Origin of the sequence: Sphingomonas sp. 22176 (assembly GCF_052045505.1) — a bacterium.
Lineage (GTDB): Bacteria > Pseudomonadota > Alphaproteobacteria > Sphingomonadales > Sphingomonadaceae > Sphingomonas.
Map to the genome: position 1 here is coordinate 449282 of NZ_JBQEPL010000002.1, position 112428 is coordinate 561709.

Sequence of the window (112428 nt, forward strand, 5' to 3'; positions counted from 1 at the left end):
CCGCCTATCAGCTGCTGGAGGCGGATCCCGTCGCGGCGCCAGCGCTGGCGGAATCGCTGGCGCGTTTCCTGCGGCGGCTGCACGCGATCCCGGCCGAGCGCTGCCCGTTCAACGCGGACCATGCCTTGCGGCTGGCGGCGGCGAAGGATCGGATGGACGCCGGGCTGGTCGAGGAGGACGAATTCGATGATGCACGCCTGGGCCAGTCGGCGCAGGTCGTGTGGGACGAGATGCTCGCCGCCATGCCTGCCGCGTTAGACCGGGTGGTGACGCATGGCGACTTCTCGCTCGACAATCTGCTGGTGGTGGATGGCGAAGTGATCGGCTGCATCGATCTGGGACGGGTGGGTATCGCCGATCCCTGGCAGGACCTCGCCATCCTCTGGCACAGCCTTGCCGAATTCGGCGACGATGCCGCTGCGGCGATGCTGCAAGCCTATGGAATCGCGCTTGATTCGGCCAAGCTCGACTTCCATCTCCGTCTCGACGAATTCTTCTGAACGTGTCTGCCTTTGGCTCTCCCGCTGGGCCGATGCCGGTGCTAGGGCTTTGCTGATGTTGACGTTGCCGAACATTCTCACCCTGTCGCGCATCTTCATGGTGCCGTTACTGGTGGGATTCCTATGGTGGCCGCATTGGACGCCGGGATATGCGATCGCCTTCGCGCTCTACTGCCTGATGGGCATCACCGACTATTTCGATGGCTATCTGGCGCGCGCGCAGGGCACGGTGTCGAAGCTCGGCGTGTTCCTCGATCCGATCGCCGACAAGATCATGGTCGCTGCGGTGATCCTGATCCTGGTGGGCAAGGGGGTGATCGCCGACTGGCACGTCATTGCCGCGCTGGTGATCCTGCTGCGCGAGATCGCGGTTTCGGGCCTGCGCGAGTTTCTGGGCGGCATCCAGGTATCGGTACCGGTCTCCCGTCTCGCCAAGTGGAAGACCACGCTGCAGCTAGTGTCGCTGGGCGCGCTGATCCTTTCGGGCGCGGTGCCCGAATGGCCATGGGTGCTGGTGGTGGGGCTCACCACCCTGTGGGGCGCGGCGGTGCTGACCGCGATCACCGGCTGGGATTATCTCCGCGTCGGCCTGAGCCACATGGACAGCTGATGATCATTTCGATGCTCTATTTCGCCTGGGTGCGCGAGGCGGTAGGGACCGGCGAGGAGCAGGTCGATCCGCCCGCGGCGGTGCGCAACGTCGCCGACCTGATCGACTGGCTCGCGCGGCAGAGCGCCGGCCATGCCGCCGCTTTTGCCGAGCCCGCAAAGCTGCGCGCCGCGATCGATCAGCGCTTCGTGCCGCTGGATGCCTTGCTGGGCAACGCGCGCGAAGTGGCGATCTTCCCGCCGGTGACGGGCGGATGATCCGCGTCTCGGTCGATCCCGCGCCGATCGAGCTGGGCGTCGAAGTTGCGGCGCTGGAAGAGCGCGGGGCCGGTGGCGTCGCGACGTTCACCGGCGTCGTGCGGACCGATGACGGCGTCGAGGCGCTGGAGCTCGAACACTATCCCGGCATGACCGAGGCGGCGCTGTGCGCGCTGGCTGAGGCGGCGATCGACCGCTGGAGCCTGCTTGGTGTCACCATCGTCCACCGCGTGGGCAAGATGACCGCGGGCGAGCGGATCGTGTTCGTCGGCACAGCGGCGGCGCACCGGCGCGAGGCGCTGGAGGCCTGCGCCTATCTCATCGACCGGCTCAAGACCGACGCGCCCTTCTGGAAGCGCGAATGGCTGGCGGGGGGCACGCGCTGGGTGGAACCGCGCGCCACCGATACGGAGGCGGCTGCCGGCTGGGCGTAGCTGTACAGGATATTCCATGATATCTGTACGCCTATGACCAAGGCGATGAACCTCAACGTTCGAGTCTCCGGCCCCTTGAGCGACTTCGTCGCCCGCAATGTCGGCGAGGACGGGCTCTACGAAAACGTCAGCGAGTATGTCCGCGACCTGATCCGCCGCGACAAGGAGCGGGTGGAGCGCGAGATGTTCGAGACGCTGAAGGCCGAGCTGCAGCGCGCCTTCGCCACCCCCGACGAGGACTATGTCGAGGTCGACCGCGACACCTTTCTCGAAGAGCTGCGGCAGCGGCACGGATGAGCCGCTACCAGCTTTCGCCGCTCGCCAAGGAGCAGATCGCCGAGATCTATGCCTACACCCATGCAGCATGGGGGCGCGAGCAAGCGGATCGGTACTATTTACAACTCTTTGAGTGTTTTGACGCGATTGTCGGTCGTCGGGTGGTGTGGCGCAGGGTCGCTGCCGAATTTGGTGCGGACGGCTATTTCTGCCGCTGCGGGCACCACTTCGTCTATTGGCGGATGCGCAGCGACGACCGGCTCCGCATCGTCACCATCCTCCACGAGCGGATGCACCAGCTCGAACAGTTCCGCGCCGTCTGGGAGCCCTAGGTCCGCGCCGCGATCAGCACGTCGGCGAGCAGCCGGAAATCGCGCTCGCGGGGCGAGGCCTTGCGCCAGACCAGCGCGATGTTGCGCGAGGCGTTGGCGGAATCCAGCGGCCGCGCCTTGACCGAGGTATGCTCCAGGATGCCCGCGTCCACCGCCATCTCCGGCAGCATCGTAACCCCCAGGCCGTTGTCGACCATCTGCACCATGGTGTGGAGCGACGTGCCGAGCATCGTCGCCTCGGCGCGCATCTCCGGGCGGTTGCAGGCGGCCAGTGCATGGTCCTTCAGGCAGTGGCCGTCTTCCAGCATCAGCAGCCGCGTCTCGTCGATCGCGTTGGGATGGATCGTGCCGGTGGGGTCCATCTCGCCCTCACGGAAGGCGACGAACAGCCGGTCGTCGAACAGCCGCGCGCTCTCCACGTCGCCGCAGGAGAAGGGCAAAGCAAGCAGCACGCAATCGGTGCGGCCATGGTTCAGCGCCTCGCAGGCCTGGCCGCTGGTCTCTTCGCGCAGATAGAGTTTGAGGTCGGGATATTGCTGGCGGAGCCGCGGCAGGATGCGCGGCAGCAGGAACGGCGCGATGGTGGGGATCACGCTCATCCGCATCTCGCCGGAGAGCGGACGGCCGGCGGCGCGGGCGAGGTCGCCCAGCTCGTCCGCCTCGCGCAGCACGCGGCGGGCCTTGTCGACGATCCGCTCGCCCAGCGGCGTGAAGCGGACCACGCGGCGGGTGCGCTCGACCAGCACCACGCCGATCAGCGTCTCCAGTTCGCGAATGCCGGCAGACAGGGTCGATTGGGTGACGAAGCACGCCTCCGCCGCCCGGCCGAAATGGCCGGCGTCATGCAGCGCCACCAGATATTGCAGCTGCTTGAGGGTAGGGAGGTAGGTTTGCGCCACTGATCGCCTCTCTCGATGGTCGATCGGGCATATAGTGGCTAGATCGAACATGGGAAGCGCAGAGATAAAGTGCTCCCCCTCCCGCAGGGCGGGAGGGGGAGAGGGCTCAGGCGGCAACAGCCTGAAGCTCTTCTTCCGGCAGGCGGATCATGTAGTCGAAGGCTGAGAGCGCCGCGGTCGAACCCGCGCCCATCGCGATCACGATCTGCTTGTACGGCACGGTGGTGCAGTCGCCCGCCGCGAAGATGCCGGGCTGGCTGGTCTCGCCACGCGCGTCGATCTCGATCTCGCCGCGGGTGGTGAGCCCCACCGCGTCCTTCAGCCACTCGGTGTTCGGCACCAGGCCGATCTGGACGAAGATGCCTTCCAGCGCGATGTCGTGCTCGGCGCCGCTGTTGCGGTCCTTGTAGCTGAGGCCCGACACCTTCTCGCCGTCGCCGTTGACCTTGGTGGTCATCGCCGAGGTGAGGATCTTCACGTTCGGCAGGCTGGCTAGCTTGCGCTGCAGCACCGCGTCGGCACGCAGCTGGCTGTCATATTCGATCAGCGTGACGTGCGCGACGATGCCAGCCAGATCGATCGCGGCCTCGACACCCGAGTTGCCGCCGCCGATCACCGCGACGCGCTTGCCCTTGAACAGCGGGCCGTCGCAGTGCGGGCAATAGGCCACGCCCTTGTTCTTGTACTCGTTCTCGCCCGGCACGTTCATCTGCCGCCAGCGCGCGCCGGTGGAGAGAATGATCGCCCTGGCCTTCAGGCTCGCGCCATTGGCCAGTACCACTTCGTGCAGGCCGCCTTCGCGCTTGGCAGGGATCAGCTTTTCGGCGCGCTGCAGGTTCATGACGTCCACGTCATAGTCCTTCACATGCTGCTCGAGCTGCGCGACCAGCTTCGGCCCTTCGGTGTGCGAGACCGAGATGAAGTTCTCGATGCCCATGGTGTCGAGCACCTGGCCGCCGAAGCGCTCGGCGGCGATGCCGACACGGATGCCCTTGCGCGCGGTGTAGATCGCCGCAGCTGCGCCCGCCGGGCCGCCGCCGATGATCAGCACCTCGAAGGGATCCTTGCTCTTGATCTTCTCGGCTGCGCGGGCTTCGGCGCCGGTGTCGATCTTGGCGACGATCTGCTCCAGGTCCATCCGGCCCGAGGCGAAGGGCTCGCCGTTCAGGTAGACGGTCGGCACGGCCATGACCTTGCGGCCCTCGACCTCTTCCTTGAACAGCGCGCCGTCGATCGCCGTGTGGCGGATGCGCGGGTTGAGAACGGCCATCAGGTTCAGCGCCTGCACCACGTCCGGGCAGTTCTGACACGACAGCGAGAAATAGGTCTCGAAAGTGAAGTCGCCGTCGATGTTGCGGACCTGCTCGATCAGCTCCTGCGCCGCCTTGCTGGGGTGGCCGCCGACCTGGAGCAGGGCGAGCACGAGGCTGGTGAACTCGTGGCCCATCGGGATGCCGGCGAAGCGCACGCCGATATCGGTGCCCTTGCGGCGGATCATGAAGCTGGGCTTGCGACGGTCGTCGGCGTGGACGAGGTCGATCTTGTCGGAAAGCGCGGCGATGGCCGCCAGCAGCTCGCCCAGCTCGCGCGACTTGGCGTCGTCGCCCAGGCTGGCAACGAGCTCGATCGGCTCGCGGATGTTCACGAGATAGCCCTTGAGCTGCTGCGTCAGGTTGGCGTCGAGCATGGGAAAACTCCTGTATCTTCTACTAAAACGCCCCGGAGCGGAGGGGGGATCCGCTCCGGGGCGCAACCGGCGCCCGCAAGGGGGCAGGGGCGGGCGCCGTAGTTCTCGATCCTCCGGAGAGGACCGGTTGTTAGATCTTGCCGACCAGGTCGAGCGACGGCGCGAGGGTCTCGGCGCCTTCTTCCCACTTGGCGGGGCAGACTTCGCCCGGGTGCGCGGCGATGTACTGTGCGGCCTTGATCTTGCGGAGCAGCTCGGTGGCGTTACGGCCGACGCCTTCCGACGTGACTTCCATGATCTGGATCACGCCGTCCGGGTCCACCACGAAGGTGCCGCGGTCGGCAAGGCCCTGGCCCGCACGCAGAACGTCGAAGTTGTTCGAGATCGTGTGGTTCTGGTCGCCGAGCATGTAGTAGTTGATCTTGCCGATCGCGGGCGAGGTGTCGTGCCACGCCTTGTGGCTGAAGTGGGTGTCGGTCGAGACCGAATAGACTTCAACGCCCATGCCCTGCAGGGTCGGGTAGATATCGGCGAGGTCTTCCAGTTCGGTCGGGCACACGAAGGTGAAGTCGGCCGGGTAGAAGAAGAAGACTGCCCACTTGCCCTTCACGTCGGCGTCGGTGACTTCGACGAACTTGCCTTCCTTGTAGGCCTGTGCGGTGAACGGCTTGATGGTGCTGCCGATGAGAGCCATGATTTTTGTTCCTCCAGAACGGGGGTTGCTGTTGCGAAGCCGGATATAGGGGGCGGAGTCGCCGATGGGAAATTGGAAGACCCGCTTGGGTTGATCGAGTGCGTCACTCAATAGCGGAAATTTGATCGACGTCGGCGAGCGTGCGATCCTGCGCCGGACGCTTGGGGTCAGGCTACCAAGGTTGCCGCGATCGGATCGCGATCGGGGCGCGGCGTCGCGTCGGTCGTCGCTTGCGGCTGCATGTCCGATCCCCGGCGCGAAAGCCATTTGCGCGAGGCATCGCGCGCCGGCGCCTCGATCCAGCGATAGGTGATCGCGGAGAACAGCACGACGATGCTGAGGACGACGAAGGTCATCAGATCGGGCGCGAAGGTCAGCGTCTTCAAGGTGCCGCTGGTGCCGAAGCGCGTCTCCACCAGGGGGTGATGCAGCAGGGTGCCCCCGACCGCCAGCACGTCCAGGCTGCGCGCGAGCACGAAGCTGTGCACCATGTAGATCGAATAGGAGAGCGTGCCGAGCATCACGAAGGGACGCAGCTTCAGCAGGCGGCTGACCATGCCCTGTTCGGCTGCGAACAGAACCACCGTCGCCGCGAACAGCAGCGGCGCCAGGATCGGCACGGCGCCGGCGGCGACCATCACGCAGCAGCCCAGCGTCGCCACGACTTCCAGCGCCGTCGCCAGGCCGAGCCCGAGAGCGGGCCAGCGCACCGCCGCGACCAGCATCCAGGCGAGAACGCCCAGCGAAAAGCCCAGGATACAGCGAGCAAAAGCATAGGCGGTCGCCGGATCCCAGGCGAGCGGACCGGCAAGCGCCAGCACCAGCCCCGCCGTGAGCGCCAGGCCTGTCGCCATCGGTGCCGTCCAGCGCGGAAAGGCGCGGAACAGCAGCGCGATCAGCAGATAGGTCCACAGCTCCGCGGCGATGCTCCAGCTCGGTCCGTTCCAGACGATCGAGGGGAAGCCGCAGAAAATCTGGACGAGCGCGAGCGAGCTGGCGAGTTCGCCCAGCGTTCGCGGATCCGAAAAAGGTGTGCGGGCGCTGAGTCCCGCCGTTCCCAGGGCTGCCCCTGCAATCTCCACCGTGAAAAACAGGCCAAGAATGGCGATGTGCAGCGGATAGACCCTGCCGAGGCGCAATAGCATGAACCGGCGGATCGAATATCCCGAACGCAACCGGTCAAGATAGCCGCAAGAGATGACGAAGCCGCTGAGAACGAAGAAGAAGTCCACGAACATCCAGCTGTTGTGCACCAGGCTGGAGTTGGTGATGACGCCGGTGGAGTGAAGGTGGAACAGGACGATCATGCAAGCGCAGATGCCGCGAAGGCTGTCGAGCGCTAAAAAGCGGGGGCGTTCTGCACGCGCGGGTCCACCGCTGGAGATCGACTCCACCATTCGCCTTGCCCCCTGACCCCCGGTTCGTCAGACGGCATAGCATTTTCATCTTTAGATTGGAATAGATACTGGCGGTGTAACGAAAGATCGATTTGGCGCCGCGACGTTTTAAGGCGCTGGTGCTGTCGTCGGCGCCGGCGAGCGGGTCGGACGAAGCCGTTCGCCCAGGCGCTTGCCGAAGCGCCAGGCGGGGCGCTCGATCAGCAGATAGGTCGCCGCCGTGATCAGTACGATCATCACCGCGAGCACGGGGATCAACAGCGGCAGCGCCGCCAGGGGGAGGGTCCGCAGGATGTGGGCGCCGTCGACGAACAGCAGGTTGAGCAGGATGCCGTGCAGCAGATAGATGCCGAACGAGATCTCGCCCACCACGGCCGCGCCGGGCAGCGCGAATAGGCCGCCGAACCGATTGCCGGCAGCGACGCAGCAGAAGAAGAAGGCGAAGGGGAAGAAGGCGGGGCTGAGCGCGTGGTGCGCCAGCGTCACCGCCGGGATCATCGCCAGGGTGGCGAGGACGGCCGCAGTACGGGAGGCAAGCCAGCGCCGGATGGAATCGCGGGCGCACAGCTCATAGGTGAGCATGCCGGCGGCGAAGAGCGGCCAGAACGCCAGCAGGCCGGTGCCGATCTGGAGGAGATGGGAGAGGGTGCCCACCAGCAGTACCGCCACCGGTACGGACCAGCTCGGCAGCTTGACCATGCTGGCGATCTGCAGGCCCAGCGCCACGACAGGCAGCAGGATCAGGTAGAAGAGCCATTCCTGCCACAGCGACCACAGGACCAGCGCGTTGACCAGCCCGCTATCGGCATAGCCCATGATCGGCACCTCGCGGTGCGCGCTGATCCATTCCACCGCCGCGCGGGGATAAGCGGCGTCGGGCCGGCTGCCGGTCCGCACCATGATCACCAACGAGATCAGCAAAAACGACACCGCCACCAGCGGCACGATGCGGAAGAAACGGCCGATATAGACCTTGGGCCAGAAGACGTTGCCGATCCCCTTGAGCGCGGTGGGATAGAAGACCAGGCCGGTGATCATGAAGAACAGGGCCACCGCACCGGCGCCCAGCTGGTTTACGATCGCCAGATCCGCCGCCGTCCAGGGCTGGCCGAACAGCACCACGTGCGTCCAGATCCAGAAATGGTGGCTCAGCACCGACAGCGCGAGAAAGCCGCGCAGGCCGTCGATATTGCCGAAGCGCGGCCCCTTGGGCACCGGAAAGCCGAACCGCCGCAGCGCGCCCCCCGCGAGCATCGCGGTGAGGAGCGAAAGCGGGTAGAAGAGGAAAAAGCCCAGCGTGAAGGCGTCGACCGGAAAACTCACGTAGGTTGCACCTCTTGTCGCGGCAGATTGTCCGCGTGGCTATCATGCGGTGGCCGACTTTGCACGCCGTGCGTCCCAGGCGTGGCTCAGATGAGCGCGCGATAGAGGCTGAACGCGCTGGTCGCGGTCAGCACGACGCCGACCAGGCTGAGCAGCAGCCGCACCGGCATGCGCTTGGCGAACATCGCCCCGAACGGTGCCGCGACCACCCCGCCGACGAGCAGCCCGAGCACGGGATGCCAGAAATCGGGGGTGAAGCCCTGCGCGCCGACGTGGAACAGGAAAGTGGCCGAGATCGTCAGCGTGAGGAAGAATTCGGTGGTGTTGACCGTGCCGATCGTCGTGCGGGGCTGCGCGCCCTGGACGAGCAGGTTACTGGTCACCACCGGCCCCCAGCCGCCGCCGCCGGCCGCGTCGAGAAAACCGCCCGCCAGGCCTAGCGGCTCGACGATCTTGGGCTCGCGATGATGCGGGGTGAAGCGGATCGCGCGGAACAGCAGATACAGGCCGATCGCCGAGAGATAGGCCATCACGAACGGCCGGGTGACCGATGCATCGAGCGTCGTCAGCACATAGGCGCCGAGCACGCCGCCGATGATGCCGGGGATCAGCAGCCGCGCGAACAGCCGCCAGTTGACGTTGCGGTGCAGGACGTGGCTGAGCCCCGATACCCCGGTCGTCATCGTTTCCACCAGATGCACGCCGGCCGATGCGGTGGCGGGCGCGATGCCCAGCACGCTCACCAGCAGCGTGCTGGAAATCACGCCGAAGGCCATGCCCAGCGCACCGTCCACCAATTGGGCGGCGAAACCGACGGCGACATAGGGAAGCATTTCGGCGAGCGTGATTCCGGCGAACATCCATGCCCCTGTTGTGGCGATTGGCCATTCGAGATGGCGGGTTCCGCGAAATCCTACAAGCCCGATAGTCTATGATCGGCGGCGGCCCGCGGCGGGGCGATGCTGGAAATCCCGGCAATGCCGCCCTATTTTGCGGGCTGCAAAAGGGGTCCGGCCATGTACCAGCGTCTCACACGCTATCTCGATTCGATCCGTGCGCGCGATCCCGCACCGCGCAGCCGGTTCGAAATCCTGCTGTATCCGGGGGTCTGGGCGCTCGGCTATCACCGGATCGCGCATGCGCTGTTCCGCCGCCGCTTCTTCTTCCTCGCGCGCCTGGTCAATCACTGGTCGCGCTGGATGACCGCGATCGACATCCATCCGGGCGCGACGATCGGCCATAATTTCTTCATCGACCATGGTTTCGTAGTGATCGGCGAGACTGCGACGATCGGCGACAATGTCACCATCTACCAGTGCGTGACGCTGGGCGGCACCAGCCCGGACAACGGCGTGGGCGGCAAGCGCCACCCGACGCTGCTCGACGGCGTGATCATCGGATCGGGCGCGCAGGTGCTCGGGCCGATCACGGTAGGCGAGCGGGCGCGGATCGGCGCCAACGCCGTCGTCACCAAGGATGTCGCGCCCGGCGCGGTGATGGTGGGCATCCCGGCCAAGCCGACCCTGGTGGAAGCCGTCACCTGGCAGAAGGACTTCGTGCCCTATGGCACCCCGTGCAGCGACGCGTTCGATCCCGCCAGCCAGAAGCTCGAGCTGATGCGCTGCGAGCTCGACACGCTGCGCAAGCGGCTCGACGCGATGATCGCCGAGCGTGCGGTCGACACCGAGCAGCGCGACCGGGCCTGATGGGAACCGTCACCCCGCTTCCCCTCGCACGTCCCGAACAGGTCGGCTTCGACCGGCTGGAGCTGAACCGGATCCTGGATCTGTACGGCCGGATGGTCGCCGCCGGGCATTGGCGCGATTATGCGATGCAGTTCGAGAAGGACTATGCCGCCTTCGCCGCCTTCCGCCGCGCCGCCGAGCGGCCTGAATTCCGGATCGAGAAGCGGCCGTCGCTGCGCAATCGCCAGGGCATGTGGGCGCTGATCAACGAAAGCGGCGCGGTGCTCAAGCGCGGGCACGAGCTGGGCCCGGTGCTGGCGCCGGTCGAGCGGCGGCTGATGAAGCTGGTGGAAGAATAAGGTACCGGCCCTCCCGACGGGAGGGCCGGCATATGGCTCAGGCCATCGCGCCCTGCTGGGTCGGTGGCAGGCGCCGGGCGAAATCGCCGAGCACCCCAACCGCAGCCCGGCGCATCGGGTGCCAGAAGGCGGAGAGCGACAGCAGCGCCGATCCGATCACCAGCCCGGTGAACGCTGCGCTCAGCTCCACCGCACCGCTCTGGTGGAACAGCGAGTACATCGCCCACAGTACATAGGCGAGGCTGGAGACGAGCAGCGCGCGCCGGTCCACCGCCAGCGCCACGAAGGCGAAGAACAGGTAGAGCGCGAAGACCAAGGCGGCCATCGGTGCGCCGATCTCGCCGTTGAACACGCCGAGCATGTGGAACACCGGGTGCGCGATCAGCGGTGCGGCGGCGAGGTGCAGCCAGAAGGCGACATCGGCGCGGCGGGTACGGCGCTCGAGATCGGTCATGTCCCAGCGCATCGCTGCGATGAACGTCGCGATGCCGCCGACCAGCAGGATCGCGTTGACCCAGTCCTTGGCGGCGGGGATCATCGAGAGGATCAGGCCGACGGATACGCCGACCACGGCCAGCGCGCCGGCTGCCACCGTAATTGGCACCATGAAGCGCCGCCAATGGACCCAGGCCGCGGCTGCGGTGAGGCTGCCCGCCACGGCGGCGATCACCCCGCCGAAGCGCTGCTGTGCGACCTGGCTGGTCAGGTTCAGCGTGTCGGTGAGCCACTGGCCGTTGATCACGAACAGGCCCGCGATGGTCGCACCCGCGCCGCCGACGAAACCGAGCAGCAGCAGGATCGAGGGGAGCGCCAACCGGCGCCGCGCGGTGAAATATTCGGCGAGCATCCAACTGGTCGCCGCCACCGCGGCACCCCCGCCGATCAGGTTCGCGCCGAGCACCCGCGGCTCCGGGCCGCCGCCGGTCAGCATCTCGACCAGGCTGCCGCCCAGCTTGCCGATCGCCAGCAGGATCAGCGCCGCCGCGATGGTGACGAAGATGTCGTTGAAGCCGCTCAGCAGCCGGAAATGCTCCTCGTCCACCGCGGGCGTTGCCCGGCTGGCGGCGACATAGTTGCGGAACGCCGTCGCGGCATCGGGGGTAAGTGCCCCCGCCTCCACGGCGCCTGCCAGTTCGCTTTCGCTATACATCGGCAATCCTCCTTCGTGCCTGGAAGAATGCCACGAGTGTATTGCTGATGCAATACGGTGATGCGCGGAGGCCTAATGCTGCAATTTGCTGAGGATGGCCATGGTCTGCTCGGCGCCCGATCCGGGCACGATCTCGCCGGTGCGGTCGATGATCTGCGCCCATTGCGCGGCGACGGACTCCGGCGTGGGCTCGGCCAGCACCGCGCCTGGCGTGAGGGTGATATAGGCTGCCTGCACCACACCCGCGCCGGCGCCGACGATCATGTTGCTCGGCGCTTCCTCCGAAACCAGGAACAGCGCGGCGGGCGCGACATGCTCCGGCGCAAAAGCAGCGAACGCGGCTTCGGGGAAGAGATCCTCGGTCATCCGCGTGCCCGCGACCGGCGCGATGGTGTTGACGCGGATGCCATGCTTGGTGCCTTCGAGGTGCAGCGTCTTGGCGAGCCCGGCGAGGCCCAGCTTCGCCGCGCCGTAATTCGCCTGGCCGAAATTGCCGAACAGCCCGGTCGAGGACGCGGTCATCAGGATGCGGCCATAACCCCGTTCGCGCATCGTCTCCCACACCGCCTTGGTGGCGTTGGCCGAGCCGATCAGATGGACGTCGACGACGAAGTCGAAATCCTCGGGCGTCATCTTGGCGAAGCTCTTGTCGCGGAGCACGCCGGCATTGTTGATCAGGATGTCGATCCGGCCCCAGCGCGCTTTGGCCGCTTCGGCCATCGCGACCATCGCCGCGGCATCGGTGACGCTGCCGCCATCGGCGATCGCTTCGCCGCCGAACGCTTCGATTTCGGGAACCACCGCACGGGCGGCATCGGAGTGGCCGGAGCCATCGCGGCTCGCGCCCAGGTCGTTCACCACCACGCGGGCGCCGCGCTTGGCGAGCTCCAGCGCGTAGGCACGACCGATTCCCCCGCCGGCACCGGTGACGATGGCGACGCGGTCGTCGAAACGGATGGTCATGGGCAAGCTCTCCAACACAGGTTTTGCGGAGAGCCTAGGGGAGGTTGGCCGGGACGCCAACCTTGCTCCCCTCCCGCGGACGGGAGGGGAGGAGGTAGGGGCCTTACTTGCCGCCGGGCTGGCGGCAATGGTCCTTCACGGTGCGCGAGCAGCGCGGATAGCTGGCCGGATCCGACGGCGGGGGCGGCGGTGCGGCGGCTGCAGCCGGGGCGGGCGCGGCTGCTGCATCGGCCGGTGCCGGCGGTGCCGGAGGCGCGGGCGGTGCAGGCGGCGCACCCGGTGCGGTCGTGCCCGGGGGCGGGGGCGGCGAGGGAGCCACGCCCGAACCCGGCGGCGGGGGTGGCGGCGGCGGCGGCGTGGCTTCGCCGGCACCCGTCGTGCCGTTCATCGGCGCGGGCGGGGCGGCGGGATCGGTCTGCGGGGTCGGCTGGCCCTGCATCGGGGCTGCCGGCGGGGCGGGCTGTGCCTGGGTCTGGTCCGGCGTCGTCTGCTGCGCCGGCATATCCTGCGCAATGGCGGTGCCGCTAAGGACCATCGCCGAGGCGAGAAGCATCCACTTCATTGTGTGTCTCCTTCTTCATGAAAGACGAGGTGCGAACGTCCGCAGGACGCAATTTGTTGCAACCACGTTTCCAGGAAGCGGAGATCGGGCGCGACGACGGCTGGCCGCCGCGCCCTTGGTTCGGCTCAGTTCCCCGCGTCGAGCGCGTATCCGGCCGAGCGCACCGTGCGGATGATGTCCGGCCGGTTGCCCTTGTTGATCGCCTTGCGCAGGCGGCGGATATGGACGTCGACGGTGCGCGACTCGATGTCGCTGTCATGCCCCCAGACCGCATCGAGCAGCCGCTCGCGGGAGAAGACCCAGCCGGGATGCTCGAGGAAATGCTTGAGCAGGCGGAACTCGGTCGGCCCGAGCTGGATCACTTCGCCGCCGCGACGGACCTTGTGGCCCACCGTGTCCATCTCGATGTCCGAATAGGTCAGCGCCTCGCCGGCCAGTGCCGGGCGCACCCGGCGCAGCACCGCGCCGACGCGGGCGACGAGTTCGCGCGGCGAGAAGGGCTTGGTGACGTAATCGTCGGCGCCGGTTTCGAGCCCGCGGACGCGGTCTTCCTCTTCGCCGCGCGCCGTCAGCATGATGATCGGCACGTTCGCCGTCTCCGGCATGCGGCGCAGGCGCCGGCACACCTCGATGCCGGACAGCCCCTCGACCATCCAGTCGAGCAGCACGATGTCCGGCGTCGCCTCCTTGGCGAGGAGCAGGGCTTCCTCGCCATCGGGGGTGTGCTTCACTTCATAGTCTTCGCGCTTGAAATGCCAGGTGACGAGCTCCGCGATCGCGGCATCGTCTTCCACCAGCAGCATCTTGACCCGTGCCATATGTTCCCCTCAGCTCCCGCTGCTTTCGCCGGCTTCCGCATCGGCGAGATAGTGCCCGGTCGCGGCAAAATAGACCATTTCGGCGACGTTGGTTGCGTGGTCGCCGATCCTCTCCAGATTCTTGGCGACGAACAGCAGGTGTGCCACCTGGCTGATCGTGCGCGGATTTTCGACCATGAAGGTCACCAGCGTGCGGAAGATCGAATCGTAGAAATCGTCGAGCGCGGTATCGCTGGCATGCACTTCGGCCGCCGCCCTGGCGTCGCGCGCCGAGAAGGCGTCGAGCGCGGCGCGCACCATGTCGGCGGCGATCTGGCCCATCGCGGGCAGCACCGACACCGCCTCGATCCGCTCCTCGCCCTCGGCATGGATCATCGGCACGCGCTTGGCGATGTTCTTGGCATAATCGCCGATCCGCTCGATCACCGCGGCGATCTTGAGCGCGGCGATCACCTCGCGCAGGTCGTCCGCCATCGGCGCGCGCAGCGCGATGACGCGGACGACGAGCTTTTCCAGCTCGGCCTCGATCGCGTCGATCTGCTTGTCCTTCTTGCGCACGGTCTTGGCGAGCGCCTCGTCGCCGCGCTGCAACGCCTTCATCGCGTCGTAGATCGCCTGTTCGGCAAGCCCGCCCATCTGCGAGATCAGCGCGCGCAGCTGGCTGATGTCCTGATCGAACGCCTTGACCGTATGTTCGTGGGCCCCTGCCATCAGCCGTACCTTCCGGTGATATAGTCCTTCGTGCGCTCTTCGCGGGGCGCGGTGAAGAGGTTGTCGGTCTCGCCATATTCGACCAGCTGGCCGAGATGGAAGAAGGCGGTGCGCTGCGAGACGCGGGCGGCCTGCTGCATGTTGTGCGTGACGATCACGATAGCGTAGCGCCCGCGCAGCTCGTGGATCAGCTCCTCGATCTTGGCGGTGGCGATCGGATCGAGCGCGCTGGCCGGCTCGTCCATCAGGATCACTTCCGGATCGACCGCGATCGCGCGGGCGATGCACAGCCGCTGCTGCTGGCCGCCGGACAGCGCGGTGCCGCTGTCGGAGAGGCGGTCCTTCACTTCCTCCCAAAGCCCTGCGCGCTTCAGCGAGCGCTCGACGATGCCTTCCAGGTCGCTCTTGGACGACGCCAGGCCATGGATGCGCGGGCCATAGGCGACATTCTCGAAGATCGACTTCGGGAAGGGGTTCGGCTTTTGGAACACCATGCCGACGCGCGCGCGCAGCTGCACCACGTCCATGTCGTCGGCGTAGATGTCCGCACCGTCCAGCGTGATCTCGCCGCTCACCCGCGCGCTGGCGATGGTGTCGTTCATGCGGTTGAAGGTGCGCAGGAAGGTCGACTTGCCGCAGCCCGACGGGCCGATGAACGCAGTGACCTTGTCCATGTCGACGTCGATCGAGACGTCCTTCACGGCCTGTTTCTGGCCGTAGAACACGCTGACGCCGCGGGCCGACATCTTGTGGGGGGCGGGGGAGGCGACGGTCATTACCAGCGGGTCTCGAACTTGTTGCGGAGGTAGATGGCGAGCCCGTTCATCGCGAGCAGCACCGCGAGCAGCACCAGGATCGCGGCGCTCGTCTTCTCGACGAAGCCGCGGCTGACCTCGTCGGACCAGAGGAAGATCTGCACCGGCAGCACCGTCGACGGATCGGTGAAGCCGCCGGGCGCGGTGACGATGAAGGCGCGCATGCCGATCAGCAGCAGCGGCGCGGTCTCGCCCAGCGCGCGCGCCATGCCGATGATCGTGCCGGTGAGGATGCCGGGCATGGCCAGCGGCAGGACATGGTGGAACACCACCTGGATCGGGCTCGCGCCAATGCCGAGCGCGGCGTCGCGGATCGACGGCGGCACCCCCTTGATCGCGTTGCGGCTGGCGATGACGATGACGGGCATGATCATCAGCGCGAGCGTCACGCCCCCGACCAGCGGCGCCGAGCGCGGCAGCATCGGGCCGAACGTGTGCCCGCCGATCTGCCAGGTGCCGAGGAACACCGCGAGCCCGAGCAGGCCGAAGATGATCGAGGGCACCGCCGCGAGATTGTTGATCGAAACCTCGATTAGGTCGGTCCAGCGGTTCTTCGGCGCATATTCCTCGAGATAGATCGCCGAGAGCACGCCCACCGGGAAGGCGATCAGGAAGGTGATCGCCATGGTGAGCAGTGAGCCCTTGAGCGCGCCCCACACGCCGACCGCGACCGGATCGGTCGAGTCAGACTCGCGGAGGAACGCCCAGTTGAAGCCGCGGTGGATCGCGCCCTGGCTGGTCAGCCGTGCGACGCCGGCCTCCATCGCCGGATCGCCGTCGCCGACCAGCGCCTGATCGAAGCCGGTGGCGGCCGGGACATAGACGGTCGCGCGGCGCTCCAGCAGCGCGGGATCGCGCTTCACTGCGCTGCGCACCGCCAGCCAGGCGCTGGGGGCGAGATAGGTCGGGCCGTCGGCTCCGAAGGCGCGCGTGGCGGCATTGTCCACCACATCCTCCAGACCCGCGCTCGCCAGCGCGAGATCGGCGGCGGGGGTGGCGAGCTGGTTGCGCTCGATCTTGAGCCCGTCGGCCCGGAGATCGATCGGCAGCGCCAGTTCGGTGACGGTGAAGCCGCGCCAGCCCTGCACCACCATGGTCAGCAGCAGGAAGCCGAGGAACGCCGCGGAAAGGATCACCGCGCCCGCGCCGAGCACGCGGAAGCACCGCTCGGCCGCATAGCGGCGGCGGATGCGCCGTTGCATCGCCGGGCTCTTCCAGTCGGTCGGCCGGCGCTCGGCCGGGGCGGCGGGCTTACTCATAGGCTTCGCGATACTTCTTCACGACGCGCAGCGCGACGATGTTGAGCAGCAGGGTGATGACGAACAGCGTCAGACCCAGCGCGAAGGCGGCGAGCGTCTTGGGGCTGTCGAACTCGGCCTCGCCCGTCAGCAGGTCGACGATCTGCTTGGTGACGGTGGTGGCGCTCTGCAGCGGATTGAGCGTGATCGTTGCGGCGCCCGAGGCGGCCATCACTACGATCATCGTTTCGCCGATCGCGCGGCTGACCGCGAGCAGCACGCCCGCCACGACGCCCGGCAGCGCGGCGGGAACCAGCACCCGCGAGATCGTCTCGCTGGTCGTGGCGCCCATCGCTAGGCTGCCGTCGCGCATCGAGGTCGGCACGGCGGCAAGCGAGTCGTCGGCCATCGAGGAGACGAACGGGATGATCATCACGCCCATCACCAGCCCGGCGGCCAGCGCGCTCTCGGACGAGGCGAAGGGGTCGCCGAGCAGCACCGCGAGCTTGCGGACGGCAGGGGCCACGGTCAGCGCGGCGAAATAGCCATAGACCACGGTGGGTACGCCCGCGAGCATCTCCAGCGTCGGCTTCATCCAGCGGCGTGTGGTCGCCGAGGCATATTGGGTGAGGTACACCGCGCTCATCAGCCCGAACGGGATGGCGACCAGCATTGCGATAACCGCGCCAATGAAGAAGGTGCCCCAGAACAGCGGCACCGCGCCGAGCGAGGCGCCGGGGTCCTTCGCGTCGATGACCTGCGGGCTCCAATGGGTGCCGAACAGGAACTGGGTGATCGGCACCTGGCCGAAGAAGCGCAGCGATTCCCAGAAGAGCGAGACGAAGATGCCGATGGTGGTGAAGATCGCGATCAGCGAGGCGACCAGCAGCCCCATCATCAGCGTGCGCTCCACCTTGGAGCGGGCGCGGAAATCGGGGCGGATGCGGCTGAGCGCGAAGGCGGCGCCGGCAAAGGCGAGCAGCACCGCCGCCGCCGTGCCGGTCCAGGCGTAGCGGCTGCTGGCGGCGCGCACTACCGGGGCGAGCTGGCGGGCGAGGGGATCGGCCTCTGTCTCGTACGGGTTCTGGGCCACGGCGCGCGCCTGGGCGAGCACCGAGTCGCGCTCGAAGGCGAAGTCGGACAGGCCGGCGGCGGCGGGGCTTTGCAGCACGGTCTGGCGGATCAGCCCCGGGCTGATCCCCGACCAGACGACCAGGAACAGCAGCGGGGGCAGGATCGTCCACATGCCGACGAACCAGCCATGCTGTGCGGGCAGCGAATGCAGCCGCTTGGCGCCACCGCGATCGAAGCGCAGCGCACGGGCGCGCGCCGTCAGCCAGCCGATCAGCCCCAAGCCGAGAATCAGGAACAGTAACGCGAAGGGGTTCACCGGCGGAGCAACTCAGCGAAATGGGGGGCGAAAGGCGGCGTCACTTGAGTGCGGCCGGATCGAGCGGGGTGAGATCGGCCACGCGCTTCGCCATCTCCGCGCGCATCGCCTCGGGCGCTGCGATCAGCCCGCGCTTCACCAGCGGACCGCCCGGGCCCCACAGCGTGGTGTAGAGCGTCAGGAAATCCTTGAGCCCCGGGACCGCCTTGAGGTGGCGCTTCTTCACATAGAGGTAGAGCGGGCGGGCACCCGGATATTGGCCGTCGGCGATCGTCGCATAGGTGGGGGCGACACCTTCGATCGGCACGCCGTGCAGGCGGTTGCGGTTCTCTTCGAGATAGGAATAGCCGAAGATTCCGAGCGCATTGGGGTTCTGCGCCAGCCCCTGGACGATCAGATTGTCGTTCTCGCCCTTGTCGACATAGGGGCCGTCGTCGCGGATGCGGCGGCATTCGGCATCATAGTGCGAAGGATCGGCTTCGGCCTTGAGCTTCGTGGCGTTGGGATCGGCCTCCAGGCAGCCGGGCGCCAGCATCAGCTCGACGAAGGCGTCGCGGGTGCCGCTGGTCGAGGGCGGGCCCATCACCAGGATCGGGATCGCCGGCAGGCTGGGGTTCACGTCCTGCCAGGTGCGCGCAGTGTTGGGCTTGCCGAGCGGCTTGGCGGCGAGCGCCAGATAGACGTCGCGCTTGCTGAGCTGGAGCTTCGGCCCCTGGTTGGATTCGGCGAGTGCCACGCCGTCCAGGCCGATGACGATCTCCAGTATCTCGCCGACCTGGTTTTCCTCGCAGCGATCATATTCCTTGCGCGTCATCCGGCGCGAGGCGTTGGCGATGTCCGGGAACTGCGCGCCCACGCCCTCGCAGAAGCGGCGGAGGCCGGCGCCGCTGCCGATCGATTCCACCACCGGCGCCTTGCGGCCGCTGCGCGCGTTGACGAACGCCTCGGCCACCGCGGTGGTGAAGGGATAGACGGTGGAGGAGCCGACGACGCGGATTTCGCGCGTGGCGCTGCCGTCGCACGCCGACAAGGCGAGCGTACCGAACGCGATCAGCGCTAGACGACCCAGCATCGTCACTTCTTGCTCCCCGAGGATGGCGGTGTTTCGGATCGCGGAGTCTGCGCCTCGCTTCCCACGCACCGCCCATCCGGCAATCGCGTTACGAATTTATGACAGTCGGTTCGATCGGCAGCCGCACCGAGACGGTGGTGCCGACGCCCACCGTCGACGCGATATCGAACCGCCCGCGGTGACGCTCGACCACATGCTTGACGATCGCGAGGCCAAGCCCAGTGCCGCCGAGCGAGCGGCTGCGTCCCGAATCGACGCGATAAAAGCGTTCGGTCAGGCGCGGAATATGCTCGGCGGGGATGCCTTCGCCCTGGTCGGCGACGGCGAAGCGGACCATCGTGTCGCCCTCGCTGCGCAACGAGACGGTGACCGGCGTGCCGGCGCGACCGTATTTCATCGCGTTGCCGATCAGGTTGTGGAGCAGCTGGCTGAGCTGGGTGCGGTCGCCACGCACCGGCGGCACGCCCTCGATCTCGGTCACCAGATCGGCGGCGCGCGGGCTGCCCGAAAGCTCGGTGCAGACCTGGTCGATCAAATCGGCGAGCTGCACCGACTCCGCCGGCGCGCGATATTTCTCCGCCTCGATCCGGCTGAGCGAGATCAGGTCGCTGATCAGCCGGTCCATGCGCCGCGCCTCGTCGTGCATGATCTTGAGGAAGCGGGCGCGGATCTCCGGCTCCTCGCCGGCGCCGTCGGCCAGCGTCTCGACATAGCCGAGGAGGGAGGCGAGGGGGGTGCGCAGCTCGTGGCTGGCATTGGCGACGAAATCGACGCGCATCCGGTCCGCCGTGTAGCTGCCGGTGCGGTCGACGAGATGGACGACGCGCTCGCCGGTCTCCAGCGTGCGGACGCGCATCTCCCAGCGCTGCTCGCGCGTGCCTAGCCCGACCAGGTGGATCGGCGCGCTATGGTCTTCGCCCGGATCGAGCAGGCGCTCGGCGGCGGCGGGGTGGCGGATCGCCAGACGGACGTCCTCGCCCAGGATATGCTCGCCCAGCAGCGCGCGGGCGGCGGCGTTGGCGGCGATCACGCGGGTGGCGGCGGTTACCAGCACCGGTTCGGCGATTGCCTCGATCACTTCGGCGAAGGCGGGGTCGCGGTCGGCTGCGGCGGCATCGTCGCGGGGAGCGGGGGCGGGATCGCCGCCGATCGCGACGATAAGCACCGCGGCGATTGCGCCGACCAGCAGCACCAGGGTCAGCTGCAGGTCGCCCCCGGCCAACAGCCCGACGACCGCCGAAAGCGCGACGACGCCCAGTGCGAGGCTGATTCGGAAGCCATGGGCCGAAAGCATGGCGCCTTCTAGCGCGCAATCGTCCCAAGACGAGCCCGTATTTACGATTGCGAAATGGGCGCGGGCGCAGAAGAAGAGTGCGATGGACGATCCCAAATCCGAAGACCTGCCGACCCGTCGGCGCGCATTGATGCTCGGCGCGGCGAGTGCGGCTGCGATCGTCTCGATCCGCCCGGCGCTGGCGCAGACCAATGCTTCGGTGATGCAGTGCGAGATTCCGGTGACCGATCCGGGCCGCGCGGGCAGCTATATCGCGTCCGACGGCCGCGTCGTGCCCGCGCGCACGCCCGGTGCCTTTCCGGCTCCGGGGCGCAACTTCAAGGCGCAGGACGTCAAGCGCGCGCTGAACGGCGGCACGCTGCCGGGCACCGATCCGCAGGCGAGCCGCGCCTATACCAACTACATCCGCCGCCTGCAGCGCGGGACCAGCGGCTTCACCTGCTTCGCCTCGCTGCAGATGCCGCGCGGCTGAGGGCCGGGCGGTGTTCTATCGCGCCGCCGATCCAGCGACCCTGCGCATCGTGCCGTTGGATGCGCTGACCCTGATCTATCATCGCGCCTCGGGCATCACCCATATCGTCGACGCGCCGGTGCCCGAGATCCTGGACATCCTCGGCGAAGGCCCGCGCGACGTGGCCGGGCTGCTCGCGGTGCTGACCGAGCGGTTCGACCTCGCCGACCCTGATCCGGTAGCGCTGGCGGTGCGGCTCGACGAACTGGCCGCGGCCGGGCTGGTGGAGCGGACATGCGCCATCTGAAGCTGCTCCGCATCGGGCCGCTGGGCTTCCGCATCGGTAGCCATTGGCGCGCGCCGATCGCCGCGTTGGACGACCTCTACCGCGACTATCCGGCGCCGCGGGATGGGATCGCCGACTTCAACGTCCACTTGTTCGCCGCGCGGCCGTGGCGGCGGGTGCTGCGGCCCTCGGTCCATATCGCGGGCGACTTCGTGATCCCCGAGGCAGCGCCGCTGCCGCTCACCCAAGGGCTGCTCGCCGCCGAGATGGGGATGAACCTGCAGACGGCGCTGGGGCTGCGGCGCTACCTGCTGCTCCATGCCTCGATGGTCGAGCGGAATGGCCGCGCGGCGCTGATGACCGGCATCTCGGGGGCGGGCAAGTCGACGCTCGCGGCGCTGCTGATGGCGCGCGGCTGGCGGCTGATGGGCGACGAGTTCGCGCTGATCGATTGCGCCACCGGGTTGGCGCATGCCTTTCCGCGGCTGGTGAGCCTCAAGAATGAAGCGATCGACGTGGTCGCGCGGGCCCTGCCGGAGGCGCGCTTCGGGCCGCTGCTGGAGGGCACGCCCAAGGGCGCGATCCGCCATCTGGTGCCCGATGCGCGCGCCATCGCCGCCATGGAAGTGCCGGCCGAACCCAGCCTGATCCTCTTCCCGCGCTTCGGCTTCGAGGCGGCGGAGCGGCCGGTGCTGCCGAGCGAGGCATTCGTCCGGCTTACCCAGGCCTCCACCAACTATGTCACGCTTGCCGAGCGCGGGTTCGAGGCGCTCACCCGGCTGGTACAGACCGTGCCTTCGCGGGCGATCGACTATCCCGATGCCGAGACGGCGCTGGCGATGGTGGAGGCGCTGGCATGAACCCGGCGCTGCTGCTCGCCCGCGTGCTGCGCGAACCCGGCGCGATCGACGGCCTGGATGCACCTGCCTGGAACGCGCTCTGGGCGGTCGCGCGGGCCGAGCAGCTGGCGGGTACGCTCGCCCACCGCATCGCCGGACTGCCGATGCCGGAGGCGGCGGCACGGCTGGTGGAGGATTCCATCGCCTCGGCCGAACAGGGCCGCACCGCCGCCTTGTGGGAAGCCGAGATGGCGCGCCGCGCGCTGGCGGGGATCGAGGCGCCGATCGTGCTGCTCAAGGGCACCGCCTATGCCGCGGCGGGGCTGTCGCCTTCGACCGGGCGGGTGATCGGCGACCTCGACATACTCGTGCCGCGCGACGCGATCGCGGACGTGGAGGCGGCGCTGCTCGCGGCGGGCTGGGAATGGGTGAAGCCCGATCCCTATGACGATGCTTATTATCGCCGCTGGATGCACGAGCTGCCGCCGCTGATCCACCGCGACCGCGACAAGATGATCGACGTGCACCACACGATCCTGCCGCTCACCGCGCGCATTCGTCCCGATGCGGCGGCGCTGCTGGCGGACAGCATCGCGCTGGAGAACGGGCTGCGCATCCTCAGCCGCCAAGACATGCTCTGCCACGCCGCAGCGCATCTGTTCTCCGACGGCGACCTGGCGGGCGGCATGCGCAACCTGTGGGACATCCACTGCCTGCTCGGCGAATTCGGCTTTGACGGGCTGGCCGCACGCGCCGCGCAGCACGGGCTGGGCGCGGCGATGGCGCGGGCGGTGCGCCAGTCGGTGCGGCTGTACGGCACCGAGGTGCCGGCGGAATGGCAGGGCCGGGACGCGCTCGATCCGCTGTTCCACCGCCGGCTGACCGCGCGGGACCGATGGGGTCGCTCGACGCGCAAGGCGCTGCAGTTCGGCTTCTATCTGCGCTCGCATGTGTTGCGGATGCCGCCGGCGATGCTCGCGGGGCACCTCTGGACCAAATGGCGCAAAGGATATCGGCCGGTCTGACAAGACCGGCCGAGGGGGGACGCCGGAGCCCAGTGTCCCTCCGGTATGGTTTTTTGTGCGACCCGAGAGGTTCGATGATTTCGGCGCCCGCGGCTGGACGGGCGGCGAACCCAGGGTTCGCACGCCCGTCTCGCCGGATCAGAAGGTCGCGATCTTCACCATGAAGCGGATGTTGCGGCCCGGCTGGACCACCAGATCCTTGTTGAGCGATGCGGCATTGCGCTGCACTTCGTCGGTCAGGTTCTGGCCGATGATCGCGAACTCGATCCCCGGCTGCGACTTGAACGGACGCCAAGCGATGTTGGCGTTGAGGTTGTTGTAGCCCGGCGTGGCCGTGTCGAACGCGCCGAACTTGTCCTGCTCGCCGGCATGGACGAACTGCACCGCCGCATCGAGGGTGGGGCTCAGCCAGTTCACGCCGCCGCCCAAACGATAGGGCGGGATGCGGGGGACGTTGCCGCCACTGTCCAGCGTCGCGCGGGTATAGTCGGCCAGCGCGGTCAGCTGCAGCGTGCGATCGTGCTGGTGGAACAGGTCGTAGCTCGCCTTGCCTTCCAGGCCGCGGAAATGGGCGCCCTGCTGGCGATAGTTGAGCTCCTTCAGATCGCCGTCGCCGCCCAGCGTGCAGGTGCCGTCGTCGTCGCAGGTACGGCCGGTCAGGTCGCCGTAGATATAGTTGTCGAACCAGGTCGAATAGGCGCTGCCGTCGAAGTGGAAGCGATCCAGGTTGACCCGCACCGTGGCCTCGACCGAATTGGCGCGCTCGATCTTGAGGTTCGGGTCGCCGGTCTCGAAGGTGTTGGGGCCGTCATGCCCGCCGCGGGCGAACAGCTCGGTGATCGCCGGCGCGCGGCCGGTGCTGGAACCCGTGAGGCCCAGCTTCACATGGCTGCCGACGTCGAGCAGCGCGCCGATCGCGCCGCTTACCGGCGTGAAGTCGCGTGCGGTGAAGACGTTGGACGCAGGCGTGCCTTCCTCGCGGACATGCTCGACGCGGCCGCTGGCCTGGACGTGGAGGATGTCCGTCACCGGGATCTCGGTGAAGAGATAGGCTGCTTCGCTCTGGGTGGTGGTGGGGAACAGGTAGCTGCCGTCGTCGCCGATTGCCGAGAACTTGCGGTTCTGCAGCTCGAAGCCGATCGCCGAGTTGCGGATCGGGCCCAGCGGGTTCAGCAGGAATTCCAGGTGGCCGTCGAATTCCTTGTTGCGGAACGTCGTATCGATCGTGCCGTCGGGCTCCTTCTCGTCGTGCGTATAGTCCGCATAGCTGGCGTCGACGTTGACCGACTTGAGCGGGCCGGCGTCGACCACGAACACGTCGCGCGACATCACCTTGGTCTGGCGCATGTCGATATAGGTCGTGTCGCTCGGGATGCCGTACTTCGAATTATACTGGCTGACCGACAGACCGATGTGGCTCGCATTGTCCCCGCCGAAGAAATAGGAACCGCCCAGCGCGGCGCCGTGCCCGCGGAAGAAGCTGTTCTGCTGGGTGCCGAGCGGCGTGTCATAATTGCCGGCGTCGCGGTAGAAGCCGTCGGCATGCAGCGCGATCGAACCGACCTTGGCATCGACCAGCGCGCCGCCTTCGCCGACGTTCGAAACGGTGCCGTAGCTGCCTTCCGCTTCGCCCGAGATGGGCGCGTCCGGCAGCTTCATCGGCACCCGGTTGTTGATCACGTTGACCACGCCGCCGATCGCCTGGCTGCCATAGCGCAGCGTGCCTGCACCGCGGACGACTTCGATGCTCTGCGCGGCGAAGGGATCGACGGGGATGCCGTGATCGGGGCCGATGTCCGACACGTCCGAGCTGCTGGCGCCGTTCTCCAGGATGCGCACGCGGGTGGCGTCCATGCCGCGGATGATCGGCCGGCTGGCGCCGCTGGCGAAGCTGGTGGCGGAAATACCGGGTTCCTCTGCCAGCGCGTCGCTGATGCTTGCCCCGCCGCTGCGCAGAATCTGGTCGCGATCGACATGGGTGACGATCGTCGGCACCTCGTCGCTCGACACCGCATAGGGGGCGGCGGTGACGACGATGACGTTCTTGTCGTTGGCCTGCTGCGGATCGGTGTCGGCAAAGGCATTGGGGACGAACGCGACGATCGCCGCGCCCGTGAGAAGGGCAGTACGCATCAAAGAAACTCCGTGAACCTGGGGCGCGCCGCTTGGGCGACGCAAATTGTTGGTCAGGCGGGGAGTTCAGGCGGCGCGCGACTGCGCCAGGCATGCGAGCGGACGAGGCGCGGGGCCGGATCGGCCGCGAGGGCGGCGTGCCATTCGGTTGCGAGCAGCGGCGGCGTGACGGTGGGCGGCGCGGAGGCGAGATAAGCCGACGCAGTCGCGACCTCGCCGCACAGCGGGCAAGCCTCGTCGTCGTCGCTCGGCTTGGGCGCGTGGTGTGCGTGCGGAGTCGCGGCCCAGCCTGGGGCCGGATGCACATGCGCGCGCACGATCCCCGCCTGCCAGCACAGCGCGAACGCCAGCAGCAGTGCCGGCAGCAGCCGGACGAACAAACCAGGGATGCGGAAGACACGCATCCGCAATGCCGTACTGCAGCATCGCATATGTTTCAATATATCATTGGCCGATGGCGGCGATATCGATCCGTGTCGTGGTGGCGAGCGCCAGAGGGGCCGGGCGGTGCGAGACGAGCACCAGGCCCGCGCCGGTCGACTGCAGCCAGGCTTCGACGCGGCGCACCAGTTCCGCCTCGGTCGAGGCGTCCAGCCCCTCGCTGGGTTCGTCGAGCAGCAGCCATGGGCGCCCCGCGAGCAGCGCGCGGGCGAGCGACAGCCGCTTGCGCTCGCCACCCGATAGCGTGCCGCCGGCCTCGGTCAGCGATGTCTCCAGCCCGGCGGGCATCGCGCGCACGGCGGTATCGAGGCAGGCGGTGTGCAGCGCCTCCCACATCGCCGCCTCGGTGATGCCGGGGCGGGCGACGCGAAGATTGTCGGCAATCGAACCCGCGATCAGCACCGCGTCCTGCGGGGCAAGGGCGCACTGGCGCCGCAGCGCGTCGGCACTGCACTGCGCGATCGGCGTGCCGTCCAGCGCGAGGCTATGTACCGGCGCGCGCAGCCCGGCCAGCGCCTCGATCAGCCGCGTCTTCCCGGTGCCCGAGGCGCCGGTGATCGCCACGCGGGCCCCCGGCACGAGCATGTGGCTGCCGAGGCGGATCGGCCGGGCGACGGTTTCGGGCGCGGGTGCGGCGACGAGCGCGCCCGGCAGCTCGGCCAGCGTGGCGAGGCGGGCGAGGCCCTGCTCGACGCTCGCCTGGCGCAGCGCGGTGCGGGCGAAGGCGGCCATCGCCTCCACCGACGCGGCGGACGCGAGCAGCGCCAGCGCGCGAATCGGGGCACTCGCGTCGGACAGGGCGAACACGATCGCCGCGGTCAGCGCGCCATAGCCGGCGAGCAGCCCGGCTACCGCGCCGTCGCCGCGGGCCAGTGCCGCCCGGGCGCGGTCGAGCGGGCGGGAGAGCTCGGCAATCGTGTCCGCCACGCGCGGGGCGAGGCCATAGGCGATGATCTCGGGCCGGGCGGCGGCATAGTCGACGAAGGCGGTGCGCAGCGCGCCCAGGGCTTCGGCAGCCTCGGCGGCCGGACCGGCGGTGAGGCGGCGCGCGGCGAGCGTGAGCAGCGGCGGCAGCACGGCGAGGAGCAGCGTCAGCGCGAGCGCGGCCTTCCAGCCGGCCAGCGCGACCAGCGCGACGGCGAAGCAGGCGGCGGCAAGGCTGGCAGGGCGGCTCGGGCGGCGGACGACCAGGTCTTCCAGCGCTTCGATGTCGCCGATCAGCCGGGCGCTGGCGTCGCCGCTGGCGAGGTCGGGCGCGGTGCGGCTGTCCTGCGCGGCGAGCTTGCCGAACAGCCGGCCGCGCAGATCGGCCATGGCGGTGAGCGCGGCCTGGTGCGAGAGCAGGCGTTCGCCGTAGCGGCCGCCGGTTCGCAGGATGGCGAGACCGCGGATCGCGGCGCTGGGGATCAGATAGTTGAACGCGGCGGCCGCGACCGCGCCGCTCGCCCCGGCGATCGCGGCGCCGGTGAGGAACCAGCCGGACAGCGCCAGCAGCAGGATCGCGGCGAGTCCCGCGATGGTCGCGCAGGCGAGCGCCTGGCGCAGCGTGCGGCGTTCGGGGGCGGCGAGGGGGAAGGGGTTCACAGTGTCACCTCGGCATCGGCGGCGGCGATCAGGCGCGGATCATGGGTTGCGACGATCACCGCCCGCTCGGTGGCGACGGCGCGGAGCAGCGCGGTGATCGCGGCGGCGCTTTCGGCATCGAGATCGGCGGTGGGCTCGTCGGCGAGCAGCAGCGGGCGATCCGCCAGCAGCGCACGGGCCAGCCCCAGGCGACGCCGCTCGCCGCCGGACAGGCCCGAGCCGCGATGGTCGAGCGGCAGGTCCAGCCCGGTCCCGCGATGGGCGAGCATCGGGCCGAGCCCGACGCGGTCGATCGCGGCGAGCAGTTCGGCGTCGGAGGCGTCCGGCGCGGCGAGGGCTAGGTTGTCGCGCAGGGTGCCGGGGAGGATCAGCGGGTGCTGCGCTGCCCAGGCAATCTGATCCGCGGACAACGCCGTCAACGTCCCTTCTGTCGACGCGATCTGGCCCGCAATCGCGGCCAGCAGGCTAGTCTTGCCGCTGCCCGTCGGTCCGGTCAGGGCCACGAGCCCCGTCGTTCCGATCGACAGGCGCACCGGCCCGATCGTCCGGCCCGGCCAGGCGATCACGAGGTCCTTCGCCTCCACGCCTGCGAACATCCGCGGCGCAGCGGCAAGCGCCGCCATCTCCGGCACCGCCGCAATCGCGGTGCGCGCGGCTTCGCCGAGCTGCTTGTCGTGGTACGCCGCCGCCAGTCGCCGCATCGGCAGGTAGAATTCGGGTGCCATCGCCAGCGCGAAAAAGGCTTCGCGGAGAGTCAGCGTCTCGGGATCGGGGAAGGGGAGCAGGCCGAGCAGGCTGAACCCGCAATAGACCGCGACCAGCGCCACCGCGAGCGCCGAGAAGAATTCGAGCACCGCGCTCGACAGGAAGGCGACGCGCAGCACCGCCACGGTCCGCGCGGCAACTTCACGCGTCGCGACGCCCACCTGCCGCGCGATCCGCTCCTCCGCGGCGAAGTGGCGCAGGATCGGCAGGGTGCGGACCCGGTCGACGAACAGGTCGGAGAGGTCGCCCAGCGCCTCCAGTTGCCGTTCGGACGCGCGCTTGGCGGCGGTGCCCGCGAGGATCATGCCGAAGATGAAGGGGATCAGGGTGCCGAGCAGGATGCCGGCCGCGACCAGGCTCGCACAGGCGATGATCGCGAGTGCCACTAGCGGCGCGGCGGCCGCCGCCATGCGGGCGGGGACGAAGCGCGTCTCATAGCCTTCGATGGTGGCGACATGGTCGATCGCCAGCACGGCCGAGTGGCCGCTCGACGGCGCCCCGCCGCTGCCCAGCAGCCGCTCGACCAGGCTGCGGCGGAGCGGCGCGGTGGTCGCCTGCGCGCCGCGCACTGCCAGCACCGGCACGCCCCAGGCAGTGGCGGCACGCACCAGCCCGCCGCCGAGCATTGCCGCGAACGCCGCGCCCGGCACCGCGTGCCCGGCCGCCGCCGAAGCTACGCCATCGGCGATGCCCCAGGCGAACAGCGCCGCGCCGCCCAAGTCGATGATCCAGGCGAGCCCGGCCTGTTTTTGAAGAGCCATATGAGACAATTTGTACAAGCGATTTCGGCCCTGCAACGGAATAGGGGATGTTCCGCATAGGCGGTGGCGCCACCGAAGCCTAGGCCGCGAACACCGGCTCTCTGCTGAGGACAAACTTATGGATATGGCAGTCGTAGAACTGTCGCGCCTACAATTCGCGCTGACAGCGATGTACCACTTCCTGTTCGTGCCGTTGACGCTGGGCCTTTCGGTAATGCTCGTCATCACCGAAAGCGTCTATGTCGTCACCGATCGCCCGATCTGGAGGGACATCACCCGTTTCTGGGCCAAGTTATTTGGCATCAACTTCGTCCTCGGGGTCGCTACCGGGCTGACGATGGAATTCGAATTCGGGACCAACTGGTCCTATTACTCACACTATGTCGGCGACATTTTCGGGGCGCCGCTGGCGATCGAGGGCCTGATGGCCTTCTTCCTCGAAGCCACCTTCGTCGGCCTGATGTTCTTCGGCTGGGATCGCCTGTCGAAGCGTCAGCATCTAATGGTGACCTTCTTCACCGCGCTCGGCACCAATCTGTCGGCGCTGTGGATCCTGATCGCGAACGGCTGGATGCAGCACCCGACGGGTGCGGTGTTCAACCCCGAGACGATGCGCATGGAAGTCACCGACTTCATGGCGGTGGTGTTCAACCCGGTTGCGCAGGCGAAGTTCGTCCACACCGTCAGCGCCGGCTATGTCTGCGCCAGCGGCTTCGTCCTCGGCATCTCGGCCTATTATCTGCTGCGTGGCCGGCACATGGAGCTCGCCAAGCGCAGCTTCGCCGTGGCTGCGGCGTTCGGCCTGGCAGCCTCGCTGTCGGTGGTCGTGCTCGGTGACGAGAGCGGCTATGCGCTGACCGACAACCAGAAGATGAAGCTCGCCGCAATCGAGGCCGAATGGCACACCGAAGCGGCCCCTGCCGGCATCACCGTGTTCGGCCTTCCCTCCAACCAGGGCCGCGAGACCTATTTCCAGGTCAAGGTGCCCTATGTGCTGGGTCTGATCGGTACGCGTAGCCTGACCGGCCAGGTGGAAGGCATCTACCCGCTGGTGGGCAAGGCCCGGCTGCGCATCGAGAACGGCCTGACGGCCTATGACGCGCTGCAGACGCTGAAGACCGATCGCCAGAACGTCGTCGCTCGTGCGAAGTTCGAATCCGCCAAGAACGACCTGGGCTATGCCCTGCTGCTGAAGCGCTGGGTTGCCGATCCGCGTCAGGCCACCGAAGCGCAGAAGGATCGGGCCGCCTGGTCGACCGTTCCCAACGTGCCGGCCGTGTTCTGGCTGTTCCGCGGCATGGCGGCGCTGGGCTTCTTCTTCATCGCCTTCTTCGCCGCCGCGCTCTACTACGCCAATACCCGCCGTTTCCACCGCAAGTGGTTCCTGCGCACGGCGATGTGGGTGCTCCCGTTGCCCTGGCTCGCGATCGAGTTCGGCTGGGTCGTCGCCGAAGTGGGGCGCCAGCCCTGGGCGGTCGACGGCGTGCTGCCGACCTTCCTCGCCACCTCGAGCCTGACCGTACCGGCGCTCTGGACCACGATCATCGGCTTCACCGCGATCTACGGGGTGATGGCAGTGATCGAGTTCCGGCTGATGCTGGCGGCGATCAAGCACGGGCCCGAGACCTACGAGCCCTGGCAACCCCGCCACGATCCGGTGCCGACCGCACCCGATTCGCGGCCGCTTCACGCCGTTCCCGCGGAATGAGCGCGAGCAAGGAGAAAGAACATGTCCATCCCGCTCGATTATGAAATCCTGCGCCTCATCTGGTGGGCGCTGCTGGGGGTGCTGCTGATCGGCTTCGCGCTGACCGACGGCTTCGACCTGGGAACGGCAGCATTGCTGCCGTTCGTGGGCCGCACCGATGAAGAGCGCCGCATGGTGATTAACACCGTCGGACCGACCTGGGAAGGCAACCAAGTGTGGTTCATCCTGGGCGGCGGCGCCATCTTTGCCGCTTGGCCGTTCGTCTATGCCGTCAGCTTCTCGGGCTTCTACCTGGCGATGTTCCTGGTGCTGGCGGCGCTGATCCTGCGTCCGGTCGGCTTCAAGTATCGCTCCAAGCGCCCCGACGCCGCCTGGCGTTCGCGCTGGGACTGGGCGCTGTTCGTCGGCGGCTTCGTGCCCGCCCTCGTCTTCGGCGTCGCAGTGGGCAACGTGCTGCTGGGTGCGCCTTTCCGGCTCGATAGCGATCTGCGCTCCTTCTACGAAGGCACGCTGCTCGGCCTGTTCACCCCGTTCAGCCTCGTCGCCGGCCTGCTCTCGGTTTCCATGCTGGTGCTGCACGGCGCCGGCTGGCTGAGCCTCAAGGCCGAAGGCGCGGTGGTCGAGCGTGCGCAGCGCTTCGGCACCGTCGCGGCGATCCTCGCGATCGTGCTGTTCGCGGTCGGTGGCGCGTTCGTCGCGTACGGCGACATGGGCTATCGCCTGGTCGGCGTGGTCGATCCCAACGGCCCGTCCAACCCGCATCTGATCCAGACGGTGAAGGCGCCGGGCGCGTGGCTCAGCAACTATGGCGCCCATCCGTGGATGCTGATCGCTCCGGTGCTCGGCTTCCTTGGTCCGGTGCTGGCGCTGATCGGGATCCGCAGCCGCAACGGCACGCTTGTGTTCACCGGTTCGTCGATCGCCAATGTGGGCATCATCGCCACCGTCGGCCTGTCGATGTTCCCGTTCATCCTGCCGAGCGCGATCGACCCGGCCTCCAGCCTCACGGCCTGGAACGCCTCGTCGAGCCACCTCACGCTGTTCATCATGCTGGGCTGCACGCTCGTCTTCCTGCCGATCGTGCTCGCCTACACCGCCTGGGTGTACAAGGTGATGTTCGGCCGCGTCAGCGGGGAAGAGCTGCGGCTCAACCCCGACCTCTACTGAGGAGTAAAACCCATGTGGTATTTCGCCTGGATCCTGGGGGTCTGCCTGGCCGTCGCCGCCGCCGTGCTCAACGGCATCTGGCACGAGTTCCATTCGGACCCGAACTCGGACCTGACGGTCCTCGACTGAGCACAAAGCGAAGAAGCGGCCGCATCGCGACCGCCCCTTCTGCCCCAAAGGCCGGCGATCCTGACAAGGGATCGGCCGGCCTTTGTCTTTTTGCTACATCGGTTCGCCCTCGGCGCGGCGTTCGAAGATCGCCGCCAGCTCGAGGTGCAGGCGCTTGTGCCGTTCGTTGGGCGCGCGAGTCGCGCGGTCCCGCTCCTGCTCGGCGCGCAGGCGGAAGTGATTGGTGAGGGGCGCCTGGTGCAGGGAGGACATCGACCCGGACTCGGTTTGGGTTTCGTTCATTGCCTGCCTAATGTCGTGTTTATCGCCGTCTTCGACCATTCCGTAGAAGTCACGGTGTGTATCGCTACGGGACCAGGCACTTGCGCCGGACGCACGCCTGATCCGCCCTGCCGTGCCTGCCTACGCTACCGGAACCGAGTGCCGCCGCCTCCCGTTACCCGGCCATAGCCATCACGACAGGAGCATGATTTGGAGCGGTTGATTGCCGACCTTCCCGGCTGGGTGACGAGCATCGCGCTGATCGCCGCCGCGATCACGGTGGCGCTGCTGGTGCATCGCCTGGCGTTCTCGCTGGGGCGGCGGGCCGCCGCGCACAGCAAGGGCCAGCTCGACGACATCGTCATCCGCCGCTTGTACCGCCCGGCGCGGTGGTTGCTGGTCGCGATCGCCTTGTCGTTCATCCAGCCCGGGCTCGACCTCGGCACCAGCGGCACCCGCGCCTGGGCGCAGGCTGCGGGGCTATTGGTGCCCGGTCTGATCGGCTGGATGCTGGTGGCGTTGCTCGGCGTGATCTTCGACTGGGTGCTGCTGCGCGCGGACGTGACCGTCGAGAACAACCTGCGCGCCCGGCGGCGGCGGACGCGCGCTTCGATCCTCCACCGCGTGATCGTGTTCGTGGTACTCTCGATCACCTTCTGCCTGATGCTGATGAGCATCCCCAGTGTGCGCAGCATCGGCGTGACGCTGATCGCCTCGGCCGGCCTTGCCGCCCTTGCGGTAGGTGCCGCTGCGCAGCCCGCGCTCAAGAACCTGATCGCCGGCATCCAGATGGCTTTCTCCGAGCCGATCCGGCTCGACGACGTGGTGATCGTGGAAGGCGAGTGGGGCCGGATCGAGGATATCCGCCTGACCTATGTCGTGATCCGCCTTTGGGACGAGCGGCGGCTGGTGGTGCCGGTGTCGCAGTTCCTGGAGAAGCCCTTCCAGAACTGGACGCGCGAGACCAGCCAGCTGCTCGGCAGCGTGTTCTGGTACCTCGATCCCGCCGCCGACATCCCGCGGCTTCGCGCCAAGCTGGAAGAACTGGTCAAGGCCAATCCGCGCTGGGACGGCCGCTTCTACAACCTGCAGGTGACCGACACCAAGCCCGAGGCGATCGAGGTGCGCGGGCTGATGACGGCCAAGGATGCCTCGACCGCCTTCGACCTGCGCTGCGACATCCGCGAGGGGCTGCTCGCCTATATCCGGAGCGAGATGCCCGAGGCGCTGGTCCGCACCCGCGGGCTGCTCGACTTCACGCCTCGACCGGAAGCCGGGTCTCCGTCTCCATCGGCACGCTCCTGAGCTCGTCGGTGAACTTCTTGAGCCACCACATCACGTCCTGCTCGTCGACGCCCTGCTTCAGCGCCTGCCAGCGCTCGATCCGCTCTTCCAGCGGCATGTTGAGCGCCTGGCAGATCGCGTCGGAGACTTCCTCGGCGCTGTAGGGGTTCACCAGCAGCGCCTGCTCCATCTGGATCGCGGCACCGGCGAACTTGGAGAGGATGAGGACGCCGGGATCCTTGGGATCCTGCGCGGCGACGTATTCCTTCGCCACCAGGTTCATCCCGTCGCGCAAGGGCGTGACCAGCCCGATCTTGGCGGCACGGTACACGCCCGCCAGCACGTCGCGCGGATAGCCCTGGTTGACATAGCGCAGCGGCACCCAGTCGAGATCGGCATGCGCGCCGTTGATCTTGCCCGACAGCCCCTCCAGCGTGTTGCGGATGCGCTGATAGGTCTCCACCGTTGCCCGCGACGGGGGCGCGATCTGGAGCAGATACACTTCCTTGCGCTGCTCAGGGTACGTGGTGAGGAAGCGCTCGTATCCGAGGAAGCGCTCCTCCAGCCCCTTGGAATAATCGAGCCGGTCGACGCCGACGATCAGCGAACGGCCGACCGAGCTGGTGCGCATCTGCTGGTACGTCTCGCGTGCGGAGTCGCTCTCGGCGAGCGCGGCGAACTCCTTGGCGTCGATGCCGATCGGGCAGGCGACCAGCTTCACGCTCTTAAGGCCGATGCGCAGCACGCCGTCGGGCTGGACCACCGCTTCCATCTCGGCGCGGGCGAAATCGATGAACGATTCCATCCACTCCTGGGTGTGGAAGCCGATCACGTCATAGGCGAACAGCGTCTCGATCAGCTCGTGCGCCTTGGGGAGGCTGGAGAGCAGGCGGCGCGGCGGCCAGGGGATATGGAGGAAGAAGCCGATGCGGTTCTTGCAGCCGCGCCGGCGCAGCTCCTGGCCGAGCGGGAACATGTGATAGTCCTGCACCCACACGACATCGTCCGGCTCGATCAGCGGGCGGACGGTCTCGGCGAAGCGTTCGTTGACGCGCTGATAGCCGCCGGCGAAGCCGCGCTCATATTCGGCCAGGTCGATGCGGTAGTGGAACAGCGGCCACAGCGTGCGGTTGGCATAGCCGTTATAATATTCGTCGATGTCCTGCTCTTCGAGGTCGACCGTCGCCGTGGTGACGCCCTCGCTCCGCTGCATGCTGATCTGGCCGGTGAACTGGTCGGTCTGTTCGCCGGACCAGCCGAACCAGATGCCGCCATTTTCGCGCAGCGCCGCGGCGAGCGCGACGGCGAGGCCGCCCTGCGCCCCCGAATTGGAGCCGTTGGGTGCGGTGACGCGGTTCGAGATGACGATTAGGCGGCTCAACGGATCGAACTCCAGGGCTTGCTCAGCAGGACGGCGCAATTGATCATGCCGACCAGCGAGTAGGTCTGGGGATAATTGCCCCACAATTCCCCGGTGACGGGGTCGATATCCTCGGAGAGCAGGCCAGCGGCGGTGCGCCTGCTCAGCATCTCCTCGAACAAGGCGCGCGCTTCGTCGGTGCGGCCGGTGATGTGCAGCGCCTCGATCAACCAGAACGTACAGAAGTTGAACGCGGTTTCGGGCAGGCCGAAATCATCCTCGGTATCGTAGCGCAACATGGTCGAGCCGCGGCGCAGGCCTTCTTCCACCGCCTTCAGCGTGGAGACGAAGCGGGGATCGTCGGGCGCCAGGAAGCGCATCTCCAGCAGCTGGAGCAGGCTGGCGTCGAGATCGTCGCCCGAGAAGGTGGCGGAGAAGCGGTCCGTTTCCTCGCGCCACGCCTTGTCGAAGACCGTGGTGCGGATCGTGTCGGCGCGCTGCTGCCAGAAGTCGCGGCGCTCGGGCAGGTTCAGCACATGCGCGGCGTTGGCGAGCCGGTCGCACGCCGCCCAGCACATCGCCACCGAATAGGTGTGGACGCTCTGGCGGGTGCGCAGCTCCCACAGCCCGGCATCGGGGGAGTCGTGATATTGCCAGGCGCGCTCGCCGACGCGCTCCAGCGACTCGAAATCCTCGACGCTGGCGATGCGGTACAGCCGCTGGTCGAAGAAGGCCTGGACGTTGGACAGGACGATCTGGCCATAGGCGTCGTGCTGGACCTGCTCATAGGCCTGGTTGCCGACGCGCACCGGCCCCATGCCGCGATAGCCGGCAAGATCGGGCGCCTCGCGCTCCTCCAGCGTCGCCTCGCCGAGCACGCCGTAGAGCGGCTGGATATGCCCGCCGCGCGGCTCGGCGCGGGCATCGTCGACGATGTTGCGGAGATAGCCGAGATAGGTCTCGAGCACATCGAGCGCGCCCAACCGGTTGAGCGCTTGCACCGTGTAATAGGCGTCGCGGATCCAGCAGTAGCGATAGTCCCAGTTGCGCTGCGAGCCCGCATGTTCGGGGATCGAGGTGGTCAGGGCCGCGACGATCGCACCGGTTTCCTCGTGCTGGCAGAGCTTGAGGGTGATGGCCGAGCGGATCACCACCTCCTGCCATTCGAGCGGAATGGCGAGGCCGCGCACCCAATGCTGCCACTCGGCAATGGTGTTGAGCAGCATGTCGTCGACCGTTTCGGCGACGTCGCCGCTGAAGCTCTCGTCCGGGCCGAGGAAGAAGTGCAGCGGTTTCTCGACGCGGAACACGCGCTCCTCGTCCACCATCCCGACGGGCGCGGTGGTGGTGAGGCGCAGCGTCATCGGCTCGACAAGGTAGCGCAGATGGTTGGAGCCGCCGATGCGGGTCTTGCAGCTCTTGCCCCAGCCGCAGGTGGGGCGCAGCTTCACCCGGATGCGCGGGCTGCCCGCCACCGGCTTGACGATGCGGGCGAAGGCGACCGGGCGATAGACCCGGCCCAGCCGCGAGAAGCGCGGGCAGAAATCGGTGACTTCGATCGCGTTGCCGGCCGCATCGGTATGGCGGCTGACCAGGATTGGCGCGTTGCGCAGATAGCGCTGCTCGACCGAGACCACGCCTTCCAGCGCGATGTCCCAATAGCCCGCGTCGGGTTCCTCGCCGCCGACGAGGGCGGAAAAGAGCGGATCGCCGTCGACGCGGGGCACGCAGCCCCAGACGAAGCGGCCGGCGCGGTCGATCAGCGCGCTGACCTGGCAGTTGCCGATCGGCCAGAGGTCGAGCGTGGTCATGCGTGGACTCCGATTGCAGCGGCCAGCCAGGCGAGGACGCCCGAAACGTCGTCGAGGCGGTAGCGCGCGTCGGTGGGGCGGGGGGCGCCGACCAGCACGCCCGCGCCGCCGAGCAGGGCGACGGCGGAGAAGCCGGGCTCGTCGGTCACGTCGTCGCCGAGAAAGACGGGGCGGCCCGCGGCGAAGCGCGGATCGGCCATCAGCGTGCGGATCGCGCTGCCCTTGTCGCCACCCGCGGTGCGGACCTCCACCATCATCTTGCCGTGCTGGAGATAGAGGCCGTGCTCGGCCGCCAGCCGTTCGCCCATCGCCATGGCCTCGGCCTCCAGCGCAGGGTTCAGCCGGTAATGAACGGCGGCGCCCAGCGGCTTGTCTTCGAGGATTGCGCCATCGTTGGTCTCGGTGAAGGTGCGCATCGCATCCAGCGCCGCAACCAGACCGGCGGGGCGCTCGGCCTGTTCGCGGCGGCCGTTAGACCAGTGGAATTCCATGCCGTGGCTGCCGACGACGGACGGAGCATGGTCACCGAACAGGGCGGTGAGATCTCCGGCCGGGCGGCCGCTCACCAGCGCCAGACGGCCATCGAGCTTTTCTTCCAGCGCGCGGATCAGCTCGACCAGCACGGGGGCGACCACCACGCCATCGGGGCGGTCGGCGAGTTCGACCAAGGTCCCGTCGAAATCGAGGAACAGGCTGGCAGAATCGAGCAGATCCGCCGGGGGCGGCATCAGCAGAACAGGGTCCCGGTCGGGCATGCAACTCCTCATCGGGGCGCCAGGAAGGGGCGCCCGCCACAGGATCGTTACGCGCGCGGGACCGATCCGTTCCCCGCCTCGTCGGATTCATGCTGCACCTGCGTGGTACCGAAGCGCAGCGACAGGCCATGATAGAGCCGCTCCTTCGAGACAATCTGCGCGGTGAAATCGGCGATCAGCGCGGCGGCGAGCAGCGGCAGCATCAGCCCGCGGCTGGCGGTGGTCTCGGCGATGATGATCACCGCGGTCAGCGGCGCGCGCACCACGCCGGTGAAATAGGCGACCATGCCGAGCAGCACGATCGTCCCGCCCGGCGCGGTGGGGAACATCGGACGCACGAGGTCGCCGACGCCCGCACCGACCGACAGCGACGGCGCGAAGATGCCGCCGGGGATGCCGGCAACGGCGGTCGCGAGGGTGGTGGCGAATTTCGCGGGGGCATACCACCAGGGGATGGCGCCGTTGGTGATCGCGCTGCGGGCGGCATCATAGCCGGTGCCCCAGGTGAGTCCCGTCGTTACGCCGAGAATGGCGACGACCAGCCCGCAGGCGGCGGCGAAGGCAAGCTTGTGGCGACGCATTGCCACAAGCGGCCGCCAGTCCGATCCGCCGACCGCGAGCATCAGCCGGGCGAACAGGCCTCCCGCAAGCCCGCCGACCACGCCGGCGACGGGCGCGGCGAGGATCGCCTGGCGCAGCGGCAGCGTGTCGCGCATCGCGCCGAAATAGACATAGTCCCCGGCGATGCCGAGGCTGGTCATGCCGGCGATCAGCACCGCGGCCATCACCAGCACCGCCATGCGCTGCTCATAGGCGGCAGCGAGTTCCTCGATCGCGAAGGCGACCCCGGCCAGCGGCGTGTTGAACGCCGCGGCGACCCCCGCCGCGCCCCCGGCGATGAATACCGAGGCGCGAATCGGCACGCGGGCGAGCCGGTGCGCATAGCCCATGATCGAGGCGGCGACCTGCACCGTCGGCCCCTCGCGCCCGGTCGAGGCACCCACCAATACCGCGCCGATGGTGAGGATCAGCTTGAGCACCACCGTCTTGGCGGCGGTGAGGCTGGTCATCGCATGCTCGGGATCGCGGGTGGCGGCCATCACCTGCGGAATGCCCGAGCCGGTGGCGTCGGGCGCGAAGCGGCGCGTCGCCCAGGCGAACAGCGCGAAGCCGGCCGGGGTGAGGAGCAGGGGAAGCCACCACCAGGTCTTTTCGAGGCTGGTGAATCGGCGCGCTGCCCAGTCGGCGGCCTCCGCAAACCCGAAGGCGACCAGGCCGATCACGATCGCGCCGCCGAGGAATGCAACGCGGCGGCGCCAGATCTGGGCCGTTGGGCCGTGCCGACGCACGATCGCTCGGACGCGGCGGGTGGTGTTGCGGTGGTCCATGCACTCCCTCAGCCTGGCCCCCGCCGCGGGCGCTGTAGCGAGGGAAATCGTTGGGCGCTACCCAATCCTCCCCTGCAAGGGGAGGTGGCAGCCCGCAGGGCTGACGGAGGGGTGTAACCGCTGGAGGGGTGGACGACGTCTCAGCCGTTGACACCCCTCCGTCGCGCTCGCGCGCGCCACCTCCCATTCCAGGAGAGGATCGCCCCCATTACACGAACGCGGGCATCCCCGGCAGCAGCTTGTCCAGCGTCACCGGATAGTCGCGCACCCGCACGCCGCAGGCATTGTGGATCGCGTTCGCCACCGCCGCGCCGACGCCGCACAGCCCGAGCTCGCCCACGCCCTTCGCCTTCATCGGCGACGTCGTGGGGTCGGTCTCGTCGAGGAAGATCACTTCCTGGTGCGGGATGTCGGCATGGACCGGCACTTCGTAGCTGGCGAGGTCGTGGTTGACGAAATAGCCGAAGCGCTTGTCGACCGCGAGCTCCTCCATCAGCGCCGAGCCGACGCCCATCGTCATCGCGCCGATCACCTGGCTGCGCGCCGATTTGGGGTTCAGGATCCGCCCCGCCGCACACACGGCCAGCATCCGGCGCACCCGCACTTCGGCGGTGGCGGCGTCCACCGCCACCTCGACGAAATGCGCGCCGAAGGTCGACTGCTGGTACTTCTTGGCGAGGTCGCCGTAATCCATGAAGTCCTCGGCGACGAGCTCGCCGCCCTTGGCCGCCTCGGCCAGCGCGACGCTGCGGTTGCCCGCGCGGACCTTGCCGTCCTCGAACACCACATCGGCCGAGTTGAAGCCGAGCGCCGCCGTCACCTTGTCGCGCAGCATCGCGCAGGCGGCATAGACGCCTGCGGTCGAGCTGTTGGCGCCCCATTGCCCGCCCGAGCCCGCCGAGGCCGGGAAGCTGGAATCGCCCAGCCGCACCACCACCGTCTCCAGCGGCACGCCCATCATCTCCGCCGCGGTCTGGGCGATGATCGTGTAGGTGCCGGTGCCGATATCGGTCATGTCGGTCTCGACCGTCACCACGCCCTTGCCGTCCAGCCGAACGCGCGCGCCCGACTTGCCGTTGAGGTTGTTGCGGAACGCCGCGGCCATGCCCATGCCGATCAGCCAGCGGCCCTCGCGCACGGCACCCGGCGCCTTGGCACGCCTGGCCCAGCCGAACTTCTCCGCGCCGATCTGCATGCACTGGATCAGCTGGCGCTGCGAGAAGGGGCGGTTGGGCGCTTCGGGATCGACCTGGGTGTCGTTCAGCGCGCGGAACGCCACCGGGTCCATCCCCAGCTTTTCCGCCATCTCGTCCATCGCGATCTCGAGCGCCATCAGGCCCGGGGCCTCGCCGGGCGCGCGCATGGCATTGCCCTCGGGCAGGTCGAGCACCGCCAGCCGCATGGCGGTCAGCCGGTTCTCTCCCGCGTAGAGCAGGCGGGTCTGGCTAACTGCCGTCTCTGGCCCGCCGCCGGGCAGGTCGCCCGACCAGCTTTCATGGCCGATCGCGGTGATCTTGCCGTCCTTGGTCGTGCCGATGCGGATGCGCTGGATCGTCGCGGGACGATGCGTGGTGTTGTTGGCGATCAGCGGGCGCTGGAGCGACACCTTGACCGGCCGCCCCGCCGCCCTGGCGCCGAGCGCGGCGAGGATCGCGTCAGTGCGGACGAACAGCTTGCCGCCGAACCCGCCGCCGACATAGGGCGACATCAGCCGCACCTTTTCCTTGGGCAGGCCGAGCGTGCGTGCCACGTCACCCTTGCCCCAGTTGATCATCTGGTTCGAGGTCCAGAGCAGCAGCTGGTCGCCTTCCCACTTGGCGGTGGAGGCGTGCGGCTCCATCATCGCGTGCGAATGATCCGGCGTGGTGTAGCGCGCGTCGAGCTGCACCGGCGCGCTGGCGAAGGCGCCGTCGAAATTGCCGACCTTGCTTTCCGCTGGGCCGCCAAAGCCTTCCTTGGGCAGCGTGGCGCTCGCCATTTCTGCCTTGAGATCGAAGCGGCCCTTGCCCCGCGCATAGTCGACGCGGATCAGCGAGGATGCGGCGCGCGCCTGCTCGAAGGTCTCGGCCACCACCAGCGCGATTGCCTGGTGGTAATGCTCGATCTCGGGCCCGCCGAGCAGGTGGGCCGTGTTGAAATTTCCTTTGGTCAGCTTGCCGGCATTCTCGGCGGTGACGATCGCGAGCACGCCCGGTGCTGCCTTGGCGGCGCTAAGATCCATGCCGGTGATACGGCCCTTGGCGATCGCCGAGCCGAGCACATAGCCATAGGCCGCACCCGGCGCGACATCGTGCCGTTCATAGGCATAGGGCGCGCGGCCGGTGGTCTTTAGCGGACCGTCGATCCGGTCGGTGGCCTTGCCGACCACCTTGAGGCGGTCGATCGGGTTGGTCGTGGCGGGGGTATCGAACTTCATGGCTCAGCCCCTTGCTTCGCTCAGCACCGCGGCGAGCGTGCGCTCGGCCAGCTGGAGCTTGAACGCGTTGTCGTGCGTCGGCGTGGCGCCGGCGAAGGCGATCCTGGCGGTGGCGGCGGCGCCCTTGGGAAGTGCTGCCTCGGCGGCTTCGACGCGCCAAGGCTTGTGCGCCATGCCGCCGAACGCGACCCGGCCGGTGCCGTCCTTCTGCACCACCGCCGCCACCGAGACGAGCGCGAAGGCATAGGACGCGCGGTCGCGCACCTTGTGGTAGAAATGCTTGCCGCCCAGCGGCTTGGGCAGGGTGACCGCGGTGATCAGCTCGCCGGATTGCAGCGTGTTGTCGATGTGTGGGGTGTCGCCCGGCAGGCGGTGGAAGTCGGCGATGGCGATTTTCCGGGTGCTGCCGTCGGGCTTCACCGTCTCGACGGTTGCGTCGAGCAGCCGCATCGCGATGGCCATGTCGCCGGGATAGGTGGCGATGCACGCCTTGCTGGTGCCGATCACTGCGAGCTGGCGGCTGAACCCGCCGATTGCCGCGCAGCCGCTGCCGGGCTTGCGCTTGTTGCAGGGCTGGTTGGGGTCGTAGAAATAGGGGCAGCGTGTGCGCTGGAGCAGGTTGCCGGCGGTGGTCGCCTTGTTGCGCAGCTGGCCGCTGGCGCCCGCGACGATCGCCCGCATCAGCACCGCATAGTCGCGGCGGACGCGCTTGTCGGCAGCGAGATCGGTGTTGCGCACCAGCGCGCCGATGCGCAGCCCACCGTCCGCAGTCTCCTCGATCCGGTCGAGCGCCAGCTTGTTGACGTCGATCAGATGCGCCGGGGTCTCGATCTCCAGCTTCATCAGGTCGAGCAGATTGGTGCCGCCGGCGATGAACTTGGCCCCGGGGGTCTTGGCGGCGAGCGCGGCGGCGTCGGCCGGGCTGCTCGCGCGGGTATACTCAAAAGCCTTCATGCCTGCCTCCGCCCCGCGGCTTCGCGGATCGCCTCGACGATGTTCGAATAGGCGCCGCAGCGGCAGATATTGCCGCTCATCCGCTCGCGGATCTCCATCTCGGAGAAGGCGGGGGAGGCGGCGACGTCGGCGGCGACATGGCTAGGGATGCCGGCCTTGATCTCGTCGAGCACCGCCACCGCCGAGCAGATCTGCCCCGGCGTGCAATAGCCGCACTGATAGCCGTCATGCTTCACGAAGGCGGCCTGCATCGGGTGCAGATCCTCGGGCGTGCCCAGGCCTTCGATGGTGGTGACGCTGTCGCCGTCATGCATCACCGCGAGGCTCAGGCAGGAGTTGATGCGACGGCCGTTGACCATCACCGTGCAGGCACCGCACTGGCCATGGTCGCAGCCCTTCTTGGTGCCGGTGAGGTGGAGATGCTCGCGCAGCGCGTCGAGCAGCGTCGTGCGCGTGTCGACGGTCAGCTCCGCGGGCTTGCCGTTGACCTTCAACTGGACGGGCAAAGTGGGGGGCGTCTCCATCGGCGCTACCGCTTCCTTGTTGCTGGCGCCGGCGGGGAGGGCGGTCACGGCAGCAAAGCCCGCGCCGCTCGTCAGCAACCCCCGTCGCGATACGCCGATATCGGCTGGTCGATCCATTTTGGCATCCCCTATGTGCGTGCACCCGCGATTCATCGTTTGAGCGCCAGGCTAGTTCCTGGCCGAACCGTGGAGCCAACGATTGCATCTATAGGGTTGGGCTTAATCGATCGCCCCGGAGCTGGGAAGAAGAACCGCATAGGCCGCTGCCGATGGCAGTAAGTTGCAGGCCAATGATCACCGCCAGGATGTCCTGGCGGTAATTCGGTACAAATGCGCGACGTTCGGCTTATGCGGGCGAGCAGAATGCTGCGGAGAAGGAGCCGTAGCAGTTTCGACCGGGGCTCCACGTCGAATAGTCGGGTAGATGGCCGGCACCATCGCCGCCGCCATCCTCGCCGGTGTCCAGGCCAAAGGCACGTTGGCACGAAAGGTCGCAATCCCGTTCCCTGCCGGGGAAAGCATCGTAGCAACTGAGTACGCACGACTGATAAGCATCCCAGTCAATCGGATCGGCGATCGCGGGCGTGCTAGACGCAGAGAGGCTACCGAAGACGATCGTTAAAGAAGAGATGGATACGTTTAGAAAGCGTTTCATTTCTATGATCCTCCCTTGTTGGGCATTGGGAGAGTCAAGTGGAAGAGGGGGCTTGTCAATACTCCATCTATCCCCGGGTGTCGTATTCTATCGCTGTCCCGCCAGCCTTTCAGTCCTGCTGGTCGGACAGGTCCATGAAGTTGCGGGCGGCCTCGCGATCGGCTTCGTCCTCGAAGGTGACGTCGAGGTCGGGCGCGTTGCCGAGCATGAACAGCAGCGCCCAGAGCGCGAAGCGGCGGGCGCGATCGGTCTCGAGGCCGAGATCGACCTTCATCCGCTCGATGCCCGAGGCGAGCGCGGGCGGGGTGAGGGCGCCGAGGTCGGCGGTGCCGAAATAGCGGACTAGCTGGTCGTCGAGTTGCATGGTCCGCGCCTACCTCCCTCCGGCCGGGGCGGCAAGGATACGGGACATTCCCAAGCGACGGCCCCCGCGCAGCGGTGCATGGGCAGGAGCATGTGGACGTATCATCCCGATCTGCTCGCCACGCCGGTGCCGCGCTACACCAGCTATCCCACCGCCGCCGAGTTCGGCGACGATGTCGGGCCGGCCGAGATGGCGGCGGCGCTCGATCGGGTGGAGCCGGATAGCGAGCTGTCGCTCTATCTCCACATCCCCTTTTGCCACGAGATCTGCTGGTATTGCGGCTGCAACACGGGTGCTGCCAACCGCACGGCGCGGCTCGACGCCTATCTCGCCCGCCTCTCGGAGGAGATCGAGCTGGTCGCGCGGCGGCTCGGCGGGCGGGGGCGGGTGGGGCGCATCGCGTTCGGCGGCGGCAGCCCCAATGCCATCGCGCCGGAGGCGTTTCTGCGGCTGGTGGCGCAGACCAAGGATGCCTTCGGTGCCCGCGCGCCCGTGCTTTCCGTGGAGGTCGATCCGCGCGGCTTCGATGCCGCCTGGGCCGGTGCGCTGGCAGAGGCCGGCGCGTCGCGCGTCAGCCTGGGGGTACAGACCTTCGATCCCGCGATCCAGGCGGCGATCGGCCGCGTCCAGCCGCGGGGCGACATTGCCATTACCGTCGATCTGCTGCGCCACGTCGGCGTCGAATCGATCAATTTCGACCTGATGTACGGCCTGCCCGGCCAGACCGACCAGGCGCTGGCCGACTCGATCGCCGAGAGCGTGAGGATGGGCGCCGATCGGCTTGCGGTGTTCGGCTATGCCCATGTGCCCCACTTGATCCCCCGCCAGCGCCGGATCGATGCGACCGCGCTTCCGGGCGCCGAGGCGCGCTTCGCCCAGGCCGCGCTGGCGCACGCGGCGCTGGTGGCGGACGGCTATGCCGCGATCGGCTTCGACCATTTCGCCAAGCCCGGCGACGCGATCGCGAAAGCTATGCAGGAGGGCCGGCTGCGTCGCAACTTCCAGGGCTTTACCGAGGACGAGGCCGAGGTGCTGATCGGGCTGGGCGCCAGCGCGATCAGCCAGTTTCCGGATCTGCTGGTGCAGAACGAGAAGAATGCCGGCCGCTGGCACATGGCCGTCTCCTCCGGCCGGTTCGCCGCGGCGCGCGGGGTGCGGCGCTCGGTTGACGATCAGTGGCGGGCAGCCGCGATCGAGGAGCTGCTGTGCCAGGGCCGCGCCGATCTGGGCGGCATCTCCGGCCGCGCGACCATCGCGCTGCGGCTCGCGCGGTTCGCGGCGCTCCAGCTGGTCCGCTGGGAAGGCAGCGTGCTGCTGCTTGCGCCCGAGGCACTGCCCTATGCGCGAGTGATCGCCAGCGCGCTCGACAGCCATCGCGGACCGGCCGCCACTCGCTTCAGCAGCGCGGTGTGAACCCGAACCCTCTCCGGGAATCTACCCAGCCTTCCGAGTATAGCCTCGGTTAATATCGGCTCCTATAAAGCGCAGTCCCGCCACGCGCCGGGGAGTGGTTCGCGCGTTTCGAAAGAGCATCGATGTCGCGTCCCGTATTTTTCGACCCTACCGGCAGCCGCAAGCGCTGGACGATGCGCACGGTGTTCGCGCTGATCGGCGGCGTTCTGGTCGCCGCGGTCGTGTTCGCTGCCACCATCGTCAACGTGCCGCCCGCACAGGATCTGCCGGTGCGGTGGGAAAACGCCAAGCCGGCGGCACTGCGCTCGCTCAGCGCACGCGGCCAGCCGCGCTCGCATCGCTGGCTGCCGGGCGGTTCCCCCAAGAAGCCCGGCGCCCCGCTCACCGTCGGCTTCTACGTGCCATGGGATCAGGCGAGCGCGGATTCGCTGCGCCGGAACATCGGCGATCTCGACTGGGTGGTGCCGGCGCTCGTCTCGGTGACCGGCGCCAACCATGCGATGCAGGTGACCGACGATCCCAAGTTCGCGAGCATCGTCGCGGGCGCCCGTCGCCCGCCGCGGGTGCTGCCGATGGTGCAGAACGTCTCCGACGAGGCCTGGGACACGGTGGGCTCGGCCAAGCTGATGGCCAGCCCGGCCGCGCGGGCCAAGCTGGCGCGCGATCTCGCCGCGATGGTCAAGGCGCGCAACCTCTCCGGCCTGGTGATGGATTTCGAGAGCCTGCAGCCGGCCTCGCTGCCCGGCTATGCCCAGCTGCTCGACCAGATCAACAAGGCGATGCCCAAGGACAAGCTGCTCGCCGTCACCGTGCCGGCGGGCGATACCAATTGGGATCTCAAGCGCTTCGCCGCGGTCACCGATCGCGTGATCCTGATGGATTATGACGAGCATTGGCAAGGCGGCACCGCCGGGCCGATCGCCTCGCAGCCCTGGTTCGTCGAGGAACTGCGCCGGGCCGTTTCGACGGTCGGCGCCGACAAGCTGATCGTCGCGCTGGCCAGCTACGCCTATGACTATCACGGCGACGGCACCGATGCGATGAGCATCGAAGAAGCCTGGTCGGCGGCGCGCGACAGCGACGCCAAGGTCACCTTCGACAAGACCAGCGGCAACAGCGCGTTCGCCTATGACGAGGACGGCAAACATCACGAAGTCTGGATGGTCGACGCCACCGCGACCTGGAACCAGCTGCAGGCCGTCCGCGCCGCGGGTGTCGGCAGCGTCGCCTTGTGGCGGCTGGGAACCGAGGACGCGGGCGTGTGGACCGCGCTGCTCGCCTATCGCCATGGCGGCCGGCCGGACCTGAGCCGGATCGTGCCGGCGACGAACGTCGACGTGGAGGGCCCGGGCGAGATCCTGCGGGTCACCAGAACGCCGACCGTGGGCGAACGCGCCATCAGCTTCGATGCCGCCAACATGATCCGCGACGTGCAGTACCCCGTGCTGCCGACGCCCTATGTCGTGATGCGGACCGGCGCCTCGAAGCACGAGATCGCGCTGACCTTCGACGACGGCCCGGATCCTACCTACACCCCGCGCATCCTCGATATCCTGAAGGCCGAGCATGTGCCGGCGACCTTCTTCATCATCGGCGAGAACGGGCTGCAGCATCCGCTGCTGCTGCGCCGGCTAGTGGCGGAAGGGCATGAGCTGGGCAACCACACCTATACCCACCCGAACCTCGCCACCACCTCGGCGGCGAGCACCGCGCTGGAGCTGAACGCCACCCAGCGGCTGGTGCAGGCCTATACCGGCCGCGGCATGCGGCTGTTCCGCGCGCCCTATTTCGGAGACGCCGAGCCGACCACGCCGGACGAACTCGATCCGGCGGTGGTGGCGCAGAAGCTTGGCTATACCGTGGTCGGCCTCCACGTCGATCCGGATGACTGGAAGCGGCCGGGCGTCGATGCGATCATCCAGGGCGTGCTGAGCGATGTCGCTACCGCGGCGCCCGACAAGTCCACCAACGTCGTGCTGCTGCACGATGGCGGCGGCAATCGCGAACAGACGGTGCAGGCGCTGCCGATCATCATTCGCGAGCTGCGGGCACGGGGCTATACCTTCGTGCCGGTCTCCAAGCTCGCCGGGCTTTCCTATGACGCGGTGATGCCGCCGATCCGCGGCAGCGACCTGCTCGCGGTGCGGGCGGACGTGGCGATCTTCGTCGTGCTCGCGGCGATCGCCTCGGGGCTGCGCTGGATGTTCTTTATCGCGATCACGCTCGGCATCGCCCGTGCGCTGATCCTCGCCGGGCTGGCGCTGCGCCAGCGCCTGCGCGAGCGCGGCACGCCGCCGGTGTTCACGCCCACCGTCTCGGTGATCATCCCCGCCTACAACGAGGAGCGGGTGATCGAATCCTCGGTGCGCCGCGTGCTCGCCAGCGACTATCCGGCGATCGAGCTGATCGTCGCCGACGATGGCTCCAAGGACCGGACCAGCGAGATCGTCGCGGCCGCGTTCGGCGACGATCCGCGCGTGACGCTGCTGACCCTGGTCAATGGCGGCAAGGCGGGCGCGCTCAACCGCGCGCTGCAGCAGGCCAAGGGTGAGGTGATCATCGCGCTCGATGCCGATACCCAGTTCGAGCCCGAGACGATCGGCCGCCTCGCGCGCTGGTTCGCCGACGACACGATCGGCGCGGTGGCGGGCAGCGCGCAGGTGGGCAACCGGGTCAATCTGGTCACCCGCTGGCAGGCAGTGGAGTATATCACCGCGCAGAATCTCGAGCGGCGTGCACTCGCCGGGTTCAACGCGATCACGGTGGTGCCGGGCGCGGTCGGCGCATGGCGGCGCGCGGCGCTCGACGCGGTCGGCGGCTATCCGGAAGACACGCTGGCCGAGGACCAGGATCTCACCATCGCCATCCAGCGTGCCGGCTGGCGGGTCACCTATGATCCCGATGCCGTCGCCTGGACCGAAGCGCCGGAAAGCTTCCGCGCGCTCGCCAAGCAGCGCTATCGCTGGGCGTTCGGCACGCTCCAGTGCCTGTGGAAGCATCGCGGGCTGTACCGCGACAAGCAGGCGCGCGGGCTCGCCTGGATCGGGCTGCCCCAGGCTTGGGTGTTCCAGATCATCTTCGCCGCGATCTCGCCGCTGATCGACCTCGCGCTGGTCTCGGCGATCTTCGCCACCGGGGTGCGGATCGCCCAGCATGGCTGGGAACAGACCCGCGGCGACGTCGGCACCATGGCGATCTATTGGGTGGCCTTCACCACGATCGACGTCGGCTGCGGCTGGGTGGCGTACCGGCTCAACAGCCGTCGGATCCGCTATCCGGCGCTGCTGCTGGTGGCGCAGCGCTTCGTCTATCGCCAGCTGATGTACTGGGTGGTGCTGCGTGCGATCAGCTCGGCGCTCGGCGGCTGGTTCGTCGGCTGGGGCAAGCTGGAGCGCACCGGCCGAGTCGGTTCTGCCGGAGCGGCCGCGGCCGAATAGCGCGGCCAGGCTGCAAGCACGGCGCCTTGCGATGCGCCCGTTCCGCCCTCCCGGCGGGGCGGGCGCTTTCGATTCCGGGGGGCATTTGCTCCGCGGCGGCGCGGGAAATTATGTGTCCTTTGTACATCACTTTCGGCTTTTCGCACGACATGCGAAGTTTTTCGTAGCGGTAACCACCGCGCGCGGCGTCTGCGCTAACCTTCTCCCACCGCGGATTCCCACGCGGAATCCGCAACATGAAGCGAAAGTGAAATCAGCGCGTCATGTACGCGGCGGCGGGTGTAACAAACCTGCCAAATCCCGTGCCTAGGGCGCCCCCCAACACATACCACCTACCTCGGGGAAAGCTTCCATGCTCGATCGTTCCACCTTCCGCCTGGCGCTGCTGGCCGGTGCCACCGCGATGGCGCTGGCCGCCATTCCGGCCATGGCGCAGACCGCCGATGCGCCGGCGGCCGATACCGCCGCGCAGCCCGAGGGTCTTGCCGACATCGTCGTCACCGCCACCAAGCGCGAGACTAACCTGCAGAAGACCCCGATCTCGATCAGCGTGCTGAACACGCAGGCGCTGCAGGATCGCCACGTCCTCAGCCTGTTCAACCTGGCCGACGGCACGATCCCGTCGCTCCGTGTCGCGACCTTCGAGGCGCGCCAGTCGGCGCTGACCATCGGCATCCGCGGCATCGTCCCCTACGACCAGAACCAGACCGCGCGCGACGGCGGCGTCGGCGTCTATATCGACGGTGTCGCGCTGGGGAAGACGCAGGGCCTCAACGCCGCGTTGTTCGACATCGAGCGCATCGAAGTGCTGAAGGGCCCGCAGGGCACGCTGTTCGGCCGCAACACCGAAGGCGGCGCGCTGTCGCTCGTCTCGCGCGCGCCCACCGGCGAGTTTGGCGGCCGCTTCAACGCCGGTGTGGGCGATTATGGCAGCCGCACGGTCGACGCCCATCTCGACCTGCCGGCCTTCCACGACGTTTCGCTGAAGCTGGACGGCGTCTACCAGCACCAGGATCCGACCGTGAAGGATCCGCTCACCGGTTCGACGGGCTGGAACTATTATGACCGCAAGGGCGGCCGCATCGCCGCGCGCTGGAAGCCGGTCAGCAACTTCACCGCCGACTTCGCCTATGACTATGCGAAGGACGACAACACCCCGCAGTACAGCCAGCTCGTCAACTACAACCCCAACAACTATCCGGTCGGCACGTTCAACAACGGCGTGCTGCAGCTGAACGGCGTGAGCTGCGGCGGCACCATCGCCGCCGGCAGCACCAAGCCGGTCTGCATCGCGCCCAAGGCCCCGCTGGTCGGCGTGCACCCGGATCGCCAGACGGTGGCCGATGTCGGCGTGCCGCAGCAGCCGAGCGTCGACATCACCCACGGCTTCTCGTCGAACCTGAAGTACACCGCCGCACCGTGGCTGGAGCTGCGCTCGATCACCGCATGGCGCGGTGTCAGCACCGACCAGTGGGATAATTCGGGCGGTCCGGAGCGCAGCTCGTTCGCGCCGTTCGTGCCGAACACGGCGAACCCGGCCGCGCTCAACACCACCGGCACCTTCAGCCGCTACAGCCTCTCGTACCTGCGCCAGCACCAGTTCAGCCAGGAGTTCCAGGCGGTCGGCAGCGTGCCGCAGCTCGATTATGTCGTCGGCGCCTATTATTACACCGAGCACGCCACGGAATATGCCGCGACGCCGCTCAGCAACCAGTGGAACACGGACGGCACCGCCTACACCGTCCGCAGCCCGATCCCGGGCAATTCCAGCCCGATCACCGGCGCGAACTCGGGCTATCAGCAGTTCGATCCGTCGTGCAACAACACGCTGGCGGCGACGGTGCCGCAGTTCGCCAACAGCTGCCAGTTCATCACCCGTGCCAGCCAGGCGACCGACCACAACTACTCGCTGTTCGGCAACCTGACCTTCACGCCGGACGCGCTGAACGACGTGGTGCACGTCACCGTCGGCGGCCGCTGGACCAAGGACAAGCGCCACGGCACGCTCTATGTGGTGAACAATCGCGCCGACCTGGTCACCGCGGGCACGGTGTCGCCGTTCGGCTTCAGCAACAGCGTCAGCCGCTTCGATCCGATGGTCAACGTCGCGTTCGACGCGACGCAGGACATCCATCTCTACGCCAAATATGCAACCGGTTTCCGCGCCGGCGGCGCGAACGACCGTTCGCTCCAGTTCAACGCCTTCGGCCCGGAATCGGTCAAGTCGTATGAAGTCGGCGCCAAGATGGACTTCTGGAACCACAAGGCGCGCCTGAACCTGGCGGGCTACATCATGGACCGCGACAACACCCAGTTCGACTTCGACTATTTCGATACGAACGGTGCCAGCCCGACCAACGGCAGCCATATCGAGCAGACCACCAATGCCGGCCAGAGCAAGATCCGCGGCATCGAAGCGGATCTGACGCTGGCGCCGGTGCAGGGCCTGACGCTGAACGCCTCCTACGCCTACACCTATTGGCGTGCGCCTTCGGCCGTGAACCCGCTGACCCCGGGCGCGCCGCCGCAGCAGCTGTACATCGTCTACACGCCGAAGAACGCGGCCTCGGGCTCGATCGACTATGCCCTGCCGATCGGCGGCGGCGACGCTACCCTCCGCTTCCACCTGGACGGCAATTATTCGAGCAGCCAGTACAGCTTCCAGCTCGAGCCGACCAAGACCGATGCGTCCTTCATCATGAACGGCCGCATCGCGATCGCGGACATCGCCGTGTCGGATCACAACAAGGTCACCTTCGCGATCTGGTCGCGCAACCTGCTCGACCACACCTATATCTACCGCCGCTCGTCGGCCAACTCGGCGCCGGTGCTCAACTATGGCGCCAACGGCCAGCTGGTTTCGACCAGCTATGGCGGCATCCTGGGCGACTATGCCAACTTCAACCCCCCGCGGACCTGGGGCGTGGAAGCCAGCGTCAAGTTCTGATGCGATGGTCCCGCCGCTGCGGCGGCGGGGCGATCAGACAGTGCGGCCCGGGCGGGGACCCTCGCCCGGGCCGTTCTGCGTCTGGCGCAGGCCGAGCGCGGAGAGGGCGCGGAAGGTGATCGACCAGCGCGGCGCCGTCATCGGCGCGATGCTGTGTTCCCAGGCGTGGCGGACCTCGCCCGAGAGCAGGTAGATCGAGCGCGGCACCAGGAACTGCTCGGCGCGATCGAAGGCGCGGGGGCCGGTGCGGCGGCGCAGGCGCAGCGTGGCGGGGGCGCCGAGCGAAATGCCCACCACCTCCTCGAACACCGGCCGGTCGCGGTGCCAGCCGATCCCGGCGCCCACCGGATAGTGGATCAGCAGCGCCTGGACGAGCGTGCCCGGCGCCAGGCCGGCAAAGGCTTCTGCCCGGTCGCGCAGCGGCGCCAGCCAGGCGGGGAAGGGCTCCGCGCGGGCGAACCCGCCATCTTCGAAATCATAGCGCCAGCCATAGCTGGTGGTGCGACGATTGCCGGTCCAGCCCTGGAAGCGGAAGGGCTGGAGACCGGCCGAGTCGATCGCGCCGATCGCCGCGGATTCCTCCCGTTCGGAAAGGAATCCCTCGGCCAGCCGCAGGCCGGAAGGGCCTGGGTTGTCGAACAGATCCGCTTGCTGCGCCCGCATGCCGGTTTAACCTTTGAAGTGCCGGTACGCTCCCTCGCGAACCTGCCGAATTGGACATATTTCGGAAAACATGCGTATATATGATGTCTCATATTGATCCAGGTTTATGAATTTCCTGGACTTTTCGCCGCGTGACGGGTTGCTTGGCATAGGATAGACGCATAGCCATGGTCGCCGTGAAGAACGATATGATCGAGGTAATCGACCACGCGTCGCAGTTTTTGAAGGCGCTGTCCGGCCGCAGCCGCCTGCTGCTTCTCTGCCATCTGGTGGATGGCGAGAAATCGGTAGGGGAGCTGGCACGGCTGACAGGCGCTCGCGACACGGCGGTCTCCCAGCAACTCGCGCTGTTGCGCCGCGAGGGGATGGTCTCTGCTCGGCGTGCGGGGCAGATGATCTTTTACTCGCTGGCCAGTGCCGAGGCGCGTCGCATGCTGGAAGCGCTGAACGACCTGTTCGTCCACAACGACAATGTCAGCGGTATCCTACTGAAGCCCGAGGTCGCCGAAACGGCCTGATCGGCGCCGGCGGGCATGCCCGCCGGACCGCTTCAGCGGCGCGGGCGCTCGATCGCGGCGCGCGCTGCCGACACGATCACATCCATTGCCCGGTTCGCCCGCATCCGATGCCAGCCGAACAGATCGCCGACCGGGCGCCGCGCCTGGTCGCGCGCGACTTCGGCCGTGGCATCGGAAGCATCGCCGGTCCGCGCGCTGACCCGGGCGATCCGATCGCGATCGGGGGCTTCCAGCCATATGCCGGTGAACGGCACGCGCGCCTGTAGTGCCAGCGCCTCGGCCACCTCGCGCTCGCTGCGGTTGAGGAACACCGCGTCGAGGATCACGGTGGAGCCGCAGGCGAGATGGTCGTCGGCTGATTCGAACAGCGCCTCATAGGTCTCGGCATCGTTGCGGCGCGTATATTGCGCCGACGGCAGTCGCGTTTCGGGCGGCAGCCCGGCGAGCCGCTTGCGGAACACGTCCGACCGCAGCACCCGCGCACCCGGGCGGCGGCCATAGAGCCCGCCGAGCAGCCGGGCCAGGCTCGACTTGCCGGTGCCGGAAAGGCCGCCGATCACGATCAGCTGGGGCACGGACGGTTCGAGGAAGCGACCCGCGATTTCCGGATCCTCGGTCTGCAGCGACAGCATCAGCGGCAGCAGCGCCCAGCCGGTAGCGCCCTGGGGCGAAAGATCGAGATAGCGATTGGCGAGGATGCTGGCGTCGGTCGGCCGTCCCTCGGCCAGCAGCCCCGCCAAGGGGGCGGCGAGATCGAACAGGATGTCTACCGGCGCGCCGTCTTCGATCCGGCGCACCCGGCCGGCGCGGGCGCGCCGTTCGATGTCACCGCCGAGCAGGGCGAGCGCGCTGCGCTGGGCGCTGGTACGCGCACGTTCCATCAGCATCTGGCGGAAGGCGGCGCCGGCGGGGGTGACGGTCGCGCGGCCATGCGTCCGCACGATCCCCTCGGCGAGGCTATAGAGCGCCGCGACGTCGATCGTGCTGGGGAGCGGGAGGTCTCCGCCCGGTCCTTGCCGTTTCGCGGCCGCTGCGGCCATTGCTATGCTCCCTGGTTCCGACGGCGACTCAGCCACTCGGGACACTCCTATACGCGCAAAATCTGAACGGGAGCGTACCGAGGTTAGCGCCGTTCGGCGGTTTTCATCAATTTCGTCGTAACCATCGCGTGGAGCGCGGTAGGCCGGAAATCGCGGTCATAGGGGGCCACGCGCGGGGCGCTGCCGTCCTTGCGCGGCTTGAAGCCGTTCAGCCAGCTATACTTGTCGCACATCCCCCAGAACAGCATGTCGCGCAGCTGCGGATAGCCGAATAGTATGTCGAGATAGACCCCGGCATAGTCGGCCACCTGCCGGTCGCGCAGGGCGATGTCGGTGGGCAGATGCTGGTCGGCGACGTCGAACTCGGTGATCAGCAGCGCATAGCCCATGCCGGTCACGGCATCGAGGAAGGCACGCCACGGCTTCTCCTGCCGCGCCGCCAGCACGCCGGCGGGGGCATCGCTGATCGGCTCGATATGCGATTGCACGCCCAGCGCATCCACCGGCACGCCGCGCTTGCGGAAGCCTTCGAGCAGTCGCAGCACACCGTCGCGGTGCGCTTCGTTGCCGGGTTCCCAGCTCATATAGTCGTTATACACCAGCTGGGCGTTCGGCGCGGCGGCGCGGGCGGTGTGGAAGGCGTGGTCGAGCATCGGCACGGTCCCGCCAAAGGCGCGCGAAAGGCTGGTTTCGCGTAAGCCGCCGGTCTTCTCGTCGACCGTCTCGTTGACCACGTCATAGCTGTGGATGCGGCCGGCATAGCGGTGGCAGACCGTGTCGATATGGGTGGTGAGCAGCCGCTCCGCCTCGCGCCGCGGCGTGGCGCCGAAGTCGTACTCGTTCAGCCAGCGTGGGAAATACTGGCTCTTATGCCAGAGCAGGGTGTGGCCGCGCATCGCCATGCGGTGCGCCTCGGCCCAGTCGAGCATCGCGTCGAAATGGGTGAAGTCGAACTTGTCCGGCGCGGGTCGGGTGGCCTGCCACTTGAGCTGGTTCTCGGGCACGAGCAGGCCGCAATCGCGCTGGAGCAGCGCGGCATAGCGCGGATTGGCGAAGGAACCGGCATCGGCACCCGGCGGGCTCCAGCCGAAGGCCGAGCCGATCCGCATGGCCTTCTGCCCGGCGATGGTGTTCAGCCCGGGCAGCCGGGAGGTCGCGCGGGCGGCCAGCGGCAGCGCGGCAGTGGCGGCGGCACCGGCGAGCAGCGCGCGGCGGTCGATGGGAAATCCGGTGGCCATGAAACCCTCTCCTGATCGCGCCGTCGGGCGTAGCTTGCTTGGTAGCGGTACCATGTTCGGCCTGCTACACGCTTGTCAACAAACGCGAACGAACGCGGAGGAGAGAGGGCGCAATGCGGGCGGCATATCAGGCGATTTTGTGGATTCTGGCGGCGTTTGCCCTGGCGAATCAGGCGCATGCCGAAACCGGCTATGATCTGTGGCTGCGCTACCAGCCGCTCGATGCGGGCACCGTGCAGCGGGCGGAGCCGAAGCTCCGCTACGTGGTGGCGGACGGCAGCCGGCCGACGGTGCGCGCCGCGCTCGACGAGCTGGACCGCGGGCTGGCCGGGCTGATCGGTTCGGCACCCGCGCATGCCAGCACGGTGCAGGGCGAGGGCGGGGTGGTGCTCGCCACCGCCGGCTCGCCGCTGCTCGCAGGGATGAAGCTGCCGCTTGCCGCGCTCGGCCGCGAGGGCTTCCTGCTCCGCACGGCGACGATCGGCGGCGCCAAGGTGACGCTGATCGCCGCGAACAGCGACACCGGCCTGCTCTATGGCAGCTTCCGCCTGCTCAAGCTGCTTCAGCTCCGCGCACCCATCGACGCACTCGACGTGCAGGATGCCCCCAAGCTGCAACTGCGCGTGCTCGATCATTGGGACAATCTCGATCGCTATGTCGAGCGCGGCTATGCCGGCCAGTCGCTGTGGGACTGGCAGAAGCTGCCGGGCTACAAGGATCCGCGCTACACGGACTATGCCCGCGCCAATGCCTCGATCGGCATCAACGCGGTGGTGCCGAACAACGTCAATGCCAATGCCGACATCCTGACCGCGCCGTACCTGCAGAAGGTCAAGGCGCTGGCCGAGGTGTTCCGCCCCTACGGCATCCGCATCTACCTGACCGCGCGCTTCTCCGCCCCGATCGAGATCGGCGGGCTCAAGACCGCCGACCCCCTCGACCCGGCGGTGCGCGCCTGGTGGAAGGCCAAGGCGGACGAGATCTACGCGGTGATCCCCGATTTTGGCGGCTTTCTGGTCAAGGCCAATTCGGAGGGCCAGCCCGGCCCCTCCGACTATAAGCGCAGCCATGCCGACGGCGCCAACATGCTGGCGGACGCGCTCGCTCCCCATGGCGGCGTGGTGATGTGGCGGGCGTTCGTCTATTCCGAGCATAACGACGCCGATCGCCACAAGCAGGCCAATGACGAGTTCGTGCCGCTCGACGGCAAGTTCCGCGACAACGTGCTGCTCCAGGTGAAGAACGGCGCGATCGACTTCCAGCCGCGCGAGCCCTTCCACCCGCTGTTCGGCGCGATGCCCAAGACGCCGCTGATGCTCGAGGTGCAAATCACCAAGGAGTATCTGGGCTTCGCGACGCACCTCGCCTATCTGGGGACGATGTGGGAGGAGGTGCTGGAAAGCGACACCTTCCGCCCCCGCGCGGGCAGCACCGTCGCCAAGGTGCTGGAGACGCCGGTCGCCCCCAAGGCGCTCACCGGCATGGCGGGCGTCGCCAATATCGGCACCGACGTGAACTGGAGCGGATCGCAGTTCGATCAGGCCAACTGGTACGCCTATGGCCGGCTCGCCTGGGATCCCGACACGAAGGCCGCGGACATCGCCCGCGACTGGGCGCGGCTGACCTGGAGCCCCGATCCGGCGGTGGCCGACCCCATCGTCGCGATGATGCTGGAATCGCGCGAGGCGGTGGTGAACTACATGACCCCGCTCGGCCTCGGCCATGTCATGGCGACCGGCCACCATTACGGCCCGGGGCCCTGGGTGTCCGACCTCGCCCGGCCGGAATGGAACCCGACCTATTATCACCGCGCCGACGCGAACGGCATCGGCTTCGACCGCACGCCGACCGGCACCAACGCGCTCGGCCAGTACGCGCCGCAGGTGGCCAGGCGCTGGGGCGACCTCAAGACGGTGCCGGACAGCCTGCTGCTCTGGTTCCACCATGTCCCCTGGGACTATCGGATGCGTTCGGGCCAAACGCTGTGGGACAGCCTGATCGCCCACTACGACACCGGCATCGCCACGGTGGAGGACATGCAGCGCCGCTGGGCCGGGCTGGAAGGCAAGGTCGACGCCCGCCGCTGGGCCGAGGTGCGCGACTTCCTCGCCATCCAGCGGCAGGAGGCGCAGTGGTGGCGCGACGCCTCGATCGCCTATTGGCAGTCGCTGTCGAAGCGTCCGCTGCCCGCCGGGCATCTGGCCCCGCCGCACCCGCTCAGCTATTACGAGGCGATCCGGACGCCGCACGCGCCCGGCAACGGCAAATAACAAGGGGAGCGGGATGCGGACGCTAGCGATGGGGCTGCTCGCCGGCATGGTGCTGGCGAGCCCGGTGGTGGCGCAGCAGCGTGCCGTGATCGACCTCAACCAGATCGGCTTCGAGCCCGGCGACGTGAAGCTCGCGGTGCTGCGCGGGGCCGGCACGGCTCCGCTGCCCTGGCTGTTACTGGACGCCGATGGCAACGCTGTCGGCAAGGGTGAAACGCTCGTCTACGGGCCCGATGCGAGTTCGGGCGCGGTGGTGCAGCGGATCGACTTTTCGGGCTTTCGCCGTGCGGGGAAGGGCTATCGGCTGTCGGTCGCCGGGGTGACCAGCGATGCCTTCGCGATTGCGCCGGGCCTCTACCGGCCGCTCGCGCGCGACGCCGCGAACTTCTTCTATCAGCAGCGCGCCGGGACTCCGATCGACGCCAAGTTCGCCGGCTCCGCCTGGGCCCGCCCGGCCGGGCATGCGCGCGAAGTGGCGGGCTGCTTCTCCGGCCTGGACGAGCGCGGCAAGAACTGGCCGGGCTGCAGCTACACGCTCGACGTGACCGGCGGCTGGTACGATGCCGGCGATCACGGCAAGTACGTTGTCAATGGCGGCATCGCGCTGTGGACGCTGCTCAACGCCTATGAACGCCGTCCCAAGGCCTTCCCCGACGGCTCGCTGCGCATCCCCGAAAGCGGCAACGGCGTGAGCGACCTGCTCGACGAAGCGCGCTGGGAGATGGAATTCCTGCTGCGGATGCAGATCCCCGACGGCATGCGCGCCCGCGTACCCTCGGGCCCGCTCGGCGCGCCCAAGCCCGGCCGCCCCGCCTGGGAGCCGAGCTTCCCGCCCTTTGCCAAGATCGACGCTGGCGGCATGGCGCACCAGAAGGTCGCCGACCGCAACTGGACGACGCTGCCCACGCCGCCGCAGAACGACCGCGAAACGCGGCTGCTCTATCCGCCGACCACGGCTGCGACGCTCAACCTGGCGGCGAGTGCGGCGCAGTGCGCACGGCTGTGGCGCGGGGTGGACGATGCCTTCGCCGCGCGCTGCCTCACGGCCGCGCGGCGCGCTTGGGGCGCGGCGCAGCGCAACCCACAGGTCTATGCCACCAGCAGCTTCACCGGCAGCGGCGGCTATGGCGATTCGAGCCTGAGCGACGAATTCTACTGGGCCGCCGCCGAGCTTTACGCGACCACCGGCGAGGCGGCGTTCCGCAAGGCGGTGACCGGTTCGCCGCATTTCGGCGAAGCGGTGCACGCCCCCGGCTGGAGCTTCACCGCCCCGCTCGGCACGATCACGCTGGCGACGGTGAAGACGGGCCTGAGCGACGCCGAAGTCCAGAAACTGCGCGCGACGCTGATCTCGGCGGCGGACGGCATTCTCGAGCAGCGCCGTCAGAACGGCTATGCGATCCCCTACAAGGCGCAGGGCTATCCCTGGGGCTCGAACGGCGACCTGATGAGCCAGGCGATGCTGCTCGGCGTGGCGAGCGACCTCACCGGGTCGACCAAGTACCGCGCCGGCATCGTCTCCGCGCTCGACTATCTGCTCGGGCGCAACCCGATGGGGACGTCCTATGTCAGCGGCTATGGCACGCGGTCACTGCAGAACCCGCACCACCGCTTCTGGGCGCATTCGCTCGACGCCAAGCTGCCGGGGCCGCCCCCGGGCGTCCTCTCGGGCGGGCCCAACGACACGGCGATGGCGGACACGGTGGCGATGCAGATGAAGGGCAAGTGCGTCGCCCAGACCTGCTGGGCCGACGACATCCACGCCTATGCACTGAACGAAGTCGCGATCAACTGGAACGCGCCGCTATTCTGGGTGGCAGCGTGGATGGATGATTGAGGGGGATGAGGCTGGTGGCAGGTTCCAGATTGCCCGATTGCCGGCTTTCCTTGTCGCTGTTCGGATGCGGGGAGGGGCATTGCACACGCGAGCGGAGGGTTGTGGATTGCGCCATTCCCGCCGTTCCAGACTCGTAACTCCCATGACGATCTTCTGCGGAAGCAGCCCCCGGGCTTTCTGCGCATGTCGTCTTCGATGGGGCGGATCGGGCCGATAGGGCAAAGGCTCTCCTCGCTGGACAAACAGGAAAGCCGACCGACAGCTTCCGGTTGTATCTGGCGGGCACAGCCACGCCGATAGCGGCATCCGGCAGAAGACATGGCCGCAGCCTAACGCTATGCGCGCGGGATGGCACGGCTGCTCCTGTTCAACAAACCCTTCGGGGTCCTCTCGCAATTCACCGATCGCGGATCGCCGACACTTCGGTCTACCTTGTCGGACTTCATCGGCGTGAAGGGCGTCTATCCCGCCGGGCGGCTCGATCGGGACAGCGAGGGCCTGCTGCTGCTCTGCGATGACGGGCGGCTGCAGGCGCGTATTGCCGATCCCCGCTTCAAGACGCCCAAAACCTACCTCGTCCAGGTCGAAGGCGATCCGCAGGTGCCGGAACTGGAGCGGTTGCGGCAGGGCGTCCTGCTCAACGATGGCATGACCTTGCCTGCCGAGGTGGCGCGGATCGACGCGCCGGACCTGTGGACACGCGATCCACCGATCCGTGTACGCAAGGCCATCCCCGACAGCTGGCTGAAAATCACCATTCGCGAAGGGCGCAACCGGCAAGTGCGCCGCATGACGGCGGCCGTTGGGTTGCCTACGCTGCGGCTGGTCCGCTGGTCGATCGGCGATTGGTCCGTTGCCGGGATCGCGCCGGGGCAGTTCGAGGAGGTCTCTGGCCTGGTCAAGGGTTCTGAATTCCAATGAACTATCGCCATTCCTTCCACGCCGGCAACAGCGCCGATGTCGTCAAGCACAGCCTGCTGATCGCCCTTGTCCGGGCCTTGCAGCAGAAAGAGGGCGCGTTGACCCTGATCGACACCCATGCCGGCTGCGGGCTCTACGACCTTGGCGGCGAGCAGGCGCAGCGCACCGGCGAAGCCGCACACGGCGTGGTGCGCGCCTTTGCCGACGCGAACCCCTTGCTGGACGACTATCGCGCCGTCGTGCGGGCGGTGAATGCCGGGTCAGAGCCGCACGTCTACCCCGGCTCGCCGCAGTTCCTGGCGCAGCTGCTGCGCCCGCAGGATCTGCTGATCCTCAATGAAAAGCATCCCGAGGACGCCCATGCCCTGCGCGGCGCGATGCGCGGCACGCCTGCCGCCGTGCACGAACGCGATGCCTATGAGCTGTGGCTGGCACTGCTGCCGACCCGAACGCCGCGCGGCGTGGTGGTGGTCGACCCGCCGTACGAGCAGACCGACGAACGCGCCCGCATCACCGCCACCCTCGCCGCAGCGCACCGCAAATGGGCGCATGGCGTGACTGTCATCTGGTATCCACTGAAAGACCGCGCCACGCATCAACAGTGGAAGCAAAAGTTACGCAGGCTCGGCATTCCGAAATTCTTGGTCATGGAGCATTGGTTATATGATGCCGATGTGCCCGGTATCTATAACGGCGCCGGCCTCTTCATCGTCAATCCGCCATATGCCTTCACCCAGGCGCTGGCACCGCTGCTGGAAGCTCTTCGCGCAGCGCTGGCGCCGGAAGGGCATAGGGGCGAGATCATCGCGGATTGGTTGAACGATGACTGAACGACCGGGCGGGGGCGGAAACGTCCGTCTGCGGCAAGCCTACAGACGGCAGCCATAGCGTCGCGGATCCAGCACCAAAATTAGGGTAGGGAGGCCAGGGTCGGCCGCAGCCTCCCTGCACCTCACCGCACCGTCAGCGTCGTGCTCTTCAGCGTCGCCGAGTCCGGGCCTGACGAAATCGTGAAGGTGCCCGGCTCCACCACGTGGCGCATCTGGCTGTTCCACAGCGCCAGATCGTCGGGCGTCAGTTCGAAGCGCACCGTCTTCTTCTCGCCTGGCTTGAGCGTCACCCGCTCGAAGCGCTTGAGCTCGATCACCGGCCGCGTCACCGAGGCCTCGTCGTCATGGACGTAGAGCTGGACCACCTCGTCGCCGGCGACCTTGCCGGTGTTGGTCACGTCCACCTCGACCGCCGCCTTGTCGGCGATGCCGATCGTCGGCGCGGGCAGGCGCGGCGCCGCGATGTCGAAGCTGGTGTAGCTCAGGCCATAGCCGAACGGGTAGAGCGGGCTGGTGTCGCCGAACAGATAGCCGCGCCGCGCGCTCGGCTTCTTGTTGTAGTAGATCGGCAGCTGGCCGACATTGCGCGCCACCGACACCGGCAGCTTGCCGCCCGGATTGTACCGGCCGAACACGACATCGGCGAGCGCGTTGCCGGTCTGCTCGCCCAGATACCAGCCCTCGATCAGCGCCGGCGCCTTCTCCGCCAGATAGTTCACCGCATAGGGGCGGCCGTTGAGCAGGATCACCACGACCGGGTTGCCGAGCGCGATCAGTTCCTTGGCGAGCTGGTCCTGCGGCCCCGGCAGGTCGAGCGTCTCGCTGTCGCCGAGATGGTTGTCGGCCCAGGCCTCGCGGCTCACCGCCTCGTTGCCGCCGAGCACCAGCACCACGACATCGGCATTCTTCGCCGTCTCCAGCGCCTGGGCGCGGAGCTGGTCGTTCACCGATGCCGGGACTTGCTTCACCTCGTCCTTCGACCATTCGCGATGATCGGTGATGCGGATGCCCTCGGCATAGTCGACCGCGAACTTGCCCTTGCCCTCGGCCTGCATGCCTTCGAGCACGCTGACGACATGGTTGGGCAGGTCCGAATAGCCACCGATCGGGGTATCCTTGGCGTGGGTGCCGATCACCGCCATGCGCTTGATGCCCTTGGCGTCGAGCGGGAGCAGGCCTTGGCCGTTTTTTAGCAGCACGATCGATTGGCGCGCCGCCTGGCGCGAAAGCGCGATGGCTTCGGGCGTGTTGGTGCGCGCCGCCGCCAGCTTCACCTCGGGATAGGGGTTCTCGAACAGCCCGCCCTCGAACTTCATCCGCAGCACGCGGCGGGTGGCATTGTCGATCTCGCCCTGGCTGACCCGGCCTTCCTTCACCAGCTGGACGAGATGGGTATAGGCTTCGCCGTCCGGCGTCTCGACATCGACGCCCGCGTCTAGCGCGCGCTGCGCCGCGTCCTTCGGATCCTTGAACATGTGGTGGCGGGTGATAAGCTCGCGGATCGCGAAATAGTCGCTGACCACGGCGCCCTGAAAGCCCCATTCGCCGCGCAGCACATCGGTCAGCAGCCACTTGTTGGCGTGGCTGGGGATGCCGTCGATCTCGTTGTAACTCGCCATCACCGACATCACGGGCAGCGTCTTCACCGCCTGTTCGAAGGGCGGGAAGAAATCCTCGCGCAGCGTCCGCTCGCCGAGCGAGGCGGGGCCGACATTGGTGCCGTTCTCGGGCTGGCCATGGCCGGTCATGTGCTTGAGGGTGATGAACACCTTGTCGGACTTGAGCGGCAGCGTGGTGCCCTGGAAGCCGCGGATCGCGGCAAGGCCCATCTGGGTGACGAGATACGGGTCCTCGCCGTACGTTTCCTCGATGCGGCCCCAGCGCGGATCGCGGGCGACGTCGACGACGGGGGCGAGGACCAGGTTGGCACCGCGGGCCCGCGCTTCCTTCGCCGCCATGGAGAAGACGGTCTCCACCAGCTTGGGGTCGAAGCTGCTGGCGAGGCCGATCGACTGCGGGAAGCTGGTGGCGCCGGGGGCGACCAAGCCGTGGAGCGATTCCTCGTGCATCAGCATCGGGATGCCGAGCCGGGTCTTCTCCATCGCCCATTTCTGCGCGGCATAGATGTAGCGGGCGGTCTCTTCCGGGCTGCGGTTGACGTCGCCGGCTACCGCGCCTGCCGCCCCTGGTGCGCCAGCGGCGACGCCGCGGCGGTCATAGGGGCGCGAGATCATGCCGAGGCCGTTGGGGAAGTTGGCGCTGGCCTTGGCGGGGTCGAACTCGCCCTTGGTGTCCTGGATCAGCCCCTTGTTGAGCCACAGCGCCTGGAGCTGCTGGACCTTTTCCTCCAGCGTCATGCGGGCGAGGAGATCGTCGACCCGCGCCTCGATCGGCTGGCTCGCGTCCTTATAGAGCGGCTTGCCGGCGCGTTCGGTCTGGGCGGCGGCGGGCGGTGCGGCGACGAAGGGGGGCAGAGCGCTCGCAGCAATGGCAAGCGCGGCGACGCGACGAAATGAGCGCATGTTCCTCTCCCGGAAGGCCGGCGACAATTCTGCTGTCGCCTATTGCCATGATGATAGCGCTATCAGCTATAAGGAGCCGCAACGACGCCGGTCAACCGGGCGTGCGCGCCCTCGGGAACGATTGCAATCGTGGTAGCGCGCACCTATTCGATTGTGCAGGAGGGGGGATGACCAAACCAAGCCGGCGCAGCCGGGGCAGCATCACCGTACAGGACGTGGCCCGTGAGGCAGGCGTTTCCGCCATGACCGTGTCGCGCGTCGTCAACGGCGGCACCAATGTGCGCGAAGCGACTCGGGAAGCCGTGCTCGCGGCGATCGCCAAGCTCAACTATTCGCCGAACAGTGCCGCGCGCAGCCTGGCCGCAGGGGAAGCGACCCAGATCGGGCTGCTCTACTCCAATCCGTCGGCCGCCTATCTCTCGCAGTTCCTGATCGGTGCGCTGGCCGCGGCGCGGCGGGCAGGGTGCCATCTGGTGCTCGAGGCCTGTGAGGGCGAACGCGCCGAGGAACAGGCCGAGGCCACCCGCGGATTTGTCCAGACGCATGTTCAGGGCGTGATCCTGCCGCCGCCGCTCTCCGAAGTGACGGCGGTGCGCGACGAGCTGGAAGCGGCGGGCATCCCCTGGGTGTCGGTAGCGATGGGCCTGCCGCCCGAGGGCAGCCTCAACGTCCGCATCGACGATTTCGCCGCCGCCTGCGCGATGACCAAGCACCTGCTCGACATGGGGCATCGCCGCATCGGCTTCATCCGCGGCAACCCCAACCAGACCTCCAGTGCCGAGCGCTACCGGGGCTTCTGCGCGGCGATCGAGGAGGCGGGGCTGGACCTCGCATCGATGCCGGTGGAGCAGGGCTATTTCACCTTCCGCTCCGGCATCGTCGCCAGCGAGGCGCTGCTCGACCTGCCCAATCCGCCGACCGCGATCTTCGCCAGCAACGACGACATGGCCGCCGCGGCGGTTGGCGTGGCGCATCGGCGGGGGCTGCACGTGCCGCAGGATCTTAGCGTGGTCGGCTTCGACGACACCTCGCTCGCCACCACCATGTGGCCCGAGCTCACCACCGTCCGCCAGCCGATCGCGGCGATGGCGGAGGCGGCGCTGACCATGTTGCTCGACGAGCTGCGGCCCGGCGGCAAGATCGACGAGCCGGAACAAGTGCTTGCACATCAGCTCATCGTGCGCGAATCCTGCGCGCCGCCGCCCAAGCGATAGGACAACGCTGGCAGAATCTTGCGCACACGCGCCTGCCGGCTTGCTTTTCCTGGTTGCACGGGCCAGCGTTACCGCTAACAAATCGGCCCAACTTCCCGGGCTAGGAGAGGGATCGGATGAATCATACGGCGGAGCGGGCCAATATCGGCCTGATCGGCGCCATCGTGGCCGTAGCCACGATCGGCGGATTGCTTTTCGGATATGACAGCGGCGCAGTGAACGGCACCCAGCCGGGCCTGCAGGCTGCGTTCAACCTCGACGAGGCCGGGCTCGGCTTCACCGTCGGCTCGCTGCTGATCGGCTGCGTCGCGGGCGCGTTCTTCGCCGGTACGCTGGCGGACCAGATGGGCCGCCGCAACGTGATGCGGCTGGCGGCGCTGCTCTTCCTCGCCGGTGCTCTGATCCAGGGCTTCGCGCACGACCACACCATCTTCGTCATCGCCCGGATCGCTGGCGGTATCGCGGTCGGCGCCGCCTCGGTGCTGTCGCCCGCCTATATCTCCGAAGTCGCCCCTGCGAACATTCGCGGCCGGATGACGACGGTGCAGCAGATCATGATCATCTCCGGCCTCACGGCCGCGTTCGTGGTCAACTATTACCTGGCCGGTGCGGCCGGTGCCTCGACCAACAAGTTCTGGGCGGGCCTGGAAGCCTGGCGTTGGATGTACCTGATGCAGGCGCTGCCGGCGGCAGTATTCCTCGTAGCCCTGTTCTTCATTCCGGAAAGCCCGCGCTTCCTGGTCGCCAAGGGCCGTACCGAGGAAGCCACCAAGGTGCTGACCGACCTGTTCGGCCCGCAGACCGCGCGCACCAAGCTGGAAGAAATCCGCGCCAGCTTCACCGCCGATCACCGCCCGAGCTTCCGCGACCTGATCGACCCGCGCACCGGCAAGATCCGCACCATCCTGTGGGCGGGCCTGGTGATCGCGGTGTTCCAGCAGCTCGTCGGCATCAACGTGATCTTCTATTACGGCTCGACGCTGTGGCAGCTGGCTGGCTTCACCGAGGCGGATTCGCTGCTGATCAACATCGTCTCGGGCGCGGTCTCGATCGCGGCCTGCCTCGTCACCATCGGCCTGGTCGACAAGATCGGCCGTAAGCCGCTGCTGCTGATCGGCTCGGCCGGCATGGCGGTGACGCTGTTCGTGCTGGTCTATGCCTTCGGCCACGGCTCGCTCGACGCAGCCGGCAAGCTGGTGCTCTCGCCCGATCTCGGCAAGACCGCGGTAATCGCCGCCAATCTGTACGTGATCTTCTTCAACGTCAGCTGGGGCCCGGTGATGTGGGTAATGCTGGGCGAGATGTTCCCGAACCAGATCCGCGGCTCGGCGCTGGCGGTGTGCGGCTTCGCCCAGTGGTTCGCCAACTACCTGATCGCGCAGAGCTTCCCGGTGATGGCGTCCAAGCTCGGCCTCGCCGCCAGCTACACCTTCTACGCCGTCTGCGCGGCGGTCAGCTTCTTCCTCGTCCTGAAGTTCATCAAGGAAACCAAGGGCAAGGAACTCGAGGCAATGGAGGGGTAAAAGCCTCCAGCCCCGTCCTTCTGTACTCCCCTCCCGCTTGCGGGAGGGGCTGGGGGAGGGGATGATTTCAGGCGGGAGGTGCCCATTTCAGCCCCTCCCCCGACCCCTCCCGCAAGCGGAAGGGGAGTTAGGTTTGGGAGAATATCGTGACCCGCACGCCCGCCCGTCCGTTCCGATCGCGCGAATGGTTCGCCGCCCCCGGCCGCGCCGACATGGCCGCGCTCTATCTTGAGCGCTTCATGAACTACGGCATCACGCCCGCGGAGCTGACCTCGGGCAAGCCGATCATCGGCATCGCCCAATCCGGCAGCGACATCGCGCCGTGCAACCGCATCCATCTGGAGACGGTGAAGCGCGCGCGGGAAGGCATCCTGGCGGCGGGCGGCATCCCGATGGAGTTTCCGCTCCACCCGATCTTCGAGAATTGCCGCCGCCCGACCGCCGCGCTCGATCGCAACCTCGCCTATCTCGGCCTGGTCGAGATCCTCAACGGCTATCCGATCGACGCGGTGATCCTGACGACCGGCTGCGACAAGACCACGCCCTCGTCGCTGATGGCGGCGTCCACCGTCGACATCCCGGCGATCGTCCTGTCGGGCGGGCCGATGCTCGACGGCTGGCACGAAGGCGAGTTGGTCGGCTCCGGCACGGTGATCTGGCGCTCGCGCCGCAAGATGGCGGCGGGCGAGATCGACGAGGCCGAGTTCCTCCGCCGCGCGATGGAGAGCGCGCCGTCCTCGGGGCATTGCAACACGATGGGCACCGCCTCGACGATGAACAGCATGGCCGAAGGGCTGGGCATGTCGCTCCCCGGCTGCGCGATGATCCCGGCGCCCTATCGCGAGCGCGGCCAGATCGCCTATGAGACCGGCAAGCGCATCGTCGAGATGGCCTATGAGGACCTGCGCCCGTCCAAGATCCTGACCAAGCAGAGCTTCCTCAACGCGATCAAGCTGCTCACCGCGATCGGCGGCTCGACCAACGCCCAGCCGCACCTCAACGCGATGGCAGCGCATGCCGGCATCACGATCACGCCGGAGGACTGGCAGACCGGCTATGACCTGCCGCTGATCGTCAACATGCAGCCGGCGGGCCAGTATTTGTCGGAGCGCTTCCATCGCGCGGGCGGCATCCCGGCGGTGCTCAAGCTGCTGGTCGAGGCGGGGATCCTCGACGGCAGCGTCGCGACCTGCACCGGCAAGACCATGGCCGAGAACGTGGCGGACGCGCGGGTGCTCGACGCGGACGTGATCTTCCCGCTCGACAAGCCGCTGATGGAGAAGGCCGGGTTCCTGGTGCTCACCGGCAACCTGTTCGACATGGCGATCATGAAGACCAGCGTGATCTCCGACCAGTTCCGCGCCCGCTATCTCTCCACCCCGGGGCAGGAGGGCGTGTTCGAGGTTCGCGCAGTCGTGTTCGACGGGTCGGACGATTATCACCATCGGATCAACGATCCGGCGCTCGCCATCGACGACAATTGCATCCTGGTGATCCGCGGCGCGGGCGTGCTGGGCTGGCCGGGCTCGGCGGAAGTCGTCAACATGCAGCCGCCCGACGCGATCCTGCAAAAGGGCATCCAGAGCCTGCCGACGCTAGGCGACGGCCGCCAATCGGGTACGTCGGACAGCCCGTCGATCCTCAACGCCTCGCCGGAGAGTGCGGCGGGCGGGGGGCTTTCCTGGCTGCGCACCGGCGACGTTATCCGCATCGACCTGAACGCAGGCCGGGTGGACGCGCTGGTCGAGCCGGACGAGATCGCCCGCCGCAAGGGCGAACCCGCGCCGCCGATCCCGCCGAGCAATACGCCGTGGGAAGAGCTGTACCGCGAGAAGTCGGGCCAGCTGCACGAGGGCGGCGTGCTGGAGTTCGCGACCAAGTATCGCGGCACCGGGCTGAAGGTGCCGCGGCACAATCATTGATGCTCGGTGGGGTGGGGCCCTGACTCTCACCCTCACCCTTCCGGCGCTTCGCGCCTCCCTCCCTCTCCCGCAGGCGGGAGAGGGACAGAACCCCTCTCCCGCCTGCGGGAGAGGGAGGGGCCCGCTGCCGAAGGCAGTGGGAGGGTGAGGGTGACTCACCAATAATTACCGTCCTCCCAATTCAATCAATCTCACAATCCCACATCCCACCTCCGGCCCATTCCGGAGATGGCAAGAGTCACTCGTCAGTGATAGTTAACCATCGCCAACAACAGGGGGATGGACGGCGTGGACGAGACGGCACCGGCGAAGCGGCCGCGCAACGCGGCGAATACGCGGGGCGTGATTCTGGCGGCGGCGAAGACGCTGCTCGCCGAACAGGGTTTTGCCCGCTGGGGCGTGAACGCGATCGCGCGCGCCTCCGGCTATGACAAGCAGCTGATCTACCGCTATTTCGGCGGCATGGACGGGCTCGCCGAGGCGATCGCCGCCGACGTCTCCGCCTGGATGGAAACCGCGCTGGTGCGGCCCGAGAACGTGCCCCCGCCTGCCACCTATGCCGAGATGATGGCGCGCGTCGCGGTGGCACTGCTTGATGCGCTGCGCAGCGATCCCCTGGCGCAGAAGATCCTGGCCTGGGAGCTTTCCGCCCCCTCCAAGCTCGCCACGGCCTTTACCGAGGCGCGCGGCAAGGCGCTGAGCGCATGGATCGCCCGCGAGCGCGGCACGCTGCAGCGGCCGGCGGGGATCGACGCGCCGGTGCTCAATGCCCTGCTGATCGCCTCGATCCAGCAGCTGGTGCTGTCGGGGGCGCAGAACGGGCGGTTCCTCGGGCTGGATCTCAGCGAGGAAGCCGGCTGGGAGCGCGTGCGTACCGGCATCGCCGCGCTGACCAAGGCGATGTTCCAGTAAGCGCCGGTGCCGCGCCTCAGCTCTTGGGCGGGGGCGCGATGCCGTATTTGGCGGCGCGGGCGGCGACGCGGGGCGCGATCGCGGTCGCTGCTGCAATATCCTTCGCAGCGGCCTCGCTCTGGCCCATGCGTGCTTCGATGATGCCCCGCAGGTAGAGCGTCCACGCCTGGCGCGGCCGGATCGCCAAAGCCGCATTAAGATCGGCGAGCGCGCCCGCCCAATTCCCCTCACGAAACGCCACCAGGCCGCGGCTGTCGAGATAGGCGGCGTTCGAGGGGAGGGCGCGCACCGCGGCGTCGCAGTCGCTCCGCGCGCGCTTCAGGTCGCGATTGGCGAGCGCCAGAGCCCAGCAGCGGCCGTTCTGCGCCTCTGCGCGACTGCCATCCTCGCGATGCGTGGCGAGCCACAGATCATATTGGCCGATCGCAGAATCGAACGCGTCGAGGGCGGTGTAGAGATGCGCAATGCGCAGCCGCTGCATGTCCTCGCGGGGCAATTGGCCTGTGACCAGATCGAGGTCCTCCATCGCGCCCCTGGCATTGCCGGCCCGCTCCCGCACCGTGGCGCGTGTCAGCCGGGTAGCGCTGTCGGCGGGATCGAGCGCGAGCGAAGCGTCGAGATCGTCCATCGCCAGGATCGGCCGGCTCGCAGCCAGATAGGCCAACGCGCGCTGCCGGAGGTAGCGCGGATCCTTGGGCGCCAGCGTCACCGCCTGCGAATAGGCTTCGATGGCGTGCGGCAGGTCGCGCTGTGTCTGGTACATCGCGCCTTGGCGGGCATAGCCTTCCGCGTCGAGCGTGGCACCGGCTTCGGGCGCACTCTGGGTGCTGAAGCCGCTGGCCGTATCGAGCTTTGCGACCGTGTCGAACAAGCGGCCGCCGGTATAGGTGAAGTAGATCCGGTGCTGGAGGTTCGAAACATATATGCGGTGGGACACGAAATAATCCGCGCCGAGCAGCATGTCGGTATCGACGTCGCCCAAATCGGCCATGCGCAGCCGCACATTGTGCAGTTCCTCACTGCCGATCTTGAGCAGCTTGAAACTGCCGATCCAGCCCTGCTGCGCGCGCTTGCCGACGCCGAAGGACCAACCTGCTTGTTGCACCCCGGGGTCGCCCGGCTTCACCCCCGCACGCGCGGCCGCGCGCAGCGAGATCACCGTCCGTCCGGCGCCGGTATCGAACGTGGCCCTCAGCTTCACACCGTCCAGTTCCACCGTGCCGACCGTGTGATTGCGGGCCTCCTCCTTGGACTGGATCGGTAGTTCGAAGAACGGCTTGCCCTCGGACCAATAGGCGAAGGGGGTCTTGCCGCAATTCTTGGGCTGGAACAGCCGGATGGCGCCGCCGGGGAAATCATATTCGACGTCGGCGAGACCGAGAACATTCTGGCCCAGCAGCCCGGTCTGCCCGGTGTCGGACCCGCCGACCAGGAATTCGATATTGGGAAGGTCGGCACCGGCAAGGCCGAAATGCGCCACGCGTGCCACTTCGGCATCGGTGCTGCCGCCGATGCCGCTAAGCCGGAAGCCCGGCGGAGCGGGAGAGCGCGGCAGGTTCAGGGTCTTTGCCACCGGCTGGGGGATGAGGCTGAAAAACGCGCCGCTGTCGAGCAGGAAAGGGGCCGACTTTCCGTTGACCGTGGTGTCGATGATCGGTTCGAGACCCTTCATCGTCACCTTGAGCTCGGCAAATTTCGCAAGCTGGCAGTTGCCGGCAAGTGCCGGGCTGGCGCTGCTTGCCACAAGGAGTGCCGGAACCCACAGACGTGCGAAACGGTGACCGTTCATCGGCATTTCCCCCTGGTGCCCGCGTTCGCGGATTTCGTGTTTTGGCAGGGAATAGCCTAGGCGCGCAAGATGACGGGAGCCTTACGCTTCGCCGAGTTGGTGGCCCTTCTTGCGAATTGGATCGTCGGTACGTGCCCTCCCCGGAACGGCGCCGGGGAGGGAAGGCGCGTTCAGGCGCCGACGCGGATCATCGTCGCGGGCTGTCCGGCCACCGTCGTCCGGAAGCTGAACAGGTCGCCCGAGGTCGGCCGTGCTGCCTTGTCATCGGCGGAGAGGTGCTTGTTGGCGGTGGTGGCGTAGACCGTCTTCAGGTCCGGGCCGCCGAACGCGATCTTGGTGATCGCATCGACCGGGAAGGGGACGGTCTCGACCAGTTCGCCCGCCGGCGAATAGCGGCGTACCGCCGAGCCTGCATACAGGCTCACCCACACAAAGCCTTCGCTGTCGACGCACGGGCCGTCGGGGAAGCCTTCGCCCTCGGCGATGCGGACGAATTCGCGGGGATTGGCCAGCGTGCCGTCTGCGGCGATGTCGCAGGCATAGATGACCTGGCCGAGCGTATCGACATGGTAGAGGATCTTGCCGTCGGGCGAGACCGCCGGGCCGTTGGTGATCGATACCTTGGGGGTCGATGCGACGCAGGTCCCGTCGGCGGCCAGACGATAGATGGCGCCGCTGGCGTCGCTCTCGCCATCGTCCATCGTGCCGAACCACAGGCGGCCTTCGCCGTCGACGGTACCGTCGTTCAGGCGGTTGCCAGGCAGGCCGGGCTCGGGATCGACCAGGGGCGTGAAGCTGCCGTCGGCGGGGTCGAACTTGGCGAGGCCGGTCTGCAGCCCCGCGACGAAGCCGCCGCTGGCGCAGGGGAGGGCAAAGCCCACCTGCGCCGGCGCGTCCCAGCTCTGCTTGTCGCCGGTGGCGGGATCATAGCGGTGGATCTTGTGGCTCTTGATGTCGACGAACCACAGCGCGGCGTCGCGCTCCACCCAAACCGGGCCTTCGAGAAGCGGGGCAGCGAGCCCCCACACGCTCTCCGGCGCCGATACCACCACCTTGTCGGTCATCTTATCTCCAGCCTGCATCCACGAAGAATTCGTGGCTCGTTACCAGCCGTGCATCGTCGGATGCAAGGAACAGCGCCAGCGCGGCGATGTCGTCCGGCACCAGACGGCCCGGCAAGCACTGCGCCTTGACGATCTCGGCTTCGCCCTCGGGCGTGTACCATTTCATCTGGCGCGGCGTCTTGACGTTGCCGGGGACGATGCAGACCGAACGGATGCCGTCCGGGCCCAGCTCGCGCGCGAGGCTGCGGGTGAGGCCTTCAATCGCCGCCTTGGCGGTCTGGTAAAGCGTCAGCTCTTCCAGCGCCAGGTGCCAGGAGATCGAGCCGAGGTTGATGATCACGCCGGCGCGCTTGGCCTTCATCGCCGGGATCACCGCCTGCGCCATGAAGAACTGGTGGCGCAGGTTCACGTTCATGCGGTTGTCCCAGTACTCCGGGGTCACCTGCTCGATCGTGTGGCGGTCGTCGTTGGCGGCGTTGTTGAGCAGCACGTCGAAGCCGCCCTCGGCATCGATCAGCGCCTGCACCTGCGCCTGCGCGGCGCGGATGTCGGTGAGGTCGACCTCGTAGAAGCGCGGCGCGATTGCCGCGTCCGACAGACTGGCGACCAGCGCCTTCGAATCGTCCTCGGCGATGTCGAAGAAGGTCACGTCCGCGCCCTGGCGGACGAACCCTTCGACCAGCCCGGCGCCGATCCCCGAGCCACCACCGGTGATCAGGACCCGCTTGCCCTTCAGGCTCGGATAGACGGCACGCTCAGCGGCCGGAATCGGGCCCTGCTGGAGATCGGCTTGGGACATGGACACCCTTATGCGTTGGAGAGAAGGCCGCGGGCGGCGAGGTTGCGCATCAGATCGCGAATGCCGAACGTCCAGGGCGCGGCGGCCTTGGAGGTGGTGACGCGGTTGACGAGCGTGCCGAGCTTCGGCGTCGAGATGCGGACGACGTCGCCCGGCTTGTGGGTGAAGCCGCGGCCGGGATGATCGCGATCCTGCACCGGCGCGAACAGCGTGCCGAGGAACAGCGCGAAGCCGTCCGGATACTGATGCTCGCTCAGCGTCTGGCGGACGAGGTCGGTGGGATCGCGGCTGATCTCGCTCATCTTGTTGGTGCCCGAAAGGCGATAGCCCTCCGGCCCGTCGATGGTGAGGTCGACCACCGCGCTGCGCACGTCATCCATGGTGAAATTGTCATCGAACAGCCGGATGAACGGGCCGATCGACGTCGAGGCGTTGTTGTCCTTCGCCTTGCCGAGCAGCAGCGCACTGCGGCCCTCGAAGTCGCGCAGGTTGACGTCGTTGCCGAGCGCTGCGCCCTTGATCTGGCCGTTGCGGTCCACCGCGAGCACGATTTCCGGCTCGGGATTGTTCCAGTCGCTGTCCGAGCGGATGCCGATCTCGGCGCCCCAGCCCATCGACGAGAGCACGGGCGCCTTGGTGAACACTTCCGCGTCCGGCCCGATCGCGACTTCGAGATATTGCGACCACATGCCTGCATCGATCAGCGCGGCCTTGAGGCTGGCGGCTTCGGGCGTGCCGGGGACGACCGAGCGGATGCCCGAGCCGACCTTGGCTTCCAGGTCGCCGCGGATCTCGGCGGCCTTGGCGGAATCGCCGCGGGCGCGTTCTTCGATCACGCGCTCCAGCGCGGAGACGGCGAAGGTGACGCCGCAGGCCTTCACGCACTGCAGGTCGACCGGCGCCAGGATCTGCGGGGCCGATTCGGTGCCCAGCGCTTCGACGCTGCACAGCACTTCACCGGTAAGCGTGGCGATGTCGCCGCGCTCCAGCAGGTCGGCAACGGTCGGCGCGGCGGCCGATACGTCGATCACCTGGCCGTCGCGGAGGATGACGGGGCTGGGGCCGGCAGCAGTCTGCACGCGGCCAACCAGGATCGCCTGCGCATGATCGGCAGGCAGCATGTCTCTAAGCGCTTCCAAGGGACCTCTCACCAAACTCGTTTCGGATTGTGATAGCGCTACCATTGGCGCTCCGGCAAAGCAAATGTCAAGCCGGGCATAGCCGGGTTCAGCGCCGTTTCAAATATACGATAAAATTTCGGCGACGATCGCCTCGGGCGCCCGCATCGCGCCGTCTTCGCTGGCGCGGACGACCTTCCACGGGCCGAGCAGGTCGGCCGCGACGATCGCCTCGTAATTGCCGCGGACGCGCTGCTGGAGCGCGATGTCCGCCTCATATTCGTCGAAGCTGCGATCGGTATAGCTGCGCTGCGCCTTTTGCAGGATCAGTGCGCGGGCAAGGTCCCAGGGCGTGTCGAGATAGATCGACAGCCGCGGGCGGGGCAAGGCGAACTGCCCGGTCTCAAGCGCGAGGATCCAGTCCATCAGCGCGCGGCCCTCGTCGCCGCCCAGCTTGGCGCCCTGATAGGCCATGTTCGAGGCGATGTAGCGATCGAGCACGACCACGTCGTGGGTCGCCTGCGCCTCGAGCAGCGCATCGCGCCATTCGAAGCGATCGAGCGCATAGAGCACGGCGGCGGCATGCGGGGTGACGGGGACGGGGAGTTCACCGGCAAGCATCTTGCCGATCGTCACCCCGGCGACGGTCTCGCCATAGCGCGGGAAGCCGAGCACGGTGGCAGTGCGGCCCGAGGCCTGCAGCGCCGCACACAGCCCGCGCGACGCGGTGTTCTTGCCGACGCCGTCGGCGCCCTCGATCGCGATGAGTTCACCCATGCGGGCGCCATAGCATGCTGCGGCAGGTTGTCATCAAGACTCCCGTGCGCCTGAAACTCCCCTCCCGCTTGCGGGAGGGGGATTAGAAGGTCAATGAAAGGAAGCCGTCTCCGGCGGCGCGCAGAGCAGCGCGCAGGGGCCTTCGCCGTCGAGCGGCAGGATCGCGGTGAGGGCGGCCTTGCCGCCGGCATGGTCCATCAGCCAGCCGGGTTCGGCCACGGCCGGACGGGCGGGCGAGAAGGCGACGCCGGTGCCGTCGGTGATCACGCCCAGGCGGCGGGGCGGGGTGGGCCAGCGGCCGGAAAGATAAGTGATGCAGGCAGCCGCCGCATCCTGCAGCGCGCCTTCATGGCTGTCCTCGGGGCAGAAACCCTCGGGGGTGGCGTCGATCTCGGCAACCAGGCGGAAATCTTCACCGCGCCACCAGATCATCCGCAGCGACCCGTCGGTCTCCTGCTGCAGACCCAGAAAAAGCCGACCGCCCGCCGGGAGCAACGGTTGCGCACAGCGCACCATCTCCTCGGCCAGTTCGGTCAGCTTGTAATTCGACCGGGGTAGCATCTGCATCGCACCTCGGCCGTTTATCTGGGAGTTTCGGGACATCGGATCGTTCCGGGGGAAGGTCTATTCTTCCCTTATAGAACGCTTTTGTCCCGAAGGTGCATCAATGCATCGCAGCGCGGTTCGGAGCCGGGGCAACGGTGATCGCGATCGCTTCGACGGTCTCGCGGTTGGCTTCGGCGGCAACCACCGTCTCGATGCGCGCGGCGTCGATCGCGACGACGCTGGAGAGCAGGTTGTGCGGCTGCGTGGCGTCCGGCAGGATCGGCGTGGCCGGGCGGGCAGCAGCCGGCTGGCGGCGCTTGGCGGTAGCGGGCTCGCCATATTCGGCCATCACCGAGAAGCGCGGATCGGCAGCGGCGATCTCGGCGATCACCTTGGCGGCGCGCTTGGTGATCTGGCGAACGCGCTCCTTGGTCACGCCGGTCTCCATCGACAGATCGTCGAGGGTGGCGGTCTGGAACACGCGGCGGGCGACGATCTCACGGTCGCGCTCCAGCTTGGCTTCCAGCTTCTCCAGCTCGGCGGGATCGATGCCGTGGGTGGCGGTGCGGAGACGCGGGCCTTCGCGGCGAAGGGCTGCTTCCTCGCGCTTCGGGCGGGGACGGCGGCGGAGCTGCTCGATGCCGACCTTGCGGAGGTGATCGACATAGGCCTCGATCAGCGAGGAGATCGCGCCATCGGCGAGATAGTCCGAAGCGGCGCTCTCGGTGCGCTCCAGGGCGTCCTCGTCCTCGATCATCGCCTCGGGCGACATTTCGTCGCCGTCCGCCGAGGTGACCATCGCGCTGAGCGAAACGGTGGTGGCTTCGACCTTCTTCGCCGAGGGGCGCTGGTCGGTCATCAGGCGGAAGCGCAGGCTCTGCAGCTCACCGCGGATTTGCCAGTTGACGAAGGTGGTGAACTGGGCCTTTTCCGGCTCATAGGCCTGAATGGCGCGGTGCACGGCAATGGCGCAGCACTGCTCGGCGTCGTCCCAGTGCGCGGTGAGGCCGTACTGGCGGATGAAATGACGGATGCGGGGAGCGATCAGCTTCAGGATGCGGGCAAAGGCGCGATCGATTTCAGCGCGCTGACGGTTGGTCTGCTTGCCGTCCTTGGGCGCGTTCTCGATGACGGTTTGGACTGCGGCCTCGAGAGCGATCGTGATCTTCGACATTTGTATTCCCCTGGTTTCAGCGCCGGTCCGATCGTTTCGGCGCCGTCGACAAGGGACACATTTCGTCGCAAACCTTTAAAGGAGTGCTAATCGGGGGGTTAGGTAGTTTTCCGCAAACGCACTCCCAAGCTTTATAGCAACGCCGATTCGCTTGGTGCGCCAAGTGCTTGAAAAAAAGATGGTTAACCGCGCATCAACATCGCTGCTGATGGGCGTGAAAACCTCAGCAATGGCGGATTTACGAGGAAAATTTGTCCGGCTGGACGTGCCGATCGATGAAATCGAGCAGCCATTGGCGGTGCGCGCGGGTCGCATCCCCGGCATGGGCGATGCGCTGATCGGCGGATGCCCCGCCTACCTGTGCGGCCAGCAGGGTGCGCGCACGTTCTGCGTCAATATTTCCTGCAAGAAACTTCTTTGCATCGCCGAGGCCCAAATGATGGCCAAGATAGGCCGCTTTGGCGAGCGTTTCCGAATCAGCGCGGACATTGAGGCCCGCCGATTCGAAATGTTGCAGATTATTTTTCGCCATGTCGGCGATGCTCAGGATCGACGCTTGCGGATCATAGCGGAGCGCGAGCAGCTCGCTGCGGCGGCCCGGATCGACCTTGCCGTTTTCTTTCAGCCAGCCGCGCGCCTTGGCAACATCGTTCAGCCAGGTGCCGCCCTGTTCGGCGAGCGTCTGCCAGGTGCCGCTGAGGAACTGGCCGAGCCCCGCCGCGCTGGAGCGCGGGTTGCGCGACAGCGGGTTCCAGCTGCCGTCCTGCCCCTTGCCGGCTTCGGCATCGACGATCGCGGCGATCGCGGAGCGGGGAATCCCGCTGCGCGCCTCGGCGGCGGCGAGGGTATCGGCATAGCGGGCGTTACTGCCGAGCGTGAGCCCGCCGGCAACGCCGCCCGTCTTCGGAAAGCCGTTCGCGCCGGAAAGCGCACTGACCACCGATCCCGAGGCGGGAAGGGTGGCGTGGTCGGCGACCGCCGGCGTGCGGACTGCGCCAAGCGCGCCCTTGGCGAGCGCTGCGATATCGTCCGGTTCGTCGTCGTGGCAGGAGCAGGAACACTGGCACTTGCACTTGCCCTTGGCCGATTTCGGCGCCTGTGTGCCGAGCAGTTCGAGCAGCGAATCCATCGACATGTCCGATCCCGCGCCGAGCGGCGAGCGGGTCTTGTCGTTGTCGCGGTCGCCATCGCCGATCGCGGCGCGCCACAGGCGGGTCGAGAGTTCGGATTGGGCCTGCGCGTAAATCACGTTGGCGCGTTGCGCCGGCGTGAGCGCGGCAAGGTCGGTACGGTGGATCATGCGGCCTTTACCAGCATCCGCTTGCGCTCGCGCAGGAAGCGCGCCGCGGCAATGTCGTCGATCGCCGCCTGTTCGGCGGCTTCGGCTTCGCGCTCGGCATCGGCGCGGAAGCGTTCGGCGGCGCCTTCGATCGCGCGGAAGGTACCATAGGCTTCACGCGCCAGTTCGCGCAGGTTGAGGAGGCGCGCCTGTTCGGCGACGGCTTCCTCGGCGATGCGCGTCTGGGCGTGCTTGGCGGTGGCCAGCCACGCGTCGGAGGCGAAGGGCAGGGCATGCGCCAGCACGCGCTCCTCGCGGATGCGAGCGACGAGGTCGCGGCCCTGCTGCTCCAGCTCGGCGATGCGTTCGATCGCGGCACCGATCTTGACCTTGAGGTCGTCGACGGTGCGCTGCTGCATCCGCAATGCGGTATCGAACGGCGTCTTCATGCGGCGAGACCCACGTCATGGCCGTGACCCGGATCGCCCGACGCTTCGCCGGACAGGATCGCGGCCAGCTCGGCGAACGCCGCATCGGCATGGCCCTGGTCGTTCTTGCCCTGGTTGAGCAGCGTCTCGATGCGCGGTGCCAGCGCGACCGCACGGTCGACGTCGGGCGAGGAGCCGGCCTTGTAGGCGCCCAGCCGCACCATCTCCTCCATGTCGGCATAGGTCGACAGCAGCTTGCGCGCGGCGATGCGGACTTCGTTCTGCTCGGGCTCGAGGCAATGGGGCAGGGTGCGCGATACCGATTTGAGGATGTCGATCGCCGGATAGCGGCCGCGTTCGGCGATCGCGCGGCGCATCACGACGTGGCCGTCGAGGATGCCGCGCACCGCATCGGCAACGGGTTCGTTATGGTCGTCGCCGTCGACGAGGACGGTGAACAGGCCGGTGATCATGCCCCCGCCCGGTGCACCGGGACCGGCGCGCTCGAGCAGACGCGGCAGCTCGGCGAAGACGGTGGGGGTATAGCCCTTGGTCGCCGGCGGCTCGCCCGAGGCGAGGCCGATCTCGCGCTGCGCCATCGCGAAGCGGGTGACCGAATCCATCAGGCAGAGCACGTTGAGCCCCTGGTCGCGGAAATGTTCGGCGACGGCGAGGGTGGTCCAGGCGGCCTGGCGGCGCATCAGCGCCGGCTCGTCGGAGGTGGCGACGACGACGACCGAGCGGGCCATACCCTCGGGTCCCAGATCGTCCTCGATGAATTCCTGCACTTCGCGGCCGCGTTCGCCGATCAGCCCGATCACTGCGACGTCGCACTGCGTCCAGCGCGCGAGCATCGACAGCAGGACGGACTTGCCGACGCCCGAGCCGGCGAACAGGCCGAGGCGCTGGCCGCGGCACAACGGCACGAAGGTGTCGAGGCAACGCACCCCGGTCTCGATCCGCTCGGCAACGCGCGCGCGGCCGGCGGCGGCGGGCGGGGAGGCCTTGATCGGCTGCGGATCGGCGCCGTTGACCAGCGGGCCCTGCCCGTCGACCGGGCGGCCGAGGCCGTTGATCATGCGGCCGAGCCAGGCCTTGGAGGGGCGGACGGTGAACTGGCCGGCGCCAAGTTCGGCGACCGCGCCGAGGCCAACGCCCTGCGGATCGACGAAGGGCAGGCACAAAGCGACGCCGCGATCGAGCGCGGTGACTTCAGCTTCCACCTTGCCGCTGGGGGACTGGATCTCGACGCGGCTGCCGATCTGGGCGACGCCGGTCAGGCCTTCCACTTCGATGAGCGCGCCGCGCACCGCCACCACGCGTCCGAAGCGACGGTCGGGGACCATCTCCTTGATGGCGCGGGCGGCACTGGCGAGCGTCTGCATCGCGCGGGCTCCTTCAGGCGACCTGCGTCGCGGCGGTATCGGTATCGGAATCGGCCGCCGTGGCAGCGTCTTCCATGGCGATCAGCTCGCGGGCGGCGGCAAGCGCCTTGTAATATTCGGCCTGGGCAAGGTCGTTGGCGAAGCGGATGCACAGCTCGCGCGCCTCGGCGGTGGCCAGGGCGGCGATCAGCAGGCTGAGCAGCTGGAGCACGGCATCCTGGTGCGCGTCGCGCCCGGCGGGATCGATATAGGCGAGCATCGTCGCGAAATAGAGCTGGCGCGCGGGCGTGGTCGCTTCCTCGGGCCGCATCACTTCGCGGCCGCGCAGGATCGATACCATATTCTCGACGACGATCTGCGTCCGCCCGACGGCGCGCAATACAGCGCCGTTGACGATCGCCTTCTCACCGTCCCGGAGCGTAATGCGAAGCATGGCACTGGCCTTTCGATAAGCGTTCCTCAACTTATAGGTGCGTTGAATACGGGGGTGGGCAAACACCCGGCAAATTTTGCCGCCCCCTGCGCGGATGCGGCAAAAATCGCCCCGTCGATTTGGGCGAAGGGTTCACCCCTCTACAATGAGGATGTCGCCGGCGTGGGGATCGCGCGGGCATTCGAGGAGTTTTGAACTTGAGCCTCTATTCCGCTCTTTACGCTGGCGTTTCCGGGCTGAGCGCGCAGTCGAGTGCCATGGCCACCGTCGCTGACAACATCACCAACATCAATACCGTCGCCTATAAGGGCGTCGAAGCCCAGTTCCGCACGTTGGTGACCGATGGTCGCACTTCGGCGAGCTACTCGGCAGGTGGTGTCGCGGCTGCGCCGCTCGCACAGGTTTCCAAGCAGGGCCTACTTCAGGCCTCCGGCAGCAGCACCGATCTCGCGATCGACGGCGGCGGGTTCTTCATCACCCGCAGCGGCCTGAATGCGAGCGACCCGGTCGCCTATACCCGCGCCGGCTCGTTCAAGCCGGACGAGGAAGGCTATCTGCGCAATTCCTCCGGTCTGTACCTCTATGGCTGGCGCCTGGATGCGACCGGCGGCTACACCAACACCGGCAATCTCGACACGCTGACGCCGGTACGTCTGACGGACCTCGTCGGTACCGCCGCGCCGACCAACAACCTGCAGGCGCACATCAACCTGCAGTCGGACGCCGCCGTCTACACGCCCACCGGCACGCAGCCCGCCTACACGGCCGGCGCGATGGCGAACGGCACGGTGACGCCGAACTTCACCCGCTCCTTCACGGTCTATGACTCGCAGGGCGGCAGCCACGAAATGAAGATGTCGTTCCTCAAGACTGGTTCCAACCAGTGGGCGATGGAAGCGTACGCGAACCCGGCGAGCGACGTCGGCGCGCCCGCGGTCGGCGGTCTGGTGCGCAGCGGCACCGTCGCTTTCAACGGCGACGGCAGCCTCAACACGACGGCGTCCACCGCCGGTCTGTTCAACCCGCTGACCGTCAACTACACCAACGGCGCCAGCTCGGTGCCGATCAACCTGGATCTGGGCACCAACGGCGGCACCAACGGGCTTACCCAGTTCGGCCAGCCTTCGTCGCTGGTTTCGGGCGGCACCAATGGCGGCGTGCTCGGCAACATCGCGGCGACCGAAGTCTCCAAGGAGGGCATCGTCAGCGCGATCTTCGACGACGGCTCCAGCCGTCAGGTGTTCCAACTGCCGATCGCCACCTTCCCGAACCCGAACGGCCTGACCCGCCTTTCCGGCAACGCCTACACCTCGACGCGCGCCTCGGGCTCGATGACGATGAACCCTCCGGGCCAGCTCGGCGCGGGCAACATCTCGGCGAACACGCTGGAGGCCTCGACCGTCGATCTAGCGGGCGAGTTCACCAACATGATCCGCTTTCAGCGCGCCTACAGCGCAGCGTCGAAGATCATCACGACCGTCGACGACATGCTGCGCGAAGTCAGCGACCTGAAGCGCTGACGACGACTGAAGCCGGGGGACGCACGACATGGCGCTGAACGATATCCTAGGAACCGCCGCTTCCGGCCTGGCTGCTGCCCAGGCTGGATTGAAGGCGGTATCGAACAACATCGCCAATGTCGGCGTCACCGGCTATGCCCGCGAAAAGGTCAATCTTTCGACCTCGGTGATGGGCGGCACCGTCACCGGCGTCAGCGTCGGCGAGTTCGAACGCGTAGCGGATCGCTTCCTGGAAGCGACCGTCTACCGCCGGGCCGGGGACTATGGGAAGTCCGAGGTGAGCTCCAGCTACCTCGACCGGCTGCAGTCGCTGCTGGGCGAGCCGGGCGACAAATCCGGCCTGCCGGCACGCTTGGACGCGATCAACGCCTCGGCGATCGCGATGACCGGCTCGCAATCCTCGGCGCAGACCAGTGCCGTGTTCGTCGGCAATGTTTCCGACGCGCTGTCGTCGATGCAGCAGATCACGCAGGACGTGGATGGGCTGCGCGGCGACGTGGAGTCCGAAGTCGGCTATTCGGTCGACAAGATCAACACGCTGCTCCAGCGCATCTATGATCTCAACGGCACCGTGTCGCAGGCGACGGGCCTCGGCCGCAATGCCAGCGGCGCCGCCGACCAGCGGATGAGCGCGATCGAGGAACTGAGCGGCCTGGTTTCGGTCAACGTCCGCGACCAGCCGGACGGCAGGGTGCTCATCGAAACCACCTCGGGCCAGATGCTGCTCGATTCGCGGCTTCGTCAGCTGGATTATCCGAACAAGAATGGCGGCGCCGGCAGCGCCCAGACGACCTATCCCGATATCTCGATCCGCTTCGCCGACAAGAACGGCACGATGGGTGCGCTGACCGGCGAAAAGCTGGATTCGGCGGCCGCAGGTGGCAAATTGGGTGGTCTGCTCGATCTGCGTGATCGCGCCCTGCCGTCCTTCTCGGAACAGTTGGGCGTTACGTTCAGCGGCCTTTCCGAAGCGCTCAACGCCGTTTCCAACCAAGGCACCGCCGTGCCGCCGCCCGCCAGCCTCACCGGCCGGCAGAGCGGGCTCGTCGGCACCGATCGGCTGGGGTTCACCGGCAAGGCGAGCTTCGCGGTCACCCAGGCGGACGGCACCCTCGTCGCCAAGACCGACGTCGATTTCGACGCGCTGGGGGCAGGCGCGACCGTGAACGACATGGTCAGCGCGATCAACGCCGGCCTTGGCGGCGCGGCCACGGCCAGCTTCACCAACGGCGTGCTGAGCTTCGCGGCGACCGGCGCCGGTAACGGCGTAGCGATCTCGCAATCGTCGACGGCGCCCAGCAGCCGTGCCGGGATCGGCGTGTCGCAATATTTCGGCATGAACGACCTGATCCAGAGCAACAGCAGCACCCTGGTGCCGACGGGCTTCAAGGCTTCGGATCCGCATGGCTTCACCACCGGCCAGACCGCACAGGTGATCCTGCGCGACTCTTCCGGCCTGGCGCTGACCAGCTATACGCTGCAGCCGACGACCGGCGGCACGATGGGCGACATCATCACCGAGCTGAACGGCAGCGATCTCGGCAAGTTCGGTGACTTCTCGCTCGACAGCCGGGGGCGGGTGCGCTTCGATCCGGCGAGCGGCCTGTCCGGTGCGACGCTAACGATGGCGTCGGATTCGACCGACCGCTTCGGCAGTGGTCGCAGCTTCTCGGCGCTGTCCGGGCTGAGCGGGCTCAACAGCGGCCTGGATGTCGCCAAGGTCCGCAACGACATCGTCGGCAACCCCGCCAAGCTGCCGCTTGCCCAGATCGACACCAGTGTCGCGGTGGGCAGTAAGGCGGTCGGGGCCGGCGACACGCGCGGCGCCACGGCCTTTGCGGACAAGCTGGCGAGCACGCTGGACCTCGGCAAGGACGGCGTCACGACCATCGGCCGCTTCTCGACGCAGCTGCTCGGCCGAGCCGGGCTCGAGGCCAACCAGGCGCAGAACCGCTTCGACGACGCGAACGCGCGCAAATCGGACGCGGTGAACCGCCGCGACAGCTATTCGGGCGTCAACATCGACGAGGAGCTCTCGCAGATGGTCGTCCTGCAAAACAGCTATTCGGCATCGGCGCGCGTGATGACCACCGCGACGCAGATGTACGACACCCTTCTCCAGATGGTCCAATAAGGGGAGCTGACCCATGACCCGTGTTGCCACCATTCCGCTCCAGCGCACGATGGCCAGTGCCATTTCGAGCGCGCAGGAAAAGCTCGCGATCACCCAGAAGCAGCTGTCCACCGGCAAGAAGGCCAGCGACTTCGCGTCGCTCGGCACCGAAGCCGTGCGAAACCTTTCGGCGCACACGCTGCTCGAACAGCAGCAAGCGCAGTCGAACGTCGCCAAGCGCGTGGGCACCACCATGTCGCTGTACCAGGGTCATATCGAAGGCGTGCAGACCACGAATACGGAGCTCCGCCAGCAGATCCTGACGGCGATCGGCACCGGTCAGTCGGCCGGCCTGCAGCAGGCGATGGAAAGCGCCTTCTCCCAGATGCGTTCGTCGCTGAACGCAACCGAGGGCGGCGTGCCGCTGTTCGGCGGTTCGCAGACCAACGGGTCACCCTTCTCCGTTTCCACGCTTGCCGATGCAGCGACGGTACCGGTGAGCCAGGCGTTCCACGACGACAATGTGCTCGCCAGCGCCCGCGTGGCCGATGGGCTCGACGTGCAGTACGGCGTCAACGCCAGCTCGTTCGGCGCGGGCCTGTACCAAGCCTATCAGGCGATGGCGCAGATCGGCCCGATCGGCGACAAGCTTACCGACGCGCAGTCCGCCGCGCTGCAGGGTGTCGTCACCAAGATGGATTCGGGGCTGCAGCAGCTCAACGCCGTCAATGCCGACAATGGCCGCAAGCAGAGCCAGATCGAAGACCTGACCACCCGCGGAGAACAGCGTTCGCTGCTGCTGCAGCAGGTGATCCAGGACAATGAGGACGCCGATCTGGGCCAGGTCGCGATCGACCTTTCGCAGCAGAAGACCGTGCTGGAGGCAAGCTATTCGGTGTTCTCGCAGCTCTCCAGCCTGAGCCTCGTCAAATATCTCTGAGCGCGATTGCGCGCTCGAACACGGCAGTCAGCATCGGCTCGGTCAGCCGGCCGATGTTCTGATTGTACCGCGACACATGATAGCTATCGAGCACCGTCTGCCCCTTGGGCAGGCGGTGTTCGGCGCCGTGCGCGAAGCGCGTCTTGGGCAGCTTGCCGCCCAGCGCCTTCACCGCCGACTGGTGCGCGATTTCGCCCAGCGCGACGACGATCCGCGCCTGCAGCTGGCCGGCGAGGAACGGACGGCAGGCATGGATCTCGGGCGGGGTCGGACGGTTCTCCGGCGGCAGGCACCGCACCGCGTTGAAGATCTGCACGTCCTTGGGCTCCCCGGCCTCGGCCAGGCCGAGTTTCTCCAGCACCGCAAAGAGCAGCGTGCCCGAATCGTCTCCGGTAAAGGCGCGGCCGGTGCGGTTCGCGCCCATGCGGCTGGGCGCCAGGCCGACGACCGCGATCGGCGCGTGCGGATCGCCGAGCATCGGCACCGGCGCATTCCACCATTCGGGCTGTTCGGTGCGCAGCTGGGTGCGCAGCGCGACGAGGCGCGGGCAGAGCGGACAATCGTGATCGGGTTCGGGGCTTGGCGTGGACATGGTGCCGCGATAGGCGCGGGGCCGTGTCGGTCACAAGCTACATCATCGCCCTGGGCTCCAACCGCTGCGGCCGCCACGGCGGGCCGCGGGCCGAGCTGCGCGCGGCACTGGCGGCGATCGGCCGCGTACGGGCGGTATCGCGCATCCACGAGACGCCGCCCCTGGGTCCCTCGATCCGCCGCTTCGCCAATGCCGTCGCCGAGATCGAGACCGACGAGGCGCCCGAGGATCTGCTGCGCCGCCTGAAGACGATCGAGCGGGCATTCGGCCGGCGGCGAGGGCAGCGCTGGGGTGCGCGGGTGATCGACCTCGACATCGTGCTGTGGTCGGGCGGCTGCTGGGCTAGCCCCGTGCTGACGGTGCCGCATCCGCAATATCGCGCGCGCCGCTTCGTATTGGTACCCTTGGCGGAAATAGCACCGCAGTGGCCCGACCCGGTGACAGGCCGCACGACGCTTCCGTTGCTGCACGCGGTTGACCGGCGGCGCCCCTGCGCTTAGGTGGCGGGGTGTGGGTCCGTAGCTCAGTCGGTAGAGCAAGCGACTTTTAATCGAGAGGTCCCGGGTTCGAATCCCGGCGGACCCACCACAGCCTCTCCAAGTGCAGCCCCGATATCCTCCAGCCAGCTTTTGCGGGTCAACGAGGCTCGAGCAACGGTGGGGACGGCGCAGGGTGTTGCCGCCCGATCGCTAGAAGGTCTTGTACACCACGTCCGGCGCCGGGCCGTTGAGCAATACGGTGGTGGCGACCAGGATGATCAGCAGCGCGGTCGACAGCGCCGTGCGCCAGTAGCGCGAGGCCGGGACCGCTTCAGGATCGACCTTCCGCGCCTCGATCGGCCCCTGCACCGCGCGGAGCAGGCTCAGCGTCGGCATCGCGACCAGCAGCACCAGCGCCCAGCCGCAGGCAACCGCCGGCCAGCCAGCTTGCTGGATGAACTGGTCGAGCTGGCCCCAGGTCGACCAGAACCACAGCAGGGTGAAGGCGAACCAGGTGAAGGTGAGCGCGCGGCAAAACACCCGGTACCAGGGCTCGGCCGAAAGCTTCTTGTAGCCCTTGCGCGACAGCCGCTTGACCATCGCCACCTGGTACAGCTTGTTCATCGCCACACCGCCGCCCTGCAGTACCCCGAAGAACAGGAACATGCTGGTCTGGCCATGCCATGCGCCCACCAGGAAGAAGGTGACGAAATAGGCAGCGACGGCGAGGTAGGGCTCGATCGCGGGCGAGGGGATGCGCCGCATCGCCGTCATCAGGAAGGGCGTGTAGACATAGACCTTCAGCCAGTTGGACAGCGTGATGTGCCAGCGCGACCAGAAGGCGATGAAATTCTCCGCGATAAACGGATGGTGGAAATTCTCGGGCAGGCGGATGCGGAACAGGCGCGCGCAGCCGATCACGAAATCGGTGTAGCCGGAGAAGTTCGCGTAGAGGAACAGCGGGTAGATCGCCCCGATCAGCGCGCAATAGAGCACCCGCATCGGGAAGGTCGACGCCAGCGAGAGATCGGCGATCGCCGCCTTCTGCCCCTGCATCAGCAGCGTCGAGACGATCGCGACCTTGAACATGCCGACGATGATGCGCTCCGCGGCCCAGCCCGCGGCGAACAGGTCCACCTTTTCGCCGTTGCGTTCCTGCTCGCGATAATCCTGGTAGAACTGGATCGGACCGGAGACTAGCGCGGTGAAGTTCAGCGTGTAGTTCAGATAGTCGAGCGGAGAGATCCGCTCCTTGATCTGCCCCTGGCCGCTGTCGATGATCAGGTGAAGCACGCGGAAGAAGACGTAGGACAGCCCGACCGTCGTGTAGAGGAACGGGAGATTGATGGCCGCCGGGATGAAGGTGTAGCGCTTCAGCCAGAAGAAGGCGAAGAGGATGACCGCGATCAGCACCGGCAGGCGCCAGCGGGGCCCCTGCGCCATCAGCAGCCTGGTGCCGAGGAACCCGGTGAGCAGGAAGCCGGCATAAGGCAGCGCCTGCTGCCAGCCATGCACGAAGGTCGACAGGAAGATCAGGTTGATCAGCAGCAGCAGCCCGCGGCGCAGGATACCGGCGGGCAGGATGTTGTACAGGATCGCGCCGACGATCGCGAAGCCGAGAAAGGGAAAGGACGGGACGTTCATCGCTTCATTCCTTCCCTGCGGCGGTGCTGCACTTGCCGTCGCGCAGCGAGGAGGCGAGCAGGCCGCTCAGCATGCCGTCGGCGATCAGGCTGTTGGCCGCGCCGGTCGGGTGGCTGTCGACGTTCATGTACAGCGACGCCGCATTTTCCTGGTTGCCGAAGCTCGCGGTCAGGTCGCGATAGATGATCCCGTGGCGCGCGGCGATCGCGCCCAGCGCGCGATCGAGCGCGTACGGGTCGACGCCTGGATAGGTCTTGTGCAGCGTCAGGATGTCGGCCTGCGCCTGGTGCGGCACGAAGGCGAGGATCAGCGGTGCGCCTTGCGCGTGCACCTGCGCAGCGATGTGCGCCAGGGCATGGTCGGCAAAGGTCAGGCGCCGCTGCCATTCGCCCTTGAACGGCGGACGCAGGAAATCGGCGCGATCACCGGAGCCGAGGAAGCCGTTGAGATAGCTCTCAGGCTGGCGATACAGCATGTGCTGCGCGAAAGTGGCGAAGCGGCTGACCTCGAGGCTGTCCTTGATCTTGCCGAGAAGCTCGCGTTTGGGCGCGGCCGGGGCCGCCTCGGGCTGCCAGGCCATATCGAAGTCGCCCGGCGGCAGCCGCTGCAGGTCGAACGGCGTCACGATCATCAGCACCGCGTCCGGCTTCAGCTGGAGCGCGGGCTGGACGGTGTGGGCGACCTGGTTGAGATTGTAGACGCCGCCGAGATTCTGCACATCGACCGGCCGGCCGCAGATCTTCGACAGCGCGTCGGACGTGCGATGCCACCAAGTCTGCTGGGTGGGAATGCGGTAGCCCCAACTTGTCGAGGCGCCGATGACGGAGATCCGAATCGTCGACGCCGGGACCGGCGCACACGAGGTTTCCGCGCGGTAGCCGCACTCGTTATAGTGATAGGTGGTCCAGTCGCCCTCGGCTACCTTGGTGCGCGAGGTGCAGTTCTTGCGCGGTAGCTTCCCGAAGAACGAATCGTCCGCGAGGCAGGCGTCGTTGGGCTGCTCGGGCATCCACCAGCGGGCCGCGACCTCGCTGCCGACCACCATCGTCAATACTACCGCCAGGACGACCAGCGGCAGCAGATAGCGATCTCGGGTGGGAAGGCGCCGGGCAGGCGCCGTCATTGCGCCGCCTCCGCTTCGGCGCGCTGTGCCGCGCGGTGCACCGTCATCGGGGCCTCCGGCACCTCGGTCGCGGTGTCGAGCTCCCAGATGGTCCGGCCGTCGATGGCATCTGTCTCCACCTGGGTGAAGCCCAGCTCGGCATAATGCTCGACGACGAGCGCGTTGCGATCGGTGGGAATGTAGACGCCGATCAGGCGCTTCTTGCCATGCTGGCGGGCCGCCTCGACCAGTTCGCGCAGCACCATCTGCTCCACCCGGCGCTTGAGCACGCGGCAGCTCATCAGCCAGGTGTCGATCTCCCACGCATCCTCGCCGTGCGGCCGGCAGACGATCACCGAGATCATGCCGTTGTCGCCGAACGCGTCGGTAAGGCGGACCTGCAGGGTGAAGACGTCGGGATCTTCCTCCAGCTCCGCCACGTCCGCGTCGGTGTAGCGCCGCGTGGTGAGATTGAACTGGTTGGACTTGGCAATCAGCTGGGCAATCCGCTTGCGCCCCATCGCATCGAAGGGCGCGAAGAAGATCTCCATGTTGAGCGAGGCGAGATAGGAATCGAGATCGCCTGCCGATGCCTGGAGCGCAACGCGCTTGGCATTGTCCTGGTAGAAATCGGCCCGCTTGCGATCCTCTTCGGAGAAGGTGATCGTCTCGAAATAACCGGCCGCCATCAGGGTCCGCACGTACAAGGCCGGGTCGGCGGGAAGCTCGGGAACGGCAACCTGCGGCAGCATCCGGCGGACCAGATCGCGCTCCATCGGATTGTCGTCGAGGAACACCATCGCGTCGAGGCCGAGCGAAAGCTCGTTTGCGATTGACTTGATGTTGGTCGCCTTGTCGCTCCAGTTCGCCTGGAAGACGGCGATATGGTCCTCGCGCAGCAGCATCTCGGGATGCTCGCGGAACGGCCCGCGGGCGACCGAGTCGGTGTTCTTCGAGGATACTGCCAGCACCACGCCGCGCGCGCGCAGCGCAAGTGCGTTCGCCTGCACGGCGAGGAAGGCCTCGCCGACGGCGTCGCCCTGGGCGATGCGGATCCCCTCCAGCCCGTCGTCGCCGATCACGCCGCCCCAGACGGTGTTGTCGAGGTCGAGGATCAGGACGCGGCGCGACTTGCCCTTGATGGCGGCGACCAGCCGCGCGACATGGTCGGCATAGAAGGGGGCATAGGCGGCGTCGAACGGCAGCTTGGCCATGTTCCACTGCTGCGGCGAGTGCCAGTTGGCGAGGCCGACGAGCTCGGCGATCGCCGCGACGTCCAGCAGCACGTCGTCGCTGGCGGCGACACTGCGCGCCAGTTCGGTGTTGATCCGGTCCAGCGCACCCCGCGGCGAGGCATCGAGCACGCGGTCGAGATGGCCGAACAGCGCTTCCGCCGGCGGGGCGAAGGTCTGCACGATCGAGATCGCGCCGCCATTCTGGCGAAAGCCTTCCCGCAGCATGCCGAGAAAGGCGAGCGCGTCGTTCACCGAGGAGGGCGAGCCGAGGCCGGGCAGCGCACGGTAATCGAGCGCGAGCAGCACGGCGTCGCACCCCGCGGCGTTGATGCTCGATTGGGGCGACATCGCCTCCTGCATCACCTGGCCATAGGCCGTCTGCACGACCTCGAGCGCGATGCCGTGCCGCGCGGCACTTGCCACCAGCAGCGGCGCCAGCAGGTCCAGCGTGCCGTTGCCGATCAGGCCGAGGCGGAACGGCACCAGCGGCGACAGATCGGCACCGCCCGATTTCAGATCAGCGATGGACTGGGCGAGTTGCGTCAGCTGGCTATCGGTCAGCCGATGGGTTGCGAGAAAGCGCAAATCCTGCCCGACAGGGCCGGTCTTGTCGCTCAGGGCGCGACGCTGCTTGCGGAAATCCTCCGGCGCGTGCGGCAGCCACGACAAGTCCTTCAGAATATCTTCGCTCAAGCCAAAGTCCCCCAGAATAGGCAATCGTCGACATAACCGCGTGCGGCGCCGCACAAACGGCGCCGCAAAATAGGGTGTCAGGCGCCGCGTTTTGCGGCGATTGCGCTTGCAAGTTCGCCAATGTTGGCAAAGGAACTGGCCTCTGCTGCAGAGAATTTGAGCCCGAATCCCCGCTCGATTGCCAAGATGAACCGAACATGCGCCAAGCTATCCCACCCATCTACATCGGCGGCAGAAAGCGTGGGCGTCGCGACGATATCGTCGTCGTCGAAAACATCTTGCAAGATTTCTGTCAGCTTATCGTAAACTTCCTGCAACACTAAGGCTCCCTATGAAACTGCGGATCTGCGCAAAGGATGGGGCGTTCACAGCCAATTAATCATTAGTTAACGGGAAGCGTTTCGCGCCGTCAAGATGGCCGGGGCATCGCTTCGGCACGTATTTGCTGCAATGCGGCGATTTGCGCTGGAAAGACGTTCGCAGCGGAGGTGAGATGCGCGAACCGACAAGCGAGATGCGAACAGTAAAGGCCTTGCCCATGTTTTCGGCCAGATTTCGGGAACGTACGTGCCGCGCACGGAGGCATGCGTCCGGTGCCTCCGATTTCCTCCGGCCGCCACCCCCCGTTCCGGTCGTCGCATTCGGGCGCCGGCTCCCCTATCAGGAGACCATCATGTTCCCGCTCCTAGCCGCCGTCCTCGCGGTCCTCGCACCCCTTGCGGCGCAGGCCAGGCCCATCGCCGTCGGCACGCCGGCGCAGCTCCAGGCCGCCTGGAAGAGCGCTAGGCCCGGGGACACGATCCTGCTCGCGCCGGGCAACTATGGCGCGATGGGCATCAACGACGCGCAGTTCGGCGGAACCGTTACGGTGCGGAGCGCCGATCCCCGGCGCCCGGCGCGGTTCACCCGCGTCACCATCAACAATGCACGCAACCTCACCCTGTCCGGGATCGAATTCGCCTATGTGCCGGCCCCTGGGGAGGGCAACAGCCAGGCGATGGTCCGCATCAATAACGGGTCGAACATCACGCTGGACAATCTCTATGTCCACGGCGTGTTGGACGGAGATGTCAGCCGCGACGTCAACGGGATCTCCGCGGTCAACGTCGAAGGGCTGACGATCAGCAACTCGCGCCTGGTCGCGATCAACGCCGGCATCAAGACGGACAAGGGCCGCAACGTCCTGATCCGCGGCAACGACATCAGTTTCATCGGTTCGGACGCGATGGAAATCCCCGGTTCCAACGGCATCACGATCGTGTCGAACAAGGTCCATGATTTCCGCACGAACAAGGACGTCCACCCGGACGGGGTGCAGTGCTGGACGACGCGGGAAGCAAGCGGCTGCAAGAACGTCCGCATCCTGCACAACCAGTTCATCGGCAGCCCCGGCCACGAGCCGCAGGGGGTATTCTTCGGCGATGAGGACCGGGTAGGCGGGTACGAGAATATCGAGATCACGGGCAATCGCTTCGTCTGCACCATGTGGCACGCGATCAACATCTATAGCGGGCCGAAGAACGTCGTGATCCGGAACAACGAGGTGATCGCGGGGCCGAACTTCACCCCCTGGATCCGGGTCGACGCCCCTGCGGTGGTGGAGGGGAACTCCGCGCCGACCTATTTCATCGGCAACGTGAAGATCCCGGCGCTGCCGCCGGGCAATGTGATCGGCGGGCGCTTCAACAAATAGCGGCGCCCGCACCGTGCGGACGAAGCGGGTAGCGGCGCGTCAGAGCTGGCGGGAAAAATAGCAGTCGTCGCACTCGCCATGCTCGACATTGCCGAGCGAGGGGCAGCCGGGAGTCGTACATTGCTCGGGACGTGCGACCGCGCGCGACGCAGACTTCTGCCCCGTTAAAGCGTTCAAAAGCCGCTCGAACAGTCCATCGCGCTTCGCAGATCGCCGCAAGGTGTCCACTCCTTGCATCCTTTGTTGCTGGCAGGTGTCTAGCGGCGCTCGGGAGCCCCGTCCAGCGGATGCGCGCGCAGACCACATTTTTCTTGATACTATATATCATGCCCAGTACATCCTCGCGTCACGCCCCCTTCAGAAAGTGGAATTTGATGTCGCGTCGCGTCCTTCTCGCCTCCTGTTCGCTCGTGCTGCTGCCGCTGTCGGCGTTCGCCAATCCCGACACCGACACGCCGGCGCATCCCGAGACCGAGCAGGCGAAGGATCCGGCCGCCCAGCAGCCGCCCGCGATCATCGTCACCGCGCCCTATCGGCAAAGCGAAACCGACGTGCTGTCCGGCACCTCGGTCGTCACCGGCGAGGAGCTGACCCGCAACCTGCGGCCGACGATCGGCGAGACGCTGGCACGCCAGCCGGGCGTGTCGGCCAGTTCGTTCGGGCCGAACGCGTCACGGCCGATCCTGCGCGGCTTCCAGGGCGAGCGGGTGCGCGTGCTGACCGACGGGATCGGCTCGATCGACGTGTCGAACACCTCGGCCGATCACGCGGTGATCATCGATCCGCTGCTCGCCGAGCGCGTCGAGGTGCTGCGCGGTCCCTCGGCGCTGCTGTTCGGATCGTCGGCGATGGGCGGCGTGGTCAATGTGATCGACAGCCGCATTCCCCGCAGCATGCCGGAAAAGGGCTATCGGCTGAGCGGCATCGGCACCTATGGTTCGGCCGCGGAGGAGCGCTCGGTCGGCGGGGCAGGGGACGTCGCGGTGGGCAGCCACCTCGTGCTGCACGCGGACGGTTCCTATGCCAAGACCAGCGACCTGAAGATCGGCGGCTATGCGCTCACCGCCGACAAGCGCCGTCAGGCGCTGGCGAGCGCGGCGCTACCCGCCGATCCCAACGACCCCGAGCCGATCGACTTCGCCGCCAATGCCGCCGTGAAGAACCGCCTGCCCAACAGCGCCGCCAAGACCTGGACGGCGGGCGCGGGGGCCGCGATCATCACCGATACCGGCACGCTCGGCATTGCCTACAGCCATTATGACAGCCTCTACGGCGTGCCGATCCGCTTCGCCACGCAGCCCGGCGAAGGCCAGGAGGCACCGCGGCTGAGCGTCGTCCAGAACCGGCTCGACCTGCGCGCCGAGGCGGAGACCGGCGGCGGGTTCCTCCAGAAGGTGCGGCTGCGTGCGGGCTATGCTGCCTATCGCCATTTCGAGCTGGAGCCCGATGGCGGCGTCGGCACCGCCTTCTACAACAAGGGTCTCGAAGGCCGTCTCGAGCTGGTCCAGGCCGATCACGGCGCCTGGAAGGGGGCGAGCGGCGTCCAGTATTTCGCGCGCGACTTCGACGTGAAGGGTGACGAGGCGTTCCTGCCCAAGAACAAGACCCAGCAGGTCGGCCTGTTCACGCTCCAGCAGCTCGACATGGGCGCGCTCAAGGCAGAGGCGGGGCTGCGCTACGAGTTCACCGATCTCTCGGCCAATCCGGTGCTGGACGACACGCGCTTCTTCAACGGCAAGCGCAGCTTCCAGGCGCTGTCGGGCTCGGTCGGCGCCTCCTACGGCGTCGCGCGTGACCTGCGGATCGGCCTGAACCTGTCGCACACCGAGCGCGCGCCGTCGGCCGAGGAGCTGTTCGCCAACGGCGCGCATGCCGGCACCGAGGCCTATGAGCTGGGCAGCCCCGATTTCCGGCTCGAGAAGAGCTGGGGACTGGAAGCCACTGTGCACGCGCATGGCGATGGCTACAGCTTCGACGCCTCGGCCTATTACAACTGGTTCTCCAACTATATCAGCGACAACCAGGCGCCGCAGGCGGTCTGTGAGGCGGCAGCGGCACCCAGCGGGCGCACCGTCGATCTGCCTTGCTTCCAGTTTACCCAGCGTGACGCACGCTATTACGGGTTCGAGGCGGAAGGATCGGTGCGGCTGGCGCAGCTGGGCGACTATACCGTCAACCTCGATGCGCTGGGCGACTATGTCCATGCCAACATCGTCGACGAGGGCCCCGCGCCGCGGATCCCGGCGCCGCGGGTGCTGGGCGGAATCGAGGCGCAGTCGGAACGGATCACCGGCCGGGTGGAAGCGGAACACGTGTTCGTGCAGAACCGCATCGCCGCGTTCGAGACGCGCACCGCCCCCTACACCATGGTCAACGCCACGCTCAGCCTGAAGCCGTTCCCGACCATGCCGGGCACGACGCTGACGCTGTCCGCCAACAATCTGTTCGACGTCGAGGCGCGACGCGCGAGCAGCTATCTCAAGGACTATGCGCCGCTCGCAGGCCGGGACCTGCGCGCGACGCTGCGCTTCAGCCTGTAGTAGAGGTCGTTGCGTCCATCAGGTCCCCGATCGCGCCCGTCGGGCTCGCTTCGGGGATCGCCGCCATCGCCGCGCTGATCCGGGCCGGATCGACGGTCGGTGACGGCTGGGTCAGCAGCTCGAACGCCTGGGCGCTCGGCAGCGCCTTGAACGCGGCACCGTAACGCGCGCGCAGCGCCTGCAGCTTGGATTCCTGGTTTAGCATCGCCAGCGCCACCGCCTGGCGGAGCACGATCGCCTGGTTGGGCGGGGTCATCGCGCCGGGCGGGGGCAGGGTGGCTTCGTTCTCGGTGATGAACGAGCCCCAGTTGCGCGTGCGCCAGTGGATTTCGCTGCGCACGCCGCTGCCGCCGGGCACGCCGTCCAGCGCGGCCATCGCCGCATCTTCGCGGCCCAGCTTGTAGAGCGCCACCGCCTCGATCCGCTTGCGATCGAAGCGCATCGCGTCCGAATAGCTCGCCTGTTCGGTCGCGTGGAGGGTGTCGAGCGCCTTCACCGGATCGCCGGAGAGGATGAACAGCGACGCCACCTTTACCGAGAGCGGGCCCTGCGCCACGTCCTGGCGGCGCTGCATCAGCTGATACTGGAGCAGCTCGGCCGCGCGCGGGTAGAGCCCGGCGTCCTGCAGCCGCTCGGCCAAGCGCAGCGCGAGCGCGTCGCCTTCCGCGCCGGCAGGCCCCAGTTCTTTGTAATCCCAGTAGAGGCCGGCGGCCTCGGGCAGCGGGGTGCCGCTGTCGGGCGCCAGCATCTCGGCGAGCCAGGTCTGGATCTGCTTGAGCATCGGACCGGAATCGCCGTCCGGACGGTAGAAGCGGAACAGCGTTGCCGCACTGCGTAGCGCGGCACGGTGGTTGTTGGTCTCCAGCGCCAGCTGATATTCGAGCCGGAGCGCGTTCGCCTCGGTTTCGTCGCCGCGCCAGCCATAGCGCAGCGCTTCGAGGCGCTTCACGCCTTCGACGGGATCGATGCGGTGGAGCTTCAGGTCGCCCTGAATACGCGCGAGCTGTGCCTCGGCCTGAACCTCGGGCGAGCCGCTCAGCTCGGCACGCGACAGGCGGAACAGCCCTTCGGCGGGATCGCCCGAAGCGAGCAGCGCCATGCCGCGCAGCAGATTGGCCTGCGGGTCCTGTTCGCCGAACAGCTTGAGCCAGGCGATGGCGGGCTTGCCCTGGCCGATGGCGATCGCGCCGCGCGCGGCGGCGAGCGTGAAGGGCTTGCGCTCCTGCGGCGTACGGCCGTTGATGGCGGGGACGGCGCAGTTGATCTGGCGCGCGGCGGCCTTGGCGTCGCCGGTGCCGGCCAGGGCACGCACGCGCCAGGCACAGGCTTCGGCATTGCCTTCCAGCTCGGGCAGCGACAGCGCTTCGACCGCGTCGCGATTGTGGCCGATCATCACCAGCGCGGCACCGGTCGCGAGCTGGAACGGCGCGACGAGGGCGAGGTCCTCGTCATCGGATTCCATCGTCTCCAGCACGCCCAGCGCCTCGGCACCCATGCCGCGGCGGATCAGCGAGCCGACATAGTGCCAGCGGGCGAGCTGGTGGGTTTCGGGCTTGGCGTGGATGATCTCGTCCCACGCAGCTTCCTCGCTCAGCTCGGGCCATTCGCGGCTGTCGGTGACGATCGGCATCTGCGCAAGGGTGGCGGCGAAGGGGGGCAGCACGGGGCGGCCGGCGGCAGACGCCGCGGGGGCGGGTGCGTCGGCCGCGGGTGTCGCGGGGGCGGCGCCATGCTCGGCCGGCGCGTGCGCGGGATCACTGGGCGGGGCAGCCGCGGTGCTGGCGAGCAATGCGACGATCAGCAAATGGCGCATCAATGGGCTCCGGCCATGAGATAGGTGACGACCGCGCCGCCGAGGATGCAGGCGATGATGAAGATCATGGCGGGCACGATCGGCAGGCCGCCGGCGGCCACGCCATCGGCCTTGGCTGGCTGGCCGTTCTGCGTCTCGCTGGTGTCGACGGCATTGCCGCGCGCGCCCGGATCGGCGACGACGCGCATCCGGCTGGGGCGTTGATCGTGGCTCATTTGTAATCCGTTAAGTGCTTGTCCCTTATTTATAGGACGTGCGTGGCTGCAGTGGCGGCCGCACCCATACGATTAGCAGGAGAAATTTGGTGCGCGGCAAGCAGAAGCTCGCGATGCTCGGACTGGTGGCAATAGCGGTTTCGCCGCTGCCGGCGGGCCGTGCGCTGGCCTCCGGCGGCGGTGGCGAAGGCGAGGGGCCGCATCTGGTGAAGATGGAGCCGATCGCGGTGCCGATCGTCGATTCGGATCGCGTGGCCGGCACGCTCAATTTCCAGCTGGTGCTGGAGGTGCACGACGCCGCCACCGCCGAGAAACTGACCGCGGCGATGCCGAATCTGCGCATGGCGGCGATCGCCGGCGGTGTGGAATTTGCGCGACTCGACGCCTCGGCGATGCGCGCGGTGAACGTCGCCGATCTCGACAAGACGCTGACCGGCGCGCTCAAGACCGTGGCGCCCGACCTCGATCGCGTGCTGATCGTCGAAGTGGGCGCCTCGCAGAACTGATCGTTCGGGCAGGCGCCTCCTGCCGACGCCCGTGTCTACGAAAACGCCGTCGTGCCGGTTTGAACCGGCGCGACGGCGTTTTTGCGTTCCATCTTCTTGCCGGCGCGTCATGCCGGCTTTCGCCGGGACGACTGCGCTGGAAAGAGGAGGCCTCAGCCCGGCTTGCGCGCCGGGCTGCCGGCGGTGGGCCCGGCCTGCGCCGATGCCGCGATCGGCTTCGTCGCGCTTTTGCGCGCCAGCGCCATGCTGAGCGATGCCGCACCCTTGGGCGACATCGCCGCGAGGATCGCTGCGGTGGAAGCCGGGCGCATGCGCTGGGCCACCTTCATCTGCACTTCCATGTCGAGCTGCTCGAACACCGCCGCGGCCTTGGCAGGCTTCATCGCCTGATAGATCCGGGCCAGTTCGTCGAACTGGGCTTCGGCGGGGGAGGGAGCTCCAGTCGCGCCGGGCGCTCCGGCCGCCGCTTCCTTCTGCTGCGCCTCGACGCTCGCCGCCAGCCGCTGCTCGGCAGCCTTGGCCGCCTGCTCGCGCAGATCGAGCGCGCGCTGACGCTTGGCGGCATCCTGGTCGCGCGCGCTCAGGTCGCGCTCGATCGAGTTGCCGAGCCGGGTCTTGTTGGTGCCGTCCTGATCGCCGGTGGCGATGCTGGCGGCATTGGCCACCGCGGCGATCGCGGAGGCCGCCGCCATCAGCAGCAGCAGGGAGGGACGCGCCATTACGCGGCCTCACGCGTGGCAGGCGCTTCGTCGGTCGAGGCTTCGGCTTCGGCTTCCTGGGCCGCGGCTTCGTCGCCGGCGACGCGCAGTGCATTGGCCAGGCTCACCGCCGAGACGATGCGCTCGCAGGCACTATCGGCGATGCCGATCATGTCCGACAGCTCGTCGCGCAGATCGCGGGCCTGCTCCACCAGCCGCGCGTGGCGCGCGCAATCGGTGCCCAGCGTCTGCTTCATGTCGGAAAGCACCGATCGGGCCTGCACGGTCGCATGGTCCAGCGCCTTCACCACGTCGGTGAGGGCGCCGTCCTTCACGGCACGGAGGCTGCGCATCATGCGCATGCTCTGCACGAGCACGGCCACGCACAGGATGATCGTCAGCACATTGGCGAAAAGCGCGATACTCATGTTACTTCTTCCTCGTGCGGGAAACGTCGTTGACCAGGCGCACGGCGACGCGGCCGCTGCGCTGGCCGATCTGGGCCTGGGCGAGCTTGATGTCGCCGCACGCCATATCGAGTGCGTCGTCGGGGCTCTTGTCGAAGGCGATGGTCTGGCCGACTTCCAGCTCTTCCAGATCCGAGAGCGGTAGCGCCTTTTCGCCGAGCAGCACGTTGACGGTCACGTTGGTCTTGCGGACCTCGGAGGCCATGTGCGCCTCCCAGATGCTGTCGCGGCCGCTCTTTTCACCCATGAAGCGCTGCAGGAGCTTGTGGCGTACCGGCTCCAGCGTGGCATAGGGGAAGACCAGGGTGATGCAGCCGCCGCGCCCGTCCATGTCGACGCGGAAGGTGGCGATGGCGCAGATGTTCGAGGTGGCGGCGATCGCGGCGAAGCGCGGATTGGTCTCGATGCGCTCCAGCTTCATGTTCACCGGCTCGATCGGCTCGAACGCGTCGGCGAAGTCGCGCAGCGCGGTTTCCAGCACGCGCGAGACCAGCGAGGTTTCGATCGGAGTGAAGCCGCGGCCGTCGATCACCGTCGGCGTGTTGCTCCCGCGGCCGCCGAGCAGCGCGTCGACCACCGAATAGATCAGGCCGGATTCCACCGTGATCAGGCCATAGCTTTCCCACTCCGCGATCTTGAACACGCCCACCATTGCCGGCAGCAGCACGCGGTTCATGAACTCGCCGAAGCGGGCCGAGGTCACTTCCTCCAGGCTCACGTCGATCGCGTCCGAGGTCATGTTGCGCATCGAGCTGGCGAAGCTGCGGACCACGCGGTCGCACACCACTTCCAGCATCGGCAGCCGTTCGTGGCTGATGACCTTCGATTCCAGAACGGCGCGCAGGCCCTTCTTCTTCAGAACCGGTTCGCTGCCGCCGAAAAGGGCGTCGATGTCCGCCTGGCCGAAATTGCCGATATCGTCGCCGAACGGAGCCGCGGGCGGATCGGGAAGGTCGAAATCGTCTAGATCGATCATTGCTGGATCAGGTCCTGAATGAGAACTTCCTTGACCATGCCGGGGCCGAGCACGCGGGTGGCGCGCACCATCAGCTCTTCCTTCAGCCGGTACACCGCCGCCGAACCGCCGAGATCCTCGGGGCGCAGTTCGCGCAGGAAGGGCTGATAGGCGTCGAGCACCACCGGCAGCTTTTCCTTGAGCGCGTCGGCGGTCGTCTTCGCGCCCGGCACCAGCATCAGGTGCAGCTTCAGGAAGCGGGGCGAACCGTCCGGCGAGCGCAGGTTGACGGAAACGGTGGGCATGTCGACGAACTTGCCCTTGCCTTCGCCTTCTTTGCCGCCTTCGCCTTCCGCGGCCGCGCCTTCGCCTTCGGCAGACGCGGCTTCCTCGGTATGCGCTTCGGTCTTGGCCGCGCTCTTGCCGCCCATGAAGAAAGCGGCGCCGCCACCGCCCAGCGTCAGCGCAGCCACAGTGGCGGCGCCGATGATGATCAGCTTCTTCTTCTTGTTGGGCGCCGGGGTCTCCTGCGCGCTCTTATCCTCGACGATCTCGGCCGACATAATAACCCTGGACCTTCCGATTTATCGGCCGCGGCGTCCGCACGTCCGATTTCCCTCTATTATAGAAGCGTCACCCGGCAATTTCTGCCTAGTGACCATTTTTCGAAGGACGGTCCGGTGGACATCTCCTCTTACGTGCTCCTCAGCCAGGAGCAGGCGCTCAAGCGCCGGATGGACGTGGTGGCGAACAACATCGCCAACATGAATACGGTGGGGTTCAAGCGCGAGCAGCCGGTGTTCCGCGAATATGTGGAACAGACTGACGGCGCGGTGAAAGCCGCCGAGAAGACCTCGTTCGTGCTCGATTACGGCGCGGTGCATGATGCCTCGAACGGCGCCTTCCAGCCGACCGGCAATCCGCTCGACGTGATGATCGACGGGCCGGGCTATCTGGCGGTGCAGGCCGGCGACGGCACCACCGCCTATACGCGCGCGGGCTATGTGAAGGTGCTGGAGAGCGGCGAGCTCGCCACCTCCGGCGGCCAGGTGATCCTGGGCGAGGGCGGCAAGCCAATCAAGATTCCGCCCGAAGAAGCCGGCAAGGTCAACGTCAACCCCGACGGCACCGTGATGGGCGAGAACGGCCCGCTCGGCCGCATCGCGGTAACGGTGTTCGACAATGAGGCGGTGGTCGATCCGCGCGGCAACGACATGTTCACTGGCACCGGCGGCCGCGAACTGGCTGCATCGGAGACCAAGCTGGTGAGCGGCGGCGTCGAGGGATCGAACGTCAACGCGATCGTCGAGACCACCGACATGATGCAGATCCTGCGCGCCTATCAGACCAGCCAGAACCTCTCCAACTCGATGTCGGACCTGCGCAAGAGCGCGATCGACAAGCTCGGCCGCGTCAGCTGAATTTCACGAAGGGATAAACTCCATGCGTACGCTTTCCATCGCCGCGACCGGCATGCTGGCCCAGCAGACCAATGTCGACGTGATTTCGAACAACATCGCCAACATGAACACGACCGCCTACAAGAAGCAGCGCGCCGAGTTCCAGGACCTGCTGTACCAGCAGGTTTCGCGCCCCGGCTCGTCCACCGGCGGCGACACCAAGGTGCCCGCCGGCATCCAGATCGGCTCGGGCGTGAAGACCGGCGGCGTCTACCGCATCAACGAGCAGGGCGCGCTGACCCAGACCAGCAACCCCTATGACATGGCGATCCAGGGCAAGGGCTATTTCCAGGTGACCATGCCCGACGGCACCACCGCCTATACCCGCGACGGCTCGTTCCAGATCTCGGACCAGGGCGAACTGGTGACGCAGGACGGCTATCCGGTGCAGCCGGGCATCACCTTGCCGCAGGGCGCGCTGGACGTGAGCGTGTCGAAGACCGGCCTGGTGGAAGTGACGGTCGCCGGCAATACCCAGCCGCAGCAGCTCGGCCAGCTCCAGCTCGCCACCTTCATGAACGAGAGCGGCCTGGAAGCGAAGGGCGGCAACCTGTTCCTCGAAACCGCCGCCTCGGGCCAGCCGACGGTCGGTTCGCCGGGCGATACCGGCATCGGCACGCTGACCCAGGGCTTCATCGAGGCGTCCAACGTCAATCCGGTGTCCGAGATCACTTCGCTGATCACGGCGCAGCGCGCCTATGAAATGAACAGCCGCGTCCTCAAGACCGCGGACGACATGCTGGCCACGACCAGCCAGCTGCGCTGATGTCGGCGCTGCTGGCCCTGTTGCTGCGCGCGGCGATGCCTGCCGAGGACGTGCCGGTGGCGGTGGTCCAGCAGCCGGTCGCGCGCGGGGAGCGGATCGAGATGGGTGCCCTCTCGATCGAAACCCGCCCCGAGGCGAACGCGCGCGGCGCGCTTCGCCCGGAAGACGTCGTGGGAATGGACGCGACGCGCGCCCTGAACCCCGGCACCTTGCTTCGCCGCGGCGACGTGATGAAGCCGCAGCTGGTGAAGCGCGGCGAGCCGGTGACGGCCAAGATCGTCTCCGGCGCGATGGTCATCACTGCCGCCGGCCGCGCGCTGGGCAGCGGTGCCCAGGGCGATCCGGTGCGGATCGTCGTCACTGCCACCAATCGCACCGTCGACGGCATTGTCGATGGATCGGGCACGGTGCGGATCTCCACTCCCTGAGGGATTAGGTACATGCGTAAGATCATTCTCGCGCTGGCGCTCACCGCCACGCTCTCGGGCTGCGGTGCGGTCGGCCGGTTGAAGACGGTGGGCAAGGCGCCCAAGCTGTCGACGATGCAACCCGTCGACGCGCCCGATCTCGAGCCGTCGCTCGCGTCGCCGCTCGATCGCTCCAACCGCGTGCGGCCCGAACAGCCGGCCAATGCGCCGACCGCATCGCTGTTCCGCACCGGCGCCGGCGCCTTTTTCCGCGACCAGCGCGCGGGTCGGGTGGGCGACATCCTGACGATCAAGATCGCGATCGCGGACAAGGCCGATATCGGCAACAACACCTCGCGCACCCGCGGCGGCTCCGAAACCAGCGGCATTTCCAGCCTGCTGGGCCTGCAGAAGCCGCTCCAGAAGCTCACCGGCAGCGATCCGTCGAAGCTCGTCGATACCAGCTCGGGCTCCAAATATACCGGCGGCGGCACCACCAACCGATCCGAGACGATCAACATGACGATGGCCGCCATCGTCACCCAGGTGCTGCCCAACGGCAATCTGATGATCCGCGGCCGCCAGGAAGTGCGGGTGAACTTCGAGATGCGCGAGCTGATCGTCACCGGCCTCATCCGGCCGGAGGACATCGCCCGCGACAATTCGATCCAGCACAGCCAGATCGCCGAGGCGCGGGTCATCTATGGCGGGAAGGGCCAGCTGACCGATGCGCAGCAGGCGCGCTGGGGCCAGCAGATCTACGATGCGCTTTTTCCGTTCTGACGACGCTGGAAAAGGCTAACGAGCAAGAAAGGGCTCGCCGGACATCCCGGCGGGCCCTTTTCACATTTACCGAATATTTATCTTAATCTTCCAGTAACCATCAAAATTTTCAGGAGAATTTTGGTCGGTTCGATTTTCTTCCCACAATGGACGTACAGGGCATTTGTGCCCGGTCGAGGGTCGGCGTTTCCGGCCCGGGTCGCAGAAGCGGCTCTACTTCCAAGAAGGAAATCATCATGGCTTTTTCGGTTAACACGAACGTCGGCGCAATGGCGGCTCTCCAGAGCCTGACCGGGACGCAGAAGGACCTGGCCACCACTCAGAGCCGCATCAACACCGGCCTGTCGGTGTCCTCGACCAAGGATGACTCGGCTTCCTACACGATCGCACAGGGCCTCCGTGGCGACCTGGGCGGCCTGAAGGCGGTTTCGTCGTCGCTCAGCCGCGCCAAGAGCGTGACGGACGTCGCCGTTGCCGGTGCCGAGCAGATCTCCGACGTCATCAACCAGATGAAGGCTAAGGCCACGCAGGCCGCTGACGCCGGTATCGATACCTCGACCCGTGACGCCCTGAACAAGGACTTCACCGCGCTTCGTGATCAGATCACCACGATCGTGAACGGTTCGAACTTCAACGGCACGAACCTGCTCAAGGCTTCGGGTGGTCAGGTGACCGCGCTGCAGTCGCTGCAGGACTCGAACACCTCGACCACTGCGTGGAACCCGGACTCGCTCACCGTGGCGAACCAGGGTCTCGACCTCGGCGGCACGACGATCACCGTCGCGTCGTCCGGCCAGATCGACACCCAGGCGAATGCCCAGGCGATGGTCGACACGCTGACCACGACCCAGAACAACCTGAAGACCACGCTCAGCACGCTCGGTGCCGCTTCGCGCAAGATCGACGCGCAGCAGACCTTCACCAGCAAGCTGTCGGACGTGATCGACGGTGGCATCGGCAACCTTGTCGACGCCGATCTGGCGAAGGAATCGGCGAAGCTGCAGGCTCTGCAGGTCAAGCAGCAGCTCGGTGTTCAGGCTCTGTCGATCGCCAACCAGGCGCCGCAGACGATCACTTCGCTGTTCCGCTAATAAGCCCAAGGCCCCAACCCTGGGGGGCCGAAGGTTTGCGGGGGTCGGGATGGTTCGCCATCCCGGCCCTCTTTTTTTGCCCGCGTTCATCGCGGGTAATATGGTTTCCGCTTCTATAATGATGGGAAACTGGGAGATCGGCGTTGTTTCCGAGGATTCGCGAAATCACCGATGCCTTTGGCGGGCGCCTGCGCGTCAGCGTCGAAGAGCATCCCTCGGGTGCCTTGATCGTCGTCGAACGTCCCGACCTCGGCGGCCGGCCACGCATCCTGCTCGACGGCTACGGCGTCGATGTGCTTGCCGGCTACATCATGTCGGCCCGGCTATCGGTGCCGCAGGGGCTGCCCGACGAGCATGTCGACGGCATGTTCGCCACCCGTTTCCGGCTCGAACTCGATCCCAGCGCGGCGCTGGTGCTCAGCCAGGAAGGCGCCGCCGGCCTGGAGATTGCCGCTCCCTTCTGGGACCGGCTCTATGCGGAGCTGTGCATCGTCGCCGCCCATGCGCGCGAACTGATCCGCCGCGCCGAGGCGCGCGTCCACTGATCTAACGTCGTTCTGCGCCCGCTGCGGCGGGGCAATAGCGCTTGTCGATCGTGCCTTGCTCTCCCCGCAAAGGCGGGGATCCATCGGCGCTGACATTGCGGTTCTTGTTCCCCAGGTCTTCAGGCGAACGGGTTCCCGTCTTCGCGGGAAGGCCTATGGCCTGTCGACCCATCATCTGCGATGCGACAGCCCGGCTGGGCCCTCGGGGCGCGAGCCTGGGTAGCGCCGTCTCCAATCCGCCTGGCGGTAGCGTTGCGCCGATGGTGGTGTCGTTCACGGTATCCGGTGACACCCCCAAGATCCGCACGACAGAGACGCGCCGTCCGTGTGTGCGACGGCCTGTACCTGCGGGCACGCGCCTTCCCAGGGGAGGGCGTGCGTGCGGATGGGGCTGCGGCTAGGCCGTGCTGCGCGCGGTGCCGGAAACGCCGATATCGTGGGGAGGGGGAGGGGACCGCCGGGTCCGCAAAATGCGAGCGGCAGGCCAGTTGGGGGGAACTGGCCTGCCGCTATGCCGAGCGGGGGCGCTCGGCAAATAAGGAAGCGCAAGGATCGTGAGGGGATCGGAACGTCCTCGCTGCTTCTGTTATTGTTATATCGCAAAACGCGTTGGAAGAGAAACGAATCCTGATCTAAGTAGGTCCAGGATTTTTACTTAAGCACCTTTCCGTACGCGATGCTACGGAGTGCAATGTTTATTTGGTGATGCGCAAAATCATGCTGGTGGGGTATTGGGCTCCATTGATCGATACCACCGGCGATCCACTAATCATCTGAACGTCGTCCACCTTGCCGATGGCGTTGGCGGTCGTGCTGATCTTGGCGCCGGCGGTCGTCGTGCCGGAAAGCGTCAGCTGGTACAGGCCGTCGGTATATTTGGTGCCGTTCTTGGTGCTGCCGTCCCAGCTGAACTGGCCGGAGCTGCCCTGCACGTCGACGTCGAAGCTGTCGACCGTCTTGCCCTTGCTGTCGGTGATGGTGGCCGTCAGCTTGTCGATCGGGTTGGTCGCGGTCCACTGCCACTGTGCCGGCGTGGCGGCGCTGAGGCCCGCCTTGTCCGAATCCATCTGCACCGGCTGACCGATCATCGTCGAGCTGGAGGTGAGCGAGCTCATGTTGAGGCTCGACAGGATCGAGTTCAGCGTCTTGTTCTGGGTGATCGACTGTTCGACCTGCGAATATTGCACCAGCTGCTGCGTATACTGCGAGCTGTCCATCGGATTGGTCGGATCCTGGTTCTGCAGCTGCGTGGTCAGCAACTTGAGGAACAGGTTGTAGTCCGCCGTCAGCTTGGTGGACGAGTCTGTGGTGGCGGATTGCGCCGCGCTGGTCGTGGCGGAAGAAACGAGGGTCATAGCGCTACTCCTGAGCGTTAGGCGATGAGGTCGACCTGGCCGTCGCTGCGGACCGGCCGATAGCTGGCGGTCTGGGCTTCGGGCTCGTCGTGGAACTGCTGGTTGCTGCCGCGCGACTGCTGCTGCGAGGCTTGCTGGCCGTTGCCGCCGCTGCTCGTGCCGCCGTCGCGGCTTTCGAAGCGGAAGCTGCTGGCATCGCTGCGAATGCCCGCCTGATCGAGTGCGCGGCCGAGATCGGGGGCTTCCTGGCGGAGCAGCTCTAGGGTGTGCTGGCTTTCGGCGCGCATCGTGGCCTGCACGCGGCCCTTGTCGTCAAAGGCGAGCGTGACCTCGACGCGGCCCAGTTCGGCCGGGTTCATGCGGACGCGTAGCGTATCCTCGCCGGCGTCGACCTTGCGGGCGATCTCGACACCCAGGCTGCGGCCCAGTTCGCCGGCGCGCGCGTTGAGCACCGGCTCCGCAGCGGGCGCGGCGGGCACCGCGCTCGCTGCCGGGGCGACATGGCCGGATGCGGTGGGGAAGGGCACGGTGCCCGTGCCGGTGCCGGCCTGGTGCGTGTCGGTCGCGGCGAGCTGCTGACCGAAATTCTGCTGGCCATGGTCGCCGGCATTGCCGCCATCGGCACCGCCGCCGCCATGGGGGCGCGCGGCGACCGCATCGGCGAGGTCGGCCAGCTTGTCATTGGTGGTCTGCGCGGGCCCGGCATCGTTGCCTGCCAGGGCGTCCGCCTTGGCATAGCGCGGGCCGGTCACGCCGCTCGTCTTGCTCTGCGCGGCGGGCTGCGGCGTGGCGGCGGGCTGGGCTGTCGGCTGCTGCTGGGCGACAGGCACCGCGATCGGCTGTACGACCACCGGGGCCGTTGCGTCCGGCGCGGGCAGCGGGGCGCCGGCGGGATCGAGGCCGTTCTTGTCGCCACCAGCGCCGCGTGCCGGCTTGGTGACCTTGACCACCGCCATCGCGCGCGCGGGCGCGGCGTCTTCGGCCGGCTTGGGCGCGGCCGCTTCGAGCAGTTCGGCAAGCGGGTCGGTCGCCGCCGGCTTGGCGTCGACGGTCGTAGGCTTCGGCTTGGGTGCGGCGAGGTCGGGCTTTGCCGTTTCGCCGGGCGTCACCACCGTGTCGCCCGCCTTGCCACGGGCATCGGCGAGCGCCTTGGCGATGGCGTCGGCGAGCGGGTTGCCGCCGGTAGCGACCGGCGGGGTGACGGTAGCCGGCACGGCGGTGGCGAGCAGCTGGGTCATCCCCACCTGCGGCTTGTCGCCCGGCACCGCGCTCGCATCAGGGGCACCCGGCAGCAGCGGCGCGCCGGTCTGTGCGCCGAGCAGCCCGGTCGTGCCCGCACCGGCAAAGACGAGCCCCTGGCCCGCCCAGCCGCTTACGCCACCGGTTCCGACTCCGCCCAGCAATCCGGCGAAGCCGGTGCCTGCGGCCGCATTCGCGGTGCCCTCCTGCGAAGCCGGGGCGGCGAAGGGGGAGCCGATGTTCGTGACGTTCATGCAGTCGCCTCTTGCGCGGCCGGAAAGAGGCCGTTCCAAACCATTATAGGACGATCGCCGGAGCGATCGCTGCGGGTTAGCCAATTACGCCGAGCGCACGGATGCGCGCGCGGGCGTGGATCTCGTTCTGCGACAGTACCACCGTCGCCGGGCGGACGCGCTCGATGATCGAGCGGACGAACGGGCGGATCGAGGGGCTGGTGAGCAGGCAGGGAATCTCGCCGTCCTGCGCCAGCCGGTCATAGGTCTCGCGCACCGCGCCGATGAACTGCTGGAGCGCGGAGGGCGCCATCGCCAGCTGGCGATCATCGCCCGCGCCGAGGATGCTGTCGGCAAAGGCCTGGTCCCAATCGGCCGAGAGCGTCACCACCGGGATCGCGTCGCCGCGCGCCTGCGAGGCGCTGATCTGGCGGGCCAGGCGGCTGCGGACATGCTCGGTGATCGTGGTCAGGTTGCTGGTGAGCGGCGCCGATTCCGCGATGCCCTCGAGGATCGTCGGGATGTCGCGGATCGAGATCTGCTCGGCGAGCAGGTTCTGCAAGATGCGCTGGACGCTCGACACCGAGACCTTGGAGGGGATGATGTCCGCCACCAGCTTTTCCGATTCCTTGTGGACTTCGGTCAGCAGCTTCTGCGTCTCGGTATAGGAGAGCAGATCGGCGATGTTTTCCTTCACCAGCTCGGTCAGGTGGGTCGCGATGATCGTGCCGCAATCGACCACGGTGAGGCCGCGGAAGCCGGCTTCGTCGCGCAGCTCGCGATCGATCCACAGCGCCGGCAGGCCGAACACGGGTTCCTTGGTGACTTCGCCCGGCAGGCCGACCGAACCGCCGCCCGGATTGATCAGCAGCAGCTTCTCCAGCCGAATGTCGCCGCGTGCCGCCTCGGTTTCCTTGATCGAGATGACATACTCGTTGGGCTTCAGGCCCATATTGTCGATGATCCGCACGGCCGGCAGCACGAAGCCGTATTCGGTGGCCATCTGGCGGCGCAGCGCGCGCACTTGGTCGTCGAGCCGCGGTTCGCGCGTATCGTCGTTGATCATCGGCAGCAGGGCATAACCGATCTCGATGCGCACCGCGTCGATCGCCAGCGTCTCGGAGATCGGCTGCTCGACCGCCTGCGACTGCGCGACTTCCTGCGCCGCCTGGATGCGCTCCCGCGCGGCCTTGGCGGTGGAGCGGCGCGACATTTCCCAGGCGACCCAGCCCGACAGCGCCGAGAAAGCGGCGAACGGGATGAAGGGCAGGCCGGGCATCAGTGCCAGCGCACCCATCAGGAACGACACCATGCCGAACGCCTTGGGGTAGCGGCCGAGCTGATCGCCCAGCGCTGCGCCGGTCTTGCCGGCAACGCCGCCCTTGGAGACGAGCAGGCCTGCTGCGGTCGACACGATCAGCGCTGGGATCTGGCTGACCAGACCGTCGCCGGCAGTGAGCACGGTATAGGTGCGGAAGGCCTCGCCGATCGGCACGCCATGCTCGATCACGCCGATGCCGAGGCCCACGACGATGTTGATCGCGGTGATCAGCAGGCCGGCGACGGCATCGCCCTTCACGAATTTCGAGGCACCGTCCATCGCGCCGTAGAAGCCGCTTTCGGCCTCTACTTCGGCGCGGCGAGCCTTGGCCTGTTCCTCGTTGATCATGCCGGCCGAGAGATCGGCGTCGATCGCCATCTGCTTGCCGGGCATGGAATCGAGGCTGAAGCGCGCGGCGACTTCGGCGATACGGCCGGCGCCCTTGGTGATGACGACGAAATTGATCACCACCAGGATCATGAAGATCGTCAGGCCGATGATCGTCTCGCCGCCCATCAGGAATTCGCCGAAGGCACCGATCACGCCGCCCGCGGCATCCGGACCTTCATGGCCGTGGCCCAGGATCAGACGCGTCGAGGCGAGGTTGAGGCCCAGCCGCAGCATCGTCGCGATGAGCAGGATCGTCGGGAAGGCGCTGAGTTCCAGCGGCTTCTCGATGAACAGCGCCGTCATCAGGATCATCACCGAGATGGTGATCGACAGGGCAAGCCCCATGTCGAGCATCCAGCCCGGCATCGGCAGGATCAGCATCGCGATGATCGCGATCACGCCGCCGGCGAGCGCCATGTCGCGGTTGGCGCCGATGCGGTCGAGGAACTTCAGGACGACGGGAGGCATGGGCTGCTACCGGAAACTGGAGGTCAGGGCGCGGGCGAGACGGCGATGCCGGCGTCGATGAAGCTGCGCAGCTTGTTGCGCATGGTCCGCACCGAAATGCCGAGGATGTTCGACGCCGAGGTGCGGTTGCCGTGGCAGCGCTCGAGCGTCTGCAGGATCAGCTCGCGCTCCACCTCTTCCACTGTGCGGCCGACCAGGCTGTTGATGTCCAGGGGGTTGGTCTCCGTGTTGAGCTCGGCGAGCGGCGTGCCGTCGGCGCGCACCAGATCACCCGGCATGATCGCGGCGCCGCGGCCGAGCAGGATGGCGCGGTGCACCGTCTCGTCCAGCTCGCGGATGTTGCCCGGCCAGACATAGCGCTGGAGCAGTGCCATCGCCTCGTCGGTGAAGGCGCGTGGCGGCAGGCCGTCGACTTCGGCGTGGCGCTTGGCGAAATAGCGGGCGAGCGCGATGATGTCCTCGCCGCGGGCGCGCAAGGGCGGCACCTCGACGCGCACCAGCCCCAGCCGCACCATAAGGTCGGCGCGGAACGTGCCGCTTTCGACCAGTGCGTCGAGATTGAGGCTCGAAGTGGCGATCAGTCGGCCATGAAAGGGAATGGTTTCGTGGCCCGCCAGACGGCGGAACTGCTGCTTCTGCAGCACTTCGTGCAGCTTGGCCTGCAGCGCGGGCGACAGCATGCCCACTTCGCGGAGCAGCACCGTGCCATGCCCGGCTTTTTCCAGCCGGCCGATACGGCGGGCGACGGCACCCGGAAAGGCACCGGCTTCATGGCCGAACAGTTCGGATTCGATCACGTCGGGCGCGACGCCGGCGCATTCTGCGACCAGCATCGGCTGCGGACGGCCCGAGGCATCGTGCACCGCACGCGCCATCATTTCCTTGCCGCTGCCCTTTTCGCCGGTGATCAGCACCGGAGCGGCGCTGGGCGCCACGCCGGCGGCGAGCGACAGCGCGCGGGCAAGCGCCGGGTGGCCGCCGATCCAGGCCGGGGCCTTGCGCTCCACCACCGAAGCGATGGCGGCGGCGATCAGCTCGCGCTGCGGGGGGAGGGGTACGTAATCGCGCGCGCCGGCACGGATCGCCGCCACCGCGCGCTCTGCGGGGGCGTCGATGCCGCAGGCCAGCACGGCGATGGTGAAGCGCTCGGCGCGGATGCTCGCCATGAAGGCGGCGATGTCCGCCTCGACGTCGATCATCACCAGATCGGCACCGCCCTGGCGCAGCTCGACCAGCCCGTCGCCGGGCGTGTCGGCCATCGCCACTTCGGCGCCGGCGCTGCGGGCGAGCTCGGCGGCGAGACGGAACTCGCTGCCGGGTTCGCCGATCAGGAGCATGCGGATCGCGCTGGCCATCAGCGATCCGGCCGCACGATTTCGGTGAGCGTCACGCCCAGCGCGTTATCGATCAGAACGACTTCGCCGCGGGCGATCAGGCGATCGTTGACGAAGATGTCGACCGGCTCGCCGACGCGGCGATCGAGTTCGAGCACGGTGCCCGAGCTGAGTGCGAGCAGGTCGCCGATCGGCATCCGCGCGCGGCCGAGCACCGCCTGCACCTTCACCTTCACATCGTGCACGGCTTCCAGGCCGGCCGTGGCGCCATGGGCTTCGGGCGTGCTGCCCGGCAGTTCGAAATCCTGGAAGTCGGGGGCCGGCTGGGGCTCGCTGCCGTCCGACGGGATGATGTCGTGGGGATCGATCGTCATCTGCTAAAATCCTATGCGTTCATCCACTGGCGGATCACCGAGGCGGCCTCGGGCGGGCTGGCCGCGATGGCCGATCCGATCCGCTTGAGGGCGGAGAGCTTGATCCGCCCATCCACCTGGGCGAGGGCGATTTCCTGATCGAGCAGCGCGGTTTCGCTGACCTGCATCTGCTCGAGCTTCTGGAGCGCGTCGGGGTCGCCGTCCGCGGCGAGGGCGGTCAGCGCCCGCATTTCTTCGGACTGCTGCTGCGCCGCGAGCATGTTCATCTCGGGCTCGATGGGCAGCGGCTCGGGCTTGGGCTTGAGCATGCGCAGGGCGAGCAGGCCGACACCGGCGATCAGGGCGAGCTGCAGGAAGGTCCAGATCCGGTCCATCGGCAGCTTGGAGAAGATGCTTTCCTTGGCCTCGTCCACCGGCACTGCCGAGAAGGGCATGCTCTCGACGACGACGCTGTCGCCGCGCTGGGTGTCGATGCCGACGGCATTTTCCACCAGGCGCTGCAGGCGCTGGATCTGATCGGCGGGCAGGCCCTTCGGACCGCCATCGACCATCACCGCGACGGTGAGGCGGGTGACCTTGCCCGGCGAGCGCAGCGTGACCGTCTTGGTCGAGCTGTTCGAATAGGTGGTGTCTTCCGAGGTCTGGTTGCTGGCCGACTGGCGCGAGCTGCCCGGGGCACCCGGATTGGCCTTGGCGTCCGGCATCTGGTTGGCGACCGAGGCGGTCTGCGGACCGGCATCGTTTTCCTTGTTCTGGTCGCCGGTCTCGACGCTCACCTGGCGCGATACGACCTGCTTGTCGGGATCGAACACGTTCGATTCCTCGCGGGTCTGGTCGCGGTCGATCTGGGCCGACACTTCGGCGCGGACCTTGCCCTCGCCGACGATCGGCTGGAGCAGCGCCTCGATCTCGTCGCGCAGCTTGCCTTCGACGGTCTGCTGGCGCTCGTCGGCATCGCCGGCGGCGGCGGTGTCCGGATCGCCCGCGCGGGCGAGCAGCGCGCCGGTCTGGTCGACGACCGAGACGGCGTCGGGCGAAAGCTCGGGGACCGAGGAGGAGACGAGATAGCGGATCGCCGCGACCTGCTCCGAACCGATATGGCCCTTGGTCTTGATGGTGACGGCAGCGGTCGCCTTGCGGCTCTCGTTGGCGAACATCGCACGTTCGGGCATCACGATATGGACGCGCGCAGCGGTGACGCTCTGGATCGTCTGGATCGACTTGGAGAGTTCGCCTTCGATGGCGCGCGTCTCGTTCATCTTGGCGCGGCTGGCGGAGACGCCGAAGGGCTGCTCCTCGTCGAGCACCTCATAGCCGATCTTGCCGCCCAGCTTCTCCCCGGCCATGCTCATCCGCAGCTGGGCGAGCTTGTCCTCGGGCGCCATGATCGCGGTGCCGTCGGCCGAGAGCGTGTAGGGCACGTTCTGCGCCTTCAGCTTCTCGGTGATCGTCGAGGCCGCGGCCGGATCGAGATCGGTGTAGAGATAGCCCATGTTGGACTTGGAGCTGCTCATCGCCACGAAAGTCAGCGCCGCGAGCAGGGCGAAAGCCACGCCCCCCATCATCGCGAGCCGCTTGGTGCCGAGTTGCGCCACCAGATTCTTGATCGCTTCCAAAGCCGCCCCATGCAGTAGCTACGGGGCGCGGAATGCCCCTTGTTAATGGTCTTATAGGCGGCGGGCGGAGCGGCAGTTTCTGCCGGGTGGGAATTTTTTGCCTAGCAGTCGTTCGGCTTACGCGGAGCTGCGGAAGCACGGTTGCGCGCGGCCGCGGCTGGAGCCAAGAGCAGCCCCATGAATGGAAGCGAGATGCGGGTGAACAGACGGGCCGTTGCGGCAGGCCTGGCGACGCTGGTGCTCGGCGCACCGCGCGCGTTGGCGACGGAGGCGGCGGGCGCGGCGGACGGGGCAGTGAGCCTGACCTATGACGAC

At 67.5% G+C, this 112428-nt stretch carries 104 protein-coding genes and 1 tRNA gene (2 of these 105 only partly in view); 43 read left to right on the top strand and 62 right to left on the bottom strand.

Going from position 1 to position 112428, the window contains the following annotated elements; translation table 11 throughout:
- The 6 genes in view from ACTJKY_RS09925 to ACTJKY_RS09950 are tightly spaced (at most 55 nt apart) and all read left to right on the top strand, a layout consistent with a single transcriptional unit that may run on beyond the window.
- Positions 1 to 500: the 3' portion of an APH(3') family aminoglycoside O-phosphotransferase gene (locus ACTJKY_RS09925; protein ID WP_440845777.1), read on the top strand. The gene continues 301 nt to the left of window position 1, outside the view; 500 of the gene's 801 nt are visible here — the last part of the coding sequence; the start codon falls outside the window, past its left edge; it ends in the stop codon at positions 498 to 500.
- A 55-nt stretch (positions 501 to 555) separates the two neighbouring features.
- Positions 556 to 1110, top strand: coding sequence for a CDP-diacylglycerol--glycerol-3-phosphate 3-phosphatidyltransferase (gene pgsA / locus ACTJKY_RS09930; RefSeq protein ID WP_440845778.1), 555 nt, complete (start codon positions 556 to 558; stop codon positions 1108 to 1110).
- Positions 1110 to 1367 (top strand): molybdopterin converting factor subunit 1, encoded by a 258-nt coding sequence (gene moaD, locus ACTJKY_RS09935; RefSeq protein ID WP_440845779.1) that lies wholly within the window; start codon positions 1110 to 1112, stop codon positions 1365 to 1367. The genes pgsA and moaD overlap by 1 nt, the downstream gene beginning before the upstream one ends.
- Complete coding sequence (locus ACTJKY_RS09940) at positions 1364 to 1801, top strand: molybdenum cofactor biosynthesis protein MoaE (RefSeq protein WP_440845781.1); 438 nt, start codon at positions 1364 to 1366, stop codon at positions 1799 to 1801. The genes moaD and ACTJKY_RS09940 overlap by 4 nt, the downstream gene beginning before the upstream one ends.
- A 33-nt stretch (positions 1802 to 1834) precedes the next feature.
- Complete coding sequence (locus ACTJKY_RS09945; protein WP_440845782.1) at positions 1835 to 2098, top strand: ribbon-helix-helix domain-containing protein; 264 nt, start codon at positions 1835 to 1837, stop codon at positions 2096 to 2098.
- Positions 2095 to 2409, top strand: a complete 315-nt coding sequence (locus ACTJKY_RS09950; RefSeq protein WP_440845783.1) for a type II toxin-antitoxin system RelE/ParE family toxin — start codon at positions 2095 to 2097, stop codon at positions 2407 to 2409. The genes ACTJKY_RS09945 and ACTJKY_RS09950 overlap by 4 nt, the downstream gene beginning before the upstream one ends.
- Here the strand turns inward: ACTJKY_RS09950 and ACTJKY_RS09955 are convergent.
- From ACTJKY_RS09955 to ACTJKY_RS09980, 6 genes are all read right to left on the bottom strand, one after another.
- Positions 2406 to 3308, bottom strand: coding sequence for a hydrogen peroxide-inducible genes activator (locus ACTJKY_RS09955; RefSeq protein ID WP_440845784.1), 903 nt, complete (start codon positions 3306 to 3308; stop codon positions 2406 to 2408). The two genes, ACTJKY_RS09950 and ACTJKY_RS09955, sit on opposite strands and share 4 nt — an antisense overlap.
- A 106-nt stretch (positions 3309 to 3414) precedes the next feature.
- Positions 3415 to 4995 carry an alkyl hydroperoxide reductase subunit F gene (ahpF, locus tag ACTJKY_RS09960; RefSeq protein ID WP_440845785.1) on the bottom strand — a complete coding sequence of 527 codons (1581 nt, stop codon included), beginning with the start codon at positions 4993 to 4995 and terminating at the stop codon, positions 3415 to 3417.
- A gap of 130 nt (positions 4996 to 5125) precedes the next feature.
- Positions 5126 to 5689 (bottom strand): alkyl hydroperoxide reductase subunit C, encoded by a 564-nt coding sequence (ahpC, locus tag ACTJKY_RS09965; protein WP_440845787.1) that lies wholly within the window; start codon positions 5687 to 5689, stop codon positions 5126 to 5128.
- Positions 5690 to 5856: 167 nt separating this feature from the next.
- Complete coding sequence (locus tag ACTJKY_RS09970; RefSeq protein ID WP_440845788.1) at positions 5857 to 7086, bottom strand: acyltransferase family protein; 1230 nt, start codon at positions 7084 to 7086, stop codon at positions 5857 to 5859.
- 108 nt (positions 7087 to 7194) lie between these two features.
- A complete protein-coding gene (locus ACTJKY_RS09975; protein WP_440845789.1) occupies positions 7195 to 8409 on the bottom strand; it encodes an acyltransferase family protein in 1215 nt (404 codons plus the stop codon).
- Between the two features lie 86 nt (positions 8410 to 8495).
- Entirely contained in the window at positions 8496 to 9269 is a 774-nt protein-coding gene (locus ACTJKY_RS09980) for a sulfite exporter TauE/SafE family protein (protein WP_440845790.1), read from the bottom strand.
- A 156-nt stretch (positions 9270 to 9425) separates the two neighbouring features.
- Between ACTJKY_RS09980 and epsC the strand changes: the two genes are divergently transcribed.
- On the top strand, positions 9426 to 10115 hold the full coding sequence (gene epsC, locus ACTJKY_RS09985) for a serine O-acetyltransferase EpsC (RefSeq protein WP_440845792.1): 690 nt from the start codon (positions 9426 to 9428) through the stop codon (positions 10113 to 10115).
- Positions 10115 to 10453 carry a DUF2794 domain-containing protein gene (locus ACTJKY_RS09990; protein ID WP_440845793.1) on the top strand — a complete coding sequence of 113 codons (339 nt, stop codon included), beginning with the start codon at positions 10115 to 10117 and terminating at the stop codon, positions 10451 to 10453. Before epsC ends, ACTJKY_RS09990 begins: the two co-directional genes overlap by 1 nt.
- 37 nt (positions 10454 to 10490) lie before the next feature.
- On the opposite strand, the gene ACTJKY_RS09995 is transcribed toward ACTJKY_RS09990, so the two are convergent.
- The 10 genes from ACTJKY_RS09995 to ACTJKY_RS10040 all read right to left on the bottom strand — a co-directional run bounded on the left by ACTJKY_RS09995 (position 10491) and on the right by ACTJKY_RS10040 (position 20466).
- Positions 10491 to 11603, bottom strand: coding sequence for a hypothetical protein (locus ACTJKY_RS09995; RefSeq protein WP_440845795.1), 1113 nt, complete (start codon positions 11601 to 11603; stop codon positions 10491 to 10493).
- A 72-nt stretch (positions 11604 to 11675) separates the two neighbouring features.
- Positions 11676 to 12566 (bottom strand): SDR family NAD(P)-dependent oxidoreductase, encoded by an 891-nt coding sequence (locus ACTJKY_RS10000; protein WP_440845797.1) that lies wholly within the window; start codon positions 12564 to 12566, stop codon positions 11676 to 11678.
- 103 nt (positions 12567 to 12669) lie between these two features.
- Positions 12670 to 13128, bottom strand: coding sequence for a hypothetical protein (locus ACTJKY_RS10005; protein WP_440845798.1), 459 nt, complete (start codon positions 13126 to 13128; stop codon positions 12670 to 12672).
- 125 nt (positions 13129 to 13253) lie between these two features.
- Positions 13254 to 13946, bottom strand: coding sequence for a phosphate regulon transcriptional regulator PhoB (gene phoB / locus ACTJKY_RS10010; RefSeq protein WP_064314091.1), 693 nt, complete (start codon positions 13944 to 13946; stop codon positions 13254 to 13256).
- 9 nt (positions 13947 to 13955) lie between these two features.
- The gene (gene phoU, locus ACTJKY_RS10015; protein ID WP_440845799.1) at positions 13956 to 14657 is read right to left on the bottom strand and encodes a phosphate signaling complex protein PhoU; all 702 of its coding nucleotides are present in this window, start codon (positions 14655 to 14657) and stop codon (positions 13956 to 13958) included.
- Positions 14657 to 15433, bottom strand: a complete 777-nt coding sequence (gene pstB / locus ACTJKY_RS10020) for a phosphate ABC transporter ATP-binding protein PstB (RefSeq protein ID WP_121078711.1) — start codon at positions 15431 to 15433, stop codon at positions 14657 to 14659. The genes phoU and pstB overlap by 1 nt, the downstream gene beginning before the upstream one ends.
- The gene (gene pstA, locus ACTJKY_RS10025) at positions 15433 to 16731 is read right to left on the bottom strand and encodes a phosphate ABC transporter permease PstA (protein ID WP_440845801.1); all 1299 of its coding nucleotides are present in this window, start codon (positions 16729 to 16731) and stop codon (positions 15433 to 15435) included. The genes pstB and pstA overlap by 1 nt, the downstream gene beginning before the upstream one ends.
- Positions 16724 to 18100: a phosphate ABC transporter permease subunit PstC gene (gene pstC / locus ACTJKY_RS10030; RefSeq protein WP_440845803.1), complete on the bottom strand. Its 1377-nt coding sequence runs from the start codon at positions 18098 to 18100 to the stop codon at positions 16724 to 16726. Before pstC ends, pstA begins: the two co-directional genes overlap by 8 nt.
- A 40-nt stretch (positions 18101 to 18140) precedes the next feature.
- Positions 18141 to 19172: a substrate-binding domain-containing protein gene (locus tag ACTJKY_RS10035; protein WP_440845804.1), complete on the bottom strand. Its 1032-nt coding sequence runs from the start codon at positions 19170 to 19172 to the stop codon at positions 18141 to 18143.
- 88 nt (positions 19173 to 19260) lie between these two features.
- Complete coding sequence (locus ACTJKY_RS10040) at positions 19261 to 20466, bottom strand: sensor histidine kinase (protein WP_440845805.1); 1206 nt, start codon at positions 20464 to 20466, stop codon at positions 19261 to 19263.
- Positions 20467 to 20548: 82 nt separating this feature from the next.
- On the opposite strand from ACTJKY_RS10040, the gene ACTJKY_RS10045 reads away from it, so the two are divergent.
- From ACTJKY_RS10045 to ACTJKY_RS10060, 4 genes are read left to right on the top strand one after another with little or no spacing between them, the layout of a single operon-like run.
- Positions 20549 to 20938 (top strand): hypothetical protein, encoded by a 390-nt coding sequence (locus tag ACTJKY_RS10045; RefSeq protein WP_440845806.1) that lies wholly within the window; start codon positions 20549 to 20551, stop codon positions 20936 to 20938.
- Between the two features lie 10 nt (positions 20939 to 20948).
- Positions 20949 to 21224, top strand: coding sequence for an HPr-rel-A system PqqD family peptide chaperone (locus ACTJKY_RS10050; RefSeq protein ID WP_440845808.1), 276 nt, complete (start codon positions 20949 to 20951; stop codon positions 21222 to 21224).
- Complete coding sequence (locus ACTJKY_RS10055; RefSeq protein ID WP_440845809.1) at positions 21212 to 22063, top strand: HprK-related kinase A; 852 nt, start codon at positions 21212 to 21214, stop codon at positions 22061 to 22063. Before ACTJKY_RS10050 ends, ACTJKY_RS10055 begins: the two co-directional genes overlap by 13 nt.
- A complete protein-coding gene (locus tag ACTJKY_RS10060) occupies positions 22060 to 23067 on the top strand; it encodes a nucleotidyltransferase domain-containing protein (protein WP_440845810.1) in 1008 nt (335 codons plus the stop codon). The genes ACTJKY_RS10055 and ACTJKY_RS10060 overlap by 4 nt, the downstream gene beginning before the upstream one ends.
- Before the next feature lie 138 nt (positions 23068 to 23205).
- On the opposite strand, the gene ACTJKY_RS10065 is transcribed toward ACTJKY_RS10060, so the two are convergent.
- From ACTJKY_RS10065 to ACTJKY_RS10080, 4 genes are read right to left on the bottom strand one after another with little or no spacing between them, the layout of a single operon-like run.
- Positions 23206 to 25200, bottom strand: a complete 1995-nt coding sequence (locus ACTJKY_RS10065) for a TonB-dependent receptor (RefSeq protein ID WP_440845811.1) — start codon at positions 25198 to 25200, stop codon at positions 23206 to 23208.
- 53 nt (positions 25201 to 25253) lie between these two features.
- A complete protein-coding gene (locus tag ACTJKY_RS10070; protein ID WP_440845812.1) occupies positions 25254 to 25610 on the bottom strand; it encodes a hypothetical protein in 357 nt (118 codons plus the stop codon).
- Between the two features lie 34 nt (positions 25611 to 25644).
- On the bottom strand, positions 25645 to 27225 hold the full coding sequence (locus ACTJKY_RS10075; protein ID WP_440845813.1) for an amino acid ABC transporter ATP-binding/permease protein: 1581 nt from the start codon (positions 27223 to 27225) through the stop codon (positions 25645 to 25647).
- Entirely contained in the window at positions 27222 to 28751 is a 1530-nt protein-coding gene (locus tag ACTJKY_RS10080; RefSeq protein WP_440845814.1) for an ABC transporter ATP-binding protein/permease, read from the bottom strand. The genes ACTJKY_RS10075 and ACTJKY_RS10080 overlap by 4 nt, the downstream gene beginning before the upstream one ends.
- A 118-nt stretch (positions 28752 to 28869) precedes the next feature.
- Between ACTJKY_RS10080 and ACTJKY_RS10085 the strand changes: the two genes are divergently transcribed.
- From ACTJKY_RS10085 to cydX, 3 genes are read left to right on the top strand one after another with little or no spacing between them, the layout of a single operon-like run.
- Positions 28870 to 30459 (top strand): cytochrome ubiquinol oxidase subunit I, encoded by a 1590-nt coding sequence (locus tag ACTJKY_RS10085; protein ID WP_440845815.1) that lies wholly within the window; start codon positions 28870 to 28872, stop codon positions 30457 to 30459.
- Positions 30460 to 30480: 21 nt separating this feature from the next.
- On the top strand, positions 30481 to 31626 hold the full coding sequence (gene cydB / locus ACTJKY_RS10090; RefSeq protein ID WP_440845816.1) for a cytochrome d ubiquinol oxidase subunit II: 1146 nt from the start codon (positions 30481 to 30483) through the stop codon (positions 31624 to 31626).
- A gap of 12 nt (positions 31627 to 31638) precedes the next feature.
- Positions 31639 to 31755 carry a cytochrome bd-I oxidase subunit CydX gene (gene cydX, locus ACTJKY_RS10095; protein ID WP_121078683.1) on the top strand — a complete coding sequence of 39 codons (117 nt, stop codon included), beginning with the start codon at positions 31639 to 31641 and terminating at the stop codon, positions 31753 to 31755.
- 93 nt (positions 31756 to 31848) lie between these two features.
- On the opposite strand, the gene ACTJKY_RS10100 is transcribed toward cydX, so the two are convergent.
- The gene (locus tag ACTJKY_RS10100) at positions 31849 to 32037 is read right to left on the bottom strand and encodes a hypothetical protein (protein WP_440845817.1); all 189 of its coding nucleotides are present in this window, start codon (positions 32035 to 32037) and stop codon (positions 31849 to 31851) included.
- A 189-nt stretch (positions 32038 to 32226) separates the two neighbouring features.
- Here ACTJKY_RS10100 and ACTJKY_RS10105 point away from each other — a divergent pair, with 189 nt between their 5' ends.
- Positions 32227 to 33321 (top strand): mechanosensitive ion channel family protein, encoded by a 1095-nt coding sequence (locus ACTJKY_RS10105; protein WP_440845818.1) that lies wholly within the window; start codon positions 32227 to 32229, stop codon positions 33319 to 33321.
- On the opposite strand, the gene ACTJKY_RS10110 is transcribed toward ACTJKY_RS10105, so the two are convergent.
- From ACTJKY_RS10110 to ACTJKY_RS10150, 9 genes are all read right to left on the bottom strand, one after another.
- Complete coding sequence (locus ACTJKY_RS10110) at positions 33272 to 34681, bottom strand: alpha,alpha-trehalose-phosphate synthase (UDP-forming) (RefSeq protein ID WP_440845819.1); 1410 nt, start codon at positions 34679 to 34681, stop codon at positions 33272 to 33274. The genes ACTJKY_RS10105 and ACTJKY_RS10110 overlap by 50 nt on opposite strands.
- On the bottom strand, positions 34678 to 36471 hold the full coding sequence (locus ACTJKY_RS10115) for a glycoside hydrolase family 15 protein (RefSeq protein ID WP_440845821.1): 1794 nt from the start codon (positions 36469 to 36471) through the stop codon (positions 34678 to 34680). The genes ACTJKY_RS10110 and ACTJKY_RS10115 overlap by 4 nt, the downstream gene beginning before the upstream one ends.
- Positions 36468 to 37226, bottom strand: a complete 759-nt coding sequence (gene otsB / locus ACTJKY_RS10120; protein ID WP_440845822.1) for a trehalose-phosphatase — start codon at positions 37224 to 37226, stop codon at positions 36468 to 36470. The genes ACTJKY_RS10115 and otsB overlap by 4 nt, the downstream gene beginning before the upstream one ends.
- Positions 37227 to 37273: 47 nt before the next feature.
- Complete coding sequence (locus ACTJKY_RS10125) at positions 37274 to 38614, bottom strand: chloride channel protein (RefSeq protein WP_440845823.1); 1341 nt, start codon at positions 38612 to 38614, stop codon at positions 37274 to 37276.
- Between the two features lie 208 nt (positions 38615 to 38822).
- Positions 38823 to 41030: an aldehyde oxidoreductase molybdenum-binding subunit PaoC gene (paoC, locus tag ACTJKY_RS10130; RefSeq protein WP_440845825.1), complete on the bottom strand. Its 2208-nt coding sequence runs from the start codon at positions 41028 to 41030 to the stop codon at positions 38823 to 38825.
- Positions 41031 to 41033: 3 nt separating this feature from the next.
- Positions 41034 to 41984: an FAD binding domain-containing protein gene (locus ACTJKY_RS10135; RefSeq protein ID WP_440845826.1), complete on the bottom strand. Its 951-nt coding sequence runs from the start codon at positions 41982 to 41984 to the stop codon at positions 41034 to 41036.
- Positions 41981 to 42625 (bottom strand): aldehyde dehydrogenase iron-sulfur subunit PaoA, encoded by a 645-nt coding sequence (paoA, locus tag ACTJKY_RS10140; RefSeq protein ID WP_440845827.1) that lies wholly within the window; start codon positions 42623 to 42625, stop codon positions 41981 to 41983. The genes ACTJKY_RS10135 and paoA overlap by 4 nt, the downstream gene beginning before the upstream one ends.
- 229 nt (positions 42626 to 42854) lie before the next feature.
- Positions 42855 to 43163: a hypothetical protein gene (locus ACTJKY_RS10145; RefSeq protein WP_440845828.1), complete on the bottom strand. Its 309-nt coding sequence runs from the start codon at positions 43161 to 43163 to the stop codon at positions 42855 to 42857.
- Between the two features lie 109 nt (positions 43164 to 43272).
- Positions 43273 to 43527 carry a hypothetical protein gene (locus ACTJKY_RS10150; protein ID WP_066723669.1) on the bottom strand — a complete coding sequence of 85 codons (255 nt, stop codon included), beginning with the start codon at positions 43525 to 43527 and terminating at the stop codon, positions 43273 to 43275.
- Positions 43528 to 43617: 90 nt separating this feature from the next.
- Here ACTJKY_RS10150 and hemN point away from each other — a divergent pair, with 90 nt between their 5' ends.
- The 3 genes from hemN to ACTJKY_RS10165 all read left to right on the top strand — a co-directional run bounded on the left by hemN (position 43618) and on the right by ACTJKY_RS10165 (position 51324).
- A complete protein-coding gene (gene hemN / locus ACTJKY_RS10155; RefSeq protein WP_440845830.1) occupies positions 43618 to 44940 on the top strand; it encodes an oxygen-independent coproporphyrinogen III oxidase in 1323 nt (440 codons plus the stop codon).
- A gap of 122 nt (positions 44941 to 45062) precedes the next feature.
- Entirely contained in the window at positions 45063 to 48377 is a 3315-nt protein-coding gene (locus ACTJKY_RS10160; RefSeq protein ID WP_440845832.1) for a glycosyltransferase, read from the top strand.
- A 352-nt stretch (positions 48378 to 48729) separates the two neighbouring features.
- Positions 48730 to 51324 carry a TonB-dependent receptor gene (locus tag ACTJKY_RS10165; RefSeq protein ID WP_440845833.1) on the top strand — a complete coding sequence of 865 codons (2595 nt, stop codon included), beginning with the start codon at positions 48730 to 48732 and terminating at the stop codon, positions 51322 to 51324.
- A gap of 33 nt (positions 51325 to 51357) precedes the next feature.
- Here ACTJKY_RS10165 and ACTJKY_RS10170 read toward each other — a convergent pair whose 3' ends face one another.
- Entirely contained in the window at positions 51358 to 51987 is a 630-nt protein-coding gene (locus ACTJKY_RS10170) for an alpha-ketoglutarate-dependent dioxygenase AlkB (protein ID WP_440845834.1), read from the bottom strand.
- Positions 51988 to 52154: 167 nt separating this feature from the next.
- Between ACTJKY_RS10170 and ACTJKY_RS10175 the strand changes: the two genes are divergently transcribed.
- Entirely contained in the window at positions 52155 to 52505 is a 351-nt protein-coding gene (locus ACTJKY_RS10175; RefSeq protein WP_440845836.1) for an ArsR/SmtB family transcription factor, read from the top strand.
- Between the two features lie 32 nt (positions 52506 to 52537).
- Here ACTJKY_RS10175 and ACTJKY_RS10180 read toward each other — a convergent pair whose 3' ends face one another.
- Together ACTJKY_RS10180 and ACTJKY_RS10185 are read right to left on the bottom strand one after the other, a co-directional pair.
- Positions 52538 to 53545 (bottom strand): AAA family ATPase, encoded by a 1008-nt coding sequence (locus tag ACTJKY_RS10180; protein ID WP_440845837.1) that lies wholly within the window; start codon positions 53543 to 53545, stop codon positions 52538 to 52540.
- Between the two features lie 83 nt (positions 53546 to 53628).
- The gene (locus ACTJKY_RS10185; RefSeq protein ID WP_440845838.1) at positions 53629 to 54783 is read right to left on the bottom strand and encodes an endo-1,4-beta-xylanase; all 1155 of its coding nucleotides are present in this window, start codon (positions 54781 to 54783) and stop codon (positions 53629 to 53631) included.
- Positions 54784 to 54896: 113 nt separating this feature from the next.
- Here ACTJKY_RS10185 and ACTJKY_RS10190 point away from each other — a divergent pair, with 113 nt between their 5' ends.
- The 4 genes from ACTJKY_RS10190 (at position 54897) to ACTJKY_RS10205 (ending at position 60641) form a co-directional block, all read left to right on the top strand.
- Positions 54897 to 57053, top strand: coding sequence for an alpha-glucuronidase family glycosyl hydrolase (locus ACTJKY_RS10190; protein ID WP_440845840.1), 2157 nt, complete (start codon positions 54897 to 54899; stop codon positions 57051 to 57053).
- 13 nt (positions 57054 to 57066) lie between these two features.
- Entirely contained in the window at positions 57067 to 58890 is a 1824-nt protein-coding gene (locus tag ACTJKY_RS10195) for a glycoside hydrolase family 9 protein (protein ID WP_440845841.1), read from the top strand.
- Positions 58891 to 59238: 348 nt separating this feature from the next.
- Positions 59239 to 59811, top strand: coding sequence for a pseudouridine synthase (locus ACTJKY_RS10200; protein ID WP_440845843.1), 573 nt, complete (start codon positions 59239 to 59241; stop codon positions 59809 to 59811).
- Positions 59808 to 60641 carry a 23S rRNA (adenine(2030)-N(6))-methyltransferase RlmJ gene (locus tag ACTJKY_RS10205; RefSeq protein ID WP_440845844.1) on the top strand — a complete coding sequence of 278 codons (834 nt, stop codon included), beginning with the start codon at positions 59808 to 59810 and terminating at the stop codon, positions 60639 to 60641. Before ACTJKY_RS10200 ends, ACTJKY_RS10205 begins: the two co-directional genes overlap by 4 nt.
- A 122-nt stretch (positions 60642 to 60763) precedes the next feature.
- Here ACTJKY_RS10205 and ACTJKY_RS10210 read toward each other — a convergent pair whose 3' ends face one another.
- Entirely contained in the window at positions 60764 to 63163 is a 2400-nt protein-coding gene (locus tag ACTJKY_RS10210; RefSeq protein WP_440845845.1) for a glycoside hydrolase family 3 N-terminal domain-containing protein, read from the bottom strand.
- Between the two features lie 167 nt (positions 63164 to 63330).
- Here ACTJKY_RS10210 and ACTJKY_RS10215 point away from each other — a divergent pair, with 167 nt between their 5' ends.
- The 4 genes from ACTJKY_RS10215 to ACTJKY_RS10230 all read left to right on the top strand — a co-directional run bounded on the left by ACTJKY_RS10215 (position 63331) and on the right by ACTJKY_RS10230 (position 68734).
- Positions 63331 to 64377: a LacI family DNA-binding transcriptional regulator gene (locus ACTJKY_RS10215; RefSeq protein WP_440845847.1), complete on the top strand. Its 1047-nt coding sequence runs from the start codon at positions 63331 to 63333 to the stop codon at positions 64375 to 64377.
- A 116-nt stretch (positions 64378 to 64493) separates the two neighbouring features.
- Positions 64494 to 65900, top strand: coding sequence for a sugar porter family MFS transporter (locus ACTJKY_RS10220; RefSeq protein ID WP_440845848.1), 1407 nt, complete (start codon positions 64494 to 64496; stop codon positions 65898 to 65900).
- A gap of 143 nt (positions 65901 to 66043) precedes the next feature.
- Positions 66044 to 67822 carry an IlvD/Edd family dehydratase gene (locus ACTJKY_RS10225; protein ID WP_440846326.1) on the top strand — a complete coding sequence of 593 codons (1779 nt, stop codon included), beginning with the start codon at positions 66044 to 66046 and terminating at the stop codon, positions 67820 to 67822.
- Between the two features lie 279 nt (positions 67823 to 68101).
- A complete protein-coding gene (locus tag ACTJKY_RS10230) occupies positions 68102 to 68734 on the top strand; it encodes a TetR/AcrR family transcriptional regulator (protein WP_440845849.1) in 633 nt (210 codons plus the stop codon).
- A 16-nt stretch (positions 68735 to 68750) separates the two neighbouring features.
- On the opposite strand, the gene ACTJKY_RS10235 is transcribed toward ACTJKY_RS10230, so the two are convergent.
- From ACTJKY_RS10235 to ACTJKY_RS10285, 11 genes are all read right to left on the bottom strand, one after another.
- Positions 68751 to 70523 (bottom strand): retroviral-like aspartic protease family protein, encoded by a 1773-nt coding sequence (locus tag ACTJKY_RS10235; RefSeq protein ID WP_440845851.1) that lies wholly within the window; start codon positions 70521 to 70523, stop codon positions 68751 to 68753.
- A 170-nt stretch (positions 70524 to 70693) separates the two neighbouring features.
- A complete protein-coding gene (locus ACTJKY_RS10240; protein ID WP_440845853.1) occupies positions 70694 to 71587 on the bottom strand; it encodes an SMP-30/gluconolactonase/LRE family protein in 894 nt (297 codons plus the stop codon).
- A 1-nt stretch (position 71588) separates the two neighbouring features.
- Positions 71589 to 72386, bottom strand: a complete 798-nt coding sequence (locus ACTJKY_RS10245; protein WP_440845854.1) for an SDR family NAD(P)-dependent oxidoreductase — start codon at positions 72384 to 72386, stop codon at positions 71589 to 71591.
- Between the two features lie 8 nt (positions 72387 to 72394).
- Entirely contained in the window at positions 72395 to 73507 is a 1113-nt protein-coding gene (locus ACTJKY_RS10250) for a fumarylacetoacetate hydrolase family protein (protein ID WP_440845856.1), read from the bottom strand.
- Between the two features lie 117 nt (positions 73508 to 73624).
- A complete protein-coding gene (locus tag ACTJKY_RS10255; RefSeq protein ID WP_440845858.1) occupies positions 73625 to 74281 on the bottom strand; it encodes a dTMP kinase in 657 nt (218 codons plus the stop codon).
- Positions 74282 to 74371: 90 nt separating this feature from the next.
- A complete protein-coding gene (locus ACTJKY_RS10260; protein ID WP_440845859.1) occupies positions 74372 to 74848 on the bottom strand; it encodes a hypothetical protein in 477 nt (158 codons plus the stop codon).
- 97 nt (positions 74849 to 74945) lie between these two features.
- Positions 74946 to 76001, bottom strand: coding sequence for a sigma factor-like helix-turn-helix DNA-binding protein (locus ACTJKY_RS10265; RefSeq protein WP_440845860.1), 1056 nt, complete (start codon positions 75999 to 76001; stop codon positions 74946 to 74948).
- Positions 76002 to 76239: 238 nt separating this feature from the next.
- On the bottom strand, positions 76240 to 77301 hold the full coding sequence (locus ACTJKY_RS10270) for a peptidoglycan-binding protein (RefSeq protein ID WP_440845861.1): 1062 nt from the start codon (positions 77299 to 77301) through the stop codon (positions 76240 to 76242).
- On the bottom strand, positions 77298 to 77729 hold the full coding sequence (locus ACTJKY_RS10275) for a hypothetical protein (RefSeq protein ID WP_440845862.1): 432 nt from the start codon (positions 77727 to 77729) through the stop codon (positions 77298 to 77300). The genes ACTJKY_RS10270 and ACTJKY_RS10275 overlap by 4 nt, the downstream gene beginning before the upstream one ends.
- Positions 77726 to 79093 (bottom strand): flagellar protein export ATPase FliI, encoded by a 1368-nt coding sequence (gene fliI, locus ACTJKY_RS10280; protein ID WP_440845863.1) that lies wholly within the window; start codon positions 79091 to 79093, stop codon positions 77726 to 77728. Before fliI ends, ACTJKY_RS10275 begins: the two co-directional genes overlap by 4 nt.
- Positions 79094 to 79106: 13 nt before the next feature.
- A complete protein-coding gene (locus tag ACTJKY_RS10285) occupies positions 79107 to 79526 on the bottom strand; it encodes a flagellar biosynthesis repressor FlbT (protein ID WP_440845864.1) in 420 nt (139 codons plus the stop codon).
- A gap of 197 nt (positions 79527 to 79723) precedes the next feature.
- Between ACTJKY_RS10285 and flgE the strand changes: the two genes are divergently transcribed.
- Genes flgE through ACTJKY_RS10300 form a run of 3 tightly spaced genes read left to right on the top strand, consistent with a single transcriptional unit; the run spans position 79724 to position 84099 of the window.
- Entirely contained in the window at positions 79724 to 81046 is a 1323-nt protein-coding gene (gene flgE, locus ACTJKY_RS10290; protein ID WP_440845865.1) for a flagellar hook protein FlgE, read from the top strand.
- Between the two features lie 28 nt (positions 81047 to 81074).
- The gene (locus ACTJKY_RS10295; protein WP_440845867.1) at positions 81075 to 83180 is read left to right on the top strand and encodes a FlgK family flagellar hook-associated protein; all 2106 of its coding nucleotides are present in this window, start codon (positions 81075 to 81077) and stop codon (positions 83178 to 83180) included.
- A gap of 13 nt (positions 83181 to 83193) precedes the next feature.
- Entirely contained in the window at positions 83194 to 84099 is a 906-nt protein-coding gene (locus ACTJKY_RS10300; RefSeq protein WP_440845868.1) for a flagellin, read from the top strand.
- Here the strand turns inward: ACTJKY_RS10300 and ACTJKY_RS10305 are convergent.
- The gene (locus ACTJKY_RS10305; protein WP_440845869.1) at positions 84086 to 84691 is read right to left on the bottom strand and encodes a uracil-DNA glycosylase; all 606 of its coding nucleotides are present in this window, start codon (positions 84689 to 84691) and stop codon (positions 84086 to 84088) included. The genes ACTJKY_RS10300 and ACTJKY_RS10305 overlap by 14 nt on opposite strands.
- 23 nt (positions 84692 to 84714) lie before the next feature.
- Between ACTJKY_RS10305 and folK the strand changes: the two genes are divergently transcribed.
- Together folK and ACTJKY_RS10315 are read left to right on the top strand one after the other, a co-directional pair.
- Positions 84715 to 85191, top strand: a complete 477-nt coding sequence (gene folK, locus ACTJKY_RS10310) for a 2-amino-4-hydroxy-6-hydroxymethyldihydropteridine diphosphokinase (RefSeq protein ID WP_440845870.1) — start codon at positions 84715 to 84717, stop codon at positions 85189 to 85191.
- Between the two features lie 12 nt (positions 85192 to 85203).
- Positions 85204 to 85279: transfer RNA gene (locus tag ACTJKY_RS10315), tRNA-Lys, on the top strand.
- Between the two features lie 101 nt (positions 85280 to 85380).
- Here ACTJKY_RS10315 and ACTJKY_RS10320 read toward each other — a convergent pair.
- From ACTJKY_RS10320 to ACTJKY_RS10335, 4 genes are all read right to left on the bottom strand, one after another.
- Positions 85381 to 86814, bottom strand: coding sequence for an MBOAT family O-acyltransferase (locus ACTJKY_RS10320; protein WP_440845872.1), 1434 nt, complete (start codon positions 86812 to 86814; stop codon positions 85381 to 85383).
- Between the two features lie 4 nt (positions 86815 to 86818).
- A complete protein-coding gene (locus tag ACTJKY_RS10325) occupies positions 86819 to 87937 on the bottom strand; it encodes a hypothetical protein (protein WP_440845873.1) in 1119 nt (372 codons plus the stop codon).
- Entirely contained in the window at positions 87934 to 89844 is a 1911-nt protein-coding gene (locus ACTJKY_RS10330; RefSeq protein ID WP_440845875.1) for an HAD-IIIC family phosphatase, read from the bottom strand. Before ACTJKY_RS10330 ends, ACTJKY_RS10325 begins: the two co-directional genes overlap by 4 nt.
- Positions 89845 to 89921: 77 nt before the next feature.
- On the bottom strand, positions 89922 to 90161 hold the full coding sequence (locus ACTJKY_RS10335; RefSeq protein WP_440845876.1) for an acyl carrier protein: 240 nt from the start codon (positions 90159 to 90161) through the stop codon (positions 89922 to 89924).
- Between the two features lie 356 nt (positions 90162 to 90517).
- On the opposite strand from ACTJKY_RS10335, the gene ACTJKY_RS10340 reads away from it, so the two are divergent.
- Together ACTJKY_RS10340 and ACTJKY_RS10345 are read left to right on the top strand one after the other, a co-directional pair.
- Positions 90518 to 91537, top strand: coding sequence for a right-handed parallel beta-helix repeat-containing protein (locus ACTJKY_RS10340; RefSeq protein WP_440845877.1), 1020 nt, complete (start codon positions 90518 to 90520; stop codon positions 91535 to 91537).
- A gap of 374 nt (positions 91538 to 91911) precedes the next feature.
- Complete coding sequence (locus ACTJKY_RS10345; RefSeq protein ID WP_440845878.1) at positions 91912 to 94077, top strand: TonB-dependent receptor; 2166 nt, start codon at positions 91912 to 91914, stop codon at positions 94075 to 94077.
- Here the strand turns inward: ACTJKY_RS10345 and ACTJKY_RS10350 are convergent.
- Positions 94067 to 95890, bottom strand: a complete 1824-nt coding sequence (locus ACTJKY_RS10350; RefSeq protein WP_440845879.1) for a hypothetical protein — start codon at positions 95888 to 95890, stop codon at positions 94067 to 94069. The genes ACTJKY_RS10345 and ACTJKY_RS10350 overlap by 11 nt on opposite strands.
- Positions 95890 to 96105 carry a hypothetical protein gene (locus ACTJKY_RS10355; protein WP_440845881.1) on the bottom strand — a complete coding sequence of 72 codons (216 nt, stop codon included), beginning with the start codon at positions 96103 to 96105 and terminating at the stop codon, positions 95890 to 95892. The genes ACTJKY_RS10350 and ACTJKY_RS10355 overlap by 1 nt, the downstream gene beginning before the upstream one ends.
- 89 nt (positions 96106 to 96194) lie before the next feature.
- Here ACTJKY_RS10355 and ACTJKY_RS10360 point away from each other — a divergent pair, with 89 nt between their 5' ends.
- Positions 96195 to 96611, top strand: coding sequence for a hypothetical protein (locus ACTJKY_RS10360; RefSeq protein WP_440845882.1), 417 nt, complete (start codon positions 96195 to 96197; stop codon positions 96609 to 96611).
- Between the two features lie 152 nt (positions 96612 to 96763).
- Here ACTJKY_RS10360 and ACTJKY_RS10365 read toward each other — a convergent pair whose 3' ends face one another.
- From ACTJKY_RS10365 to ACTJKY_RS10380, 4 genes are read right to left on the bottom strand one after another with little or no spacing between them, the layout of a single operon-like run.
- Positions 96764 to 97330 (bottom strand): MotE family protein, encoded by a 567-nt coding sequence (locus ACTJKY_RS10365; protein WP_440845883.1) that lies wholly within the window; start codon positions 97328 to 97330, stop codon positions 96764 to 96766.
- Positions 97330 to 97737 (bottom strand): DUF6468 domain-containing protein, encoded by a 408-nt coding sequence (locus tag ACTJKY_RS10370; RefSeq protein WP_440845885.1) that lies wholly within the window; start codon positions 97735 to 97737, stop codon positions 97330 to 97332. The genes ACTJKY_RS10365 and ACTJKY_RS10370 overlap by 1 nt, the downstream gene beginning before the upstream one ends.
- A gap of 1 nt (position 97738) precedes the next feature.
- Complete coding sequence (gene fliM / locus ACTJKY_RS10375) at positions 97739 to 98752, bottom strand: flagellar motor switch protein FliM (protein WP_440845886.1); 1014 nt, start codon at positions 98750 to 98752, stop codon at positions 97739 to 97741.
- Positions 98749 to 99294: a flagellar basal body-associated FliL family protein gene (locus tag ACTJKY_RS10380; protein WP_440845887.1), complete on the bottom strand. Its 546-nt coding sequence runs from the start codon at positions 99292 to 99294 to the stop codon at positions 98749 to 98751. The genes fliM and ACTJKY_RS10380 overlap by 4 nt, the downstream gene beginning before the upstream one ends.
- A gap of 117 nt (positions 99295 to 99411) precedes the next feature.
- Here ACTJKY_RS10380 and ACTJKY_RS10385 point away from each other — a divergent pair, with 117 nt between their 5' ends.
- From ACTJKY_RS10385 to ACTJKY_RS10410, 6 genes are all read left to right on the top strand, one after another.
- Positions 99412 to 100152, top strand: coding sequence for a flagellar hook-basal body complex protein (locus tag ACTJKY_RS10385; protein WP_440845888.1), 741 nt, complete (start codon positions 99412 to 99414; stop codon positions 100150 to 100152).
- Positions 100153 to 100174: 22 nt separating this feature from the next.
- Positions 100175 to 100957 carry a flagellar basal-body rod protein FlgG gene (flgG, locus tag ACTJKY_RS10390; RefSeq protein ID WP_440845889.1) on the top strand — a complete coding sequence of 261 codons (783 nt, stop codon included), beginning with the start codon at positions 100175 to 100177 and terminating at the stop codon, positions 100955 to 100957.
- Positions 100957 to 101385 (top strand): flagellar basal body P-ring formation chaperone FlgA, encoded by a 429-nt coding sequence (gene flgA, locus ACTJKY_RS10395; RefSeq protein ID WP_440845891.1) that lies wholly within the window; start codon positions 100957 to 100959, stop codon positions 101383 to 101385. Before flgG ends, flgA begins: the two co-directional genes overlap by 1 nt.
- Positions 101386 to 101397: 12 nt before the next feature.
- Positions 101398 to 102147: a flagellar basal body L-ring protein FlgH gene (gene flgH, locus ACTJKY_RS10400; protein ID WP_440845892.1), complete on the top strand. Its 750-nt coding sequence runs from the start codon at positions 101398 to 101400 to the stop codon at positions 102145 to 102147.
- A gap of 236 nt (positions 102148 to 102383) precedes the next feature.
- Entirely contained in the window at positions 102384 to 103238 is an 855-nt protein-coding gene (locus ACTJKY_RS10405; protein ID WP_440845893.1) for a flagellin, read from the top strand.
- Between the two features lie 143 nt (positions 103239 to 103381).
- Positions 103382 to 103783, top strand: coding sequence for a hypothetical protein (locus tag ACTJKY_RS10410; protein ID WP_440845894.1), 402 nt, complete (start codon positions 103382 to 103384; stop codon positions 103781 to 103783).
- A 695-nt stretch (positions 103784 to 104478) separates the two neighbouring features.
- On the opposite strand, the gene ACTJKY_RS10415 is transcribed toward ACTJKY_RS10410, so the two are convergent.
- The 6 genes from ACTJKY_RS10415 to fliF all read right to left on the bottom strand — a co-directional run bounded on the left by ACTJKY_RS10415 (position 104479) and on the right by fliF (position 112113).
- The gene (locus ACTJKY_RS10415) at positions 104479 to 105138 is read right to left on the bottom strand and encodes a flagellar hook assembly protein FlgD (RefSeq protein WP_440845895.1); all 660 of its coding nucleotides are present in this window, start codon (positions 105136 to 105138) and stop codon (positions 104479 to 104481) included.
- A 17-nt stretch (positions 105139 to 105155) separates the two neighbouring features.
- On the bottom strand, positions 105156 to 106631 hold the full coding sequence (locus ACTJKY_RS10420; RefSeq protein WP_440845896.1) for a flagellar hook-length control protein FliK: 1476 nt from the start codon (positions 106629 to 106631) through the stop codon (positions 105156 to 105158).
- Positions 106632 to 106707: 76 nt separating this feature from the next.
- Entirely contained in the window at positions 106708 to 108789 is a 2082-nt protein-coding gene (gene flhA, locus ACTJKY_RS10425; protein ID WP_440845897.1) for a flagellar biosynthesis protein FlhA, read from the bottom strand.
- Between the two features lie 23 nt (positions 108790 to 108812).
- Entirely contained in the window at positions 108813 to 110144 is a 1332-nt protein-coding gene (locus ACTJKY_RS10430) for a sigma-54-dependent transcriptional regulator (protein WP_440845898.1), read from the bottom strand.
- Positions 110144 to 110497: a flagellar motor switch protein FliN gene (gene fliN, locus ACTJKY_RS10435; RefSeq protein WP_440845899.1), complete on the bottom strand. Its 354-nt coding sequence runs from the start codon at positions 110495 to 110497 to the stop codon at positions 110144 to 110146. The genes ACTJKY_RS10430 and fliN overlap by 1 nt, the downstream gene beginning before the upstream one ends.
- Positions 110498 to 110508: 11 nt before the next feature.
- On the bottom strand, positions 110509 to 112113 hold the full coding sequence (gene fliF, locus ACTJKY_RS10440) for a flagellar basal-body MS-ring/collar protein FliF (RefSeq protein WP_440845901.1): 1605 nt from the start codon (positions 112111 to 112113) through the stop codon (positions 110509 to 110511).
- A 192-nt stretch (positions 112114 to 112305) separates the two neighbouring features.
- Between fliF and ACTJKY_RS10445 the strand changes: the two genes are divergently transcribed.
- A protein-coding gene (locus ACTJKY_RS10445) for a polysaccharide deacetylase family protein (RefSeq protein WP_440845902.1) crosses the window boundary here: on the top strand, positions 112306 to 112428 show its beginning. The gene runs 660 nt beyond the window's last position; the window shows 123 of its 783 coding nt (coding positions 1–123); its start codon is at positions 112306 to 112308; its stop codon lies beyond the right edge, outside the window.

Excerpts from the sequence above, each read along its gene's own strand:
- ACTJKY_RS10235 (WP_440845851.1), bottom strand. The coding sequence starts at position 70,523 with ATGAACGGTCACCGTTTCGCACGTCTGTGGGTTCCGGCACTCCTTGTG.
- ACTJKY_RS10190 (WP_440845840.1), top strand. The coding sequence starts at position 54,897 with ATGCGGGCGGCATATCAGGCGATTTTGTGGATTCTGGCGGCGTTTGCC.
- ACTJKY_RS10320 (WP_440845872.1), bottom strand. The coding sequence starts at position 86,814 with ATGAACGTCCCGTCCTTTCCCTTTCTCGGCTTCGCGATCGTCGGCGCG.
- ACTJKY_RS10160 (WP_440845832.1), top strand. The coding sequence starts at position 45,063 with ATGTCGCGTCCCGTATTTTTCGACCCTACCGGCAGCCGCAAGCGCTGG.
- ACTJKY_RS10045 (WP_440845806.1), top strand. The coding sequence starts at position 20,549 with ATGGACGATCCCAAATCCGAAGACCTGCCGACCCGTCGGCGCGCATTG.
- ACTJKY_RS10260 (WP_440845859.1), bottom strand. The coding sequence starts at position 74,848 with ATGCAGATGCTACCCCGGTCGAATTACAAGCTGACCGAACTGGCCGAG.
- ACTJKY_RS10275 (WP_440845862.1), bottom strand. The coding sequence starts at position 77,729 with ATGAAGACGCCGTTCGATACCGCATTGCGGATGCAGCAGCGCACCGTC.
- ahpF (WP_440845785.1), bottom strand. The coding sequence starts at position 4,995 with ATGCTCGACGCCAACCTGACGCAGCAGCTCAAGGGCTATCTCGTGAAC.
- ACTJKY_RS10370 (WP_440845885.1), bottom strand. The coding sequence starts at position 97,737 with ATGAGTATCGCGCTTTTCGCCAATGTGCTGACGATCATCCTGTGCGTG.
- ACTJKY_RS10195 (WP_440845841.1), top strand. The coding sequence starts at position 57,067 with ATGCGGACGCTAGCGATGGGGCTGCTCGCCGGCATGGTGCTGGCGAGC.
- ACTJKY_RS10270 (WP_440845861.1), bottom strand. The coding sequence starts at position 77,301 with ATGATCCACCGTACCGACCTTGCCGCGCTCACGCCGGCGCAACGCGCC.
- ACTJKY_RS10150 (WP_066723669.1), bottom strand. The coding sequence starts at position 43,527 with ATGCAACTCGACGACCAGCTAGTCCGCTATTTCGGCACCGCCGACCTC.
- ACTJKY_RS10200 (WP_440845843.1), top strand. The coding sequence starts at position 59,239 with ATGGCACGGCTGCTCCTGTTCAACAAACCCTTCGGGGTCCTCTCGCAA.
- ACTJKY_RS10115 (WP_440845821.1), bottom strand. The coding sequence starts at position 36,471 with ATGACCACGCTCGACCTCTGGCCGATCGGCAACTGCCAGGTCAGCGCG.
- paoC (WP_440845825.1), bottom strand. The coding sequence starts at position 41,030 with ATGAAGTTCGATACCCCCGCCACGACCAACCCGATCGACCGCCTCAAG.
- ACTJKY_RS10055 (WP_440845809.1), top strand. The coding sequence starts at position 21,212 with ATGCGCCATCTGAAGCTGCTCCGCATCGGGCCGCTGGGCTTCCGCATC.
- ACTJKY_RS10125 (WP_440845823.1), bottom strand. The coding sequence starts at position 38,614 with ATGGACCACCGCAACACCACCCGCCGCGTCCGAGCGATCGTGCGTCGG.
- ACTJKY_RS10265 (WP_440845860.1), bottom strand. The coding sequence starts at position 76,001 with ATGTCGAAGATCACGATCGCTCTCGAGGCCGCAGTCCAAACCGTCATC.
- ACTJKY_RS10000 (WP_440845797.1), bottom strand. The coding sequence starts at position 12,566 with ATGACCATCCGTTTCGACGACCGCGTCGCCATCGTCACCGGTGCCGGC.
- pstA (WP_440845801.1), bottom strand. The coding sequence starts at position 16,731 with ATGAGTAAGCCCGCCGCCCCGGCCGAGCGCCGGCCGACCGACTGGAAG.
- ACTJKY_RS10250 (WP_440845856.1), bottom strand. The coding sequence starts at position 73,507 with ATGCTGCCTGCCGATCATGCGCAGGCGATCCTGGTTGGCCGCGTGCAG.
- flgA (WP_440845891.1), top strand. The coding sequence starts at position 100,957 with ATGTCGGCGCTGCTGGCCCTGTTGCTGCGCGCGGCGATGCCTGCCGAG.
- ACTJKY_RS10240 (WP_440845853.1), bottom strand. The coding sequence starts at position 71,587 with ATGACCGACAAGGTGGTGGTATCGGCGCCGGAGAGCGTGTGGGGGCTC.
- ACTJKY_RS09940 (WP_440845781.1), top strand. The coding sequence starts at position 1,364 with ATGATCCGCGTCTCGGTCGATCCCGCGCCGATCGAGCTGGGCGTCGAA.
- ACTJKY_RS10065 (WP_440845811.1), bottom strand. The coding sequence starts at position 25,200 with ATGCGTACTGCCCTTCTCACGGGCGCGGCGATCGTCGCGTTCGTCCCC.
- ACTJKY_RS10300 (WP_440845868.1), top strand. The coding sequence starts at position 83,194 with ATGACCCGTGTTGCCACCATTCCGCTCCAGCGCACGATGGCCAGTGCC.
- ACTJKY_RS10420 (WP_440845896.1), bottom strand. The coding sequence starts at position 106,631 with ATGAACGTCACGAACATCGGCTCCCCCTTCGCCGCCCCGGCTTCGCAG.
- ACTJKY_RS10085 (WP_440845815.1), top strand. The coding sequence starts at position 28,870 with ATGGATATGGCAGTCGTAGAACTGTCGCGCCTACAATTCGCGCTGACA.
- ahpC (WP_440845787.1), bottom strand. The coding sequence starts at position 5,689 with ATGGCTCTCATCGGCAGCACCATCAAGCCGTTCACCGCACAGGCCTAC.
- paoA (WP_440845827.1), bottom strand. The coding sequence starts at position 42,625 with ATGGATCGACCAGCCGATATCGGCGTATCGCGACGGGGGTTGCTGACG.
- epsC (WP_440845792.1), top strand. The coding sequence starts at position 9,426 with ATGTACCAGCGTCTCACACGCTATCTCGATTCGATCCGTGCGCGCGAT.
- ACTJKY_RS10035 (WP_440845804.1), bottom strand. The coding sequence starts at position 19,172 with ATGCTGGGTCGTCTAGCGCTGATCGCGTTCGGTACGCTCGCCTTGTCG.
- flgG (WP_440845889.1), top strand. The coding sequence starts at position 100,175 with ATGCGTACGCTTTCCATCGCCGCGACCGGCATGCTGGCCCAGCAGACC.
- ACTJKY_RS10180 (WP_440845837.1), bottom strand. The coding sequence starts at position 53,545 with ATGGCCGCAGCGGCCGCGAAACGGCAAGGACCGGGCGGAGACCTCCCG.
- fliI (WP_440845863.1), bottom strand. The coding sequence starts at position 79,093 with ATGCAGACGCTCGCCAGTGCCGCCCGCGCCATCAAGGAGATGGTCCCC.
- otsB (WP_440845822.1), bottom strand. The coding sequence starts at position 37,226 with ATGCCCGACCGGGACCCTGTTCTGCTGATGCCGCCCCCGGCGGATCTG.
- ACTJKY_RS10005 (WP_440845798.1), bottom strand. The coding sequence starts at position 13,128 with ATGAAGTGGATGCTTCTCGCCTCGGCGATGGTCCTTAGCGGCACCGCC.
- ACTJKY_RS10415 (WP_440845895.1), bottom strand. The coding sequence starts at position 105,138 with ATGACCCTCGTTTCTTCCGCCACGACCAGCGCGGCGCAATCCGCCACC.
- flhA (WP_440845897.1), bottom strand. The coding sequence starts at position 108,789 with ATGCCTCCCGTCGTCCTGAAGTTCCTCGACCGCATCGGCGCCAACCGC.
- ACTJKY_RS10295 (WP_440845867.1), top strand. The coding sequence starts at position 81,075 with ATGGCGCTGAACGATATCCTAGGAACCGCCGCTTCCGGCCTGGCTGCT.
- pgsA (WP_440845778.1), top strand. The coding sequence starts at position 556 with ATGTTGACGTTGCCGAACATTCTCACCCTGTCGCGCATCTTCATGGTG.
- ACTJKY_RS09990 (WP_440845793.1), top strand. The coding sequence starts at position 10,115 with ATGGGAACCGTCACCCCGCTTCCCCTCGCACGTCCCGAACAGGTCGGC.
- ACTJKY_RS10255 (WP_440845858.1), bottom strand. The coding sequence starts at position 74,281 with ATGGGTGAACTCATCGCGATCGAGGGCGCCGACGGCGTCGGCAAGAAC.
- fliN (WP_440845899.1), bottom strand. The coding sequence starts at position 110,497 with ATGACGATCGATCCCCACGACATCATCCCGTCGGACGGCAGCGAGCCC.
- ACTJKY_RS10135 (WP_440845826.1), bottom strand. The coding sequence starts at position 41,984 with ATGAAGGCTTTTGAGTATACCCGCGCGAGCAGCCCGGCCGACGCCGCC.
- ACTJKY_RS10205 (WP_440845844.1), top strand. The coding sequence starts at position 59,808 with ATGAACTATCGCCATTCCTTCCACGCCGGCAACAGCGCCGATGTCGTC.
- ACTJKY_RS10145 (WP_440845828.1), bottom strand. The coding sequence starts at position 43,163 with ATGAAACGCTTTCTAAACGTATCCATCTCTTCTTTAACGATCGTCTTC.
- ACTJKY_RS10355 (WP_440845881.1), bottom strand. The coding sequence starts at position 96,105 with ATGAGCCACGATCAACGCCCCAGCCGGATGCGCGTCGTCGCCGATCCG.
- ACTJKY_RS10165 (WP_440845833.1), top strand. The coding sequence starts at position 48,730 with ATGCTCGATCGTTCCACCTTCCGCCTGGCGCTGCTGGCCGGTGCCACC.
- ACTJKY_RS09945 (WP_440845782.1), top strand. The coding sequence starts at position 1,835 with ATGACCAAGGCGATGAACCTCAACGTTCGAGTCTCCGGCCCCTTGAGC.
- ACTJKY_RS10340 (WP_440845877.1), top strand. The coding sequence starts at position 90,518 with ATGTTCCCGCTCCTAGCCGCCGTCCTCGCGGTCCTCGCACCCCTTGCG.
- ACTJKY_RS09980 (WP_440845790.1), bottom strand. The coding sequence starts at position 9,269 with ATGTTCGCCGGAATCACGCTCGCCGAAATGCTTCCCTATGTCGCCGTC.
- flgH (WP_440845892.1), top strand. The coding sequence starts at position 101,398 with ATGCGTAAGATCATTCTCGCGCTGGCGCTCACCGCCACGCTCTCGGGC.
- ACTJKY_RS09970 (WP_440845788.1), bottom strand. The coding sequence starts at position 7,086 with ATGGTGGAGTCGATCTCCAGCGGTGGACCCGCGCGTGCAGAACGCCCC.
- ACTJKY_RS10175 (WP_440845836.1), top strand. The coding sequence starts at position 52,155 with ATGGTCGCCGTGAAGAACGATATGATCGAGGTAATCGACCACGCGTCG.
- ACTJKY_RS10405 (WP_440845893.1), top strand. The coding sequence starts at position 102,384 with ATGGCTTTTTCGGTTAACACGAACGTCGGCGCAATGGCGGCTCTCCAG.
- ACTJKY_RS10215 (WP_440845847.1), top strand. The coding sequence starts at position 63,331 with ATGACCAAACCAAGCCGGCGCAGCCGGGGCAGCATCACCGTACAGGAC.
- ACTJKY_RS10305 (WP_440845869.1), bottom strand. The coding sequence starts at position 84,691 with ATGTCCACGCCAAGCCCCGAACCCGATCACGATTGTCCGCTCTGCCCG.
- ACTJKY_RS10350 (WP_440845879.1), bottom strand. The coding sequence starts at position 95,890 with ATGCGCCATTTGCTGATCGTCGCATTGCTCGCCAGCACCGCGGCTGCC.
- ACTJKY_RS10380 (WP_440845887.1), bottom strand. The coding sequence starts at position 99,294 with ATGTCGGCCGAGATCGTCGAGGATAAGAGCGCGCAGGAGACCCCGGCG.
- hemN (WP_440845830.1), top strand. The coding sequence starts at position 43,618 with ATGTGGACGTATCATCCCGATCTGCTCGCCACGCCGGTGCCGCGCTAC.
- ACTJKY_RS10345 (WP_440845878.1), top strand. The coding sequence starts at position 91,912 with ATGTCGCGTCGCGTCCTTCTCGCCTCCTGTTCGCTCGTGCTGCTGCCG.
- moaD (WP_440845779.1), top strand. The coding sequence starts at position 1,110 with ATGATCATTTCGATGCTCTATTTCGCCTGGGTGCGCGAGGCGGTAGGG.
- ACTJKY_RS10220 (WP_440845848.1), top strand. The coding sequence starts at position 64,494 with ATGAATCATACGGCGGAGCGGGCCAATATCGGCCTGATCGGCGCCATC.
- ACTJKY_RS09995 (WP_440845795.1), bottom strand. The coding sequence starts at position 11,603 with ATGTATAGCGAAAGCGAACTGGCAGGCGCCGTGGAGGCGGGGGCACTT.
- ACTJKY_RS10285 (WP_440845864.1), bottom strand. The coding sequence starts at position 79,526 with ATGCTTCGCATTACGCTCCGGGACGGTGAGAAGGCGATCGTCAACGGC.
- ACTJKY_RS10170 (WP_440845834.1), bottom strand. The coding sequence starts at position 51,987 with ATGCGGGCGCAGCAAGCGGATCTGTTCGACAACCCAGGCCCTTCCGGC.
- phoB (WP_064314091.1), bottom strand. The coding sequence starts at position 13,946 with ATGGCACGGGTCAAGATGCTGCTGGTGGAAGACGATGCCGCGATCGCG.
- ACTJKY_RS09950 (WP_440845783.1), top strand. The coding sequence starts at position 2,095 with ATGAGCCGCTACCAGCTTTCGCCGCTCGCCAAGGAGCAGATCGCCGAG.
- ACTJKY_RS10230 (WP_440845849.1), top strand. The coding sequence starts at position 68,102 with ATGGACGGCGTGGACGAGACGGCACCGGCGAAGCGGCCGCGCAACGCG.
- ACTJKY_RS10325 (WP_440845873.1), bottom strand. The coding sequence starts at position 87,937 with ATGACGGCGCCTGCCCGGCGCCTTCCCACCCGAGATCGCTATCTGCTG.
- fliM (WP_440845886.1), bottom strand. The coding sequence starts at position 98,752 with ATGATCGATCTAGACGATTTCGACCTTCCCGATCCGCCCGCGGCTCCG.
- ACTJKY_RS10040 (WP_440845805.1), bottom strand. The coding sequence starts at position 20,466 with ATGCTTTCGGCCCATGGCTTCCGAATCAGCCTCGCACTGGGCGTCGTC.
- pstB (WP_121078711.1), bottom strand. The coding sequence starts at position 15,433 with ATGACCGTCGCCTCCCCCGCCCCCCACAAGATGTCGGCCCGCGGCGTC.
- ACTJKY_RS10245 (WP_440845854.1), bottom strand. The coding sequence starts at position 72,386 with ATGTCCCAAGCCGATCTCCAGCAGGGCCCGATTCCGGCCGCTGAGCGT.
- ACTJKY_RS10060 (WP_440845810.1), top strand. The coding sequence starts at position 22,060 with ATGAACCCGGCGCTGCTGCTCGCCCGCGTGCTGCGCGAACCCGGCGCG.
- ACTJKY_RS10185 (WP_440845838.1), bottom strand. The coding sequence starts at position 54,783 with ATGGCCACCGGATTTCCCATCGACCGCCGCGCGCTGCTCGCCGGTGCC.
- ACTJKY_RS10210 (WP_440845845.1), bottom strand. The coding sequence starts at position 63,163 with ATGCGCTCATTTCGTCGCGTCGCCGCGCTTGCCATTGCTGCGAGCGCT.
- cydX (WP_121078683.1), top strand. The coding sequence starts at position 31,639 with ATGTGGTATTTCGCCTGGATCCTGGGGGTCTGCCTGGCCGTCGCCGCC.
- cydB (WP_440845816.1), top strand. The coding sequence starts at position 30,481 with ATGTCCATCCCGCTCGATTATGAAATCCTGCGCCTCATCTGGTGGGCG.
- ACTJKY_RS10430 (WP_440845898.1), bottom strand. The coding sequence starts at position 110,144 with ATGGCCAGCGCGATCCGCATGCTCCTGATCGGCGAACCCGGCAGCGAG.
- phoU (WP_440845799.1), bottom strand. The coding sequence starts at position 14,657 with ATGGCAGGGGCCCACGAACATACGGTCAAGGCGTTCGATCAGGACATC.
- ACTJKY_RS10100 (WP_440845817.1), bottom strand. The coding sequence starts at position 32,037 with ATGAACGAAACCCAAACCGAGTCCGGGTCGATGTCCTCCCTGCACCAG.
- ACTJKY_RS10080 (WP_440845814.1), bottom strand. The coding sequence starts at position 28,751 with ATGGCTCTTCAAAAACAGGCCGGGCTCGCCTGGATCATCGACTTGGGC.
- ACTJKY_RS10365 (WP_440845883.1), bottom strand. The coding sequence starts at position 97,330 with ATGGCGCGTCCCTCCCTGCTGCTGCTGATGGCGGCGGCCTCCGCGATC.